At 71.7% G+C, this 115343-nt stretch carries 83 protein-coding genes, 1 tRNA gene and 2 pseudogenes (2 of these 86 cut by a window edge); 53 read left to right on the top strand and 33 right to left on the bottom strand.

Going from position 1 to position 115343, the window contains the following annotated elements; all coding sequences use genetic code 11:
- A protein-coding gene (locus Sco07f_RS20995) for a glycoside hydrolase family 48 protein (protein ID WP_108988765.1) crosses the window boundary here: on the bottom strand, nt 1–2663 show its 5' portion. 259 nt of this gene lie to the left of the window's left edge; the window shows 2663 of its 2922 coding nt (coding positions 1–2663); its start codon is at nt 2661–2663; the stop codon falls past the left edge of the window.
- Between the two features lie 522 nt (nt 2664–3185).
- On the opposite strand from Sco07f_RS20995, the gene Sco07f_RS20985 reads away from it, so the two are divergent.
- From Sco07f_RS20985 to Sco07f_RS20975, 3 genes and pseudogenes are all read left to right on the top strand, one after another.
- The gene (locus tag Sco07f_RS20985) at nt 3186–4925 is read left to right on the top strand and encodes a cellulose 1,4-beta-cellobiosidase (protein WP_087788839.1); all 1740 of its coding nucleotides are present in this window, start codon (nt 3186–3188) and stop codon (nt 4923–4925) included.
- A 161-nt stretch (nt 4926–5086) separates the two neighbouring features.
- On the top strand, nt 5087–5998 hold the full coding sequence (locus tag Sco07f_RS20980; RefSeq protein WP_108988764.1) for a class I SAM-dependent methyltransferase: 912 nt from the start codon (nt 5087–5089) through the stop codon (nt 5996–5998).
- Nucleotides 5999–6082: 84 nt separating this feature from the next.
- Nucleotides 6083–6858: pseudogene (locus tag Sco07f_RS20975) on the top strand (SDR family oxidoreductase).
- Nucleotides 6859–6917: 59 nt separating this feature from the next.
- Here the strand turns inward: Sco07f_RS20975 and Sco07f_RS20970 are convergent.
- The 3 genes from Sco07f_RS20970 to Sco07f_RS20960 form a co-directional block, all read right to left on the bottom strand.
- A complete protein-coding gene (locus Sco07f_RS20970) occupies nt 6918–7751 on the bottom strand; it encodes an aldo/keto reductase (RefSeq protein WP_108988763.1) in 834 nt (277 codons plus the stop codon).
- 83 nt (nt 7752–7834) lie between these two features.
- Nucleotides 7835–9661, bottom strand: coding sequence for an AMP-dependent synthetase/ligase (locus tag Sco07f_RS20965; RefSeq protein ID WP_108988762.1), 1827 nt, complete (start codon nt 9659–9661; stop codon nt 7835–7837).
- 228 nt (nt 9662–9889) lie between these two features.
- Nucleotides 9890–11404, bottom strand: a complete 1515-nt coding sequence (locus Sco07f_RS20960) for an MFS transporter (protein ID WP_108988761.1) — start codon at nt 11402–11404, stop codon at nt 9890–9892.
- Nucleotides 11405–11505: 101 nt separating this feature from the next.
- On the opposite strand from Sco07f_RS20960, the gene Sco07f_RS20955 reads away from it, so the two are divergent.
- Nucleotides 11506–12504, top strand: coding sequence for an Lrp/AsnC family transcriptional regulator (locus tag Sco07f_RS20955; RefSeq protein ID WP_007388972.1), 999 nt, complete (start codon nt 11506–11508; stop codon nt 12502–12504).
- On the opposite strand, the gene Sco07f_RS20950 is transcribed toward Sco07f_RS20955, so the two are convergent.
- On the bottom strand, nt 12483–13364 hold the full coding sequence (locus tag Sco07f_RS20950) for a LysR substrate-binding domain-containing protein (protein ID WP_007388971.1): 882 nt from the start codon (nt 13362–13364) through the stop codon (nt 12483–12485). The two genes, Sco07f_RS20955 and Sco07f_RS20950, sit on opposite strands and share 22 nt — an antisense overlap.
- Nucleotides 13365–13545: 181 nt before the next feature.
- Between Sco07f_RS20950 and Sco07f_RS20945 the strand changes: the two genes are divergently transcribed.
- Complete coding sequence (locus Sco07f_RS20945; protein ID WP_174855397.1) at nt 13546–14556, top strand: bile acid:sodium symporter family protein; 1011 nt, start codon at nt 13546–13548, stop codon at nt 14554–14556.
- 25 nt (nt 14557–14581) lie between these two features.
- Here Sco07f_RS20945 and Sco07f_RS20940 read toward each other — a convergent pair whose 3' ends face one another.
- The 6 genes from Sco07f_RS20940 to Sco07f_RS20915 form a co-directional block, all read right to left on the bottom strand.
- Entirely contained in the window at nt 14582–16498 is a 1917-nt protein-coding gene (locus tag Sco07f_RS20940; RefSeq protein WP_108988759.1) for an exo-alpha-sialidase, read from the bottom strand.
- 190 nt (nt 16499–16688) lie between these two features.
- Complete coding sequence (gene fdhD / locus Sco07f_RS20935) at nt 16689–17537, bottom strand: formate dehydrogenase accessory sulfurtransferase FdhD (RefSeq protein ID WP_108988758.1); 849 nt, start codon at nt 17535–17537, stop codon at nt 16689–16691.
- A gap of 31 nt (nt 17538–17568) precedes the next feature.
- Nucleotides 17569–18429: a 2Fe-2S iron-sulfur cluster-binding protein gene (locus Sco07f_RS20930; RefSeq protein ID WP_108988757.1), complete on the bottom strand. Its 861-nt coding sequence runs from the start codon at nt 18427–18429 to the stop codon at nt 17569–17571.
- Nucleotides 18426–20354 (bottom strand): NAD(P)H-dependent oxidoreductase subunit E, encoded by a 1929-nt coding sequence (locus tag Sco07f_RS20925; RefSeq protein WP_108988756.1) that lies wholly within the window; start codon nt 20352–20354, stop codon nt 18426–18428. Before Sco07f_RS20925 ends, Sco07f_RS20930 begins: the two co-directional genes overlap by 4 nt.
- Nucleotides 20335–22263, bottom strand: a complete 1929-nt coding sequence (locus Sco07f_RS20920) for a molybdopterin oxidoreductase family protein (protein WP_108988755.1) — start codon at nt 22261–22263, stop codon at nt 20335–20337. The genes Sco07f_RS20925 and Sco07f_RS20920 overlap by 20 nt, the downstream gene beginning before the upstream one ends.
- Nucleotides 22260–23231 (bottom strand): 2-dehydropantoate 2-reductase, encoded by a 972-nt coding sequence (locus Sco07f_RS20915; protein ID WP_007388990.1) that lies wholly within the window; start codon nt 23229–23231, stop codon nt 22260–22262. The genes Sco07f_RS20920 and Sco07f_RS20915 overlap by 4 nt, the downstream gene beginning before the upstream one ends.
- A 228-nt stretch (nt 23232–23459) precedes the next feature.
- Here Sco07f_RS20915 and Sco07f_RS20910 point away from each other — a divergent pair, with 228 nt between their 5' ends.
- From Sco07f_RS20910 to Sco07f_RS20825, 19 genes are all read left to right on the top strand, one after another.
- Complete coding sequence (locus Sco07f_RS20910; protein ID WP_108988754.1) at nt 23460–24815, top strand: OFA family MFS transporter; 1356 nt, start codon at nt 23460–23462, stop codon at nt 24813–24815.
- Nucleotides 24784–24936 (top strand): MFS transporter small subunit, encoded by a 153-nt coding sequence (locus tag Sco07f_RS40165; protein WP_007388992.1) that lies wholly within the window; start codon nt 24784–24786, stop codon nt 24934–24936. The genes Sco07f_RS20910 and Sco07f_RS40165 overlap by 32 nt, the downstream gene beginning before the upstream one ends.
- Before the next feature lie 157 nt (nt 24937–25093).
- Nucleotides 25094–26044: a beta-ketoacyl-ACP synthase III gene (locus Sco07f_RS20905; protein WP_108988753.1), complete on the top strand. Its 951-nt coding sequence runs from the start codon at nt 25094–25096 to the stop codon at nt 26042–26044.
- Between the two features lie 150 nt (nt 26045–26194).
- Complete coding sequence (locus Sco07f_RS20900) at nt 26195–26872, top strand: GntR family transcriptional regulator (protein WP_108988752.1); 678 nt, start codon at nt 26195–26197, stop codon at nt 26870–26872.
- A gap of 252 nt (nt 26873–27124) precedes the next feature.
- Entirely contained in the window at nt 27125–28306 is a 1182-nt protein-coding gene (locus Sco07f_RS20895; protein ID WP_108988751.1) for an ROK family transcriptional regulator, read from the top strand.
- A 185-nt stretch (nt 28307–28491) separates the two neighbouring features.
- The gene (locus Sco07f_RS20890) at nt 28492–30009 is read left to right on the top strand and encodes a sugar ABC transporter ATP-binding protein (protein WP_054099575.1); all 1518 of its coding nucleotides are present in this window, start codon (nt 28492–28494) and stop codon (nt 30007–30009) included.
- Nucleotides 30006–31025 carry an ABC transporter permease gene (locus Sco07f_RS20885; protein WP_007388997.1) on the top strand — a complete coding sequence of 340 codons (1020 nt, stop codon included), beginning with the start codon at nt 30006–30008 and terminating at the stop codon, nt 31023–31025. The genes Sco07f_RS20890 and Sco07f_RS20885 overlap by 4 nt, the downstream gene beginning before the upstream one ends.
- Nucleotides 31026–31042: 17 nt before the next feature.
- Nucleotides 31043–32089, top strand: coding sequence for a substrate-binding domain-containing protein (locus Sco07f_RS20880; protein WP_007388998.1), 1047 nt, complete (start codon nt 31043–31045; stop codon nt 32087–32089).
- Between the two features lie 86 nt (nt 32090–32175).
- Nucleotides 32176–33483 carry a Gfo/Idh/MocA family protein gene (locus Sco07f_RS20875; RefSeq protein ID WP_108988750.1) on the top strand — a complete coding sequence of 436 codons (1308 nt, stop codon included), beginning with the start codon at nt 32176–32178 and terminating at the stop codon, nt 33481–33483.
- Nucleotides 33484–33499: 16 nt separating this feature from the next.
- Nucleotides 33500–34498, top strand: a complete 999-nt coding sequence (locus Sco07f_RS20870) for a sugar phosphate isomerase/epimerase family protein (RefSeq protein ID WP_007389000.1) — start codon at nt 33500–33502, stop codon at nt 34496–34498.
- Between the two features lie 266 nt (nt 34499–34764).
- Complete coding sequence (locus Sco07f_RS20865; RefSeq protein WP_108988749.1) at nt 34765–38481, top strand: ThuA domain-containing protein; 3717 nt, start codon at nt 34765–34767, stop codon at nt 38479–38481.
- Nucleotides 38482–38708: 227 nt separating this feature from the next.
- Nucleotides 38709–39911 carry an inositol-3-phosphate synthase gene (locus Sco07f_RS20860; protein WP_108988748.1) on the top strand — a complete coding sequence of 401 codons (1203 nt, stop codon included), beginning with the start codon at nt 38709–38711 and terminating at the stop codon, nt 39909–39911.
- Nucleotides 39908–40999, top strand: coding sequence for an SCO3242 family prenyltransferase (locus tag Sco07f_RS20855; RefSeq protein ID WP_108988747.1), 1092 nt, complete (start codon nt 39908–39910; stop codon nt 40997–40999). The genes Sco07f_RS20860 and Sco07f_RS20855 overlap by 4 nt, the downstream gene beginning before the upstream one ends.
- Nucleotides 40996–42057 (top strand): sugar phosphate isomerase/epimerase family protein, encoded by a 1062-nt coding sequence (locus Sco07f_RS20850; protein WP_108988746.1) that lies wholly within the window; start codon nt 40996–40998, stop codon nt 42055–42057. Before Sco07f_RS20855 ends, Sco07f_RS20850 begins: the two co-directional genes overlap by 4 nt.
- Before the next feature lie 13 nt (nt 42058–42070).
- Entirely contained in the window at nt 42071–42814 is a 744-nt protein-coding gene (locus tag Sco07f_RS20845; RefSeq protein WP_108988745.1) for an EboA domain-containing protein, read from the top strand.
- Complete coding sequence (locus Sco07f_RS20840; protein ID WP_007389009.1) at nt 42814–43662, top strand: TatD family hydrolase; 849 nt, start codon at nt 42814–42816, stop codon at nt 43660–43662. Before Sco07f_RS20845 ends, Sco07f_RS20840 begins: the two co-directional genes overlap by 1 nt.
- A 3-nt stretch (nt 43663–43665) precedes the next feature.
- Nucleotides 43666–44841: a metabolite traffic protein EboE gene (gene eboE, locus Sco07f_RS20835; RefSeq protein WP_108988744.1), complete on the top strand. Its 1176-nt coding sequence runs from the start codon at nt 43666–43668 to the stop codon at nt 44839–44841.
- Nucleotides 44838–46253: an alkaline phosphatase family protein gene (locus tag Sco07f_RS20830; RefSeq protein WP_108988743.1), complete on the top strand. Its 1416-nt coding sequence runs from the start codon at nt 44838–44840 to the stop codon at nt 46251–46253. The genes eboE and Sco07f_RS20830 overlap by 4 nt, the downstream gene beginning before the upstream one ends.
- A 114-nt stretch (nt 46254–46367) precedes the next feature.
- Complete coding sequence (locus Sco07f_RS20825) at nt 46368–47582, top strand: sugar phosphate isomerase/epimerase family protein (RefSeq protein ID WP_108988742.1); 1215 nt, start codon at nt 46368–46370, stop codon at nt 47580–47582.
- A gap of 82 nt (nt 47583–47664) precedes the next feature.
- On the opposite strand, the gene Sco07f_RS20820 is transcribed toward Sco07f_RS20825, so the two are convergent.
- From Sco07f_RS20820 to Sco07f_RS20805, 4 genes are all read right to left on the bottom strand, one after another.
- Nucleotides 47665–49044 carry an OFA family MFS transporter gene (locus tag Sco07f_RS20820; protein ID WP_167468165.1) on the bottom strand — a complete coding sequence of 460 codons (1380 nt, stop codon included), beginning with the start codon at nt 49042–49044 and terminating at the stop codon, nt 47665–47667.
- Nucleotides 49045–49166: 122 nt separating this feature from the next.
- Nucleotides 49167–51311 carry an acetate--CoA ligase family protein gene (locus Sco07f_RS20815; RefSeq protein ID WP_108988860.1) on the bottom strand — a complete coding sequence of 715 codons (2145 nt, stop codon included), beginning with the start codon at nt 51309–51311 and terminating at the stop codon, nt 49167–49169.
- Nucleotides 51312–51315: 4 nt separating this feature from the next.
- Nucleotides 51316–52557 (bottom strand): formyl-CoA transferase, encoded by a 1242-nt coding sequence (frc, locus tag Sco07f_RS20810; RefSeq protein WP_108988740.1) that lies wholly within the window; start codon nt 52555–52557, stop codon nt 51316–51318.
- A gap of 11 nt (nt 52558–52568) precedes the next feature.
- Nucleotides 52569–54251, bottom strand: a complete 1683-nt coding sequence (locus Sco07f_RS20805) for a thiamine pyrophosphate-binding protein (RefSeq protein WP_108988739.1) — start codon at nt 54249–54251, stop codon at nt 52569–52571.
- Nucleotides 54252–54394: 143 nt separating this feature from the next.
- Here Sco07f_RS20805 and sucC point away from each other — a divergent pair, with 143 nt between their 5' ends.
- Genes sucC through Sco07f_RS20790 form a run of 3 tightly spaced genes read left to right on the top strand, consistent with a single transcriptional unit; the run spans nt 54395 to nt 58076 of the window.
- Entirely contained in the window at nt 54395–55546 is a 1152-nt protein-coding gene (gene sucC, locus Sco07f_RS20800) for an ADP-forming succinate--CoA ligase subunit beta (protein WP_108988738.1), read from the top strand.
- 14 nt (nt 55547–55560) lie between these two features.
- Nucleotides 55561–56487 (top strand): succinate--CoA ligase subunit alpha, encoded by a 927-nt coding sequence (gene sucD, locus Sco07f_RS20795; RefSeq protein WP_108988737.1) that lies wholly within the window; start codon nt 55561–55563, stop codon nt 56485–56487.
- Nucleotides 56484–58076 (top strand): aldehyde dehydrogenase family protein, encoded by a 1593-nt coding sequence (locus tag Sco07f_RS20790; RefSeq protein ID WP_108988736.1) that lies wholly within the window; start codon nt 56484–56486, stop codon nt 58074–58076. Before sucD ends, Sco07f_RS20790 begins: the two co-directional genes overlap by 4 nt.
- Before the next feature lie 31 nt (nt 58077–58107).
- Here the strand turns inward: Sco07f_RS20790 and Sco07f_RS20785 are convergent, their stop codons facing one another.
- Entirely contained in the window at nt 58108–59439 is a 1332-nt protein-coding gene (locus Sco07f_RS20785) for a DUF2254 domain-containing protein (protein ID WP_108988735.1), read from the bottom strand.
- Nucleotides 59440–59591: 152 nt separating this feature from the next.
- Here Sco07f_RS20785 and Sco07f_RS20780 point away from each other — a divergent pair.
- Nucleotides 59592–59676: transfer RNA gene (locus Sco07f_RS20780), tRNA-Leu, on the top strand.
- Between the two features lie 393 nt (nt 59677–60069).
- Nucleotides 60070–62142: an elongation factor G gene (gene fusA / locus Sco07f_RS20775; RefSeq protein WP_108988734.1), complete on the top strand. Its 2073-nt coding sequence runs from the start codon at nt 60070–60072 to the stop codon at nt 62140–62142.
- A gap of 109 nt (nt 62143–62251) precedes the next feature.
- Here fusA and Sco07f_RS20770 read toward each other — a convergent pair whose 3' ends face one another.
- Nucleotides 62252–63280, bottom strand: a complete 1029-nt coding sequence (locus Sco07f_RS20770) for a LacI family DNA-binding transcriptional regulator (protein ID WP_108988733.1) — start codon at nt 63278–63280, stop codon at nt 62252–62254.
- 344 nt (nt 63281–63624) lie between these two features.
- Between Sco07f_RS20770 and Sco07f_RS20765 the strand changes: the two genes are divergently transcribed.
- The 4 genes from Sco07f_RS20765 to Sco07f_RS20750 are packed head-to-tail and all read left to right on the top strand — an operon-like array spanning nt 63625 to nt 69145.
- Nucleotides 63625–64935 (top strand): extracellular solute-binding protein, encoded by a 1311-nt coding sequence (locus Sco07f_RS20765; RefSeq protein ID WP_087788811.1) that lies wholly within the window; start codon nt 63625–63627, stop codon nt 64933–64935.
- Nucleotides 64932–65834, top strand: a complete 903-nt coding sequence (locus tag Sco07f_RS20760; protein WP_087788810.1) for a carbohydrate ABC transporter permease — start codon at nt 64932–64934, stop codon at nt 65832–65834. Before Sco07f_RS20765 ends, Sco07f_RS20760 begins: the two co-directional genes overlap by 4 nt.
- Before the next feature lies 1 nt (nt 65835).
- Nucleotides 65836–66732, top strand: coding sequence for a carbohydrate ABC transporter permease (locus Sco07f_RS20755; protein WP_007387709.1), 897 nt, complete (start codon nt 65836–65838; stop codon nt 66730–66732).
- Between the two features lie 22 nt (nt 66733–66754).
- Nucleotides 66755–69145 carry a beta-xylosidase/alpha-l-arabinosidase gene (locus tag Sco07f_RS20750; RefSeq protein ID WP_108988732.1) on the top strand — a complete coding sequence of 797 codons (2391 nt, stop codon included), beginning with the start codon at nt 66755–66757 and terminating at the stop codon, nt 69143–69145.
- 12 nt (nt 69146–69157) lie between these two features.
- Here Sco07f_RS20750 and Sco07f_RS20745 read toward each other — a convergent pair whose 3' ends face one another.
- Together Sco07f_RS20745 and Sco07f_RS20740 are read right to left on the bottom strand one after the other, a co-directional pair.
- Nucleotides 69158–70345: a fumarylacetoacetate hydrolase family protein gene (locus Sco07f_RS20745; RefSeq protein WP_108988731.1), complete on the bottom strand. Its 1188-nt coding sequence runs from the start codon at nt 70343–70345 to the stop codon at nt 69158–69160.
- A 49-nt stretch (nt 70346–70394) separates the two neighbouring features.
- A complete protein-coding gene (locus Sco07f_RS20740) occupies nt 70395–72131 on the bottom strand; it encodes an IlvD/Edd family dehydratase (protein WP_108988730.1) in 1737 nt (578 codons plus the stop codon).
- A gap of 107 nt (nt 72132–72238) precedes the next feature.
- Here Sco07f_RS20740 and Sco07f_RS20735 point away from each other — a divergent pair, with 107 nt between their 5' ends.
- Complete coding sequence (locus Sco07f_RS20735; protein ID WP_054099593.1) at nt 72239–72994, top strand: FadR/GntR family transcriptional regulator; 756 nt, start codon at nt 72239–72241, stop codon at nt 72992–72994.
- Between the two features lie 93 nt (nt 72995–73087).
- On the opposite strand, the gene Sco07f_RS20730 is transcribed toward Sco07f_RS20735, so the two are convergent.
- Nucleotides 73088–74917 (bottom strand): pectate lyase-like domain-containing protein, encoded by a 1830-nt coding sequence (locus Sco07f_RS20730; RefSeq protein ID WP_007387706.1) that lies wholly within the window; start codon nt 74915–74917, stop codon nt 73088–73090.
- Between the two features lie 268 nt (nt 74918–75185).
- Between Sco07f_RS20730 and Sco07f_RS20725 the strand changes: the two genes are divergently transcribed.
- The 4 genes from Sco07f_RS20725 (at nt 75186) to Sco07f_RS20710 (ending at nt 81825) form a co-directional block, all read left to right on the top strand.
- Nucleotides 75186–76268 (top strand): DUF1996 domain-containing protein, encoded by a 1083-nt coding sequence (locus tag Sco07f_RS20725; RefSeq protein ID WP_007387712.1) that lies wholly within the window; start codon nt 75186–75188, stop codon nt 76266–76268.
- Nucleotides 76269–76423: 155 nt separating this feature from the next.
- A complete protein-coding gene (locus Sco07f_RS20720) occupies nt 76424–78169 on the top strand; it encodes a discoidin domain-containing protein (RefSeq protein ID WP_108988729.1) in 1746 nt (581 codons plus the stop codon).
- Between the two features lie 31 nt (nt 78170–78200).
- A complete protein-coding gene (locus tag Sco07f_RS20715) occupies nt 78201–80705 on the top strand; it encodes a glycoside hydrolase family 3 C-terminal domain-containing protein (protein ID WP_108988728.1) in 2505 nt (834 codons plus the stop codon).
- A 79-nt stretch (nt 80706–80784) separates the two neighbouring features.
- Nucleotides 80785–81825, top strand: coding sequence for a LacI family DNA-binding transcriptional regulator (locus tag Sco07f_RS20710; protein WP_108988727.1), 1041 nt, complete (start codon nt 80785–80787; stop codon nt 81823–81825).
- A gap of 274 nt (nt 81826–82099) precedes the next feature.
- Here the strand turns inward: Sco07f_RS20710 and Sco07f_RS20705 are convergent, their stop codons facing one another.
- Nucleotides 82100–83416, bottom strand: coding sequence for an ROK family protein (locus Sco07f_RS20705; protein WP_108988726.1), 1317 nt, complete (start codon nt 83414–83416; stop codon nt 82100–82102).
- Between the two features lie 178 nt (nt 83417–83594).
- On the opposite strand from Sco07f_RS20705, the gene Sco07f_RS20700 reads away from it, so the two are divergent.
- The 5 genes from Sco07f_RS20700 (at nt 83595) to Sco07f_RS20680 (ending at nt 90260) form a co-directional block, all read left to right on the top strand.
- Nucleotides 83595–84911: an ABC transporter substrate-binding protein gene (locus Sco07f_RS20700; RefSeq protein ID WP_054099598.1), complete on the top strand. Its 1317-nt coding sequence runs from the start codon at nt 83595–83597 to the stop codon at nt 84909–84911.
- 61 nt (nt 84912–84972) lie between these two features.
- Nucleotides 84973–86010, top strand: coding sequence for a carbohydrate ABC transporter permease (locus tag Sco07f_RS20695; protein ID WP_108988725.1), 1038 nt, complete (start codon nt 84973–84975; stop codon nt 86008–86010).
- 7 nt (nt 86011–86017) lie between these two features.
- Entirely contained in the window at nt 86018–86857 is an 840-nt protein-coding gene (locus Sco07f_RS20690) for a carbohydrate ABC transporter permease (protein WP_042822593.1), read from the top strand.
- A gap of 44 nt (nt 86858–86901) precedes the next feature.
- Entirely contained in the window at nt 86902–88260 is a 1359-nt protein-coding gene (locus Sco07f_RS20685) for a GH1 family beta-glucosidase (protein ID WP_244942086.1), read from the top strand.
- Nucleotides 88261–88370: 110 nt separating this feature from the next.
- Nucleotides 88371–90260 carry a discoidin domain-containing protein gene (locus tag Sco07f_RS20680; protein ID WP_108988723.1) on the top strand — a complete coding sequence of 630 codons (1890 nt, stop codon included), beginning with the start codon at nt 88371–88373 and terminating at the stop codon, nt 90258–90260.
- Nucleotides 90261–90297: 37 nt separating this feature from the next.
- Here the strand turns inward: Sco07f_RS20680 and Sco07f_RS20675 are convergent, their stop codons facing one another.
- The 6 genes from Sco07f_RS20675 to Sco07f_RS20650 form a co-directional block, all read right to left on the bottom strand.
- Nucleotides 90298–91116 carry an SAM-dependent methyltransferase gene (locus Sco07f_RS20675; protein WP_108988722.1) on the bottom strand — a complete coding sequence of 273 codons (819 nt, stop codon included), beginning with the start codon at nt 91114–91116 and terminating at the stop codon, nt 90298–90300.
- Between the two features lie 145 nt (nt 91117–91261).
- Nucleotides 91262–94192, bottom strand: coding sequence for a DUF5682 family protein (locus Sco07f_RS20670; protein WP_108988721.1), 2931 nt, complete (start codon nt 94190–94192; stop codon nt 91262–91264).
- Entirely contained in the window at nt 94189–95313 is a 1125-nt protein-coding gene (locus Sco07f_RS20665; RefSeq protein WP_108988720.1) for an ATP-binding protein, read from the bottom strand. The genes Sco07f_RS20670 and Sco07f_RS20665 overlap by 4 nt, the downstream gene beginning before the upstream one ends.
- Before the next feature lie 37 nt (nt 95314–95350).
- Nucleotides 95351–96790, bottom strand: coding sequence for a vWA domain-containing protein (locus Sco07f_RS20660; RefSeq protein ID WP_108988719.1), 1440 nt, complete (start codon nt 96788–96790; stop codon nt 95351–95353).
- Nucleotides 96787–98220 carry a hypothetical protein gene (locus Sco07f_RS20655; RefSeq protein WP_108988718.1) on the bottom strand — a complete coding sequence of 478 codons (1434 nt, stop codon included), beginning with the start codon at nt 98218–98220 and terminating at the stop codon, nt 96787–96789. Before Sco07f_RS20655 ends, Sco07f_RS20660 begins: the two co-directional genes overlap by 4 nt.
- Nucleotides 98220–98738, bottom strand: coding sequence for a hypothetical protein (locus Sco07f_RS20650; protein ID WP_174855396.1), 519 nt, complete (start codon nt 98736–98738; stop codon nt 98220–98222). The genes Sco07f_RS20655 and Sco07f_RS20650 overlap by 1 nt, the downstream gene beginning before the upstream one ends.
- Before the next feature lie 140 nt (nt 98739–98878).
- Here Sco07f_RS20650 and Sco07f_RS20645 point away from each other — a divergent pair, with 140 nt between their 5' ends.
- The 3 genes from Sco07f_RS20645 to Sco07f_RS20635 all read left to right on the top strand — a co-directional run bounded on the left by Sco07f_RS20645 (nt 98879) and on the right by Sco07f_RS20635 (nt 102593).
- Complete coding sequence (locus Sco07f_RS20645) at nt 98879–99664, top strand: SAM-dependent methyltransferase (RefSeq protein WP_108988717.1); 786 nt, start codon at nt 98879–98881, stop codon at nt 99662–99664.
- A 126-nt stretch (nt 99665–99790) separates the two neighbouring features.
- Nucleotides 99791–101431 (top strand): phosphodiester glycosidase family protein, encoded by a 1641-nt coding sequence (locus Sco07f_RS20640; protein WP_108988716.1) that lies wholly within the window; start codon nt 99791–99793, stop codon nt 101429–101431.
- Nucleotides 101432–101549: 118 nt separating this feature from the next.
- Nucleotides 101550–102593 carry an alpha/beta hydrolase gene (locus Sco07f_RS20635; RefSeq protein WP_108988715.1) on the top strand — a complete coding sequence of 348 codons (1044 nt, stop codon included), beginning with the start codon at nt 101550–101552 and terminating at the stop codon, nt 102591–102593.
- Nucleotides 102594–102622: 29 nt separating this feature from the next.
- Here the strand turns inward: Sco07f_RS20635 and Sco07f_RS20630 are convergent, their stop codons facing one another.
- Entirely contained in the window at nt 102623–103183 is a 561-nt protein-coding gene (locus Sco07f_RS20630) for a pyridoxamine 5'-phosphate oxidase family protein (protein ID WP_108988714.1), read from the bottom strand.
- A gap of 86 nt (nt 103184–103269) precedes the next feature.
- Complete coding sequence (locus Sco07f_RS20625) at nt 103270–103650, bottom strand: winged helix-turn-helix transcriptional regulator (protein WP_108988713.1); 381 nt, start codon at nt 103648–103650, stop codon at nt 103270–103272.
- Between the two features lie 83 nt (nt 103651–103733).
- Between Sco07f_RS20625 and Sco07f_RS20620 the strand changes: the two genes are divergently transcribed.
- Nucleotides 103734–104642 carry an NAD(P)-dependent oxidoreductase gene (locus tag Sco07f_RS20620; protein WP_108988712.1) on the top strand — a complete coding sequence of 303 codons (909 nt, stop codon included), beginning with the start codon at nt 103734–103736 and terminating at the stop codon, nt 104640–104642.
- Nucleotides 104643–104706: 64 nt separating this feature from the next.
- On the opposite strand, the gene Sco07f_RS20615 is transcribed toward Sco07f_RS20620, so the two are convergent.
- The gene (locus tag Sco07f_RS20615; protein ID WP_007387750.1) at nt 104707–105222 is read right to left on the bottom strand and encodes a hypothetical protein; all 516 of its coding nucleotides are present in this window, start codon (nt 105220–105222) and stop codon (nt 104707–104709) included.
- A gap of 712 nt (nt 105223–105934) precedes the next feature.
- On the opposite strand from Sco07f_RS20615, the gene Sco07f_RS20610 reads away from it, so the two are divergent.
- Nucleotides 105935–107338 carry an NsdA family TPR-like regulatory protein gene (locus Sco07f_RS20610; RefSeq protein ID WP_108988711.1) on the top strand — a complete coding sequence of 468 codons (1404 nt, stop codon included), beginning with the start codon at nt 105935–105937 and terminating at the stop codon, nt 107336–107338.
- A 135-nt stretch (nt 107339–107473) separates the two neighbouring features.
- On the top strand, nt 107474–108541 hold the full coding sequence (locus Sco07f_RS20605; RefSeq protein ID WP_108988710.1) for an NsdA family TPR-like regulatory protein: 1068 nt from the start codon (nt 107474–107476) through the stop codon (nt 108539–108541).
- Nucleotides 108542–108569: 28 nt separating this feature from the next.
- Here Sco07f_RS20605 and Sco07f_RS20600 read toward each other — a convergent pair whose 3' ends face one another.
- A complete protein-coding gene (locus Sco07f_RS20600) occupies nt 108570–109469 on the bottom strand; it encodes an alpha/beta fold hydrolase (protein ID WP_108988709.1) in 900 nt (299 codons plus the stop codon).
- Nucleotides 109470–109568: 99 nt separating this feature from the next.
- On the opposite strand from Sco07f_RS20600, the gene Sco07f_RS20595 reads away from it, so the two are divergent.
- A complete protein-coding gene (locus tag Sco07f_RS20595) occupies nt 109569–110024 on the top strand; it encodes a winged helix-turn-helix transcriptional regulator (RefSeq protein ID WP_218030741.1) in 456 nt (151 codons plus the stop codon).
- A gap of 138 nt (nt 110025–110162) precedes the next feature.
- On the opposite strand, the gene Sco07f_RS20590 is transcribed toward Sco07f_RS20595, so the two are convergent.
- Nucleotides 110163–110993, bottom strand: coding sequence for an SDR family NAD(P)-dependent oxidoreductase (locus Sco07f_RS20590; RefSeq protein ID WP_108988708.1), 831 nt, complete (start codon nt 110991–110993; stop codon nt 110163–110165).
- A gap of 146 nt (nt 110994–111139) precedes the next feature.
- On the opposite strand from Sco07f_RS20590, the gene Sco07f_RS20585 reads away from it, so the two are divergent.
- The 3 genes from Sco07f_RS20585 (at nt 111140) to Sco07f_RS20575 (ending at nt 114918) form a co-directional block, all read left to right on the top strand.
- Nucleotides 111140–111571 carry a MarR family winged helix-turn-helix transcriptional regulator gene (locus Sco07f_RS20585; RefSeq protein ID WP_007387778.1) on the top strand — a complete coding sequence of 144 codons (432 nt, stop codon included), beginning with the start codon at nt 111140–111142 and terminating at the stop codon, nt 111569–111571.
- 245 nt (nt 111572–111816) lie between these two features.
- Nucleotides 111817–113103: a PQQ-binding-like beta-propeller repeat protein gene (locus Sco07f_RS20580; RefSeq protein WP_108988707.1), complete on the top strand. Its 1287-nt coding sequence runs from the start codon at nt 111817–111819 to the stop codon at nt 113101–113103.
- Between the two features lie 189 nt (nt 113104–113292).
- Nucleotides 113293–114918: an HsdM family class I SAM-dependent methyltransferase gene (locus tag Sco07f_RS20575; protein WP_108988858.1), complete on the top strand. Its 1626-nt coding sequence runs from the start codon at nt 113293–113295 to the stop codon at nt 114916–114918.
- 7 nt (nt 114919–114925) lie between these two features.
- On the opposite strand, the pseudogene Sco07f_RS20570 reads toward Sco07f_RS20575, so the two are convergent.
- Nucleotides 114926–115343, bottom strand: a pseudogene (locus Sco07f_RS20570) (3'-5' exonuclease); it runs 481 nt beyond the window's last position.

Genomic DNA, 115343 nt, shown 5'->3' with positions numbered 1-115343 from the left:
TCCGGAACGGCGATGCCGAGCGCGTCCTGGTTGTTCTCCCACATGCCGTCGAGCAGCGCCTTGGCGGTCGAGGCCGCCTCGGTGTCGCCCGAGCGGTCGGCGTAGTAAGTCAGGGTCTTGGCGTACGCCGCCGCCACACCGACGTCGTTGGTGTAGTCCGCGACCGTGACGTGCAGGTCGCCGTTGTCACCCGGGGACGAGGCGTTCCAGGTGTCGGGCTGTCCCGACCACTGGAGCGTCGACGGCATCAGGAAGGTGCCGTCCGGGTTCACCGTGGTCTCCGACAGGGCCCAGTCGACCCACTTGTCCAGGACCGCCTTGGCGTCGGCGTCACCGCTCTGCTGGTAGTACTCGGCGACCCGCTCCATGGACCACGCCTGGAAGCCGAACCACTGGTTGGACGGCGGGTCGTGGTACACCGGCTTCTCGTCGTAGAACATGCCGTAGAAGGTCGGCGTACCGGCCGGCGGCGTCGCGTACCGGCCCGCCCAGCTGTTGGTCGCGCCGCCCGCGATGGCACCCTCGTCGGACTGGAGCCAGCGGTAGAACTCCACCTGCCGGTCCAGGGACTTGGCCCAGTCGGACTGGCCGGTCGCCGACTTCGGCTTGAGGTCGGGGTCGGTGCTCAGCGCGTACGCGGCCAGCGGGTTCTGGTAGCCGCCGTGGGTGTGGCTGGAGCCGATGCGCCAGGCCCAGCCCGCCGAGGTGTCCACCGCGCCGCCCCAGGCGTAGTACCAGGACAGCAGGTACATCGAGGAGTCCTTGCCGGTGCCCGCCGGGCAGGCCGACGGCCCGACGCAGTCGCCGACCTTCTTGAAGTACTTGTCGAACATGGCGTAGCGCAGGTAGTCGCCCATCTTCGCGGCCTTGTCCAGGGTCGCGGAGATCTCGTCGCTCTTGCCCTGCTCCCCGGCCCAGATGTCCGCCCAGTACGCGGCCTGCACGGCGCGCGCGTCGGCGTCCGGGGCGTTGGTGAACTTCCACTGCTTGGCGTAGGAGGCGTCACCGGTGAACAGGTCCAGGTAGCCGTTCTTTCCGCCGTACTTGAAGGCGTCGCAGGTCGGCTGCGGCACCGTCTCCCACACCGATTCCTGCGCGCCGCGCTGGAAGGTGTTGATGTAGGACGGGCCGGTGTCGGAGGGACCCGCCTCGCAGTTGCCGGGCGAGTTGCCGTAGCCGTAGGTGTTGTCGACGTCCTGGAGCCAGTGCATGCCGTAGACGTCGTCCGTGCCGTACGCCGACTTCAGCTCACCGGCGATCGGGTCCGACCCCACCGACACGGTGCCGTCCAGCGGCGCCGGGTACTCGTTCGGCGTGTCCAGCTCGGGCGCGTAGGTGGCCGGCTTGGAGGCGTTGTAGGAGGAGTTCGTCGGCTGGTCGGCGTGGGTGGGGATCATGTACGTCTCCATGATCTCCCAGGCGTTGTTGAACTTCGCCCAGTCGCCGGTCACCTTGCCGTACATGGCCTGGAGCCACAGCAGATAGCTGTACGCCTCCGACGTGGTCTCGTGGCCGTGGTCGGGCGCCTCGACGATCAGCGTCTCGACCGAGTGGTACGGGATGCCCTCCGGCGAGAAGTAGCCGTTCGCCGGGTCGGTGATCTTGCCGTACAGCTCGAGGAATCGGGCGTCGTAGTCCTTCGCCGCCGCCAGCTGGGTCACGGTGACCGCGGCCTTGCCGTGGCCGGGGGCCGTCGACTCGAAGACCGCCGAGCCGCTGCCGGAGGCGTCCGCCGAGACGGTCACCTCCTGGGCGGTGTCCCAGTTCGACGGCGTGAAGGTGAGGCTCGCGCCACCGGCCAGGGTCAGGCCCGTGTTGCCGCTCGCGCGGGCGGTCGTGACGGTCACGTCCGCCGTCGGCTGCTCCGAGAGCTTGACCTCGTAGGTGCCCGACTCGCCCTGCTGGACGCCCAGTTGACCCGGAGAAGCGACCACGGTCGGTCCCGCGGCCACCGTGACGCCGACCGGCGTCGAGTTCGCGGAGGCGCCCGTGCTGTCGTACGCCTTCGCGACCAGGGAATGACTGCCCACGGTCAAGCCAGAGGCGGAGTGCGTGTAGGGCGAACTGGTGTCGGTGCCCAGCAGGGTGGTGTCGTCGTAGAACTCCACCTTGCTGATGGTGGCGCCGTCGGCCGCGGCCGCCGTGGCCGCCAGCGGCACCGCCTCGCCCTGTGAGTACACCGCGCCCGCCTCCGGGCTGGTCAGCACGGTGATCGGCGGCTGGTGCGCACCCGTGCAGGTGGTGCCGTTGACCGCGAAGTCCGCCGGGGCGGCGTTGCTGCCGCTGTACGTGAACTGTCCGCCGGTGGAGACGGCGGCCCCGGCGGCGATCCGCGCGTTGTACGGCGCGTTCTTCACGGTGACGTTCTTGCCGGACTGCGACCAGGTGCCGTTCCAGCCGTTGGACAGCTTCTGGTCGCCGGCGTAGGAGTACGTCAGCGTCCAGCCGTCGATGGCGTCGGAGCCCCGGTTGGTCAGCGTCAGCTCGGCGGTGAAACCGGAGCCCCAGTCGTTGGTCTTGTAGTCCACGCTGCACTGAAGTGCGGCCGCCTGGGCGGGAGTCGAACCTGTGCCCAGCATCGTGAGGGGAAGTGCGAGGGCCGCCAGAGCGGCGGTCCACCATCGCCGCGCGGTGCGGCGTCTGGGTCTGTGTCCGGAGTGCATGGTGCTGGTTCCTCCTTGCGGCTCGGGGAGGGGGAGTGGGGGAGGAGCAACAAGCCTTGAACCAGTGGGAGCGCTCCCATAGTGGGGAGAGCGCCTTGTGCGGTCAAGATGTGTGGAGAGTCGAAAAGATTCGACGGGTCCGACCGGCAGAAAGTCGGTAACTCCTCTGTTCTTTGCCGTCACTTGGCGCTACCTTCGCTGCACCAGTGGGAGCGGTTCCACCAGTCGACGCGTCCGTCACGACGCGCCCGAACTGCAAGGAGTCGCTCATGCGCCACCCCCCGCTCCACCCTCCGCGTTCAGGACTTTTAGCCGTTGCCGCAGCCGTGGCCGCTACATGTCCGACGCCTTGCCGGCCCGTGTGCCGGATCGCTCACCCCGCGGCCGGTTCCGCCGTGCCCGCGGGCCGTTCCTGACCTCCCATCACGACGGCACCCCCATGCCGATCGGCAGCGGGCCGCGCCGAGGGACGCGCGGCCCCGGACGACAGCAGCACCCCCACGAAAGAAGGAACCCGCACTCATGACCCGTACCAGAACCGCGATGCTCGCCGCCCTGACCCTGGTCGCCGGCGCCTCCGGCACGGCACTGGCCGCACACTCCGCGAGCGCCGGAGCCGCGGCCGCCGCCTGCACCGTCGACTACCAGGTGCAGAACGACTGGGGGAGCGGATTCACCGCTGCCGTGACCGTCACCAACAACGGTGCCGCCACGTCCAGCTGGTCGCTGGGATGGACGTACGCCGGCAGCCAGAAGGTCACCAACAGCTGGAACGCGAAGGTCAGTCAGAGCGGCGCCGCCGTCACCGCGGCCAACGAGTCGTACAACGGAACGCTCTCCACCGGCGGCTCTGCGAGCTTCGGCTTCCAGGGCACCTACAGCGGCAGCAACGCGATCCCGGCCACCTTCACCCTCAACGGGGTGACCTGCAACGTCGACGGCGGGACCGACCCGACGGACCCGCCCACCGATCCGACCGACCCGCCGACCGACCCCACCGGCCCCGGCGACCGGGTGGACAACCCCTACGACGGCGCCCAGGTCTACGTGAACCCCGAGTGGTCGGCCAACGCCGCCGCCGAGCCCGGCGGCGACCGCATCGCCGACGAGCCGACCGGGGTGTGGCTCGACCGGATCGCCGCCATCGAGGGCGCCAACGGCGGCATGGGCCTGCGCGACCACCTGGACGCCGCGCTGGAGCAGAAGGGCTCCGGCGAGATGGTGGTCCAGCTGGTCATCTACAACCTGCCGGGACGCGACTGCTCCGCCCTCGCCTCCAACGGCGAACTGGGCCCGACCGAGATCGACCGGTACAAGACCGAGTACATCGACCCGATCGCCGAGATCCTCGCCGACTCGAAGTACGCGGACCTCCGGATCGTCACCACGGTCGAGATCGACTCGCTGCCCAACCTGATCACCAACGTCACCGGGCGGCCGACCGTCACGGAGAACTGCGACGTGATGAAGGCCAACGGCAACTACCAGAAGGGCGTCGGCTACGCCCTGAACAAGCTCGGCGACGCCGGCAACGTCTACAACTACGTCGACGCCGGCCACCACGGCTGGCTCGGCTGGGACAGCAACTTCGGCCCCTCCGCCGAGATGTTCAAGACCGCCGCCACCACCGAGGGGGCGACCCTCGACGACGTGCACGGCTTCATCGTCAACACCGCCAACTACAGCGCCCTGAAGGAGGAGAACTTCAAGATCACGGACTCGGTGAACGGGACCTCCGTGCGCCAGTCCGACTGGGTCGACTGGAACCAGTACACCGACGAGCTGTCCTACGCCCAGGCCATGCGCGACAAGCTGGTCTCGCTCGGCTTCGACAGCAACCTCGGCATGCTGATCGACACCTCCCGCAACGGCTGGGGCGGCGCCGACCGGCCCACCGGACCGGGCGCGACGACCGACGTGAACACCTACGTGGACGGCGGACGCTACGACCGCCGCATCCACCCCGGCAACTGGTGCAACCAGTCCGGAGCCGGCCTCGGTGAACGCCCGCAGGCCAGCCCCGCCGACGGGATCGACGCGTACGTGTGGATGAAGCCCCCGGGCGAGTCCGACGGCTCCAGCAAGCTGATCGAGAACCCGGACGGCAAGGGCTTCGACCGGATGTGCGACCCCACCTACACGGGCAACCCGCGCAACGGCAACAGCATGTCGGGTGCCCTGCCCGACGCCCCGATCTCCGGGGCCTGGTTCTCCGCGCAGTTCCAGGAGCTCATGAAGAACGCCTACCCGCCCCTGTCGTGAGCGGGTTCCCGCGCCTGACGCGCGGGTGAGCCGTCGGGGCCCGGTCCTTGCGCGCCGGGCCCCGGCGGGCTTCGCGGCTTTTTTGCGGGAGCGGCAACAACGGTTGCCCCCGGCGGCGAGTCGTCGCACCCTGACGGCACCGCGAACGGGAGGCTGCCAGCATGGCGCACGACCACCACGACCACCACAACGACCACGAGCACGGCGACCACCACGCCCCGCACGACCACGGCGACATCGACTGGGCCGAGATGGCCCCGCACCTCGAGGCGCAGGCCGAGCTGTACACGCCGCTGTACCGGCAGGCCATGGCCTGGCTGGCCCGGGAGGTGACCGATCCCGGCCTGGTCGTCGACGTCGGAAGCGGACCCGGCGTCGTCTCCTGCCTGTTCGCCGAGACCTTCCCGGGCGCCCGAGTCGTCGCCGCCGACGGGGCCGCCCCGCTCCTCGAACGGGCCCATGCCCGTGCCGAGCGGCTCGGGTTCGGCGACCGCTTCGGCACCCTCGCCGGGGACCTGCCCGCCGCACTGGCCGACCTGGACTACCCCGCCGACCTGATGTGGGCCAGTCAGAGCCTGCACCACCTCCCCGACCAGCGCGCCGCCCTCGCCGCCCTCGGCGGTCACCTCGCCCCCGGTGGCACCCTGGCGATCCTGGAGGGCGGACTGCCGGCCCGGTTCCTGCCCCGCGACATCGGCTTCGGACGCCCCGGCCTCCAGGCCAGGATCCGCGCCGTGGAGGAGGACGCGTTCGCCGAGATGCGCGCGGACCTGCCGGACTCCGTGGCCGAGACCGAGGACTGGCCCGCGATGCTGACCACCGCCGGCCTGAAGCACACCGGCACCCGCAGCTTCCTGCTCGACCTGCCCGCACCCGTCTCCGAGGCGGCCCGCGACTACGTCACCACGTCACTGTCCCGGCTGCGCGAGCGCATCGGCGAGCGGCTCGACGCCGACGACCTCGCCACCCTGGACCGGCTGCTCGACCCCGCGGACGAGGCGGGCGTGCACCGCCGCCAGGACCTGTTCGTGCTGGTGGCGCACACCGTGTACACGGCGGTGCGGCCGGTCTGAGTCCGGCCCTTGACTTCGAGAGCGCTCCAAGTGATGGACTCCCCGCTGTCCGTGAGAGACGCAGGAACGGAAGCAGGGGGAACCATGACCGACACACCGGTCACGCTGATCACCGGTGGCGATGGGGGTCCCCCCGGCTCGAGCGAAGCCGAGAGCTGGGGGAGGCATCGGAGCCGCTGTCGCCCGGCGGCTGCTGGACGCCGGGCAGCGGGTGGCCGTCACGGGACGCGGGGAGGCGAGACTGCGGGCGTTCGCCGAGGAACTCGGCGACCCGGCGAACCTGCTGACGATCCGGGGCAGCGCCGCCGAGCACGCCCAGGTGGCCGACGCCGTCGAGACCACGCTGAAGGAGTTCGGCCGCCTCGACACGGTCGTCGCCAACGCCGGCTTCGCCACCCACGACTCGGTCGCCGAGGGCGACCCGGCGGGCTGGTCCGAGATGGTGCTGACCAACGTGCTCGGTCCGGCCCTGCTGATCAGGGCCTCCATCGACGCGCTCAAGGAGACCCGCGGGCGGATCGTGCTGGTGGGCAGCGTCGCGGGCTTCGTGAACACGCCGGGCAACATCTACGGCGCCACCATGGGGGCACCGCCCGCTCGAGCGCAGCCGAGAGTGGGGGAGGGCGGTGACCGGGCTCGCCGAGAACACCCGGCGCGAGGTGACGCAGTGGGGCGTGGGCGTGACCCTGATCGCGCCCGGCCGCGTGGAGACCCCCTTCTGGGACGGCACCGGCGGCCTGCCGCCCGGCGAGCTGCTCACCGCCGGCCAGATCGCCGACTCGGTCGTCTGGGCCATGACCCAGCCCGCCGGGGTCGACGTCAACACCGTGGTCGTACGGCCGCTGGGACAGCCCAACTGAACAGAGGGAAGGGGCCCGGCGGCACGTGCCGCCGGGCCCCTTCCCTCTGCGCGTACCGCTCAGGAGTTGACGTTTGCCGGGTCCGGGCCCAGCCGGCGGTCCTCGTTCAGCGCGCTGATCGCCGCGAGGTCCTCGGTGTCCAGGGCGAAACCGAACACGTCGATGTTCTCCTTGATCCGGGACGGCGTCACCGACTTCGGGATCACCACGTTGCCCAGCTGGAGGTGCCAGCGCAGCACGACCTGCGCCGGGGTGCGCCCGTGCTTCTGGGCGATGGCGACGATCGCGGGGATGTCCAGGATGCCCTTGCCGGAGCCGAGCGGGGACCAGGCCTCGGTGGCGATGCCCTGCTCAGCGTGCAGCTCGCGGGCGGCGTGCTGCTGGAGGTGGGGGTGCAGCTCGATCTGGTTGACGGCCGGGATCACCGAGGTCTCGGCGGTCAGCCGCTCCAGGTGCTCCGGCAGGAAGTTGGACACGCCGACGGCGCGGACCCGCCCGTCGGCGAGCAGCTTCTCGAGCGCCTTGTAGGTGTCGACGTACATGTCCCTGGCCGGCGTGGGCCAGTGGATCAGGTAGAGGTCGAGGTACTCCAGGCCGAGCTTCGCCAGCGAGGTGTCGAAGGCGCGGAGCGTGGAGTCGTACCCCTGGTCGCTGTTCCAGAGCTTGGTGGTGACGAAGAGATCCTCGCGGGCCAGACCGGAGGCGGCGACCGCCCGGCCGGTGCCCTCTTCATTGCCGTAGATCGCCGCTGTGTCGATGCTGCGGTACCCGGCCTCCAGCGCCTGGGCGACGGCCGTCTCGGCCTCGTCGTCCGGCACCTGCCAGACGCCGAAGCCCAGCTGGGGCATCTCGACGCCGTTGTTCAGGATGATCGGGGGGACCTTGCTGCTCACGAGCTCTTGATCCTTCGGTTGTGGTCAGGTGGTACTCATATCGTCAACGATCACGAGCCCCCGCGCATTCCTGACCGTGGAACTCACGCTCGGTACAGTGCCTCGACCTCGGTGCCGTAGGCGTTCTCGATGGCCTTGCGTTTCAGCTTGAGGGAGGGCGTCAGCAGCCCGTGCTCCTCGGTGAAGGGCTGGGCGAGGATGCGGAAGGTGCGGATCGACTCGGCCTGCGACACCAGCGTGTTGGCGGCGACCACCGCGCGCCGCACCTCCGTCTCCAGGTCGGCGTCGTGCACCAGGTCGGCCGGGGCCATCTGCGGCTTGTTGCGCATCGTCAGCCAGTGCTCGACCGCCTCCTGGTCGAGGGTGATGAGGGCGGCGACGTAGGGGCGGTCGTTGCCGACGACGATGCACTGGTTGACCAGGGGGTGGTCGCGCACCCGTTCCTCCAGCAGACCGGGGGAGACGCTCTTGCCGCCGGAGGTCACCAGGATCTCCTTCTTGCGGCCGGTGATGGTGAGGTAGCCGTCCTCGTCCAGGGAGCCCAGGTCACCGGTGGCCAGCAAGCCGTCGTGCAGGGTCTCGTCGGTGGCCTTCGGGTTGTTCAGGTAGCCCTCGAAGACGTTGTGGCCGTTCAGCCAGATCTCGCCGTCGTCCGCGATGTGCACGGTGACGCCCGGTACCGGCTGCCCGACGGTGCCGTAGCGGGTGCGCTCGGGCGGGTTGGCGGTGGCGGCCGCCGTGGACTCGGTCAGCCCGTAGCCCTCGTAGATCTGGACGCCCGCGCCCGCGAAGAACAGCCCGAGCCGCCGGTCCATCGCCGAGCCGCCCGACATGGCATTGCGGATCCGCCCGCCCATCGCGGCCCGCACCTTGGAGTAGACGACCTTGTCGAAGAACTGGTGCTGCATCCGCAGCCCCGCCGAGGGGCCCGGCCCGGTGCCCCAGGCCTTCGCCTCCACCGCCTCCGCGTACTTCACGGCCACGTCGACGGCCTTCTCGAACGGACCGGCCTTCCCCTCCTTCTCGGCCTTGCGCCGCGCGGCGTTGAACACCTTCTCGAAGATGTAGGGCACCGCCAGGATGAAGGTCGGCCGGAAGGCCGCCAGGTCGGGCAGCAGGGCCGCGGCGTTGAGCTGCGGCTGGTGGCCGAAGCGGACCCGGCCGCGGATCGCCGCGATCTCCACCATCCGCCCGAAGACGTGCGCGAGCGGCAGGAACAGCAGGGTCGCCGCCTCGTCGCCCCGCTTGGAGTGGAACACCGGCTCCCAGCGCTCGATGACGGTGTCCGCCTCGTACATGAAGTTGCCGTGGGTCAGGACGCAGCCCTTGGGGCGGCCGGTGGTGCCCGAGGTGTAGATGACGGTGGCGACCGACTCCGGCGTGACCGCCTTGCGGTGCCGGTGCACCACCTCGTCGTCGAGGTGCGCGCCCGCGTCGTACAGCTCCTGCACGGCTCCGGAGTCCAGCTGCCACAGACCGCGCAGGTGCGGCAGCCGGTCGATGACCGTGGCGATCGTCATGGCGTGGTCCTCGTGCTCCACGACCGCCGCCGTCACCTCGGCGTCGTACAGCATCCACATGCACTGCTCGGCCGAGGAGGTCGGGTAGACGGGCACCACCTGGGCGCCGATCGTCCACAGGGCGAAGTCGAACAGGGTCCACTCGTAGCGGGTGCGGGACATGATGGCGACCCGGTCGCCGAAGCGGATGCCCTGGGCGAGGAGCCCCTTGGCGAGGGCCAGCACCTCGTCGCGGAAGGCGCCGGCGGTGACGTCCCGCCACTGCCCGGCGTCGTCCTTGCGGCCGAGCGCGATGTGCCGGGGATCCTCCTGGGCATACTCGAAGACGACGTCGGCCAGACCGCCCACGGGTGGGGCCAACGTCACCGGAGGACTGGTGAACTCGCGCAAACCCCGCTCCCCGCTTTTCGATCCCCGCTTTTCGATGACGCCCCCCGCACAGCGCGGTGAAAGCTACCCCACCCGGCGCGAGGACGGGAGGGGCGTCAAAATCGAACAGGGCTCAAGTTCGCGCTGGTTAGCGAGAGGAAATGCGCTCACATGGGGAGTGGTCGGACAGATTCCTGACGGTTGGGCAAGTTTCGGTGCCCTAATCTCCACCGAATCTGTACGACCCGCTTACCGCCGGTACGGAGCTGCCGGAGCGGCCTCTTCCTCCTTCAGCGCGGGCGGCGCGGAATCCGTCACACCGGAGTCCCGGGCGCCCCGGTCGGCCCGCACCAGCACGAGCACCAGCACCCCGGCGACCGCCGCGACCGCGCCGGCCGCCACCGCCGCCGCGTTCAGCCCGGAGGCGAACGCGGCTCGCAGCGCGTGCTCGCCGAACACCCCCCGCAGGGCCCCCGCCGCGCCGCCCGCGAGACCGTGCGCCGCGTCGTGCGGCAGCGTGTCCGCCATCCGCGAGGTCAGCACCGTGCCGAACACGGCGATGCCGAGCGCGTACCCGAGCTGCCGGAAGGTGTTGACCGCGCCCCCGGCCATACCGGCCCGCTCCGCCGGGACCGCCGCCAGCGCCGCGCCCGCGATGCCGGGCGAGACCAGACCGGTCCCGACGCCCACCAGGAGCAGCCCCGGCACCAGGGCCGACGCACTGGAACCCGCGTCCAGGAAGGCCATGCAGAACTGGCCCGCCGCGATCAGCAGCAGCCCGCCCCCGATGGTCAGCCGCGCCGGCACCCCGTGCAGCAGCCGCCCGCCGGCCGCGGCCACCACGAACGACGCCAGCGACAGCCACACGAAGACCAGGCCGCCCCGCACCGGGCTCATCCCCAGCAGCGTCTGAAGCCATATGGAGGTGTACGCCATCACGCCGAACGCCGCCGCGTTGAAGGCCAGGCCGCCCAGCATCACGCCCGAGAACGCGGGCCGCAGGAACAGCCGCGGGTCGAGCAGCGGATCGGCGACCCGGCGCTCCACGGCGACGAACGCACCCAGCGCCGCCACCGCGAGCACGAAGGAGGCGAGCGTGCCGCCCTCCGCCCAGCCGTGCGACCCGGCCCGCACCGCCCCGTACGTCAGCGCCCCGGCGAACGCCGCGAAGGTCGCCGTACCCGCCCAGTCCACGCGGCGCCCGGCCGCCCCGCGCGACTCCGGAACCACGCGCAGCGTCAGCCAGACCGCCGCCACGCTCACCGGCAGGTTCACCCAGAAGATCCACCGCCAGCCCGGACCGTCGGTGAGCAGCCCGCCCAGCACCGGGCCGACGGCCGCCGCCGCGCCGCTGACCGCACCCCACACCCCGAGCGCCATCGACCGCCGGCGCCCCTGGTAGACCGAGCCGAGCAGCGGCAGCGTGGTGGCGAACATCGCCGCCGCGCCCACGCCCTGGAGCCCACGCGCGGCGACCAGCATCCCCGGCCCGCTCGCCAGCCCGCACAGTAGCGACGCCACCGCGAACAGCCCCACGCCCGCCACGTGCACCCGGCGCCGGCCCAGGACGTCGGCCGCCGCGCCGAGACCCAGCAGCAGCGCGGCCAGCGCCAGCGCGTACCCGTCCATCACCCACTGCAGATCGCTCAGCGACGCGTGCAGCCCCCTGGCCATGTCCGGCAGCGCGACGACCGCGATCGTCACGTCGAGGAGCAGCATGAACGTCCCCAGGCACACCGCCGTGAGCGGCCCCCATGTACGCATGTTCCGTCTTCTTCCTGTGTGCTACGAGTGTCTGTGCCTCCGTACGATGACCCGGTGCCGACCGAACGACCCCGTTGCCGGCGCACAGGTGACGGAACCCGATGGGAGAGACCGCGTTGCGGATGGAATCCGACACCTTCGACGAACTCGACCTGCGCGTCCTGGACGCGCTGGAGGTGAACGGCCGCGCCTCCTTCAGCCGCATCGGTGCCGTACTCGGCGTCTCCGACCAGACCGTCGCCCGCCGCTACCGCAGGCTCTGCGCCGAGGGCGGACTGCGGGTGGTCGGCGTCCGGGACCCCGCGGCGCTCGCCCAGGACCACTGGACGCTGCGGCTGCGCTGCGTCCCCGACAGCGCGCTCGCCATCGCGGACGCCCTCGCCAAACGGCCCGACACCAACTGGATCGGACTGGCCGCGGGCGGCACCGAGGTCATCTTCGGCACCCGGCCGCGCAGCCCGGGCGACCGGGACGACCTGCTCCTCGGCAAGCTGCCGCGCACCCCGCGGGTCCTCGAGATCCACGCCCACCAGATCCTGCACCGCTTCTACGGCGGACCCAGCGGCTGGCTCCGCAAGTTCGGTGTGCTCGGCGACGACCAGGTCGCGGCGCTGCGGCCGGAGACCGGCCCGCGACCGGCCGGCCCGGCCCGCATCGACCCCGAGGACGAGCCGCTGCTCGACGTCCTGGAACGCGACGGGCGCGCCGGGTATCCCGAACTCCAACGCGCCACCGGCCGCTCCGAGTCCGCGGTCAAACGCCGCCTGGCCGCGCTGCTCGCCTCCGGCGCCGTGTACATCGACGTGGAGTACCACTCGGAGATCCTCGGATATCCGACCGCCGCCGTGCTGTGGCTCACCACCAGCCCGGCCGCGCTCCACCGCGTCGGCGAGGCGCTCGCCGCACACGACGAGATCGCCCACGCCGCCGCCACCGCGGGCCCGTCCAACATCGTCGCCACCGCGGTCGTGCGCAGCACCGCCGACCTCTACGCCTACCTCAGCGGTCCGCTCGGCCGTCTGGAGGGCGTCCGGCACGTGGAGGCGTCGCCTTTCCTGCGCCGGGTCAAGCAGCTCACCTATCCGAGGCCCGCCCGCTGAGGTCGGTGCAGCCGGTCGCCGCCCGCCAGGACCGCCGCCGCCAGCGCGTCCGCGGCACCCTGCGCGGAGGGGCGGCGCCGGCCGTGCACCAGCACGAAGTCGACGCCGCCCAGCTCGGGCAGTCCGGCCCGGTCCGGCACCCGCACGAGACCGGGCGGGACGAGGCCGCGCGAGTGCGCCATCACGCCCAGGCCCGCCCGGGCGGCCGCGATCAGCCCGTTCAGGCTGCCGCTGGTGCACGCGACGCGCCACTCGCGGCCCTCCCGCTGCAAGGCGTCCAGGGCGAGGGCGCGGGTGATGCCCGGCGGCGGGTAGACGATGAGCGGCACCGGGCGGTCCGGGTCCAGGCGCAGCCGCTGCGCGCCGATCCACACCAGCCGGTCGCTCCAGACGGGCTCGCCCCGAGGGTCCTCGGGGCGCCGCTTGGCGAGCACCAGGTCCAGCTTCCCGGCCGCCAGCTGCTCGTGCAGCGTCCCCGACAGCTCCACCGTCAGCTCCAGGTCCACCTCCGGGTGCTCGTGCCGGAAGCCCTCCAGGATCTCCGGCAGCCGGGTCAGCACGAAGTCCTCGGACGCCCCGAACCGCAGCCGCCCGCGCAGCCGGGTGCCCGTGAAGAACGCCGTCGCCTGCTCGTGCAGCTCCAGGATCCGGCGCGCGAACCCGAGCATCGCCTCCCCGTCCTCCGTCAGTTCCACGGAGTGCGTGTCCCGGCTGAACAGCTGCCGTCCGGTGGCGTCCTCGAGCCGACGTACGTGCTGGCTCACCGTCGACTGGCGCAGCCCGAGCCGCCGGGCGGCCTGCGTGAAGCTCAGCGTCTGGGCCACCGACAGGAACGTACGCAGGTGGGAGGGGTCGTACATGCCGTCAGTCTAGAGGCGGTCATCGGTGATCGTGATGACAGTCAGAGCGGTATGCCGGATTCCCGATCGCCGGATGGGGGAGCACGATGGAGCGGGGACCCGTGACCCCACCCGAACGAGCGAGAACGAGTAAGCAGCGAGCAAGTGGAGCACCGTGAAACGCCTGCGTTGGCCGAGTTGGATGCCGATCGACCCGTACATCCTGCTGCTGCTCGGCACGGTGGGCCTCGCGGCGCTACTGCCGGCCCGCGGCACGGGCGCGGACGTCGCCTCCGGTGCCTCCACCGGCGCCGTCGCGTTCCTCTTCTTCCTCTACGGCGCCCGGCTGTCCACCCGTGAGGCGATGGACGGCGTACGGCACTGGCGGCTCCACGTCACCGTGCTGGCCTGCACCTTCGTCGTCTTCCCGCTGCTGGGACTCGCCTCGCGCGGCCTGGTCCCGGTGTTCCTGACCGACCCCCTCTACCAGGGCCTGCTCTTCCTCACCCTGGTCCCGTCGACCATCCAGTCCTCGATCGCGTTCACCTCCATCGCCCGCGGCAACGTGCCCGCCGCCATCTGCGCCGGGTCCTTCTCCTCGCTGGTCGGCATCGTCGTCACACCGTTGCTGGCCGCGGCCCTCCTGGGCGGCGGCGGGGGCGGGTTCTCCGCCGACTCGGTGGTGAAGATCGTGCTGCAACTCCTTGTGCCGTTCCTGGCCGGGCAGCTGCTGCGCCGGTGGATCGGGGGCTTCGTCGCCCGGCACAAGAAGGTGCTCGGGCTCGTCGACCGGGGCTCGATCCTCCTGGTCGTCTACACGGCGTTCAGCGAGGGCATGGTCCAGGGCATCTGGCACCAGGTGAGCCCGGCGCGCCTCGCCGGGCTGCTGGCCGTCGAGGCGGTGCTGCTGGCCGTGATGCTGGGGCTGACCTGGTACGGGGCGAAGGGTCTCGGCTTCGGGCGCCAGGACCGCATCGCGATCCAGTTCGCCGGGTCCAAGAAGTCGCTCGCCGCCGGGCTGCCCATGGCGAGCGTCCTGTTCGGCGCCCAGGCCTCGCTGGCGGTACTGCCGCTGATGGTCTTCCACCAGATGCAGCTGATGGTCTGCGCGGTGATCGCCAAGCGGCGGTCGCACGACCCGGAAGCGGTCTCCCCCGAGGAGCCGGCCGCCCCGGCGCGCACCGCGGTCGGCACCGGCAGCCGTTCCGCCTGAAACGTCCGCACCCGCGCCGTGACGCTCAGCCGCCCGCGTCCGTCCGGTCCACCCGGTCCATGGGCAGGTGCAGGACCGTGTCCCCGGTGGCGGAGGGCGGGGCGCCGGCCGCGATCTCCTCGTCGGTCAGGGCCCGTCTCCACACCCGCACGTCGTCGACGGCGCCGGTGAACCGGGCCCGGCCGTCCATCCGCTCGCCGATGTGCACCCCGAAGGGCGAATCGCGGCTGACGGAGCCCGGCACGTCCGCCGTGCCGGCCACCGGCGCACCGTCCACGAAGAGCGTGAGCCGGCCCCCGCCGCGGCGCAGCGCCAGCCGGTGCCACCGCCCGTCGTCGTACGCCCGGTCGGTGTCCACCCAGGCCGAACGCGGGGCCGCCCCGCCCTCGCGCGCGGTGATCAGCCCCCGCACCCGGCCGTCGCCGGGCTCGGCGCGCAGCCACACCTGGGGCTGGGTGGTGCCGATGCCGCCCATCCACAGCAGCGGCTGCTCCCCGTCGGCCGCCGTGTACCGGAACCACAGCGACGCCGTGAAGTCGCCGTCCCCGAGCGGCAGCCGCCCGTCGTACGGCAGCCGTACGGCGTCGTCGGCGCCGTCGAACGCGAGCGCGCCACCCACCGCGCCGTCCGTCGTCCCGGCGCCGCCGAGCACGGTCGCGGGCGCGGCACCCGGCGCCAGGTCGGGGGTGGTCGGGCCGGCGGGCCGGGGCGGCGCCGGCCAGTCCTCGGCGAAGCGGGCGAAGCGGATCTCGTCGCGGGCGTCGGACGCCCCGCCCTCGTACAGCAGGCCCACCGTGTCGTCGTCGACGGCCACCAGGTCCGAGTAGCCCGACCAGTCCCGCGTGACGACCGTGCCGCGGTCCACACCGTCCCAGGTCGCGCCGCCGTCGTAGGAGGAGCGCAGCGTCATCGTCCGGCGGCGGTCGGGATCGGCCGGCGCGGACAGCAGGACGCGGTCGTCCATGCGCAGCAGCGCGCCCTGCACCCGCGGGGCGTAGAGGCCGGGCAGGGCGCGGAAGGGCGCGGTGAAGCTGTCGCCGCCGTCGAGGCTGAGGGCCTGGGTGCGGTGGCCGAGGTCGGTGCCGTGCTCCTCGCGGCCGCTGACCAGGAGCGCGCCGTCGGCACGCTCGGTGAGGGTCAGTTCGGAGGGCTTCTGTTGGAAGGTGCCGTCGGCGGCGACGGGCCAGGTGTCGGTGGCGCCGATCCTCCAGTGCCCGCCGCCGTCGTCGCTGACCACGAGAGCGGCGTGGTTGGCGGTGACCCTCCCCCGGCCTCCGGCCGGGGGGACCCCCGTCCCGCTTCGCTCGCCGTCCCAGGTCTCGGCGTTGACGCCGACGACGAGCCGGCCGGGGTGGGCGCCGCCGGTGAGCTGGACGCCGTGCCCGGGACCGGTGGCGTACCAGGAGTTCCAGGCGGGCGGCAGGATCTCGGGGCCCAGGTCGCGGGGCGCGGACCAGGTGCGGCCGTCGTCGTCGCTGTGCTGAAGGTGCGGTGTGCGGGCACAGGGCACCGCGCAGTTGCCGGCGTCCGTGCGGCCCGCGTTGTACGTCTCCAGCAGGAGGACCCGGCCGGTGCCGCGGTCGACGACCGGGGCCGGGTTGCCGTGGGTGTCGCCGCCGCCGTCGTTGACGACCTGGAGGGGGCCCCAGGTACGTCCGCCGTCGGTGGAGCGTTTGAGGACGATGTCGATGTCGCCCGCGTCCCCGCAGTCGAGGACGCGGCCCTCGGCGAACGCGAGCAGCGTGCCGGCCGTCGTGCGCACGACCGCCGGGATGCGGAAGCAGGCGTAGCCGCCCGGGTCCCGCGCCGCGTCGAAGAGCACCTGCTCCGCGAACTCCGGCGCCCGCTCGCCGGACTGGGCGAACACAGGGGGCGTGGGGACGGCCAGCGCGCACGACGCGGCGAGGGCGAGCCAGAGGGAGCGGGGAGGTCGGGGCGGCATGGCGCGGTCTGCCCTTCGGGCGGCTGGAGAGGGGGAAACCTTCGTGCGCACATCAGTACAAGAGGCGTCCCGCGCTCACGGGGACCGCGCCGCTTCCCGCGTGTCGGGACGGGGTCGAGGCGGGGCCCCGGCGGCGCAGGGGGCGCTACCCGCCGGCAGGGGCCCCGCCGCCGTGCAGCGGGGAGGCGGGTCAGCCCCGGGCGGCCGCGGCCCGCAGGGCGACGCGGTCCTCGCCCGCGTACACGTTCATGGAGCTGCCGCGCAAGAAGCCCACCAGTGTCAGTCCGGTCTCGGCGGCCAGGTCAACGGCCAGCGAGGACGGTGCCGACACCGCGGCCAGCACCGGGATGCCCGCCATCACGGCCTTCTGCGCCAGCTCGAAGGAGGCCCGGCCCGACACCAGCAGCACGGAGCGGGACAACGGCAGGTCCCCGTTCTGGAGGGCGCGCCCGACCAGCTTGTCGACCGCGTTGTGCCGGCCCACGTCCTCCCGTACGTCCACCAGCTCGCCGTCCTCGGTGAACAGCGCCGCCGCGTGCAGTCCGCCGGTCCGGTCGAAGACCCGCTGGGAGGCGCGCAGCCGGTCGGGCAGCTCGGCCAGCAGCTCCGGGGTGACGCGGACCGGGGGAGTGTCGGCGACGGGCCAGCGGGTCGTGGTGCGCACCGCGTCCAGGCTCGCCTTGCCGCACAGCCCGCAGGACGAGGTGGTGTAGACGTTCCGCTCCAGGGTGATGTCCGGGATGCGCACGCCGGGCGCGGTCCGCACGTCGACCACGTTGTAGGTGTTGGAGCCGTCGACTGTGGCGCCCGCGCAGTACACGATGTTCCGCAGGTCGCCCTGTTCGGCGAGCACTCCCTCGCTCACCAGGAAACCCGCCGCCAGAGCGAAGTCGTCGCCGGGAGTGCGCATGGTGATGGCGAGGGGCTTGCCGTTCAGCCGGATCTCCAGCGGTTCCTCGGCGACGAGCGTGTCCGGGCGGGTGGAGACCGCCCCGTCCCTGATGCGGATGACCTTGCGTCGTTCCGTGACTCGTCCCATGTCGTGCCCCTTGCGCCGGTCGGTGTGCCGGTCAGTCCCGGTTCTGTACGTGCTGGTAGCCGAAGCGGCCCTTGATGCAGAGATTGCCGTGGGTCACCGGGTTGTCGTGCGGTGAGGTGACCTTGACGATCTCATTGTCCTGCAGATGGAGCGTGAGGTTGCAGCCCACTCCGCAGTACGCGCACACCGTCGTCGTCTCGGTCTGCCGCTCCTCGTCCCAGGTGCCCGCCGCCCGCATGTCGTACTCCGACTTGAAGGACAGGGCGCCCGTGGGGCACACCTCGATGCAGTTGCCGCAGTACACGCACGCCGAGTCGGTCAGCGGGCCGTCGTGCTCGACCGAGATCCGGGCGTCGAAGCCGCGGCCGGAGACGGAGATCGCGAAGCTGTTCTGCCACTGGTCGCCGCAGGCGTCCACGCACTTGTAGCAGAGGATGCACTTGCCGTAGTCGCGCACGTAGAGGTCGTTGTCGACGCGCGGCGCCTCGTCGACGCGGGCCGCGTCCGGGCCGAAGCGGTCGGGCTTCGCCTCGTACTCCGTGAGCCACTGGGCGACCGAAGGGGTCGTGGAGAGGTCGACCGAGGAGGCGAGGAGTTCCAGGACCACCTTGCGGCTGTGCCGCGCGCGCTCGGTGTCCGTGCGCACCACCATGCCGGGCTCGGCCCGGCGCGAGCAGGCGGGTGCGAGGGTTCGGGCGCCCTCCACGTCCACCACGCAGACCCGGCAGGCGTTCTTCGGGGTGAGCGTGTCGCCCTCGCACAGGGTCGGCACGTCCTTCCCGGCGGCCCGGCAGGCGTCGAGGATCGTGGACCCTTCGGGGACCCGGGCCTCCTGCCCGTCGAGGGTGAACTCCACCAGGCGGCGCGGCACTCCGAGCGGTATCGCGGTCATTCGTACGCCCCCAGACGGTCGATGGCGGATTCCACGGCGTTCCACGCGGTCTGCCCCAGACCGCAGATCGAGGCGTCCCGCATCGCGCGTCCGACCTCGCGCAGGAGGGTGATGTCACCGGCGGCGCCGGCGCCCGTGCGGTCGACGATCCGGTGCAGGGCCTCCTCCTGGCGTACGGTGCCGACCCGGCACGGCACGCACTGACCGCACGACTCGTCGCGGAAGAACTCCGCGATGCGCAGCAGCAGGCGGGGGAGCGGGACCGTGTCGTCGAAGGCCATGACGACGCCGGAACCGAGGGTCGTGCCCGCCTCGCGGGTGCCTTCGAAGGTGAGCGGGATGTCCAGCTCGTCGGGGCGTACGAAGCCGCCCGCGGCGCCGCCGAGCAGGACCGCGCGGAGGTTGTCGCGGACCCCGGCGAGGGCGAGCAGCTCGCCGAGCGTAGCGCCGAAGGGGAGTTCGTAGACGCCGGGGCGGGCCACGGTGCCGGACACGCAGAACAGCTTGGGGCCGGTGGACGTCGGGGTGCCGATCGCGGCGTACGCCTCGGCGCCCATCGTCAGGATGGGGAGGACGTTGACCAGGGTCTCCACGTTGTTCTCGACGGTGGGCTTGCCGAACAGGCCCTTCTCGACCGGGAACGGCGGCTTGGAGCGTGGTTCGCCGCGGTGGCCCTCGATGGAGTTGAACAGGGCCGTCTCCTCGCCGCAGATGTACGCGCCGGCGCCGCGCCGGATCTCGATGTCGAAGGCGTAGCCCTGGCCGAGGATGTCGTCGCCGAGCAGGCCGCGGGTGCGGGCCTGCTCGACGGCGTGGGTGAGGCGGGCCAGCGCGCGGGGGTATTCGCCGCGGAGGTAGAGGTGGCCCTGGTGGGCGCCGGTCGCGTAGGCCGCGATGGTCATGGCCTCGACCAGGGCGTAGGGGTCGCCCTCCATGAGGACGCGGTCCTTGAAGGTGCCCGGTTCGGATTCGTCGGCGTTGCAGACGAGGTAGTGCGGGTGGTCGGGCTGGGCGGCCGTGGCCTGCCACTTGCGGCCGGTGGGGAAGGCGGCGCCGCCGCGGCCGACCAGGCCGGCGTCGGTGACCTCGCGGATGACGGCGGCGGGGCCGAGGCCGAAGGCACGGCGGAGGGCGGTGTAGCCGCCGTGGGCGCGGTAGTCGTCGAGGGAGGCGGGGTCCACGGTGCCGATGCGGTGGAGGAGGGTGAGGCCGGGGTCGCCGGTCTGCGGGACGGCGGCTTCGGGGGCGGGTTCGGTGGGGGCGGATTCGGGGGCGGTGGCCGCCGGGATCGCCCTGTCGGGGGTTGCGGGGGCGCATATCGCCGTCGCGTGGAGGGTGTTTCGCCCCCGCCGCCCCTTCCCATTCCCGCCCCCGGGGGCTGCGCCCCCGGACCCCCCTTCGGCCTGGACGGCCTCGTCCTCAAACGCCGGACGGGCTGATTCGCCCGCCCGGATTACCAAAGTCGCCGGGGCGCGCTCGCACAGGCCGAGGCACGGGCTGCGCTCGACCTTCACCCCGCTCTCCGGGCCCAGGCGTGACTCCACGGCCGCGCACAGCCGGCTCGCCCCCGCGGCCGTGCACGCCAGGTCCGTGCAGACGTGCAGGACCGTGGCCGGGCGGGGGCGGACCGAGAACATGGCGTAGAAGGTGGCCACGCCGTAGGCCTCCGCCGGGGGGACGGTCAGGCGGCGGCACACGTAGTCGAGGGCGCCCTCGCTGATCCAGCCGACGCGGTCGTTGAGCGCGTGCAGGGCCGGGAGGAGCTGGTCGCGGCGGTCCCGGGCCTCCCGGCCGCCGCGTGCCCATCTGAGGTCCGCGTCGGAGCGGTCCGCGCCCTCCCAGGAGGACTCGGGCGGGCCGAGCAGGGCGTCCACGGCCGCGCGTTCCTCGTCCGTGGGCTTGCCGTCACCGAAGCGCAGGTCCACCGGTGCTCACCTTCTCGATCCGGATCGCCGAGGCCTTGAACTCCGCCGTCCCGGCGATCGGGCAGTTGGCCTCGATGGTCAGCTGGTTGGTGTCCACCTCGTCGGGGAAGTGGAAGCTCATGAAGGCCAGACCGGGGCGCAGGGCCGGGTCGACCCAGACGGGGGCCAGCAGCGAGCCGCGCCGGGAGGTCACCCGGACCTGCTCGCCGACCACCACCCCGTAGCGTTCGGCGTCCTCCGGGCAGAGCTCGACGGACTCGCCGCGGCGCAGCGGGGAGGCGTAACCGCCGCTCTGTACACCCGTGTTGTAGGAGTCGAGACGGCGTCCCGTGGTCAGCCGGATCGGGTACCGCTCGTCGGTGAGGTCCACGGGCGGGTCGTGCCGGACGATGCCGAAGGGGGCTCGGCGGCCACGGAGCCCGGGGTCCCGGGACCACAACCTGCCGTGCAGGTAGGGAGGTTCCAGCTCCTCCGTGCTCGGGCACGGCCACTGGATGCCCTGGTGCTCCTCCAGACGGGCGTACGTCATGCCGTGGTGGTCGGGGGAGAGGGCGCGCAGTTCGTTCCAGACCGCCTCCGCGTCGGCGTACTTCCAGTCGTGGCCCAGGCGGGCGGCGAGGTCGCAGAGGATGTCGATGTCCTCGCGGGCCTCTCCGGGCGGGGTCACCGCCTTGCGCACGCGTTGGACGCGCCGCTCGCTGTTGGTGGTGGTGCCCTCCGTCTCCGCCCAGCCGGCGGTCGCGGGGAGGACCACGTCGGCCAGTTCGGCGGTCCTCGTGAGGAAGATGTCCTGGACGACCAGGAAGTCCAGGGCGCGCAGGCGGCGTACCGCCTGTTCCGCGTCCGCCTCCGACTGGGCCGGGTTCTCGCCGATGCAGTAGACGGCGCGGAGCGTGCCCTCGTCCATCGCCTCGAACATCTCCGTCAGGGTGAGGCCGTGGTGCGGTTCGACGACCGTGTCCCACGCCGTCTCGAACTTCCGGCGGACCTCCGGGTCGAGGACGTCCTGGAAGCCGGGGAGCCGGTTGGGGATGGCGCCCATGTCGCCGCCGCCCTGCACGTTGTTCTGGCCGCGCAGGGGCTGGAGGCCGGAGCCGTAGCGGCCGACGTGGCCGGTGAGCAGGGAGAGGTTGATCAGGGCGCGGACGTTGTCCGTGCCGTTGTGGTGCTCCGTGATGCCGAGGGTCCAGCACAGCTGGGCGCGCTCGGCGCGGGCGTAGGCGTGCGCGAGGTCGCGGATGGCGGCGGCCGGCACGCCGGTCACCTTCTCGGCGAGGGAGAGGGTCCAGGGCTCGACCAGGGCCCGGTAGTCGTCGTAGCCCGTCGTCGCGCGTTCGACGAACGCCTCGTTGACCAGGCCGGCGTGGATGATCTCGCGGCCCACCGCGTGCGCCAGCGGGATGTCCGTGCCGACGTTCGGGCCGAGCCAGCTCTCCGCCCACTCCGCGGTCGAGGTGCGGCGCGGGTCCACCGCGTACATGCGGGCGCCGCCCCGGATGCCCTTCAGCACGTGCTGGAAGAAGATCGGGTGGGCGAAGCGGGCGTTGGAGCCCCACATCACGATGACGTCGGTGTGCTCGATCTCCTCGTAGGAGGAGGTGCCGCCGCCCGAGCCGAAGGCGGCCGACAGGCCCGCCACGCTCGGCGCGTGACAGGTGCGGTTGCAGGAGTCGACGTTGTGGGTGCCCATGACCACCCGGGCGAACTTCTGCGCCACGTAGTTCATCTCGTTGGTCGCCCGTGCGCAGGAGAACATCCCGAACGCGCCGCGCGCCGCCGCCAGGCCCCGGGCCGTGCGGTCCAGGGCCTCCTCCCAGGTCGCCCGGCGCAAGGGCGCCTCGCGCGAGTCCCGGACCAGGGGGTGGGTGAGGCGGGTGTAGGTCTTGGGGGTTCGGTCGCGTTTCCTCATGCGGCGCTCCTCGACGCGAGCAGGTCCGACAGGGCGTGCACGGTGCGCAGGGTGGGCACCGGGACGCCGGTGATCTCCGCCAGCTCGACGACGGCCGCGAGCAGCACGTCGAGTTCGAGCGGCTTGCCGCGCTCCAGGTCCTGGAGCGTGGAGGTGCGGTGGTCGCCGACCCGTTCGGCACCCGCGAGCCGGCGTTCGATGGACACGCCGACCTCGCAGCCGAGGGCCCGGGCGACCGTCAGCGTCTCGGTCATCATGGTCTCGATGACCTCGCGGGTGCCGCCGTGCCGGCACATCTGGCCCATGGTGGCCCGGACCAGGGCGCTGATCGGGTTGAAGGAGATGTTGCCCAGCAGCTTCAGCCAGATGTCGCCGCGCAGGTCCGGCTCGACCGGGCACTTCAGGCCGCCCGCCCGCATCGCCTCGCTGAACGCCAGGCACCGCGCCGAGACCTCCCGGCCGGGCTCGCCGACGGAGAACCGGGTGCCTTCCACATGCCGTACGACGCCCGGCTGTTCCAGTTCGGTGGCCGCGTACACGACGCAGCCGACGGCCCGTTCGGGCGCGAGCACCGCACTGACCGCGCCGGCCGGGTCCACGCTCTCGAGACGGCGCCCGTCCCAGGGGCCGCCGTGGCGGTGGAAGTACCACCAGGGGATGCCGTTCTGGGCGGCCACGACCGCCGTCGAGTCGTGCAGGAGCGGCTCGATCAGCGGCCCGCACGCCGCGTACGAGTTGGCCTTCAGACCCAGGAACACGTAGTCGACCGGGCCGACTCCGGCCGGGTCGTCGGTGGCGCGCGGGTGCGCGGTGAAGTCGCCGCGCGGGCTGCGCACCCGTACTCCGTACTGCCTCATGGCCGCCAGATGCGGTCCACGGGCGATGAGATGCACGTCGGCGCCCGCACGGTGGAGCGCGGCGCCGACATAGGCGCCGATCGCCCCGGCGCCGAGGACTGCGACTTTCATGGCGGGGGAGCTCCGTTCGGTCGAGGGATACCGAGGAACCGGAAGGAGAGAGCCGGTCAGGACTCGAAGCGACTCGAAGCACTCGAAGCGACTCGAAGATGTCGACGAAATATTGTCTACAGTATGGAGGTTGGGGCGGCAAGGCTTTGTGCAGCAGTAGTGGTGGTCTGTAGTTGTCCGCTCAACAGTCTTCTCAAGCGCTTGCCGGATGCCTACGGTTGGGGACCCATGAGTCCCCCCGTCGCACCCCCGGGCTGGAGCCGCTGGCTCGTCCCCCCGGCCGCTCTCTCGGTCCACCTCTCCATCGGCCAGGCCTACGCCTGGTCCGTGTTCAAACCGCCCCTGGAGTCCGCGCTCGGCCTCAGCGGCACGCAGAGCGCGCTGCCCTTCCAGCTCGGCATCGTCATGCTCGGTCTGTCCGCCGCGTTCGGCGGCACGCTCGTGGAACGGCACGGCCCGCGCTGGGCGATGACCGTCGCCCTCGTCTGCTTCTCGTCCGGCTTCCTGCTCTCCGCGCTCGGCGCGGCGGTGGAGCAGTACTGGCTGATCGTCCTCGGCTACGGCTTCGTCGGCGGGATCGGCCTCGGCATCGGCTACATCTCGCCCGTCTCGACGCTGATCAAGTGGTTCCCGGACCGGCCGGGCATGGCCACCGGCATCGCCATCATGGGCTTCGGCGGCGGCGCCCTCATCGCCTCGCCCTGGTCGGCGCAGATGCTGAAGTCCTTCGGCACCGACAGCTCCGGGATCGCCCTCGCCTTCCTCGTCCACGGACTGACGTACGCCGTCTTCATGTTGCTCGGCGTGCTGCTGGTGCGGGTGCCGCGGCCCAGGGAACGGGCGGACGGGCGGCCCGCGCCGCTCGAGGGCGTCCAGGTCTCGGCGCGCGCGGCCATGCGCACCCCGCAGTTCTGGCTGCTGTGGATCGTGCTCTGCATGAACGTCACGGCCGGCATCGGCATCCTGGAGAAGGCCGCGCCGATGATCCGGGACTTCTTCGCCGACACCTCCACCCCGGTGTCCACGACCGCCGCCGCCGGCTTCGTCGCCCTGCTGTCGGCGGCCAACATGGCGGGCCGGATCGGCTGGTCCTCCACCTCCGACCTGATCGGACGCAAGAACATCTACCGCGTCTACCTGGGCGTCGGTGCGCTCATGTACGCCCTGATCGCGCTGTTCGGCGACTCCTCCAAACCGCTGTTCGTGCTGTGCGCCCTGGTCGTCCTGTCCTTCTACGGCGGCGGCTTCTCCACCGCCCCCGCCTATCTCAAGGACCTCTTCGGCACCTACCAGGTCGGCGCGATCCACGGCCGGCTGCTCACCGCCTGGTCGCTGGCCGGCGTCCTCGGGCCGCTGATCGTCAACTGGATCGCCGATCACCAGGAGGAGGCCGGACGGCACGGCTCGGCGCTGTACGGCACGTCCTTCCTCATCATGATCGGGCTGCTGGTGGTCGGCTTCGCCGCCAACGAACTGATCCGGCCGGTGCACGCCCGGCACCACGAACCCGCGACCACCGTCCCCGCGCAGCACGCGCAGAAGGAGGGCAACGATGTCAGCCGACAGCAGCCAGAGTCCGCCTGACACGGCCCAGGTGCCCGACCGCAGGCCGCTGATCGCCTTCACCTGGCTCTGGGTGGGCGCACCGCTCGCCTACGGTCTGTACGAACTCGTCCGGAAGGCGACCCAGCTCTTCACCGGATGAGGGCGGGCGGTGGCGGGGACGGCCGGCGGCGGCGGAAGATGCTGACCGAAGCCGACAAGCCGGGCGCCGGTTTCCTGTCGTATCACCTGCCGTCGTACCCGTCGGTCACTGATCACACTGGTGGATCCCGTACCCTGAGGCAGCGAGGACTCCACCCATGCACCACGGCTCCCGCATCACCGCCGTCGGCCACTACCAGCCCGCCAGGATTCTCACCAACGAGGATCTGGCGGGCATGGTCGACACCAGCGACGAGTGGATCAGGAGCCGGGTGGGCATCCGTACGCGCCGGATCGCCGGACCCGACGAGCCGGTGGACGAGCTGGCCGGCCACGCCGCCGCGAAGGCGCTCGCGGCGGCCGGGCTGACCCCCGCCGACGTGGACCTGATCGTGGTCGCCACCTCCACCGCGATCGACCGCTCCCCGAACACCGCCGCCCGCGTCGCGGCCCGCCTCGGTGTCCCCGGACCGGCGGCGCTGGACGTCAACGTCGTGTGCGCGGGCTTCACCCACGCCCTGGCCACCGCCGACCACGCCGTGCGCGCCGGTTCCGCGAGCCGGGCGCTGGTCATCGGCGCGGACAAGATGTCCGAGGTCGTCGACTGGGCCGACCGCACCACCTGTGTGCTGGTCGGCGACGGGGCGGGCGCCGCCGTCGTCGAGGCCTGCGCGCCGGGCGAGGAGGCGGGGATCGGGCCCGTGCTGTGGGGGTCGGTGCCCGAGATGGGCAACGCGGTCCGCATCGAGGGCACCCCGCCGCGGTTCGCGCAGGAGGGGCAGAGCGTGTACCGCTGGGCCACGACCCGGCTGCCCGCCATCGCGCGCCAGGCCTGCGAGCGGTCCGGCCTCGAGCCCGCCGACCTCGCCGCCGTCGTCCTGCACCAGGCCAACCTGCGCATCGTCGAACCCCTCGCCGCGAAGATCGGCGCGGTCAACGCCGTGGTCGCCCGCGATGTCGTCGAGTCCGGCAACACCTCCGCGGCGAGCATCCCGCTGGCGCTCTCCAAACTGGTGGAGCGGGGCGAGATCACCACCGGCGACCCGGCGCTGCTCTTCGGCTTCGGCGGCAACCTCTCGTACGCCGGACAGGTCGTCCGCTGCCCCTGAACGCCCCGCCCGGCCTTCCGGTGTGACGTGGCCTACACACCCGGTCCAAGGCCCTCCCGTGCGCCGTAGACTGTAGACGAAAGACAATCAGTACCGCGCGTACCGAGAGTCGCGCCCGCTGGTTGTGTTCCGGCCGTCGAGGGGGGACCGATGTTGTCCGCAGGACTGCCGCAGGGCGCGGTGCCCAAGCTGGAGCGGCCCGGCCCGTTGCGGGACCGTGTCTACGAGGCGCTGCTCGAACTCATCACCACGCGGGCGCTCCAGCCCGGCCAGCACCTCGTCGAGAGCGAACTCGCCGGCCATCTCGGGGTGTCGAGGCAGCCGGTGCGCGAGGCGTTGCAGCGGCTCAACACCGAGGGCTGGGTCGATCTGCGCCCCGCGCGGGGCGCGTTCGTGCACGAGCCCACGGAGGAGGAGGCCGACCAGCTCCTCACCGTGCGTACGCTCCTGGAGGCCGAGGCGGCGCGGCTCGCCGCGGCCAACGCCTCCAGCGCCGGTATCGCCGCGCTGGAGGAGCTGTGCGAGGAGGGGGAGCGGGCCGTCGCCGCCGAGGACGTGGACGCCGCCGTCGCCTTCAACGCCCGCTTCCACCGCAAGGTCATGGAGCTCGCGGGCAACACCGTCCTCGCCGAACTCGCGGCGCAGGTCGACCGCCGGGTCCGCTGGTACTACACCCCGGTCGCCCGGCAGCGCGGCCGGCAGTCCTGGATCGAGCACCGCAAGCTGATCGCCGCCATCACCGACCGGGACGAGCAGTCGGCGACCCGGCTGATGCGCGAGCACACGGAGCACACCCGGCGTTCGTACCACGCACGCGAGGAAACCTGAGGTCGGAGCGGGTTCCGAGCTCGTTCACAGGCCGCCCGGCACGCCGACCGGGCGGCCTCGTCGTGTCCGGGACGGTCCTGCGCCGGACCCTTCTTTGTCCACTCAGTGGAGAAAGTTGGCAGCAATTCGTGCGTGACTTCTTCCCACGCCCGGCGCCCACTGCTACGTTCCCTCCGAAAGCAAGCCACTGGACGAGGCCGGGAGACCGGCCCACTCACAGCCGATCGAGGCGGGGAGGGGCTCGTGAGACGCATGACCGCACGACCCGCGAACGCCCACCAAGCGCGACTGCTCCAGCTGTTGCGCGACGGTGGACCCAACTCCCGTGCCCAGCTCGGTGATCAGGTCGACCTCTCCCGGTCGAAACTGGCCGTCGAGGTGGACCGGCTCCTGGAGACCGGTCTCGTGGTGGCCGACGGACTCGCCGCCTCGCGCGGCGGGCGCCGCAGCCACAACGTCCGCCTCAACCCCGAACTGCGCTTCCTCGGCGTCGACATCGGCGCGACCTCGGTCGACGTCGCCGTCACCAACGCCGAGCTGGAGATCCTCGGACACATCAACCAGCCCCTGGACGTGCGCGACGGACCGGTCGCGGTCTTCGAGCAGGTGCTGGCGATGGCCGCCAAGCTGCGGGCCTCCGGGCTCGCGGAAGGCTTCGACGGCGCCGGCATCGGCGTCCCGGGGCCGGTCCGCTTCCCCGAGGGTGTGCCGGTGGCGCCGCCGATCATGCCGGGCTGGGACGGCTTCCCCGTACGGGAGGCGCTCAGCCAGGAACTCGGCTGCCCCGTCATGGTCGACAACGACGTGAACCTGATGGCGCTGGGGGAGCAGCACGCGGGTGTCGCCCGCACCCAGCACGACTTCCTCGTCGTCAAGATCGGCACCGGCATCGGCTGCGGCATCGTCGTCGGCGGTGACGTCTACCGTGGGACCACGGGCAGCGCGGGCGACATCGGGCACATTCAGGCCGTGCCCGACGGACGTCAGTGCGCCTGCGGCAACCGGGGCTGTCTGGAGGCCCACTTCAGCGGCGCGGCACTGGCCCGCGACGCCACCGAGGCCGCCGAACAGGGTGCTTCGGCCGAACTCGCGAACCGGCTGGAGGCGAACGGCGTCCTCAACGCCGCCGACGTCGCCGCCGCGGCCGCCGCGGGCGACGCCACCGCACTGGACCTGATCAGGGAGGGCGGCCGCAGTACCGGCCAGGTCATCGCCGGCCTGGTCAGCTTCTTCAACCCCGGCCTGGTGGTGATCGGCGGCGGGGTGACCGGCCTCGGCCACAACCTGCTCGCCGCGATCCGCACCCAGGTCTACCGCCAGTCGCTGCCACTCGCGACCGGCAACCTGCCCATCGTCCTGGGGGAGCTGGGCCCCACCGCCGGAGTCATCGGCGCGGCCCGGCTGATCAGCGACCACCTGTTCTCACCCGCGTAGCACTCTTTTTCACACTCGCGCAGCACTCGCCTGTTCATCCGCGTAGCACTCGTTCGGTTCCGCAGCTCCACCAGCACGGCGCTCTACCCCGTCATGCCCTGTTCCGCATCACTATGACCTGCTTCGCCACGCCCTGCTCTGCTCTGCCCTGACACCGGCCCGCAAGCCCGCCGAGGGGACCTCACATGGCACCAGAACCACCGCTGCTCAGCATGTCCGGCATCACCAAGTCGTTCCCCGGAGTCCGGGCCCTCGACGGCGTCGACCTCGACGTCCAGGCCGGTGAGGTGCACTGCCTCCTCGGCCAGAACGGCGCCGGGAAGTCCACCCTCATCAAGGTGCTGGCCGGCGCCCACCAGCCCGACACCGGCACCATCCGCTGGCGCGGCGAGGACGTCACCCTGCGCTCGCCGATGGCCGCCATGCGCCTGGGCATCGCCACCATCTACCAGGAACTCGACCTGGTCGAGCACCTGTCGGTCGCCGAGAACGTCCACCTCGGCCACGAACCGACCGCCGCCGGCTTCGTCGTGCGGGGAAGGGCGGCCAAGGCGTCGACGGCCGCGCTCCTCAAGCGACTCGGGCATCCCGAAGTGGACCCGGGGCGGCTGGTCGGGGACCTGTCGGCCGCGCAGCAGCAGATCGTGTCCATGGCACGGGCGCTGTCGCACGACGTACGGCTGATCGTGATGGACGAACCGTCCGCCGCGCTCGACCCGGACGAGGTCGACAACCTGTTCCGCATCGTCGCCGACCTCACCGCCGACGGGGTCGCCGTCGTCTACATCTCGCACCGGCTGGAGGAGATCCGCCGCATCGGCGACCGGGTCACCGTCCTCAAGGACGGCCGGGCCGTCGCCGGCGGGCTGCCCGCCGAGTCGACGCCGACCCGCGAGGTGGTGGCGCTGATGACGGGGCGCAACGTCGAGTACGTCTTCCCGGAGCGGCCGGCCGCACCGCCCGCGGCCGAACCCGTACTGAGGGTCGAAGGGCTGTCCCGGGACGGCGAGTTCGCGCCGCTGGACCTGGAGGTGCGCCCCGGGGAGATCGTCGGCCTCGCGGGGCTCGTCGGCTCCGGCCGCTCCGAGATCCTGGAGACGGTCTACGGGGCGCGCAAGGCGAAGACCGGCCGGGTCCTCGTCGGCGGGCGCCCGCTCAGGTCCGGCAGCGTGCGCGCCGCGGTACGCGCCGGACTCGGGCTCGCCCCCGAGGAACGCAAGGCCCAGGCCCTGCTGATGCTGGAGTCCGTCACCCGCAACGTGTCGGTCTCCGCCATGTCCCGCTTCTCGCGCGGCGGCTGGATCGACCGCGGCGCCGAACTCGGCGCGGCCCGCGAGGCCACCCGCGAACTGTCGCTGCGGCCCGACAACCCCGCCGTGCCCGTGCGCACCCTGTCCGGCGGCAACCAGCAGAAGGCGGTACTCGCCCGCTGGCTGCTGCGCGGCTGCCGGGTCCTGCTGCTCGACGAACCCACCCGCGGCGTCGACGTCGGCGCCCGCGCCGAGCTGTACGCCGTCATCCGGCGCCTCGCCGACGAGGGCCTCGCCGTGCTGCTGGTCTCCAGCGAGGTGCCCGAGGTGCTGGGCCTCGCCGACCGCGTACTGGTGCTGCGCGAGGGCCGCGTCGTGCACGAGGCCCCCGCCCGCGAACTCGACGAACACCGTGTACTCGACCTCGTGATGGAAGGAAGCCCGGCGTCATGACGCAGCACGTGTCCCCGCCACGGGGCGGCACCGACAAGGCGGCACCGGTGGAAGGGCCGCCCGCCTGGCGGGTCCGGCTGGGCCGCGCCGACGTCCGCACCCTCACCCTGCTCGGCGTGCTCGCCGTACTGGTCCTCATCGGCGGCATCACCCAGCCCGACTCGTTCCTCGACACCCGCAACCTCCAACTGGTGCTCACCCAGGCGTCGGTGATCGGCGTCGTCACCGTCGGCATGACCTTCGTCATCGTCTCCGGCGGCATCGACCTGTCCGTCGGCGCGATCGTCGCCCTCTCCTCGGTGTGGGCGACCACGGTCGCCACCCAGGAGTTCGGGTTCGCGGGCATCCTGTTCACCGCGATCGTGGTGGGAGTGGGCTGCGGACTGGTCAACGGGGTGCTCATCGCCTTCGGCCAGATGGTCCCGTTCATCGCCACCCTCGCCATGCTGGCCTCGGCGCGCGGCCTCGCCCTCCAGATCACCGACGGCCGCACCCAGGTCGTCACCGTCCCGGACGTTCTCAAGCTCGCCGAGCGCGACTGGTACGTGCTCGGCATACCGCCGCTGGTCATGGTCTTCGCGGCCGTCACCATCGTCGGCTGGCTGGTGCTCAACCGGACCACCTTCGGCCGCCGCACCGTCGCCGTCGGCGGCAACGCCGAGGCCGCCCGGCTGGCCGGCATCGACGTCCGCCGCCAGCGCCTCTACCTCTACCTGCTGTCCGGGCTGTGCTGCGGCATCGCCGCCTTCCTGCTGGTGGCCCTCGCCGGCTCCGGCCAGAACACCAACGGCAACCTCTACGAACTCGACGCCATCGCCGCCGCGATCATCGGCGGCACCCTGCTGACCGGCGGCCGGGGCCACATCCTCGGCTCCGTGCTCGGCGTCCTGATCTTCACCACCATCACCAACATCTTCGCCCTGAACAACCTTCAGACCGACGTGCAGCAGATCGCCAAGGGCGCGATCATCGTCGCCGCCGTGCTGGTCCAGCGCCGTACCGCAAGCACGCATTGAGGAAAGGGTTCACCGTCATGACGAAGCTCACGAGTCGCAGAGGGCTGCTCTTCGGAGCCGCCGCCGTGTCCGCCGGTGCCGTCCTCACGGGGTGCACCAGCAACGACCCCGACAGCGGCGACGACAAGGCCGCCGCGGACACCCAGCCGGCCGCCGACGACAAGCCCGGCAAGCCCGTGACCATCGGCTACGCCGGCCCGCAGGCCGACCACGGCTGGCTCAACGCCGTCAACGACCAGGCCAAGAAGCGCGCCGAGAAGTACTCCGAGATCACCATGGAGATCACCGAGGGCTCCAACGACACCGCGCAGCAGATCGGCCAGATCGAGACCCTCATCAACAAGAAGGTCGACGTCCTGGTCATCCTGCCGGCCGACGGCAAGGCCCTCACCCAGGTCGGCCTGAAGGCGATGCGGGCGGGCATCCCGGTCATCAACCTCGACCGGATCTTCAACAGCCCCCAGGCCTACCGCTGCTGGGTCGGCGGCGACAACTACGGCATGGGTCTCAACGCCGCCCACTACATCGGCGAGAAGCTGAAGGACAAGTCGGACGCCAAGGTCGTCGAGCTGGCCGGCATCGACAACCTGGAACTGACCCAGCAGCGCACCCAGGGCTTCGACGACGGCCTGAAGAACTACCCGAACATCAAGAAGGTGGCCCGCCAGGCCGCCGAGTTCACCGTCGAGTCCGGCCAGTCCAAGATGGCCCAGCTGCTCCAGGCCCAGTCGGACTTCGACGCCATGTGGAACCACGACGACGACCAGGGCGTGGGTGCCCTGCGCGCCATCGAGCAGGCCGGACGCGACGACTTCCTGATGGTCGGCGGCGCGGGCGCGCTCTCCGCCTTCCAGGCCATCAAGGCGGACAGCGGCGTCCTGAAGGCGACGGTGCTGTACCCGCCGACCATGGCCGCGTCCGCGATCGACCTGGCCCGCGCCCTCGGGCAGGGCAAGGGCGTCAGCGGCCTCGCCGAGTTCGAGATCCCGTCGACCGTCACCTGCTACTCGGCCGTCGTCGACAAGGACAACGTCGACCAGTACATGTCCACGGGCTTCAAGTGAGGGCTGCCGCCCCGGCAGCGGCCCGACCAGCCGCCGCCGGGGCGGGGCCCACCCCACCGCGCCACCACGACGAGGAGGACATCCGCATGGGACAGCCGCAGCAGCCCGAGGGGGCCGGCGCCGAGGAGGAAGCCGCCGGGACCGACCGCGGGACCGATACCGGGACCGCTGCCGGGACCGATGCCGGGGCGGCGACGGGGGCGTCCGCGACCAGACCGCCCCTGCGCGTCGGCATGGTCGGCTACGCCTTCATGGGTGCCGCCCACTCCCAGGGCTGGCGGACCGCGGGCCGGGTCTTCGACCTGCCGCTGAACCCGGTGCTGGCCGCGATCTGCGGGCGGGACGCCGACGCCGTTCGCTTGGCGGCCGACCGGCACGGCTGGGCGAGCACCGAGACCGACTGGCAGACCCTGGTCGAACGGGACGACATCGACCTCGTCGACATCTGCACCCCGGGCGACAGCCACGCCGAGATCGCCCTGGCCGCGCTCGCCGCCGGGAAACACGTCCTGTGCGAGAAGCCGCTCGCCAACACCGTCGAGGAGGCGCAGGCGATGACCAGCGCCGCCGAGCAGGCCGGGGCGCGCGGACAGCTGGCGATGGTCGGGTTCAACTACCGCAGGGTGCCGGCCACCGCGCTGGCCCGGCGGATGGTCGCCGAGGGCCGCGTCGGCCGGCTGCGGCACCTGCGGGTGACCTACCTCCAGGACTGGCTGGTCGACCCGAAGGCCCCGCTCACCTGGCGGCTGCGCAAGGAGCTGGCCGGATCGGGCGCACTCGGCGACCTGGGCGCCCACATCGTCGACCTGGCCCAGTACCTGTCGGGCGAGCGGATCGCGGGCGTCTCCGCCCTCACCGAGACCTTCGTACGGGAACGCCCGCTGCCCGCCGGCGCCCCCCGGGGCCTGTCCGCGGGCTCGGCGGACGGCGTGACGGGACAGGTGACCGTCGACGACGCCGCCGTGTTCACCGGCCGCCTCACCTCCGGTGCCCTGGTCTCCTTCGAGGCCACCCGGTACGCCACCGGCCGCAAGAACGCCCTGCGCATCGAACTCAACGGTGAGCGCGGCTCGCTCGCCTTCGACCTGGAACGGCTCAACGAGCTGGAGTACCACGACGGGACGGAACCGGGGGAGTACGCCGGTTTCCGCCGGATCCTCGTCACCGAGCCCGAACACCCCTACCTGGAGGCCTGGTGGCCGCCGGGCCACGGGCTCGGCTACGAGCACACCTTCGTGCACCAGGCGCGCGACCTCGTGCACGCCGTGGCCGAGGGCCGCGGGCCCGAACCCTCCTTCGCCGACGGGTTGCAGGTGCAGCGCGTGCTCGCGGCCGTGGAGGAGAGCGCCGAGAAGAACTCCGTCTACACCCCGATCGCCCCCATCGCACTCTGAGGAGGCCGGCAGCGACATGCCACGCAACTTCACGCTCTTCACCGGACAGTGGGCCGACCTGCCGCTGGAGGAGGTCTGCCGCCTCGCCCGCGACTTCGGCTACGACGGCCTGGAACTCGCCTGCTGGGGCGACCACTTCGAGGTCGACAAGGCCCTCGCCGACCCCTCCTACGTGGACTCGCGCCACCAGCTGCTCGACAAGTACGGCCTCAAGTGCTGGGCGATCTCCAACCACCTGGTCGGCCAGGCCGTCTGCGACGCCATCATCGACGAGCGCCACGAGGCCATCCTGCCCGCCCGCATCTGGGGCGACGGGGATGCGGAGGGCGTCCGGCAACGCGCCGCGGCCGAGATCAAGGACACCGCACGCGCAGCCGCCCGTCTCGGCGTCGACACCGTCATCGGCTTCACCGGCTCCGCCATCTGGCACCTGGTGGCCATGTTCCCGCCCGCCCCCGAGTCCATGATCGAGCGGGGCTACCAGGACTTCGCGGACCGCTGGAACCCGATCCTGGACGTCTTCGACGCGGAGGGCGTGCGGTTCGCCCACGAGGTGCACCCCAGCGAGATCGCCTACGACTACTGGACCACGCAGCGCGCCCTGGAGGCGGTCGGTCACCGGCCGGCCTTCGGCCTCAACTTCGACCCCTCGCACTTCGTGTGGCAGGACCTCGACCCCGTCGGCTTCCTGTGGGACTTCCGCGACCGCATCTACCACGTCGACTGCAAGGAGGCCCGCAAGCGCCTCGACGGCCGCAACGGGCGGCTCGGCTCCCACCTGCCGTGGGGCGACCCCCGGCGCGGCTGGGACTTCGTGTCCGCCGGGCACGGCGACGTCCCCTGGGAGGACGTGTTCCGCATGCTGCGCTCCATCGACTACCAGGGACCGGTATCCGTCGAGTGGGAGGACGCCGGCATGGACCGGCTGCAGGGCGCGCCGGAAGCCCTCACCCGGCTGAAGGCCTTCGACTTCGAGCCGCCCAGCGCCTCCTTCGACGCGGCCTTCAACAGCTGATCCTGAGGTTCGACCGCAGGTCAGGACCGGGGACCGGCCACGACGCCGGTGCCCGGTCCGGGCTGCCCGGATCCCGCTTTGTCCTGAGTTGGGAAAAAGTTGAACCAACTGCGGTCCAAAGGGTGTTCGCCCCGGAAGAACGCGGTTACCGTCCCTGAAGTGTTCAGGACACTCACGCCTCCGGGGTGACGGCGCACCCCGGCGCCCGCATCGCACGTCTTCGCACCCATCCCAGTACGGCCCACCCCCGTTCCCGGAGGGACTTCGTGCACAGAACCAGACTCAAAGGCACCGGCACCACCAGGCGCCCCAGACTCCGCACCACCCTCGCCCTGTTCACCGGCCTGCTGCTGGCCGTGGGCACCCCGGCGACCGTCGCCGGCGCCCACCCGGGCCACCCGGAGCACGACGAGACGGCGGCCGCCGCCGAGGGTCAGTTCCAGCAGGTACCGCTCGCCAAGGGCGAGCCCGAGATGGGCGAGCCGATGTCGCTCGCGGTGCTCCCGGACCGCAGCGTCCTGCACACCGCCCGCGACGGCACACTGCGCCTGACCGACCAGGGCGGCGTCACCAAGGTCGCCGGCAAGATCCCCGTCTACAACCACGACGAGGAGGGCCTCCAGGGCGTCGGCATCGACCCGGACTTCGAGAACAACCGGGCGATCTACCTCTACTACGCCCCGCCGCTCGACACCCCCGCGGGCGACGCCCCGGAGAACGGCACCGCCGAGGACTTCAAGCCGTTCGACGGCGTCAACCGCCTCTCCCGCTTCGTCCTCAACCCCAACGGCACGCTGGACATGTCCAGCGAGAAGAAGGTCCTGGACGTCGCGGCCTCCCGCGGCACCTGCTGCCACGTCGGCGGCGACATCGCCTTCGACGCCGAGGGCAACCTCTACCTCTCCACCGGCGACGACACCAACCCGTTCGCCTCCGACGGCTACACGCCGATCGACGAGCGCGCGGACCGCAACCCGGCCTTCGACGCCCGCCGCAGCGCCGGCAACACCAACGACCTGCGCGGCAAGCTGCTGCGCATCAAGGTCGCCGAGGACGGCTCGTACACCATCCCGGAGGGCAACCTCTTCGAGCCCGGCACCGAGAAGACCCGTCCCGAGATCTACGCGATGGGCTTCCGCAACCCCTTCCGGATCAGCGTCGACAAGAAGACCGGCACGGTCTACGTCGGCGACTACGGCCCCGACGCCGGTGCCGCCGACCCGAAGCGCGGCCCCGCCGGGCAGGTCGAGTTCGCGAAGGTCACCAAGGCCGCCAACTTCGGCTGGCCCTTCTGCACCGGCGACAACGACCCGTACGTCGACTACGACTTCGCCACCAAGACCTCCGGCGAGACCTTCGACTGCGCCGCCCCGAAGAACACCTCGCCGCACAACACCGGCCTCACCGACCTGCCGCCCGCGCAGGCCGCGTGGATCCCCTACGACGACGACTCCGTGCCCGAGTTCGGCAGTGGATCCGAGTCCCCGATGGGCGGCCCGGTCTACCGCTACGACCCGGAGCTCGACTCCAGCGTGAAGTTCCCCGAGGAGTACGACGGGGACTTCTTCGCCGGCGAGTTCGGCCGCCGCTGGATCAAGCGGATCGAGCAGACCGAGGACGGCGCGGTCTCCAAGATCAACGACTTCCCGTGGACCGGCACTCAGATCATGGACATGGAGTTCGGCCCCGACGGCGCGCTCTACGTCCTGGACTACGGCCTGTCCTGGTTCCAGGGCGACAAGGACTCCGCCCTGTACCGGATCGAGAACGCCGCGGACGGCTTCTCGCCGATCGCCGAGGTGAGCGCGAACAAGACGTCCGGCGCGGCCGGACTGAAGGTCGCCTTCACCGCCACCGCCAAGGACGCCGACTCCCCGGACCTCACCTACGGCTGGGACTTCGGCGACGGCACCAAGGGCGAGGGGCTGAACCCCACCCACAAGTACAAGAAGGTCGGCACCTACACCGCGACCTTCACCGCCAAGGACCCCGAGGGCAACACCGGCAACGCCAGCGTCCGGATCGTGGTCGGCAACACCGAGCCCAAGGTGGTCATCGAGACCCCCGGCAACGGCACCCTGCTTCCCATGGGGCAGCCCATCCCCTTCAAGGTGAAGGTCACCGACCCCGAGGAAACGATCGACTGCTCCAAGGTCAAGGTCGCCTACAGCCTGGGCCACGACTCCCACGCCCACGAGCTGACCAGCGAGATGGGCTGTGAGGGCACCCTCAACCCGCCGCCCGGTGACGGCGGCCACGACCCCAACGCCAACATCTACGGCGTCGTCGGCGCCAGCTACACCGACGGCGGGGCGAACGGCCAGGAGGCCCTGACCGGCACCGCCCGCACCGTGATCCAGCCCCCGCACCGCCAGGCCGAGCACTTCAGCACGCAGCAGGGCGTGTCGCCGATCGACAAGACCGGCGCCAACGGCGGCAAGACCGTCGGCGACATCAACGACGGCGACTGGATCTCCTTCACCCCCTACAAGTTCGACGGGCAGAAGAAGCTGACCGTCCGGGCCTCTTCCGGCGGCACCGGCGGCTACATCGAGGTCCGCACCGGCTCGCCCACCGGCAAGCTGCACGGCTCGGCGTACATCCCGCCGACCGGCAGCTGGGAGACCTTCCAGAACGTCGACGTACCGCTGCGGTCCCTGCCCAGGAAGACCACGGACCTCTACCTGGTCTTCAAGGGCGGCGAGGGCGCGCTGTACGACATCGACGACTTCGAGTTCTCCAAGGAGCCGTTCAAGGCCGGCAAGAAGGTCCTGGTCTTCTCCAAGACCGCGGGCTTCCGCCACGACTCCATCCCGACGGGCATCGCCGCCCTGAAGGAGCTGGGCACCCCGGCCGGCATCTCGGTCACCGCGACCGAGGAGGCCGGACAGTTCACCACGGCCAACCTCGCCAAGTACGACGCGGTCGCCTTCCTGTCCACCACCGGTGACGTCCTCAACGCCGACCAGCAGAAGGCGTTCGAGAACTACGTCAAGAACGGCGGCGGCTACATGGGCATCCACGCCGCCGCCGACACCGAGTACGACTGGGAGTTCTACGGCGGCCTCGTCGGCGCCTACTTCCACTCGCACCCGGCCGTCCAGAAGGCCACCGTCCGCGTCGAGGACCACGACCACCCGGCCACCGCGCACCTGGACGACGCCTGGGAGCACACCGACGAGCTGTACAACTACCGCACCAACCCGCGCGAGCAGGCCAAGGTCCTCGCCACCCTCGACGAGACCACCTACGAGGGCGGGAACATGAAGGGCGACCACCCGATCGCCTGGTGCCAGAACTACGGCGGCGGCCGCTCCTTCTACACCGGCCTCGGCCACACCAAGGAGTCCTACGCGGACGAGGCCTTCCGCGGCCACCTGCTCGGCGGCATGCAGTACGCCACCGGCCAGGTCAAGGCCAACTGCAAGCCGTCCAAGGGCTACCGGGACATCTTCAACGGCCAGACCCTGGAGGGCTGGAAGCAGGCCGGCCCCGGAAAGTTCAACGTCAAGGACGGCGTCCTGGAGTCCGAGGGCGGCATGGGCCTGCTCTGGTACCAGGCCAAGGAACTGAAGTCGTACTCGCTCAAGCTCGACTGGAAGATGCGGGGCGACGACAACTCCGGCGTCTTCGTGGGCTTCCCGGCCTCCGACGACCCCTGGTCCGCCGTGAACAAGGGCTACGAGATCCAGATCGACGCCACGGACGCCGTGGACCGCACCACCGGTGCGATCTACACCTTCAAGGCGGCGAACATCAAGGCCCGTGACCAGGTTCTGCGGCCGCCCGGCCAGTGGAACTCCTACGAGATCAAGGTCCGGGGCGAACGCCTCCAGGTGTTCCTCAACGGAGTCAAGATCAACGACTTCACCAACAAGGACCCCGAGCGGAGCCTGACCGACGGCTACATCGGCCTCCAGAACCACGGCGCCGACGACCAGGTCTCCTTCCGCAACATCCAGCTCAAGGAACTGCCCTCCTAGGGCGAACCGCCCCCGAGGGGTGACCTCTTCCAGGGGCGCCCGCTCCTCGGGGGCAACCGGAACGGCGACGGGCGGAGGACGCCGGACCTCCGCCCGCCGTCACCCGGCACGGCTCGGCTCTCCCGGCCGGGCCACCTCTCCGGCGGTGCCACCTCTCCGGCCGTACCGCCCCCTCCGGCCGTACCACCGCTCGTGTGTGCTCGACGCGCTCGACAAGGAGGCTGCCCATGTCCGCGTCCCCCTCTGCTTCCTCCCACGGCTCCCGTACCGGTGTCTGGCTGATCGGAGCCCGTGGTTCCGTCGCCACCACGGTGGTGGCGGGCTGTGCCGCCGTGACCGCGGGGCTGCACGCCCCGACCGGCATGGTCACCGAGACCCCCGACTTCGCCGGGACGGGACTGCCCGCGCTCGCGTCCCTCGTCTTCGGCGGCCACGACACCGTGGACTGCCCCCTGCCCAAGCGGGCGGAGGCCCTGGCCGCCGGGGGTGTGCTGCCGCACGGGCTGCCCTCGGCCGTGGGCGCCGAACTGGCCGCGGCCGACCGCGAGATACGCCCCGGAGGGCCGCTGCCCGGCGACACCCGCGACGAGGAGGAGCTGATCGCCGCGTTCGCCGCGGACATCACCGACTTCGCGCGGCGCTCGGGAGCGGAGCGGACGGTGGTCGTGAACGTGGCCTCCACCGAGCCCGCGCCCACCGGGGGAGCCCTGCCCGCCAGCTCCCTCTACGCCGCCGCAGCCCTGCGCGCCGGCTGCCCCTACGTCAACTTCACCCCGTCGACCGGCCTGCACCACCCGGCACTGGCCGCACCGGCCGGGGCGAGCGGGCTGCCGTACGCCGGCCGGGACGGCAAGACCGGCCAGACCCTGCTGCGCTCGGTGCTGGGCCCGATGTTCGCGCAGCGGGCGCTGGCGGTGCGCGCCTGGTCGGGCACGAACCTGCTGGGCGGCGGCGACGGCGCCGCGCTGGCCGACCCGGCGGCGGCCGCGGCGAAGAACGCCGGCAAGGAACGCGTGCTGGCCGACACCCTCGGCGCGCCCGTCGAGGGCGAGGTCCACATCGACGACGTGCCCGCGCTCGGCGACTGGAAGACCGCCTGGGACCACATCGCCTTCGACGGCTTCCTCGGCGCCCGCATGATCCTCCAGACCACCTGGCAGGGCTGCGACTCGTCCCTCGCCGCACCGCTCGTCCTCGACCTGGCCCGCCTGGCCGCACGCGCCCACCAGAAGGGACTGTCCGGCCCGCTCGGCGAACTGGGCTTCTTCTTCAAGGACCCGATGGGGGACGGGCCGTCCTCCCTGGCCGAGCAGTACCGCGAGCTGAAACGCTTCGCCGGACGCCTGTCGGACGACCCGGGGGACGGCTCGCCGGGCGACGGCGACGGCGGTGGCGGCGGCGACGCCGTCGGGCACGGGGCGGGGCGATGAACCGCGCCGTCCCCGCCGCGCGGGGCCGGTCCGCGCGGGAACCCGCAGCGGCACGGGCGCAGGCCCCCGGCCCCCGGGCCCCTGCCTCGGCCCCCGGCAGCCCCGAGCCGGCTACGCCCCGGGCCCCGGGATCCCGCACCCCCCGCACGGACGGCGGCATCGGCGCCTGGGCCGAACTGCTGCGGCTGCCCGCCCTGTTCACCGTGCCCGGCGACGCCCTGGCCGGTGCGGCGGCGGCCGGTGCCCGGCCGGGACCCCGCACCCTGCTCGCCATCGGCTCCTCCCTGTGCCTGTACGAGGCCGGCATGGCGCTCAACGACTGGGCCGACCGCGAGGAGGACGCCGTGGAGCGCCCGCACCGCCCCCTCCCGTCCGGCCGCGTCCGCCCCGCCGCCGCTCTCACCGCGGCCGGTGCCCTCACCGGCGCCGGGCTGGCGCTGGCGGCCGGTGCCGGCCGGCCCGCCCTCGCGGTCGCCGCACCGCTGGCGGCCACCGTCTGGGCCTACGACCTCGCCCTGAAGCACACGCCGGCCGGTCCAGCCGCCATGGCGGCTGCGCGCGGCCTCGACCTGCTCCTGGGCGCGGCCGCCACCGGGGGCGGCACCCGGGCCGCGCTGCCCTCGGCCGCGCTGCTCGGCAGCCACACCCTCGCGGTCACCGCCGTCTCCCGCCGGGAGACCACCGGCGGCTCGGCCCTGGCACCGCTGGCCGCCCTCGCCACGACGGGGGCGCTGGCCGGGCTGGCCGCCCGCCGCCGCAACCTACTCCCGGCAGGCCGGCGGGCAGCAGCCGCCCCCGGCCTGTCGGGCTCCACCCCGGCACCGGGTGTCACCGACGCCCTCGGGGCAGGGCTGAGCGCCGTCTACGCCGCGACGGCCGCCCGCCCCTACTTCCACGCCGCGCTCAACCCCTCACCCCCGCTCACCCAACGCGCCGTGGGCGGCGGCATCCGGGCCACGATCCCGCTCCAGGCCGCGCTCGCCGCCCGCTCCGGTGCCGGCGCCACGTCCCTACTGATCGCGGCCCTTGCCCCGGCCGGCCGGTGGTTCGCGAGAAGGACCGCTATGAGGAAGGTGAGCATCACATGAGCCGGAACCCGGAGCAGGAGCGGAACCGCGAGCCGAACCGCGAGCCGAACCGCGAGCCGAACCGGGGCCCGGACGAGGCCGGAGCCGCTCCCGGGGCCGGGGCCGCTCCCGGGGCCGTTCCCGGGAAGGCGGCGGAGGCCGGGGACCGGGCGGGGGGAGGGGCCGTCGCGTCCCCGCTCCGCTTCGGCTACGGCACCAACGGCCTCGCCGACCTGCGCCTCGACGACGCCCTCGCCCTCCTCGCCGACCTCGGCTACGACGGCGTGGGACTGACCCTCGACCACATGCACCTCGATCCGCTCGCCGACGACCTCGCCGCCCGCACCCGCCGGGTCGCCGCGCGGCTGGACGCGCTCGGTCTGGACGTCACCGTGGAGACGGGCGCCCGCTACGTGCTCGACCCGCGCCGCAAACACGGCCCCTCCCTGCTCGACCCGGACCCGGAGGACCGCGCCCGCCGCACCGACCTCCTCGTCCGTGCCGTCGGCGTCGCCGCCGACCTCGGTGCCCACGCCGTGCACTGCTTCAGCGGCGTCACCCCCGCGGGCACGGACGAGGACACGGCGTGGAAGCGGCTGGCCGAGTCCCTCGCCCCGGTGCTGGACGCCGCCGCCACCGCGGGCGTCCCCCTCGCGGTGGAGCCGGAACCGGGACACCTCCTCTCCAGCATCGCCGACTTCCACACCCTGCGCCGCACCCTCGGCGACCCCGAACTCCTCGGACTCACCCTGGACATCGGCCACTGCCAGTGCCTCGAACCGCTCCCTCCCGCCGACTGCGTGCGCGCCGCCGCCCCCTGGCTGCGCCACGTGCAGATCGAGGACATGCGCCGCGGCGTCCACGAACACCTCCCCTTCGGTGACGGCGAGATCGACTTCCCGCCCGTCCTCGAAGCCCTCGCCGCCACCGGCTACCAGGGCCTCACCGTCGTCGAACTGCCCCGCCACTCCCACGCGGGACCCCACCACGCCGAACGCTCCCTCCCGTTCCTGCGGCGCGCCGCCCCGGCGTCACCGCCCCGCACCAACCGCTCGGGCGAGCCCTCCGCCACCCACTGAAGGGAGCCACCCCATGACGCAGCCACACGCCGCCCACGCCACCCCCGACACCCAGGGCGCGGACGGCACCCCCGCCGGGCACGCCGGACCGGACCAGGGCACCACCCCCGCCCACGTCCCGCTGGCCGAACTGCGGGCAGCGCTGGCCACCCGGCTCGACGGAGCCGCCCGTGCCTGGCTGGACCAAGCCCTCGACGAGGCCGCCGCCCACCCCGGCACCCACGGCCCCATCTCGGTGTGGGAGCTGCGCCTCGCCGAGGCCGGCCGCCGCTGCGGGCCCGCCCACGCCGACGCCGCCCGCGTCCTCGTCCTGCACGCCGCCCGCGCCGACACGGACGCCCTCACCCGGGTCTACACCCAGGGCACCGCCGACGAACGCCGCGCCGTGCTGCACGCCCTGCCCCACCTCGTGCCGGGACCGGACGCCCTGCCGCTCGTCGAGGACGCCCTGCGCACCAACGACACCCGGCTCGTCGCCGCCGCCCTCGGCCCCTACGCAGCCCGGCACCTCGACGCCCACCAGTGGCGGCACGCCGTACTGAAGTGCCTGTTCACCGGTGTCCCCGTCGCCGACGTGGCGGACCTCGCCCGCCGGGCCCGGGGCGACGGCGAACTCGCCCGGATGCTCGCCGACTACGCCGCCGAACGCACCGCCGCGGACCGCACCGTCCCCGAAGACCTGCACCGCGTCCTGGCCCTGACCGAGTCCGGACGCCCCGCGCCCGGCACGGCCGACCCCCACGGCAAGGAGTCCTGATGCGCATCTTCGACCCCCACATCCACATGACCTCCCGGACCACCGACGACTACGAGGCCATGCACGCCGCCGGTGTCCGCGCCGTCGTCGAACCCTCCTTCTGGCTGGGCCAGCCCCGCACCTCTCCCGACTCCTTCCGCGACTACTTCGACGCCCTGCTCGGCTGGGAGCCCTTCCGCGCCGCCCAGTACGGCATCGCCCACCACTGCACGATCGCCCTCAACCCCAAGGAGGCCAACGACCCCCGGTGCCTGCCCGTCCTCGACGAACTGCCCCGCTATCTTGTCAAGGACCGGGTGGTGGCGGTCGGTGAGATCGGCTACGACTCGATGACCCCCGCCGAGGACACCGCGCTCGCCACCCAGCTCCAGCTCGCCGCCGACCACGGGCTGCCCGCCCTCGTGCACACCCCGCACCGCGACAAGCTCGCCGGGCTGCGCCGCACCCTCGACGCGGTCCGCGAGTCCGCCCTGCCCACGGAGCGGGTGCTGGTCGACCACCTCAACGAGACCACCGTCAAGGAGGCCAGGGACAGCGGCGCCTGGCTCGGCTTCTCCGTCTATCCGGACACCAAGATGGACGAGGTCCGGATGGTCGCCCTGCTGCGCGAGTACGGCCCGGAGCGGGTGCTGGTGAACTCCGCCGCCGACTGGGGCAGGAGCGACCCGCTCAAGACCCGCAAGGTGGGCGACCTGATGCTCGCCGAGGGATTCACCGAGGACGACGTGGACCGGGTGCTGTGGCGCAACCCCGTCGCCTTCTACGGGCTCAGCGGACGCCTCGAACTCGACGTGGCCTCCGGGGACGCCACGCACGAGGGCAACTCCATCCTGCGCGGCGGGGAGTGAGCCATGCGCTTCCGGCACCCCGACGGCTCCACCGTCCACCTCGCCTACTGCACCAACGTCCACCCCGCCGAAACCCTCGACGGCGTCCTCGCCCAGCTCCGCGACCACTGCGAGCCGGTCCGCAAACGCCTCGGCCGCGACCGCCTCGGCATCGGGCTGTGGCTCGCCCGCGACGCCGCCCACGCCCTGGGCACCGACCCCGCCGCGCTGCGCGGCCTGCGCACCGAACTCGACCGGCGCGGCCTGGAGGTCGTCACCCTCAACGGCTTCCCCTACCAGGGCTTCGGCGCCGAAGAGGTCAAGTACCGCGTCTACAAGCCGGACTGGGCCGACCCCGAACGCCTCGAGCACACCACCTCCCTGGCCCGGCTGCTCGCCGGACTGCTGCCCGACGACGTCACGGACGGCACCATCTCCACCCTGCCGCTCGCCTGGCGCACGGCCTACGACGAGCCTCGCGCCGACCGGGCCCGCGCAGCCCTGGTCACCCTCGCCGAACGCCTCGACGCCCTCGAGGAACTGACCGGCCGCTCCATCCGCGTCGGCCTGGAACCGGAACCCGGCTGCGTCGTCGAGACCACCCATGACGCCATCGCACCGCTCACCGCGATCGGCCACGACCGTATCGGCGTCTGCGTCGACACCTGCCACCTCGCCACCTCCTTCGAAGATCCGGACACCGCCCTGGACGCCCTCACGGCCGCCCGCGTACCCGTCGTCAAGTCCCAGCTGTCCGCCGCGCTGCACGCCGAACACCCCGCCGACCCCGCGGTCCGCGAAGCCCTCGCCGCATTCGCCGAGCCGCGCTTCCTGCACCAGACCCGCACCACCACCCCCTCCGGCGGCCGGCAGGGCACCGACGACCTCGACGAGGCCCTCGCGGACGGCGGCCCCCTGCCCCCCACCGCGCCCTGGCGCGCCCACTTCCACGTCCCCCTGCACGCGGCCCCCGCCGCACCCCTCACCTCCACCCTTCCGGTACTCAAGGCCGCGCTGACCCGGCTGGTCGGCGGCCCGCACCCCCTCACCCGGCACCTGGAGGTCGAGACCTACACCTGGCAGGCCCTCCCGCCCGAGCTGCGGCCCCGCGCCCGCGCCCAGCTCACCGACGGCATCGCCGCCGAGCTGACCCTCGCCCGCGACCTGTTGACGGACCTCGGCCTGAAGGAACTGCCATGACCGCACCCGCCCACCCCGACGGATCACCCCACCCCGACGGACCCACCCCCCTCCTCGTCCTGGACGTCGTGGGCCTCACCCCTCGTCTCCTCGACCACATGCCCCACCTCAAGCAGCTCGGCCAGTCCGGTTCCCGCGCCCCGCTCGGCACCGTCCTGCCCGCCGTCACCTGCGCCGCCCAGTCCACCTTCCTCACCGGCACCACGCCCTCCGAGCACGGCATCGTCGGCAACGGCTGGTACTTCCGCGAACTCGGCGACGTCCTGCTGTGGCGCCAGCACAACGGACTCGTCTCGGGAGACAAGCTCTGGGACGCCGCCCGCCGCGCCCACCCCGGCTACACCGTCGCCAACATCTGCTGGTGGTACGCCATGGGCGCCGACACCGACATCACCGTCACCCCCCGTCCCGTCTACTACGCCGACGGCCGCAAGGAACCCGACTGCTACACCAGGCCCCCGGCCCTGCACGACGAACTCACCGACAAGCTCGGCACCTTCCCCCTCTTCCACTTCTGGGGACCCGGCGCCGACCTGGTCTCCAGCCAGTGGATCATCGACGCCACCCGGCACATCATGGCCACCCGGCACCCCGACCTGACCCTCTGCTACCTCCCTCACCTCGACTACGACCTCCAGCGCTTCGGCCCCGACGACCCGCGCTCCCTCAAGGCCGCAGCCGACCTGGACGCGGCCCTGGCCCCGCTCCTCGACGACGCCCGCGCCGAGGGCCGCACCGTCGTCGCGCTCTCCGAGTACGGCATCACCTCCGTCAGCCGGCCCGTGGACATCAACCGCGCCCTGCGCCGGGCCGGGCTCCTCGAGGTGCACACGCAGGACGGCATGGAGTACCTCGACCCGATGGCCTCCCGCGCCTTCGCGGTCGCCGACCACCAGATCGCCCACGTGTACGTCCGCCGCCCGGAGGACCTCGACGCGACCCGAGCCGCCCTGGAGGGGCTGCCCGGAATCGCCGAACTCCTCGACGACGAGGGCAAGAAGGCCCAGCACCTCGACCATCCGCGCGCCGGTGAACTCGTCGCCGTGGCGGAGCCGGACGCCTGGTTCACGTACTACTACTGGCTCGACGACGACCGGGCGCCCGACTTCGCGCAGCTCGTCGAGATCCACCGCAAACCCGGCTACGACCCGGTCGAGCTCTTCATGGACCCCCTCGACCCCTACGTCAAGGTCAAGGCGGCCGGCGCCCTGGCCCGCAAGAAACTCGGCATGCGCTACCGCATGGCGGTCGTGCCTCTCGACGCGTCACCTATTCGAGGCAGCCACGGCCGCCTCCCCGCGAGCGACGACGACGGTCCGCTCCTCATCTGCTCCACCCCCCGCGCCGTCGGAGACCGCGTCGCGGCCACCGACGTGAAACAACTCCTGCTCCGGCTGGCCGGACTCGGCTGACGCACCACGTCGTACACCCGCCGAAATCCGACTACTGAGAGTGAAACACACGGCACTGACAATGGCCCGTCCGAGCCGCATCGGCGCAGGCCACGACCCAGAAGGCAGGCACCCGTGACCCCGTTCACCGACCCCTCCCGCACCGACGCCGGCACCGACCCGGCCGCCGACGGCCCCGGCGAGAGCCTGCGCCGCACCCTCGGCGTGAACCGGCGCCGTTTCCTCAGCACCTGCACCGCCGTGGCGGCCGGCGCCGTCGCGGCCCCCGTCTTCGGCGCCTCCCCGGCCCTCGCCCACGGCCGGGACAGAGACCACGACCACGACCATGGCCATGGGCACGGCCACGGCCAGATCCTCGTCCCGGCGGACAAGCGCGGCATCATCCTCTACACCGTCCGCGACGCCACCGCCCGCGACCCTCTGGCCTCCGACCTGCCCTCCGGCTTCCGCGAGGTCTTCAAGCAGCTGTCCCGCCACGGCTACCGCCAGGTCGAGTTCGCCGGCTACCGCCAGCACGCCAACGCGCCGGGCGGTGCCGACCTGGAGTCCGTCGAAGGCGCCCGGCTGCTGCGCTGCTGGCTCGACGACTACGGCCTGCGCGCCCAGGGCAACCACGGCTTCATCCCGTCCTCGTGGCCGCTGACCACGGCGGACAAGGACACTTTCAAGAAGCACCTGGAGATCGCCAACATCCTCGGCATGGACCACATGGGCACCGGCGGCGACCCCACCGGCAGCTCCTACCGCGCCGACTGGGACGTGGCCGCCGACAAGTGGAACGCACTCGGCGCGATCGCCCACCGGGAGGGCATCAAGCTCTACACCCACAACCACGACAGCGCCTACGGCTTCCTGCTCGACGGCGGCCCGCTGGACGACCAGGGCCGGCCGACCCGCAGCTCGGGCATCCGGAAGCTCGAGTACTTCCTGAAGATCACCGACCCGAGGGTCGTCTGGCTGGAGATGGACATCTTCTGGGCGCACGTCGCCCAGTACAAGTTCCACGAGTACACCGCCCACGACGGCTCCACCAGGAAGAACGTCTTCGACCCGGCCGGCCTGGTCGTCCGCCACAACCGGCGCTACCCGCTGTTCCACGCCAAGGACGGCGTCGTGAGCACCACCAACGGCATGGGCTACGACATGGTGCCCTTCGGGACGGGCGTCATCGACTACACGACGTTCTTCTCCCGGGTCGGGCTGCGGAACTACCACAACCCGATGGTCGAGGACGACAACTCCCCGAGCGCCACCGACCCCGCGCAGTCGCTGCGGGAGGCCAAGATCAGCTACGACAACATGGCGGCCCTGCGCAAGCGGCGCCGCTGACCCGGAACACGGACCGGGCGGCCCCTCCCGCAGTACGCGGAAGGGGCCGCCCGGTCCGTGCCTGGAAGACTTCGCCCTCCGGTCACCCCTCGCCGAGCGGTCGGGGATTGGGCGTGACGCGCTTGCTCTTCGGGCGCCCCGGCGGCCGCAGGGACAGCGCCACGATCCCGGCGAAGAACGAGATGCAGCCCGCCAGGGTGTAGGCGCCGTTGTAGCCCCAGGCCGCGACGACCACGGATCCCATGCCGGCACCCAGGCCGGAGACGAGCTTGGAACTGTAGACCATCCCGTAGTTGGTGGCGTTGTTGTTCTCACCGAAGTAGTCCGCGGTCAGCGCCGCGAACATCGGGAAGATGGCACCGCCGCCGAAGCCGGAGACGGCGGAGAAGAGCAGGAACAGTGGCAGGTTCTTGGTCTCGGCCGACAGGATGATGCCGAACTGGGAGAGACCCAGGATGGCGCACACGTAGAGAAGGCACCGCTTGCGGCCGTAAAGGTCGGACAGCCAGCCGATGACGCCGCGCCCGGTGCCGTTGACGATCGCCTTCAGCGACATCGCGGTGGCCACGATTCCGGCCGCGAAGCCCGCCTCCTCACCGATGTCGACCTGGAAGGCGATGCCGAAGATGTTCACGCCGGAGGTGCAGGCGAGACAGAACCACATCAGCGCCACCCGGCCGGTCCTCCACGCCTCCATCGGGGAGTACTGCTTGACGGCCGGAGGGTTCTTCTCCAGCGAACGTCGGGCCCGCGGGTCGGCCGGCGGGTTCAGCGGGTCGACGGCGGCCGGCCACCAGTTCTTCGGCGGGTCCCGGAAGTAGAAGCCGGCGAGCGCCACCATCGCGGCGAGGAAGACACCCGCCGAGACCAGCACCCAGCGGAAGTTGGAACCGTCCATGTACCCGTGGAAGATGAACACGAACGGCACCGAGCCGTAGGCGAAGCCGCCGTTGACGAAGCCGGTCTTGCCGCCCCTGCGCTCCGGGTACCACTTGCCGACCATGTTGACGCAGGTCGCATACACCATCCCCGCGCCCATGCCGCTGAACACGCCGAACCCGATGAAGGCCACCGCGACATGCGGCGCGAACGCCAGCGACAGGTAGCCGAGCAGCGTGCCGGCCGAACCCAGCATCATCGCCCAGCGCGCGGGCAGTTTGCCGCTCTCACGCAGCCGTCCCGCCGGAAAGGCGACCGCGGCCTGGCAGAACACCCAGGCGGTCATCATCCAGTAGATGCTGCCGCTGGACCAGTGGTGGGCCTCGTGCAGCGTGTCCTCGGCGGACGCGAACGCGTACTCGGCGGACGAGATGCCCATCATGCCGATCCAGGGCAGGATCACCATCCACTTGCGCTTGCGCCCCATGATGTCGATGTCGGACTCGCCCACGCGATAGACGCGCCCGTTCTTGTCGGTCACCTCCCGGTAGCCGGCGACCCGTGTGACATCGGTGGTTGTCATGTCGTTTGCACCCCTAGCGTCGAAAGCTCTGGCCAGCGCCCCCTGTCCAATGCCTTTCGTGCGCGCGCGGGTCCCGGGGGCCGGGCGACGCGCACCCGTCGCCGGCCCCTCGCCGTCTCACGTCATGAACCGCCCCCCAACAACCCCGCGGCCCGGGCCCACCGGTACTTGGCGCCCAGGACGGCCACCGGCTTCTCGGTCGTGTACGGGTACGCCACGACCCCGCGCTCGAAGAGGTACTGGCACGCCTCCTCCACCTCCACGTCGCCCGCGAGGGAGGCCACCACGGGCTTCTCGACGCCGCGCGCACGGAACTCCTCCACCACGCGCGCGGTGAGTTCGGCGAACACCATGGGAGGCGTGACGATGGTGTGCCAGTAGCCGAGGACGAGCGCGTGGACGCGCGGATCCTCCAGACCGAGCCGGATCGTCGCCTCGTACGTCGACGGGGGCTCGCCCCCGGTGATGTCCACCGGGTTGCCGGCCGCACCGAACGGCGGGATGAAGGCGCGGAACGCCGTGTCCAGGTCGGGCGGTATCTCCATCAGCGACAGCCCGTTGTCCGTCACCGCGTCGGAGAGCAGCACCCCGCTGCCGCCGGCCCCGGTGATGATCACCACGTTGTCGCCCCGGGGAGCGGGGAGCACCGGCAACGCGCGCGCGTACTCCAGCATCTCGTTCAGTCCCGGCGCCCGGACGACACCGGCCTGGCGCAGGATGTCGTCGTACACGGCGTCGTCCCCGGCGAGCGCCCCGGTGTGCGATCCGGCGGCCTTCGCGCCCGCCGCCGTACGGCCCGCCTTGAGCACCACGACCGGCTTCTTCGGTACGGTCGCGCGCGCGGCCTCGACGAAGGCGCGGCCGTCCTTGAGGTCTTCCAGGTGCATCGCGATGCACTCGGTGTGCGGGTCCTCGCCGAACCAGGTCAGCAGGTCGTCCTCGTCCAGGTCCGACTTGTTGCCCAGGCCCACGATCGCCGACACGCCGGTCCTCGTGGTCCGTGCGAAGCCCAGGATCGCCATGCCGATGCCGCCCGACTGCGAGGTCAGCGCGACGCCGCCCTTCACGTCGTACGGCGTGCAGAACGTGGCGCACAGGTCCTGCCAGGTCGAGTAGTAGCCGTAGATGTTCGGACCCAGCAGCCGGATGCCGTGCCGCTCGGCGACCGCGACGATCTCGTCCTGGAGCGCCTGTTCCCCGGTCTCGGCGAAACCGGAGGGGATGAGGACGGCGTTGGGGATCCGCTTGCGCCCCACCTCCTCCAGAGCCGCCGCCACGAACCGCGCGGGGATCGCGAAGACCGCCACATCCACCTCACCGGGAACGTCGGTGACACTCTTGTACGCCTTGCGGCCCAAGATGTCATCGGCCTTCGGGTTCACCGGGTGGATCTCGCCCGCGAAGCCGCCGTCGACGAGGTTGCGCATCACCGAGTTGCCGATCTTCCCCGGCTCGCCCGACGCGCCGATCACCGCCACCGAAGAGGGCTGCATCAGGCGGCGCATCGAGGTGAGGATCTCCTCGCGCGTGTACCGACGCCGCTCCTTCGGCGTGCCGGTCGCGAGGATCACCCTGATGTCGGCGGCGACCGCACCCTCGGGCGTGGCGATCACCGGGTTGAGGTCCACCTCGGCGATCTCGGGGAAGTCGGCCACCAGTTCGGAGACCCGGCGGATCTGCTCCGCCACCGCCCACCGGTCCACCCCGGCCTGCCCACGCACCCCGCGCAGCACTTCGGCCGCCCGGATCGAGTCCAGCATGGACAGCGCCTCGTCCGGGTCCACGGGCGCGAGCCGGAACGTGACGTCCTTCAGGACCTCGACCAGCACCCCGCCGAGCCCGAACGCGACGACCTTTCCGAATGTCGGATCGGTGACCGCACCGACGATGACCTCCTGCCCCTGCGGCAGCAGCTCCTGGACCTGCACGCCCTCGATCCGCGCGGAGGCGTCGTACGCGCGTGCGTTGTCGACGATCCGGCAGAACGCCGCCCGCACGTCCGCCGCGCCCTCCACCCCGACGACCACACCGCCGGCGTCGGTCTTGTGCAGGATGTCCGGCGAGACGATCTTCATCACCACCGGTCCGCCGAACCGGGCCGCGCACGCCACCGCCTCGTCCACGTCCCGCGCCAGCTCCTCGCCCGGTACGGCGATCCCGTAGGCGTCCGCGAGCACCTTGCCCTCGGGAGCGGTGAGCGCGGTGCGCCCCTCGGCCCGTACGGCGTCCATGAGGCCGCGCACCCGCGCCCGGCGGTCCTCGGCCATCACGTCAGATCACCCCGTTCGACTTGAGCAGCCGCAGTTCCTCGTCGCCGAGGCCCAGCTCGCCGACGTAGACCTCCGCGTTGTGCTCGCCGAGCAGCGGCGAACTGGTCACCTCCACCGGGGAGTCCGAGAGCTTGAGCGGGCTGCCCACGGTCACGAACTCGCCCCGCTCGGGATGGGGGACGGTGACGACCATCTCGTTGGCGACCAGGGAGTCGTCCTCGATGATCTCCTTCGTGGACAGGATCGGCCCGCACGGGACGTTGTGCGCGTTCAGCCGCTCCAGCACCTCCCACTTGGGGAGGGTGGACGACCACTCCTCGATCAGCTGGAACATCTTGTTCAGCTTCGGCAGCCTGGCCTGCGGGGTCGCCCACTCGGGGTCGTCCGCCAGCTCGGGCCGGCCGATCAGCTCGCTCAGGGGCCGCCAGCCGACCGGCTGGACGATGACGTACACGTAGTCGTTCGGACCGCCCGGCGCGCACTTGACCGCCCAGCCCGGCTGCCCGCCGCCGGACGCGTTGCCGGACCTGGGAACCTCGTCGCCGAAGTCCTCGTTGGGATATTCGGCGAGTGGACCATGGCTCAGGCGCTGCTGGTCGCGCAGCTTCACCCGGCAGAGGTTGAGCACCGCGTGCTGCATGGCCACGTTCACCCGCTGACCACGTCCGGTGTGCTCCCGCTGGTACAGGGCGGCGAGGATGCCCGCCACGACGTGGACGCCCGTGCCCGAGTCCCCGATCTGGGCCCCCGTCGCCAGCGGCGGTCCGTCCTCGAAACCGGTGGTGGACATCGATCCGCCCATGGCCTGCGCGACGACCTCGTACGCCTTGAACGCGGTGTACGGGCCCTCGCCGAACCCCTTGATGGAGGCGTAGACGATCCGTGGATTGATCTCCTTGACGCGGTCCCAGGTGAAGCCCATCCGGTCGATCGCGCCCGGTCCGAAGTTCTCGACCATGACGTCGGAGCGCCGGATCAGCTCGGTGAGGATCTCCTTGCCGCGCTCGGTCTTGGTGTTCAGGGTGATGCTCCGCTTGTTGCAGTTGAGCATCGTGAAGTAGAGGGAGTCGACGTCCGGCAGATCGCGGAGCTGCCCCCGCGTGATGTCGCCGTGCGGCGCCTCCAGCTTCACGACGTCGGCGCCGAGCCAGGCGAGCAGCTGTGTCGCCGAGGGTCCGGACTGCACGTGCGTCATGTCCAGGACGCGGATGCCCTCAAGAGCCTTCGCAGGCGTGCCTGTCATGGGGGGTCACCTCACTTGTACATCGTCTGGTTCATGGTTCCGGGGGCGTACGCGTCCGGGTCCACCCAGATGTTGATCAGGGACGGCTTGCCGGACTCGCGGGCCCGGCGCAGCGCCGGGCCGATGTCGGCGGGGTCGCGGACCTCCTCGCCGTGGCCGCCCAGCATCCGGGCGAACTCGTCGTAGGGCACGTCGCCGAGCGTGTTGCCGACCCGCTCGCGCTCCTTGCCGTACTTCACGGCCTGGCCGTAGCGGATCTGGTTCATCGAGGAGTTGTTGCCGACGATGCCGACGAAGGGGAGGTCGTAGCGGACCAGAGTTTCGAAGTCCCAGCCGGTGAGCGAGAAGGCGCCGTCGCCGAACAGGGCGACGACCTCCTTGTCGGGCCGCGCCTGCTTGGCGGCCAGCACGAAGGGGACGCCGACGCCGAGCGTGCCCAGCGGGCCCGGGTCCATCCAGTGGCCCGGCGACTTGGGCTGCACGACCTGCCCGGAGAAGGTGACGATGTCGCCGCCGTCGCCGATGTAGATCGAGTCCTCGGTGAGGAAGTCGTTGATCTCACTGACCAGTCGGTACGGATGGATGGGCGAGGCGTCCGACCTGAGCTGCGGCAGCCGCTTGTCCAGCGCCGTCCGCTCGGCCGCGCGCAGCTCGTCCAGCCACTCCTTGCGCTTCGCCGCGCCCCCGTTGATCCGCCCGGACGCCGCCTCGGTCACCGACTTCAGCACCAGCCCCGCGTCGCCGACGATGCCGAGGTCGATGTCGCGGTTCTTGCCGACGGTGCGGTAGTCGAGGTCGATCTGCACGACGGTCGCGTCCGGGGAGAGCCGCTTGCCGTAGCCCATGCGGAAGTCGAAGGGCGTGCCGACGATCACGATCACGTCGGCGTTGGAGAAGGCGTAGCGGCGCGAGAGCTGGAAGTGGTGCGGGTCGCCCGGCGGCAGGGTGCCGCGGCCGGCGCCGTTCATGTACGCCGGGACGTTGAGCGTGCGGACCAGTTCGGCGGCGGCCTCGGTGGCGCGCGTCGTCCACACCTGGCTGCCCAGCAGAACGGCCGGCTTCTCGGCCTGCACCAGCAGGTCGGCGAGCTTCTCGACGGCCTCGGGGTCCCCGGCCGACCGGGTGGAGGCGCGGTAGGCCCCGGCCTGCGGCACCCGCGCCTTCTCCACCGGCACCTTGGCGTCCAGCACGTCGCGCGGGATCTCCAGGAAGGAGGGTCCCGGTGCCCCGTGGTAGCACTCGCGGAACGCCATCGACACCATGTCGGCGGCGCGGGCCGTGTCCGGCACGGTCGCCGCGAACTTGGTGATCGGCGTCATCATGTCGACGTGCGGCAGGTCCTGGAGGGACCCCATCTTGTGCTGGGTGTGGGCGCCCTGGCCGCCGATCAGCAGCATCGGCGACTCGGCGCGGAAGGCGTTGGCGACCCCGGTGACGGCGTCGGTGGTGCCCGGTCCCGCGGTGACCACCGCGCAGCCCGGTTTGCCGGTGATACGGGCGTATCCGTCGGCGGCGTGCGCGGCGACCTGCTCGTGGCGTACGTCGACGACCTCGATGCCCTCGTCGACGCAGCCGTCGTAGATGTCGATGATGTGGCCGCCGCACAGCGTGTATATGCGGTCGACCCCCTCTGCCTTGAGTGCCTTGGCAACGAGGTGGCCGCCGGAGATGACGTCCTGGGTGTCGTCGGGCATGGCGAAGTCCTGTCCCTTCACGAGGGGTTGGGGCGCTCTCGCGGTACATTGCATACAGTCGACGAATACTGTATGAAGCTTGTTATCCCGCATCCGGTGGGTGGTGTCCAGGGGGCGTGCGGCACTTTCAGTCAGGAGCCGAGATGGACCTGTACGAACACCAGGCAAGGGAACTCTTCAAGGAACACGGGATCGTGGTGCCGAGGGCCGAGGTCACCGACTCGCCCGAGCGGGCGCGGGAGATCGCCCGCGCACTCGGCGGACGCGCCGTCGTCAAGGCGCAGGTGAAGACCGGTGGACGCGGGAAGGCGGGCGGTGTGCGGCTCGCCGCCGACCCTGCCGAGGCGGAGGAGGCGGCACGGGGCATCCTCGGCATGGACATCAAGGGCCACACGGTCGGCACCGTCATGCTGGCCGAACCCTGCGCCATCGAGCGGGAGTTCTACGTCTCCTACGTCCTCGACCGCGCTTCCGGCGGCTTCCTCGCCATCGCCTCCGCGGAGGGCGGCATGGAGATCGAGGAGGTCGCCGCCCGGCGGCCCGAGGCCGTGGCACGCATCCCCGTCGACCCCGCCACGGGCGTGCACACGGCCACCGCGGTACGCATCGCCGACGCGGCCGGCCTGCCCCCGCAGACCGTCGACACACTGGTGCGGCTGTGGAAGGTGCTGGTCCGCGAGGACGCCCTCCTCGTCGAGGTCAATCCGCTGGTCAGGACGGTCGAGGGCCGGATCGTGGCCCTCGACGGCAAGGTCACCCTCGACGACAACGCCCGCTACCGCCAGTCCCGCTGGGGTGACGAGAAGTCGGCGTCCGCCGACTCCCTGGAGGCGCGGGCCGACGCCAAGGGCCTCAACTACGTCAAGCTCGACGGGGAGGTCGGCGTCATCGGCAACGGCGCCGGGCTGGTCATGTCGACGCTCGACGTGGTCGCCGGCTGCGGCGCCCGCCCCGCCAACTTCCTCGACATCGGAGGCGGCGCCTCCGCCCGGGTCATGGCCGACGGACTGTCGGTCGTCCTCTCCGACCCCGGCGTGAAGTCCGTCCTCGTCAACGTCTTCGGCGGCATCACCGCCTGCGACGCGGTCGCCGACGGCATCGTCCGGGCTCTGGACGAGGTCCGGCCCACCAAGCCGCTCGTCGTACGCCTCGACGGCAACAACGCCGCCCGGGGCCGGGCCCTGCTCGACGCACGCGCGCATCCCCTGGTCGAACAGGCCACCACCATGGACGGCGCCGCCCGCCGTGCCGCCCGGCTCGCCACCGCGGCAGCCACCCCCGGACAAGCCGGATAAGGAGACAGGACGACATGGCGATCTACCTCACCAAGGAGAGCAAGGTCCTCGTCCAGGGCATGACCGGTGCCGAGGGCATGAAGCACACCCGCCGCATGCTGGCCGCCGGCACCGACGTCGTCGGTGGCGTCAATCCGCGCAAGGCCGGCCGCAGCGTCGACTTCGACGGTCGTGCCGTCCCGGTCTTCGGCTCGGTCGGCGAGGGCATCGAGCACACGGGCGCCGACGTCACCGTCGTCTTCGTGCCGCCCGCCTTCGCCAGGGCCGCGGTCGTGGAAGCCGCCGACGCCGGCATCGGCCTCGCGGTCGTCATCACCGAGGGCATCCCCGTCCATGACGCCGTCGCCCTCACCTCCCACGCCAGGGCCAGGGGGACCCGCGTCATCGGCCCCAACTGCCCCGGGCTGATCACCCCCGGCCAGTCCAACGCGGGCATCGTCCCGCCCGACATCGCCAAGCCCGGCCGCATCGGCCTGGTCTCCAAGTCGGGCACACTCACCTACCAACTCATGCACGAGCTGCGGGACGTCGGCTTCTCCACCTGCGTCGGCATCGGCGGCGACCCGGTCGTCGGCACCAGTCACATCGACTGCCTCACCGCCTTCCAGGACGACCCCGACACCGAACTGATCGTCCTCATCGGCGAGATCGGCGGCGACGCGGAAGAGCGTGCGGCGGCACACATCCGCGAGCACGTCACCAAGCCCGTCGTCGGCTACATCGCCGGGTTCACCGCGCCCGAGGGCAAGACCATGGGCCACGCCGGCGCCATCGTCTCCGGCTCCTCGGGTACGGCGCGGGCCAAGAAGGAGGCGCTGGAGGCGGCCGGCGTACGGGTCGGGAGCACACCGACCGAGACGGCACGGCACGTACTCGAGGCACTCGACGTACTCGGAGGTGCCGCACCGGACGACGCGGCCCGTGACGGAGCCCGCGCATGACGGCGGCCGGCGCCCGGGACCTCGCGGCCCGGGACACCACGGCCCAGGGCACCGCGGACCTCACCCTCAAGTCCGGCACATCCTGGGCCGAAGCCTGGCTCCGCTGCCGCGCCGTCGCGCCCGAGGCGTTCCGCGACGACCGGGTCCTCAACCTCTGGGACGCCGGCTGGCGGGCGGACGGCCGGGTCCTGCCGGCCACCAGCCCGGTCGACGGCTCCCCGATCACCGGTCCGCCCCGGCTCGACGCCGCCACGGCCCAGCACGCTGTACGCGCCTCGCTGGACCAGCACCGGGCCTGGCGCCACGTCCCGCTGCCCGAACGCCGCGCGCGCGTCGCGGCCACCCTCGACGCCCTCGCCCAGCACCGCGAACTGCTCGCGCTGCTGCTGGTCTGGGAGATCGGCAAACCCTGGCGTTCGGCGCGGGCCGACGTCGACCGGGCCGTCGACGGCGTGCGCTGGTACGTGGACGGCATCGACGGCATGCTCGACGGGCGCGCCCCGCTGGACGGCCCGGTGTCCAACATCGCGAGCTGGAACTACCCGATGAGCGTGCTCGTTCACGCAATGCTGGTACAAGCACTGGCGGGCAACGCGGTCATCGCCAAGACCCCGACCGACGGCGGCGTCGCCTGCCTGACGCTGGCCTGCGCGCTCGCCGCCCGCGAGGGACTTCCCGTCACCCTCGTCAGCGGCAGCGGCGGCGAGCTCTCCCAGGCGCTGGTGCGGGCGCCCGAGACCGGCTGCGTCTCCTTCGTCGGCGGCCGGGACACGGGTGCCGCCGTCGCCACCGCCCTCGCCGACCTGGGCAAGCGGCACATCCTCGAACAGGAAGGACTCAACACCTGGGGCATCTGGAACTTCACGGACTGGGACGCGCTCACGCGGCAGATCCCGAAGCTCTTCGACTACGGCAAGCAGCGCTGCACCGCCTACCCGCGCTTCGTCGTCCAGCGGCAGTTGTTCGACGCGTTCCTCGCGGCCTACCTCCCGGCGGTCCGCAGCCTGCGCGTCGGCCACCCGCTCGCCGTCGCGGCACCGGACGACCCGTTCCCGGCGCTCGACTTCGGGCCGGTGATCAACGCCGCCAAGGCCAAGGAGCTCCAGGACCAGGTCGCCGAAGCCGTCGACCGCGGCGCCGTCCCGCTGCACCGCGGCAGCGCGGCCGACGGCCTGTTCCTGCCCGGCCAGGACACGTCGGCCTACGTCCAGCCGGTCACGCTGCTGAATCCGCCCCGGTCCTCACCGCTGCACCACGCGGAGCCCTTCGGCCCCGTCGACACCATCGTCCTGGTCGACACCGAGGCCGAACTGCTCGCCGCGATGAACGCCTCCAACGGCGCGCTGGTGGCCACCCTGTCCACCGACGACCCGGCGACGTACCACAGGCTGGCGCCGCAGATCCGGGCGTTCAAGGTGGGCCACGGGGTACCGCGCTCCCGCGGGGACCGCGACGAGCTGTTCGGCGGGCACGGCGCGTCCTGGCGCGGTGCCTTCGTGGGCGGTGAGCTGCTGGTGCGCGCCGTGACGCGCGGCCCGGCCGGGGAGCGGCTGCCGGGCAACTTCCCGGACCACCACCTCATGCCGTAAGGGGACCGAGGGGTGGGTGGTCCCGGGGCGGTCAGCCGATGCCCTGCCGGTCCGGCCGCAGGGCGAAGGCCCGGTCCGCCGGGGTCGGAGCGGTCCGCTCGACGGCCTGCCGCAACAGCTCGCGGTGGCGCAGCAGCGGTTCACACCGCTCCGGCGGCACGAGCCGCAGCAGGTCGTCGAAGCCGGCCAGCAGACGCCGCGTGACCTGCGGCGACCCGACGGCGCAGGCCCGGACCTCGGTGAACCCGAGGTCCACCAGCTCCGCCCAGCCGGGTACGGGCTGCACCAGCCGGACCACGCCGCGCCGGTCCCGGTGCGTCACCGTGTCGAGCGGCCGCCGGGACAGTGCGGCCAGGATCTGCACGACCCGGTCCAGCGCCTGCACGGCGGTCGTCGGGTCGTTCACCGCGGGGGACAGGGCGCGCAGACCGATGTCGGACAGCTGGCGCAGGCCGAACGCCAGATCCTGGTGGAACGTGCGCTCCACTCCCACGGACAGGGCGAACCGCAGCGCACGGCGGGACGGGGCCGCCCCGCCGTGCACCGCCAGGACCGGAGTGCCCGGCACGAGGAAGTCACCGATCCGCGGGACCAGCCGCAGCACCACCCCGTGCCCCCGGGCCACCCGCACGAGCCGGGCGACATGCACGTCCCTCAGCACACCGGCCTGCCCGTCGTGGGCGACCCACGCCGTCGCCGGCCCGAGGCCCGGTGCCTCGGCCCCGCCCGCCGGTACCGGCATCAGCGCCGCCACGCGGAAGGACTCGGCGGCGATACGGGCGATCACATGGCTGACCCGCATCAGCCGCAGCGTGGCGTTCACGTACATCACGAAGAGCAGCAGACTCAGCGCGACCATGAGCAGGGTCAGCACCGACTGCACCAGGGGCACCGAGGTGGCCGCGCGGGGGTCGACATTGCTGTCGTAGCTGGTGAGGACGAGCAGCGTCAGGACGAAAGTGGCGAGGAAGACGGCGAAGGTCGCCTTGGTGATCCTGCTGCGGACGAAGAGCCGCACCACCCGCGGGGTGAACTGTCCGCTCGCCATCTGCACCGCGACCAGCGAGATGCTGAACACCACGCCGATGAACGTCATCATCGCCGAGCCGACCGCCGACACCACCGTCTTCGCGTCGTCCGCGAAGCGCAGCAGATCGGCGAGCGTGTCGAAGTCGCCGTCGTCCTGGAGCGAACGCACGAGGGCGGCATCGAGCTCCTGGGCCACCAGCCAGACCACGAAGACACCCACCATGGCCGCGGTGGGCGCGAACCAGAACGTGTCCCGCAGATGCTCCCTGAGAGGCGACAGCGCCCGCGGCCGACGACGCGGAAGCGGGCCCTGCGTAACCGTCCAGTCACTCATGGTGCGACCCTAGATGCAGCGGAGCCCCCGGTCCCGGACCGCCGCTCAGAGAGAGAACGGGGGAAGGAAACGCAGGTGAAAGGCACCGCGAAACCTTGGTATGGTTGTCCATGTCGCCGCGGGGGAGCACCCCGCACCGCGACAGACACCTGGTCCGGGTGGCGGAATGGCAGACGCGCTAGCTTGAGGTGCTAGTGCCCTTTATCGGGCGTGGGGGTTCAAGTCCCCCCTCGGACACAAGATCAGGCGAAGTGTGATGCCGGTCGGGAGGAATCCCGGCCGGCATTTCGCGTATCGCGGGTCGTCGGGGGTCTCGCGCGTCGCCGAGAGCTTCGCGGGTCGCTGGAAAACACGGTGCGGCGCGCGCCCCGGTCTCCCTACACTCACCACCACACCGAGATCGAGACCGAGGGGGGAGCCGGGCCGTGCGCATCCACACCGCACCTGTCGTCCCCCCGTCCCGGTACGAGGTGATCCTGGTGTCCTCGGCCGTCCGGTGTCCGCTGCGCGGCCGGCACCGGATGCCCACGACGCACATCTGATCGCCGACGCCCCCTGCCAGGAGTGTCCGACCCGTGCGTCGCGGGAAATCGCGCTGCCCCTTTCCGGTTCCTCCGAAAGGCCACGGCCATGCGCACCAACCCGCTCGCCACCGTCCGCAACCTGGGCATCCTCGCCCACGTCGACGCCGGCAAGACCACCGTCACCGAGCGGATCCTCTACACCACCGGCACCACCCACAAGCGCGGCGAGGTCCACGACGGCACCACCGTCACCGACTTCGACCCGCAGGAACGCGACCGCGGCATCACCATCTTCGCCGCGGCCGTCAGCTGCTCGTGGGACGGTCACCGGATCAACCTCATCGACACCCCGGGGCACGTCGACTTCGCCGACGAGGTCGAGCGTTCGCTGCGCGTGCTGGACGGCGCGGTCGCCGTGTTCGACGCGGTCGCGGGAGTGGAGCCGCAGAGCGAGTCGGTGTGGCGGCAGGCCGACCGGCACGGCGTGCCGAGGATCGCGTTCGTCAACAAGATGGACCGCACGGGCGCCGACCTCGACACCGCCGTCGCCTCCATCCGCGAACGGCTGCACCCCGCACCGCTGGTGGTGCAGTTGCCCATCGGCGCGGAGCACCGCTTCACCGGCGTCGTCGACCTGGTGCGCATGCGCGCCCTGGTCTGGGCCGACGGCGCGGAGACGGCCGGGGAGGGGCCGGTCCCCGACGCCCTGCGCGAGGAGGCGGCGCGCAGGCGACGCCTGCTGGAGGAGGCGGTCGCCGAACGCCATCCGGCCGCGCTGGAGGAGTTCTGCGACCGGGAGACGCTCACCGCGGCCACCCTCGCCGCCGCCCTGCGCGACCTGACCCGCACCGGCGACGGCGTGGTCGTCCTGTGCGGCTCGGCCTACCGCAACCGAGGCGTCGAACCGCTGCTGGACGCCGTGGTGGCGTACCTGCCCTCGCCGCTGGACGTACCCCCGGTGCACGGCACCCACGACGGCACGGAGGAGGAACGGACCGCCGACCCGGCGGCGCCGATGGCGGCACTGGCGTTCAAGGTGAACGCCACCCCGACGGGACGGCTGACGTACCTGCGGGTGTACTCGGGCACGATCGAGAAGGGAGACACCGTGTGGGACGCGGGTACGCGCCGCACCGAGCGCGTCGGCCGCATCCTGCGGGTACGGGCCGACCGGCACGATCCGCTGGACCGTGCGGTCGCCGGGGACATCGTCGCCGTGGTCGGGCTGAAGTCGGCCCGCGCCGGCTCGACCCTGTGCGCACCGGGCGCCCCCCTGCTTCTGGAACCCCCGGGCGTCGCCGAACCGGTCGTGCACGTGGCCGTGGAGGCCCGGCGCTCCACCGACACCGACCGGCTGGCCTCGGCACTCGCCCGGCTGACCGAGGAGGACCCCTCGCTCGCCGTGCGGACCGACCCGGAGACCGGGCAGACCGTGCTGTCGGGCATGGGCGAACTGCACTTGGAGGTCGCCATGGAACGCGTCCGGCGCGAGTTCGGCCTCGAGGTCTCGGTGGGCCGCCCCGGAGTGGCGTACCGCGAGACGGTCGGCGAAGGCGTCACCGGTTTCGTCCACCGGCACGTCAAACAGGACGGCGGCGCGGGGCAGTTCGCGCACGTCGTGCTCGACGTGGAGCCGTGGGAGGCGGACGGCGACGAGGCCACTGAACGCGGGGCCGGTTTCGTGTTCCGTTCCACGGTCGCCGGCGGACGCGTGCCGCAGGAGTACGTCCGGGCCGTCGAGGCGGGCTGCCGGGACGCGCTCGCCGAGGGTCCGCTCGGCGGTCACCCGGTGACCGGCCTGAGGGTCACGCTCACCGACGGTCAGACCCATGTGAAGGACTCCTCGGACACGGCCTTCCGCACCGCCGGCCGGTTCGGTCTCCGCGACGCCCTGCGCGCCTCGGCCATGGTCCTGCTGGAACCGGTCGTGGACGTCACGGTCACCGTGCCCGAGGACGCGGTCGGCGGTGTGCTCGGTGACCTCGCCGCGCGCCGCGGCCGGGTCACCGGCTCCGGCACGCGGGGCGGCGCGGCGGTGGTCACCGCCACCGTGCCGCTGGCCGAGCTGTTCGGTTACGCGACCCGGCTGCGCAGCCGCACCCAGGGCCGCGGCACCTTCACGGCCCGGCCCACCGGCTACGCGCCGGCGCCGGCGACGGCCGTGACGACCGCGCGGTAGGCGCGGCGCGGCACCCTCACGCCCCGGGCGTGGGGGTGCCTGACCGGGGTGCCGAACCGCGGGCTTCCGTGTGGCGTCGGTCCTCGAGACCCGGCCCCTTCCTCCGCGGCTACCCGCGCTCGGGAGTCGCCGCGCGGGGCGGCGCCGTGGAGGCGCGTACCACGAGTTCGGTGGCGAGCTCGATGTGGTGGGAATCGACCCGCTCGCCGTTGGCGAGCCGGAGAGCGGTGCGCAGGGCGGCACCGCCCATCTCCCGCAGGGGCTGGCGGACGGTGGTGAGGGGTGGCGACGCCGTCCGGGCGAGGCTCGTGTCGTCGAAGCCGACCACACTCAGGTCCTCCGGGACGCGCAGACCTCGGGCACGGGCGGCCTCGACGACACCGACGGCGATCTCGTCGTTGCCCGCGAAGACCGCGGTGGGTGGTTCGTCCAGGTCCAGCAGCGCCGCGCCTCCGAGCAGTCCGGTCTCGTAGGTGAAGTCTCCCGGCCGGGTGCAGGCATCGGGAACGGGGACGCCGCCCGCCTCCATGGCGGCGCGATAGCCGTGCAGGCGTGCCTGGTTGCACACGGCCATGGAGGGTCCGCCGAGATAGGAGATCCGGCGGTGGCCGAGGGAGAGCAGGTGCCGGGTGGCGGCCAGGCCGCCCGCGAAGTTGGTGGCCCCGACACTGTGGATCCGGCTGTCCGGAAGGTGCAACGGGTCCAGCACCACCAGGGGCAGCCCGGACCGGGCCAGTTCGTTCAGGTGCGCCGTGGTGTACACGCTGGTGACCGCGATGACGGCACGACGCCCGGCCGAGACCAGATCCCGGGCCCAGTGCGGGGCGCCGGATGCCTTGCTGATCACCACCGAGGCCCCGGACTCGGAGGCCGAATCGATGATCCCTTCCAGGGTCTCGGCCACGTACGACTTCAGTCCACCCCTGAACTGCACCTCGATGGTGGGGTTTTCCACCGCCTCCGTGTGCCGGAACACGGGAGCGAGGTAGTCGTGCAGGTGCAGCAGTTCCTGCACCCGGGTGCGGGTCTGCGGTGCCACGTCACCGCGGCCGTTGACCACCTTGGACACCGTAGCCACGGACACCCCGGCCGCTCGTGCGATGTCCGCCAAGGTGGTGCGCCTCGCGTCCGGTCGCATCGGTTCCCTCCCACGGGTACGTCCACCGTGTGGTGAGTCGCCGGTCGGCCGGCAACGCGGGTGGAACCGGTCAACAGTATGGCAACGCGACTCGTGTCACCCCACCTTCTCTGCCCGTCAGTCATGCGTTTCGAAACTGTTTCGGGGCTGTCGGAGCTCCTTGGGGATCGTCAAGCACCAGTCATGGCAACGATTCTTGAGGCAGGAGAACGCCTCCGCACGTACCTTGACACCCTGTCAGTCTGCTCCCTAACTTTCATGAGCAGAGCTCGGAGAAGGCACTTTCGAAAACCTTTCACCACGAGTCACGAGAAGCCGACGGCTCTCGGGTGCGGAGAAAAGACATGGCGCTCTCCCGACGTACTCTCCTAGGCATGGCCGCCGGCCTGCCGGTCTCCGCGGCGCTGGCGGCCTGTGGCTCGTCGGGCCCCGGCAAGAGCGGCGGCGGAGCCACGTACTGGTACCTGAACGGCCAACCGCAGGAAGGCGTCCGAGCCGGTGCGGTGGACGCCTTCAACAAGGCCCACCCGGACAGCGAGATCAAGGACACGACCTTCCAGAACGACGCCTACAAGACCAAGATCAAGACGGCCATCGGCGCCGGGCAGGCGCCCACCGTCATCTGGGGCTGGGGCGGCGGGACGCTGCGCACCTATGCGGAAGCCGGCCAGGTCGACGACCTCACCTCGTGGTTCGACCAGCATCCCGAGGTCAAGCAGTCACGCTTCCCGTCGTCCTTCGGCGCGGCGACCGTGGACGGCAAGATCTACGCGGTGCCGTGCGACGCCGTGCAGCCGATCGTCCTCTACTACAACAAGAGGGTCTTCGAGAAGGCCGGCGCGGAGCCACCGGAGTCCTGGGACGACATCATGGCGCTGGTGCCCCGGTTCAACGCGAAGGGCATAGCGCCGTTCGCCCTCGGTGGGCAGTCCCGGTGGACGAACATGATGTGGCTGGAGTTCCTGTTCGACCGGATCGGCGGTCCCGAGGTGTTCCAGGCCGTCATCGACGGCCAGAAGGACGCCTGGTCGCACCCGGACGCCATCACCGCGCTGACCAGGGTGCAGGAGCTGGTCGAGGCCGACGGGTTCATCAAGGGCTTCTCGTCCATCACCGCGGACTCCAACGCGGACCAGGCGCTGCTCTACACCGACAAGGCCGCGATGATGCTGCACGGCGCCTGGTCGTACGGCATCCAGCAGGCCGACGGCGGTGACTTCGTCCCCAGTGGCAGCCTCGGCTACATGAACTTCCCGCCCGTCGACGGCGGCAAGGGCGATCCGAGCAACGCGGTCGGCAATCCCGCCCAGTACCTCTCCCTCTCCGCCAAGGCCACCGAGGAGGAGAAGAAGATCGCCAAGGAGTTCTTCGCGACCGGTGTCCTCCAGGACGCCGAGGTGAAGGCGTGGATCGACAACGGGTCCGTTCCGGTCCGGGTCGGCACGGAGAAGCTCCTGGCCGCCTCCAAGAGCGCCGACTTCCTCCAGGTCAACTACGGCATCGCCAGCAAGGCCAAGACCTTCGTTCAGTCCTGGGACCAGGCACTCAGCCCGACGGCCGCCGAGACCCTGCTGGACAACGTCGCCAAGTTGTTTCAGTTGTCCGTCTCGCCGCAGCAGTTCGCCCGCAACCTCAACGCGGTCATCGGCACATGAGCTCACACACGGGCCAGTCGCCCGGTCGCCCACCGCGCAGCATCCTGCCGTGGCTGGCGACGCCCGCGCTGGTGGTCTTCGTCGGCTTCGCGGTGGTTCCGCTCGTCGGTGTCTTCGCGCTGAGCTTCACCACCTGGGACGGGATCGGCACCATCCACGGCTCGGGGCTGGACAGTTGGCGCGCGGTGCTCACCGACCCCGGGCTGCCGCACGCCCTGTGGGTGACGTTCCTGGTGATGGCCGTTTCCTGGGCCGTTCAGACGCCGCTGAGCATTCTTCTCGGGACGTTCCTGGCGGGCCGCCAGCGGTACCGCGCCGTGCTGGGAGTGGTCTACTTCATCCCCCTGATGCTCAGCTCCGCCGCCATCGCGATCGCGTACAAGGCGCTGCTGGACCCCAACTTCGGGCTCGGGGCGGGGCTGAAGCTACCGCTGCTGATCCAGGACTGGCTGGGGCGGCCGGGGCTCGCGTTCGGTGTCGTCGTCTTCGTCGTCTCCTGGCAGTTCGTCCCGTTCCATTCCCTGATCTACCAAGGCGGCGTTCAACAGATACCCAAGTCCCTCTACGAGGCGGCACAGCTGGACGGGGCCGGACGCGTCCGGCAGTTCTTCAGCATCACCCTGCCCCAGCTGAGGTACACCGTCATCACCTCGTCCACGCTGATGGTGGTGGGGTCGCTGACATTCTTCGACCTCATCTTCGTGCTGACCGAGGGCGGTCCCGGGGACGCCACCCGGGTGCTCGCACTGGACATGTACAAGCGGGGATTCCAGGCCGGCCTGATGGGACCGGCCAGCGTCATCGCCGTCATTCTGGTCCTGGTGGGTCTGGCCCTCGCGCTGCTGCTGCGCAGGCTCGGGGGCCGGGACGCCGGCGCGAGCCAACTCGAGGGAGCCTGAGGTGACCACCACACTGCCCGAGGCGCGACGGCCGCCCGAGGCCGCCGAGCGCGGCCGGCCACACCGCTCGCCCCGGACGACCGGCCGGCGCAACTGGGCCGGCGGCCTGGCGGGCTGGCTCTGGCTGGTCGTCGTCGCCGTACCCCTGTACTGGACCCTCATCACCAGTCTCAAGGCCCAGAGCCGCTACTACGCCGAGAACCCGCTGGTGCCTCCGGCCGACCCGACGCTGGACAACTACCGGCTGGTCATCGAGTCCGACTTCGTCCGCTACTTCGCGAACAGCGTCGTGGTCACGGTGGGTGCCGTGGTGCCGGCGGTCGTGTTCTCCTTCATGGCGGCCTACGCGATCGTCCGAGGCCCGCGCATGCGGGTACTGCGCGCGATGAACGGACTGTTCCTCATGGGCCTGGCCATCCCGCTGCAGGCGACCGTGATCCCCGTCTACCTGATCATCATCAAACTCCAGCTGTACGACAGCCTGCTGGCGCTGATCCTGCCGTCCGTCGCCTTCGCCATCCCGCTGTCGGTGCTGGTGCTGGCCAATTTCGTCCGGGACGTGCCCAAAGAGCTGTTCGACTCGATGCGGGTCGACGGCGCCGGCGAATGGACGACGATGTGGCGGCTGGCGGCACCGCTCACCCGACCGGCCATTCTCACCGTGACCATCTTCAACGCACTGACCATCTGGAACGGATTCCTGCTGCCACTGGTGCTCACCCAGAGCCCGCAGCGCCGGACCCTGCCCCTCGCGCTGTGGACCTTCCAGGGCCAGTACGGGGTCAACGTCCCCGCCGTCCTGGCCGCCGTCGTCCTCACCACCCTGCCCGTCCTGATCCTGTACGCCTTCGGCCGCCGCCAGTTGCTGAGCGGTCTGACCGCCGGATTCAGTCGTTGACCGACGCCGACGTGGGAGGAAAGTGAACGCCAACGTGGCCGAAGAGAACACCACCGCCGCCCCGCTCTGGAACGACACCACCGTTTCCGTCACCGCACGCGTCGACGCCCTCGTCGCCGCGATGACGCTCGCCGAGAAGACCGCCCAGCTGTACGGAGTCTGGGTGGGCGCCTCCGACGACGGCGACGAAGTGGCCCCGCACCAGCACGACATGGAGGAGGCCGTCGATCTCGACGCGCTCCTGCCCACCGGGCTGGGCCAGCTGACCCGGCCCTTCGGGACGGTCCCGGTCGACCCGGCACTGGGGGCGCTCTCCCTGGCCCGCACCCAGGCCCGGATCGCCGCCGGGAACCGCTTCGGCATTCCCGCGCTCGCCCACGACGAGTGCCTGGCCGGCTTCGCCGCCTGGGGCGCGACCGCCTATCCGGTCCCGCTGTCCTGGGGTGCCACCTTCGACCCGGACCTGGTCGGGCGCATGGCCGCCGCCATCGGCCGCGACATGCGCGCCGTCGGCGTCCACCAGGGACTCGCCCCCGTCCTGGACGTGGTGCGGGACGCCCGCTGGGGCCGGGTCGAGGAGACCATCGGCGAGGACCCGTACCTCGTCGGCACCGTCGGTACGGCCTACGTGCGCGGGCTGGAGTCGGCCGGGATCGTCGCCACCCTCAAGCACTTCGCCGGTTACTCGGCCTCACGCGCCGGCCGCAACCTCGCGCCCTCCTCCATGGGCCCCCGCGAGCGGGCGGACGTCCTGCTGCCCCCGTTCGAGATGGCGATACGAGAAGGCGGCGCCCGGTCCGTGATGAACGCGTACACGGACACCGACGGCGTCCCCTCCGCGGCCGACGAGGACCTGCTCACCGGGCTGCTGCGCGACACCTGGGGCTTCGACGGCACCGTCGTCGCCGACTACTTCGCCATCGCCTTCCTCAAGACGCTGCACGGCGTGGCGGCCGACTGGGCCGGCGCCGCCGCGCTGGCGCTGGGGGCGGGCGTCGACGTCGAGCTGCCCAACGTCAAGACGTACGGCGCTCCCCTGGCCGAGGCCGTCGCAGCAGGGCGCGTCCCGGAGGCGCTGGTGGACCGGGCCCTGCGCCGGACACTCACGCAGAAGGCGCGGCTCGGCATGCTCGATCCGGACTGGAATCCGGTGCCGGCCGCACTGGAAGGGGCGGATCTCGACCATCCGGAAGCCCTGAGGGGCCGGATCGACCTGGACCCGCCGGAGAACCGGCAACTGGCCCGCACGATCGCTCAGGAGGCGGTGGTGCTGCTGAGCAACGACGGCACCCTGCCGCTGGACCGGCCTCGCCGCATCGCCCTGCTCGGTCCCAACGCCGACGAGCCCACCGCCGTACTCGGCTGCTACTCCTTCCCCCAGCACATCGGCGTCCGCCACCCCGGGACCCCGCACGGCATCGAGTTGCCGACGCTGCGCGACACCCTCGCCGCAGAGTTCCCCGAGGCCGAGATCACGCTCTCCCGGGGCACCGGGATCGACGACGGGGAGCTCACCGGCATCCCGGAGGCCTCACGTGTGGCACGCGAGGCCGACATCGCCGTCGTGGTGCTCGGGGACCGCGCCGGGCTCTTCGGGAGGGGCACCAGCGGTGAGGGGTGCGACGCCGAGACGCTGGCGCTGCCGGGGGCGCAGCAACAGCTGCTCGACGCCCTGCTCGACCAGGAGACCCCCGTGGTCGCCGTGCTGCTCGCGGGGCGGCCGTACGCACTGGGCCGTGCCGTGGGGGAGTGCGCCGCGATCGTGCAGTCCTTCTTTCCGGGGGAGGAGGGGACGCGCGCGATCGCCGGTGTGCTCAGTGGCCGCGTCAATCCCTCCGGGCGGCTTCCGGTCAGCGTGCCCGGCGGGCCCGGTTCGCAGCCGGCCACCTACCTCGGCGCGCGGCTCGCCCACGCCGGCACGGTGTCGAACGTCGACCCGACGCCCGCGTTCGCCTTCGGCCACGGCCTGTCCTATACGCGCTTCGACTGGACGGACCTGACGGTCGACGTGCGGGAGGCACCGACGGACGGCGAGTTCCGTCTCGCCTTCACCGTCCGCAACACGGGCGAACGGTCCGGAACGGAGGTCGTCCAGCTGTACCTGCACGATCCCGTCGCCTCCGTCGTCCAGCCGGTGCAGCGTCTCGTCGGCCATGCCCGGGTCGACCTGGAGCCGGGCGAGGCCGTACGTCTGCGTGCCACGGTCCCGGCCGACCTCGCCTCCTTCACCGGACGGGACGGCCGGCGCGTGGTCGAACCGGGCGAGCTGGAACTGCGGTTGGCCGCCTCCAGCGCGGATCACCGCCTCGTCGCCGGGGTCACGCTGACCGGGAGCGCACGGTACCCGGACCACACGCGACGCCTGCGGTCGATGTTCGGCCGGGAGCCGGGCCGCCCGCCGGGAGCCGCCTGACGCCCCGGTGGCTCACAGCACGCCGCGCCGGGCGAGGCTGCGCGTCAGCGCGCGTACGCCGAACGTCCACGGCGCGGCCTGCTCGCTGGTAACGACGGTGTTGACCAGGGTGCCGAGTCGCGGGCTGGAGATGCGTACGACGTCGCCGTGCTCGTGGGTGAAGCCGGAGCCCGGTGCCCGTCGGTCCTCGGTGGGGGCGAACAGGGTGCCGGTGAACAGCACGAAGCCGTCGGGGTACTGGTGGTGCGGACCGTGCGTGGCGGCCACCAGGTCCAGGACGTCGCGGCTGATCTCGCGCATGGAGCTGCTGCCGTGCAGTGCGTAGCCCTCCGGGCCGTCGATCCGCAGGCCGACGTCGATCCCGCGCACGGTGTCGAGGTCGAAGCCGTCGTCGAACAGGCGGATGAACGGGCCGATCGCGCAGGAGGCGTTGTTGTCCTTGGCACGGCCCAGCAGCAGGGCACTGCGTCCCTCGATGTCGCGGAGGTTGACGTCGTTGCCGAGCGTCGCGCCGCGTACACGGCCGCGCGAGTCCACGACGAGGACGACTTCGGGCTCGGGGTTGTTCCACACCGACGCGCCGAGCACTCCGATGTCGGCGCCGACGCCGACCGCGGACAGGACCGGCCCCTTGGTGAAGACCTCCGGGTCCGGCCCGATGCCGACCTCCAGGTACGGCGACCACAGACCCTCGGCGACGAGCAGTTCCTTCGCCCTGTCCGCCTCGGGCGATCCGGGACGGACACCGTCGAGCGCGCCGCCCACCGCCCGCTCGACACGGACTCGTACCCGGGCGGCCCGCGCCGGGTCGCCGCCCGTGTGCTCCTCGATGACGCGTTCCATGAGGCTCCTGGCGAAGGTCACACCGGCGGCCTTGATCACCTGGAGGTCGACGGGCGCGAGCAGGTGGGGAACGTCACGACGGCCGGGGGGTGCTTCGAGCAGTTCGTCCAGGTGCCAGACGCGTCCTCCGTCGGCCTCGCGGACGACGGCCGCCGCGTCGTCGCGTTCCATGAGGTCGGAGACGGTGGGAACGACGGCCGTCAGGTCGACGACATGCTCCCCGCGCACCGCGGCCACACACGGCCCGTCCCATTCCGGGGCGTGGACCCGTGCGACGAGGGCCGCGCGGTCGGCGTCCTGGGGCAGGACACAGGCGCTGGTGAGGACCGGACGAGGGTGCGCTGCTGCCGATTCCACGATCGATGCTCTCCTGGGTTCGGGGGAGTGCGGTGGCCCGGGACCGCGCTCAGTGGGAGTCGCGGGGGACCTCGTGGCCGCGGCTTCCGCGCAGGAAGCCGAAGTCGGCGCCCCGGTCGGCCTGTTCCACGTGCTGCGTGTAGAGCCAGGTGTAACCACCGGCGTACTGCTCGGCGGGGGCCCTCCACAGCTGCCGGCGCCGAGCGAGCTCGACGTCGTCCACGTCCAGGTGCAGGGTGCGGTTCGGGACGTCGAGGACGACGGGGTCGCCGTCGCGCACCAGGGCGAGGGGTCCGCCGACGGCGGCCTCGGGCGCCACGTGCAGGACCACCGTCCCGTACCCCGTGCCGCTCATCCGGCCGTCGCAGACCCGCACCATGTCCTTGACGCCGGCTTTCAGCAGTTTGGCGGGGAGCGGGACGTTGGAGACCTCGGGCATACCGGGGTACCCCTTGGGACCGGCGTTGCGGATGACGACGACGGTGTTCTCGTCGACGTCGAGTTCCGGATCGTCGACCACCTCGTGGTAGGCCTCCGGGGAGTCGAAGACGCGCGCGGGGCCGCGGTGGGTGAGCAGGTGCGGTGAGGCGGCGGACTGCTTGATCACGGCCCCGTCGGGGCACAGGTTGCCGCGGAGCACGGCGATGCCGGTGCCGGCCGGCTGGAAGGGGGCGTCGAGAGGGGTGATGACGTCGGAGCCGACGCGTTCGGCGTGCTCGGTGTTGTCGGCGACGGTGCGCCCCGTGACCGTGATCTGGTCGCCGTGCAGCAGCTCGCCCTTGAGCAGCTCGGCCAGGACGGCCGGCAGGCCGCCCGCGTAGCAGAAGTCCTCCATGAGGTACTTGCCGCTGGGCATCAGATTGACCAGGGTCGGCACCTCGCGGACCAGGTCGTCGAAGTCCGACAGGCTCAACTCGACGCCGACGCGCCCCGCGAGGGCGGTGAGGTGGATGACGGCGTTCGTGGAGCCGCCGACGGCCGCGTTGACCCGGACGGCGTTCTCGAACGCCTCCCGGGTCAGGATCCGCGAGGGACGCAGCTCCTCCTCCACCATCCCCACGATGCGCCGCCCGGCCGCCTGCGCGGTCTCCATCCGGCGGGAGTCGACCGCGGGCCAGGCCGCGGAGCCGGGCAGCTGCATGCCGAGCGCCTCCGCCACGCAGGCCATCGTCGAGGCGGTCCCCATCGTCATGCAGTGCCCGTTCGAGCGGGCCATGCAGCCCTCCGCGAAGAAGCACTCCTCCTGGGTCATCCGGCCGGCCTTGAGGTCCTCCTCGAACTTCCACACGTGGGTGCCGGACCCCACGTCCTGCCCCCGGTACTTGCCGTTGAGCATCGGCCCGCCGGTCACCATCACGGCGGGCAGGTCGACGCTGGCGGCGCCCATGAGCATGGCGGGGGTCGTCTTGTCACAGCCGGACAGCAGCACGACCCCGTCGAGCGGATTGGCCCGGATCAGCTCCTCGACCTCCATCGCCATCAGGTTGCGGTACAGCATGGCGGTGGGGCGCATCAGGGTCTCGCCGGTGGCCATGGTGGGGAACTGCAGCGGCAGCCCGCCCGCCTGCCACACGCCGCGTTTGACGGCTTCGGCGACGTGGGTCAGATGGGCGTTGCACGGGGCGAGTTCGGAGGCACTGGTCGCGATGCCGATGACGGGGCGCCCGTCGAACACCTCGTGCCCGAGCCCCTGGTTGCGCATCCAGGAGCGGTAGATCATTCCGCCGCGGCCCTGTGCGCCGAACCATGCCTGGCTGCGTCGGCTCGTCCTCTGCCCGTCGGTCATGCGGTCACTCCCGTCGGCTGTGGCGTCGTCCGTCTCACGAAGGGGCGTTCTCGGGTGAGGGTCCGCGGGGCCATACCCTGTGCCACAATCATTAAATGATTCGATGAATGGCGTCCAGGGGGCGGGCAGAGATCGTGGAACACTTCCCCACCACGCACCAGCGTGTGGTCGACGAGCTGGGGCGGCGCGTCGTGGGCGGCGTCTGGAACCCGGGGGACCCGCTGCCTGTCGAGGACGCGCTCGCGGCCGAACTCGGCGTCAGCCGAGGCGTGGTGCGAGAAGCGGTCAAGGCGCTGATGGCCAAGGGGATGCTGCGGGTACGACCGCGCACCGGCACCCGGGTGCTGCCGCCGGAGCACTGGAACCATCTCGACCGGGACGTCCTGCGCTGGAAGCAGGACGGGGACGCCGCGTCCCTGCTGCGCGACACGGGCGAACTGCGCCTGATCGTCGAGCCGAAGGCGGCCCGGCTCGCCGCCCACCGGGCCGGACCCGACGACCTGCGCGTCCTGCACGAGTCGCTGGCCGCCATGGAGGCCGCGGCGGCGGCACCGGGGCGCAGCGGCTACGTCGAGGCCGACCTCGCCTTCCACCGGGCCCTGCTCGCCGCCAGCGGCAACCGTCTCCTCGGCTCACTCGGCCGGGCCGTCGAGATCGCCCTGGAGCACAGCTTCCTCATCAGCACGCAGACCCCGGGAGCGGTGGAAGCCTCGTTGCCGGGGCACCGCGCCATCGTGCGGGCCGTGGAAGCCCGTGACCCCGAGGCCGCGGCCGAGGCCGCACTGGCCCTGATCGAAGCCGCCGAACGGGAGATCGCCCAGTCACCGGGCATGCCGAACGCGACCCCGGGCGATGCCGGATGACCTGCCGCCACTGAGACCTGCGAACTCCACGGGAGACGGCCGCCCCCTTCTGCCCCGGGCACCCCCGCTCAGGGGCGCCCGGAGCATCACGGCTCAGGGGTACTGGACGACCTTCGACGGCACGGTGTCCGTCCCCGACGTGGGCGCGCCCGTGTCGTTGATGACGCACTCGTACTGCCCCTGGCCGCCCAGCGACACCACGAGCAGCCCGTGGAAGCGCACCCCGGACCGGTTGGGCGCGGCGAAGCCGTGGTGCTGCACGATGGACGGGTTCACGTTGTAGTAGCAGTAGCTGCCCATGCCCCAGCCCTCGTGCTCGGTGACGTCGTCCCCGACCTTGTAGGCGGCGTATCCCTTGATCGAGCCGTTCTGGATCGCGGCCTGGTCGGGGGCGTCGTACGCCTTCTCGTTCTGGAAGAAGACCGTGCGGCCGCGCTCGCCGTTCCACTGCACGTCGTACTTGTTGAAGTGCTCAACGAACAGGCCGGTGATCAGTACGTCGTCGCCGTTCACGACCACGCCGTAGTCGGCGCGGTTGGTCTCCCAGCCGACGCCTTCGCCGTGGTCGGCGCGCCACACCCAGGTGTGGTCGACGACGGTGTGCCGGCTGTTGACCACCATGCTGGTGGTCGCCCTGCCGGGGCCCGCGCCGCCGATCCGGACGAACACGTCCTGCACGGTGGTCGGGTTGGCCGAGTGGTCCGCGGACGCGCCCTCGGGCCCGACCTCCAGCAGCGTCGCGGAGTTGACGGGCCCCGCGTCGACGAGGAATCCGGCGAGTCGTACGCCGTCCACGTCGGCGACCCTCAGCGCGGTGACACCGTTGTCGGGAATGAGCGTGGCGTAGCCCAGACCGAGGACGACCGTGCCCGCGCGCTTGACGTCGACGGTCCGGTCGACGTGGTAGATCCCCGGCGTCAGCAGCAGGTGCAGGCCCTGCTCCAGCGCCTGGTTGAGGGTGTCCGCCGAATCCTCCGGCTTGGCCACGTAGAACTGGGACAGCGGCAGCGAGGTCCCGCGCGGGGTGCCGTTGCCCCAGGAGACGCCGCGGGCTTCGGTGCGCTTCTCCGGGAGGAAGACGCGGTACTCGTCGCCCTCGAGGTATAGGAACGGCTTCTCACGGGAGACGGGCGTGGTCTCCAGCGTGGTGTACGGCGGCTCGGGGAAGCTCTGCGCGGGCGCGCCCTCCACGCCGGAGAACACCATGTTCCAGACGGCGTTGAGCCAGCCGCCGACCGAGCTGTCCCGGGTGTACCACTGCTGCTGGGAGTACGGGCCGACCTCGCCGTCGATCCGGCTGTCGGCGATGTAGCCGCCGCTGGCCCAGCCGTAGCCGGCGGGAGCGAGGTTGAGGCCGCCGCGCACGTGCATGCGCCGGAAGGGCGCCGCCTGCGAGACCGCCCAGCGGTTGGTGCCGCTGACCGGGACCAGGGCGAGATTCTCCGCCGAACGCCAGAAGTTCTGCGTGGCGTTGCCGTCGAACCAGCCGGCGTCGACCGTGACGTCGCCGTTGATGGTGGTGTCGTCGGGGGAGAGACCGAGGCCCGCGATGGAGGTGTAGAAGCCGAGCTGGGCGTTGAGGCCGTTGTAGGTGCCGGGCTTGAACATCAGCGCGTAGCGGCCGGTGCCGAACTGGGCCGACTCCTGCTGCTTGAAGATCTCGTCCAGCCGGCCCTGGATGTTCGCCGTGGACGGGTCGAAGACGATGACGTTCGGCCCCAGATCGCCGCCGCCGGGCAGTGCGCGGGGCCCGGCAGCGGCGGAGCCGGCGGACGTCGCGGCGGAAGGGAGCGGTGCCGCGGAGGCGGATCCCGCGCCGGCCAGTGAGGCCAGCACGGGTGCCGCCGCGGCCGCTCCGAGGAGGCTGCGGCGGCGCGGCCCGGAGTGCTCGGGCGTAGGGGAGTGCGTGGGGGAAGAGGGCATGGGGGGTCGGCTCTCCTTGTTCGGGAAGTGAACGCAGTGGGGGTGGGGGAGCGCTCTCTGGGAGTGCACTCTTCATCCGTCGACACGGACACGTCAAGAGTTGCGACCGCTTCTCGTGTCCTGTGTTCAACAAGTGGGGGAGCGAGGTGTGTTGGTGTGCCGGTGGTCGAGTCCGTCGAATCCCTTGACACCCTCCCCTCGTGCCCTCAACACTCCGAATCGGGAGAGCGCTCTCCGAGAATTTCCCCGACCTTCTCAGGAGGTCTCCATGCCACGGAGATCGAAAGTTCTGTCCGGCGCCCTCGTCACGAGCGCGTTACTGCTGACCTCGATCGGCATCGGCACGGTCGCTGCCAATGCGGACACCCCTGCCGCGTCCGCCCCGGCCCAAGCCGCGCACTCCGGACACACCATGGCGGTCTCGACCGCCGCCTCGCCCGAGGACCCGGACGGTGACGGCTACATCCCCGCGAACCCGCCGGTCACCGGCGTCACCCCGTCCACGAAGGAGCCGCCGCACCGCTACTTCCACGAGTTCCAGGCCAACTGCTCGGTCACCCACACCGCACCCGACGACCCGATCGTCTTCCCGCAGCAGCCCGGCAAGTCCCACGACCACACGTTCATGGGCAACACGACGACCAACGCGTACAGCACCACGGCCTCGCTCGACGCCGGGTCCACCACCTGTCTCGCGCCCGGCGACCGCTCGGGCTACTGGATGCCGACCATGTACGACGGCGACCACCCGGTGCTCCCGGTCGGCCCGCAGACGATCTACTACAAGGCCGGCGTCACCGACTACACCAGCGTGCGGCCCTTCCCGAAGGGCCTGCGCTACGTCGTCGCCAGCCCGATGCAGAGCGCCCAGGAGTTCCGCGACCACCCCGGGTTCGTCGAGGGCTGGGAGTGCGGCGACAGCTTCTTCAACGTCGACTTCCCGGCCGACTGTCCCGAACGCCGGGACGTCCAGGTCAACATCCGTTTCCAGGCGCCCAGTTGCTGGGACGGCAAGAACCTGGACACGCCGGACCACAAGAGCCACATGGCGTACCCCGTGGTCAACCCCGGGACCAACAACAACATCTGCCCGGCCGACCACCCCGTTGCCCTGCCGATGATCGAGTTCAAGATGGCCTTCCCGGTCAACGGCGACCTCTCCCGAGTACGACTGGCCAGTGGCGCGAGCTACTCGTGGCACTACGACTTCTTCAACGCCTGGGACGAGCCGACCCTCGCCGCCATGGTCGGCCACTGCATCGTCGGCGGGCTGCAGTGCGACGCGCGCGGCTACGACCAGACCCACCCGGAGGCCGGCGCCGCACTGAACGAGGACTACGAACTGCCCTGACCCGGCCCTCCCCGCCCCTCGGACCGGCCCGGCCGTCCACGCCCCGCCACGGCCGGGCCGCCCTGCCCGCGAAACCGCAGACCGGAGACCCCCCCATGAGTCACACCTTCATGAGGCACACGCCCATGAGACACGCCCCCACGAGGCACACCCCCATGAGACGACGCCCCACCCGTAGACTCACCGCCTCCCTGACCGCCGGACTGCTCACGGTCGGCGCCCTCACCGCCCTCCCCGCGACACAGGCGCACGCCGCCGGCAGCGTCGTGAAGGTCACCGGAAGCCAGGGCAACTGGCAACTGACCGTGGACGGCGACCCGTACACGGTCAAGGGCCTCACCTGGGGCCCGTCCCCCGCCGACGCCGACCGATACATGCCCGACCTGGCATCCATGGGCGTCAACACCATCCGCACCTGGGGCACCGACGCGAGCAGCCGCCCCCTCCTCGACTCGGCCGCCGCCCACGGCGTCAAGGTCATCGCGGGCTTCTGGCTCCAGCCCGGCGGCGGTCCGGGCAGCGGCGGCTGCGTCAACTACCTGACCGACACCGCGTACAAGGACCAGATGCTCGCCGAGTTTCCGCGCTGGGTGCAGGAGTACAAGGACCACCCCGGCGTCCTGATGTGGAACGTCGGCAACGAGTCGGTGCTGGGCCTGCAGAACTGCTTCGGCGGCGACGAGTTGGAGCGGCAGCGCGACGCCTACACCACCTTCGTCAACGACGTCGCCAAGAAGATCCACGCCGTCGACCCGAACCACCCCGTGACCTCCACCGACGCCTGGGTCGGTGCCTGGCCCTACTACAAGGAGAACGCCCCCGACCTCGACCTGTACGCCGTCAACTCCTACGACGCCGTGTGCGACGTGCGCTCCGCGTGGGAACAGGGCGGCTACACCAAGCCGTACATCGTCACCGAGTCCGGACCGGCCGGCGAGTGGGAGGTGCCGGACGACGCCAACGGCGTCCCGAGGGAACCCACCGACCAGGCCAAGGCGCAGGGTTACACCGACGCCTGGAACTGCGTCACCGGCCACCGGGGCGTCGCCCTCGGCGCGACCCTGTTCCACTACGGCACCGAGTACGACTTCGGCGGCATCTGGTTCAACCTGCTTCCCGCCGGGCAGAAACGGTTGTCGTACTACGCCGTGAAGCGTGCCTACGGCGGCGACACCTCGCGCGACAACACCCCGCCCGTGGTCTCCGGCTTCGGCGTCGAGGGCGACGCGGGCCAGGTGCAGGCGGGCGGGGACCTGGTCCTGACCGTGCGCGCCGCCGACCCGGACGGTGACCCGATCGCGTACGAGGTGCTGGCCAACAGCAACTACATCGACCAGAGCAAGCAGTTGACACCGCTGCCCTTCACCGACCTCGGCGGCGGACGCCTCGAGGTGACCGCCCCCGACCGGCCCGGCGTCTGGAAGCTGTACGTCAAGGCCACCGACGGCAAGGGCAACGTCGGCGTCGAGACCCTCTCGGCGCGGGTCGTGCCGCCCGCCGTCGACGGCACGAACGTCGCCCTCGGCAGGCCGGCCACCGCCTCCTCCTTCCAGCCGAGCTACGGCGACTGCCCCTGCACCGCCGCCAACGCCGTCGACGGCAACCCGGACACCCGGTGGGCCAGCGACTGGAGCGACCCGCAGTGGCTCCAGGTGGACCTGGGCACACGGACCACGTTCCGGCACGTCCAGCTGTACTGGGAGGCCTCCTACGCCAAGGCCTACACCGTCCAGACCTCCGACGACGGGCAGAACTGGCGGACCGTGTCCACGGTGACCGACGGCAACGGCGGCGTCGACACCCTCGACGTGACCGGTGCGGGCCGCTACGTACGCGTCAACGGGACCGCCCGCGGCACGGGATACGGCTACTCGCTGTACGAGTTCGGCGTCTACAGCTGACGTCGCGGGACGAGACGAGAGGGACGCCCAGGTGGGGACGAGTGACGAAGAGGTCGACCGGCTGCTCGGCAAACTGACGCCGCGCGCCCGCGCGCTGCTGCTGACCGGCGCCACGACCTGGCGCACGAAGGCGGAACCCGCGCTGGCGCTGCGAGAGTTGGTGATGTCGGACGGCCCGGCGGGCGTACGGGGCGAGGCCTGGGACGAGCGGATCACCTCCGTCCTGCTGCCCTCGGCCTCGGCGCTCGCCGCCACCTGGGACGAGTCCCTCGTCGAACGCCTCGGCGGTCTGCTCGCCGCCGAGGCCCGGCGCAAGGAGGTGGACGTCCTCCTCGCGCCGACCCTGAACCTGCACCGCAGTCCGCTGGGCGGCCGGCACTTCGAGTGCCTCTCCGAGGACCCCGAGCTGACCGGCCGGATCGGCGCCGCGCTGATCCGAGGCGTCCAGGCCCACGGCGTGGCGGCCACCGCCAAGCACTACGTGGCCAACGACTCCGAGACCGACCGCCTCACCGTCGACGTGCGGGTGGGTGAACGCGCGCTGCGGGAGGTCTACCTCGCGCCCTTCGAGGCGGCGGTGGCGGCCGGGGTGCGGCTCGTCATGGCGGGGTACAACGCGGTCAACGGCACTACTATGACCGCGCACGCCCTGCTCACTGATCCGTTGAAGAGCGAGTGGGGCTTCGACGGCGTCGTCGTCTCCGACTGGGGAGCCGTGCGCGGCACCGTGGACACGGCCCGCGGCGGCCTCGACCTCGCCATGCCGGGACCCGACGGGCCCTGGGGCGAGGCGCTGGCCCGGTCGGTGGCCGACGGCGACGTGCCCGAGGAGGCCGTCGACGACAAGGCACGGCGACTGCTGCGGCTCGCGGCCTGGTTGGGCGCGATGGGCGGCCGGGACTCGCCCCTGCCACCGCCGGCGGGCGAGCCGCGCGGTGGCCAGCGCTTTTCGGCCCGCGCGGCGTCAGCCACTCGTGACGTCCGGGGCCTGGTCCGCCGTGCCGTCGCCGCCGGCACCGTCCTGCTCGCCAACAAGGACGTCCTGCCGCTGGACACCGAGCGCCTCGGGACGGTCGCCGTGATCGGCGCGCACGCCGCGCGGACCCGCGCCCAGGGCGGCGGCAGCGCGGGCGTCTTCCCGCAGGACGAGGTGTCCGTCCTCGACGGCATCCGGGCCGCCCTGCGCGGCCGGGCCCGCGTCGTCCACGTCCCGGGGCCCCGACCCGACGGTCCCGCACCCCCGCTGGACCAGGAGACCTGCACCGACCCGCGCTCGGGCCTGCCCGGCGTCCTGCTGCGGATGCTCGACGCGGAAGGCCGCGAGCTGTACGCCGAACGGCGTCTGGACGGGCGGCTGCTCGAGCCCCGCCTGGTGCCGGGCGCGCACACCGTCGAGATCGGTGCCCGGCTGCGCCCCCGCACCGCGGGCCGCTGGACGCTGGGCGTGGCCGGCTTCGGCCGGATGAGCCTGACCCTGGACGGACGCGTCCTCCTGGAGGGCGACTTCCCGCCCGTCACCGACGACCCGGCGGTGGTGCACGTCAACCCGCCCGCCCAGTACGCCGGCGCCGACCTCCCGACCGGCCGGGACGCACTCCTGGTGGCCCGCCGAGACCTGGCGCCCGGCACCGGCCGGGCGACCGTCGTCGTCGCGGCGCCGCCGGCCCCGGACGCCACCGCGTCACTCGCCGAGGCCGCCCGCGCGGCCACCGAGGCGGACGCGGCCGTCGTGGTCGTCGGCACCACCGAGCACGGGGAGTCGGAGGGGTACGACCGTACGGACCTGGCGCTCGGCGCGACCCAGGACGCGCTGGTCCGCGCCGTGGCGGCCGCCAACCCGCGCACCGTCGCCGTCGTCAACAGCGGCGGCCCGGTGGAACTGCCCTGGCGGGAGCGGGTGGGCGCGCTCCTGCTGGCCTGGTTCCCCGGACAGGAGGGCGGTGCCGGACTCGCCGACGTGATCTTCGGGCGCGCCGAGCCGGGCGGACGGCTGCCCACCACCTGGCCGGCCGCCCTCGCCGACGCCCCGGTCACCCGCACCCGCCCGGACGGCGGCCGCCTCGCCTACGACGAGGGACTGCACCTCGGCTACCGGGGCTGGCTGCGCCACCGGCACACGCCCGCCTACTGGTTCGGCCACGGACTCGGCTACACCACCTGGTCCTACGACGAGTTGACCGTCCCGGTGAGGACGACGGCGACGGCGGGGACGGGGGACGACCTCACCGTGGGCGTACGGGTGCGCAACACCGGTGCGCGGGCGGGCAGGGAAGTCGTGCAGGTGTACCTCGCCCGGCCCGCCTCGGTGCTCGACCGTCCCGTACGGTGGCTCGCCGGGTACGCGGCGGTGCGGGCACGCCCGGGGGAGACGGTGACGGCGACGGTGCGGGTCCCCGCGCGGGCGCTGTGCCACTGGTCGGTGGCGGAGCACGCCTGGCGCACGGAGGCGGGGCACTGGCGGGTGCTGGCCGGGAGGTCGGCGGGGGACGTGCCGCTGGCCGCTGACCTGGAGGTGGTGCGCGCGCCCGACGAGTGAGGCAGGGGAGCGCCCACTGCGCGGAGCGCGCCGGAGAGCGCTCTACCACCCGCCCGACCTCGACGGTTAGGGTGCGGGCATGAGCAGACAGGCCCCGACCCTCGAGGACGTGGCCCGGGAGGCCGGCGTCTCCCGGGCCACCGTCTCGCGGGTGGTCAACGGCGTCCGCAACGTCGACCCGGCCATCCAGGACCTGGTCCGCCGGGCCATCGAACGCACCGGGTACGCGCCCAACCAGGCCGCCAGGCAACTGGTCACCCGGCGCACCACGACCGTCGCCCTGGTCGTCTCGGGCGCGGGCGACGCCTCGGACACGGAACAGAACGCGTTCGCCACGCGGGTGTTCGCCGACCCGTTCTTCGGCCGCGTCGTCGGCGGCGTGGTCGGTCACCTCCGGCCGCGCCGGATGCATCCCGTGCTGATGTTCGCCGAGACCCCCGAGGCCAGACAGGAGGTCGTGGCCTACCTCAGACAGGGCGGCGCGGACGGTGCGCTGGTGGTGTCCACGCACCCCGACGACCCGCTGCCCGCACTGCTCGCCGGCGCCGGACTGCCCGCGGTGCTCTTCGCCCGGCCGGGCCGCCCCGTGCCGCTCAGCTACGTCGACCTCGCCCACCGCGACGGCGGCCGGCTCGCCGCCGAGCACCTGCTGGAGCGGGGCTGCCGCCGGACAGCCACCGTCGCGGGCCCGCTGGCGGTGGCGGCCAGCCAGGAACGCCTGGCCGGCTTCCGTGACACCCTGGCGCGGCACGGACACCCCTACGTGCCGGTGGCCGAGGGTGGCTTCACCGTGGACAGCGGCATGGCCGCGATGACGGCACTGCTCGCCGAACACCCCGACACCGACGGAGTGTTCACCGGCAACGACCTGATGGCCCAGGGCGCCGTCCAGGTGCTGCGCGACCACGGACGCCGGGTGCCGCAGGACGTCGCGGTCGTCGGCTTCGACGACTCCAGCGTGGCCGTCACCTGCCGGCCCCGGCTGACCACGGTCCGTCAGCCGGTGGAGGAGATGGCGGCCACGATGGCGCGCCTCCTCGACGACCACATCAAGGGCACACGCACCGAACCCACGTCGGTGATCTTCGACCCGGAGCTGGTGGTACGGGACTCGGCGTAGCGGTCCGGGGCCCGGTGCCAGGGCCCGGTGCCAGGTCCCGGTGCCAGGGCCCGCTCAGGGGATCGCGGCCTCGATGCGGGCGAGGTGGGCCGGGGTCGGTGGGGCAGGTGGGAAGCGGTCGAGATCGGTGCCTTCGGCCCACCGTCTCGTCGTTCTCCCTCTCGCTTGACTCGCCGTGTCACGCCCGGCCCGCCCCGCCTTGGCACGCCTGCCCCGCCCCGCCCCGCTCGGCCCCCGGTCCTCGCCTCTGTCACCGCTGGTGCCGCGCACGCAGTCACGCTCCGCCCCGTTGCCCCGCCAGCCTCCCCCCGAGCGCCGCCCGCCACGCGGGCGCCTGCGCGGGCGAGTCGACCGGCACCCGACGGCCGCCGCGGGCGAAGAACGCCGCCAGCGGCAGGGTCGCGGCGCCCACCGTCACCGCGTCGGGGCCCAGGCGGCCCAGCGCGATGCCCACCCGTCCGGCCGGGTGCCGCAGGGCGTGGGCCAGGGTGTGGGCCCGCACGGACTCCAGGAAGGCCGGGCCGAGCTGGAGCCCCGCCCAGCCGCCCACCAGGATCCGCTCGGGCTGGAAGAGGTTGACGAGGTCGGCCAGTCCCGCGCCCAGGTACTCGGCGGTCTCCGCGAGGACGTCCGCCGCCACCGGGTCGGGCGCGTCCCCGCCCCCGGGCCGGGCGGCGGACAGCAGGGCGGTGAGCGCGGCCTCCTCGTCGGCGCCGGGCGGCGGCTGGCCGCCCGCCTCCCGCCACCGTGCGAGCAGCGCCTCCGCACCGGCGTACGCCTCCAGGCACCCCCGCGCCCCGCACCGGCACCGGCGCCCCCGCACCTGTACGGTCAGGTGACCCCACTCCACCGCACGCCCCTGCTCCACCTCGTCGGTGACGACGCACGCGCCGACCCCGGAGCCGAAGAGCACCACCACGGCGTTGCGGGCACCGCGTCCGCCGCCGAACCACATCTCGGCCTGGCCCAGCGTCCTGGCGCCGTTCTCGATGAACAGCGGCACGTGCGCGGGCAGTCGGCCCGAGCCGCGCAGCAGCGCCTCCAGCGGGACCGCGTCCCAGCCGACGGTCTGGCCGTGCACCAGAGTGCCCGCGGCGGTGCGCTCGACGATGCCGGGGACACCGATGCCGACGCCCAGCAGCTCACCGGCCCCCCGGGCGGCGCCGTCGGCGCCGAGCACCTCCGCGACGCCGTCGAGGATGTGCCCGGCGACGACGCCGACGTCGTAGGAGCGCGAGCCGTGTCCGGGCAGCACGCGCTCCGTGCGCGCCAGTTCGGACATCGAGAGGTCGAACAGCTCGACGCGGACGCGGGTCTCGCCGACGTCGACGCCGACGAGGCGTCCCCGGTCCGCCGCGACGCGGACCAGGGTGCGCGGGCGGCCGCCGTCCGCGCCGAGGCTGCCCGCCTCCTCCACCAGCCCGTCGGCCATCAGCTCCGCGACGACGTTGCTGACGGACCCCGAACTCAGGCCCGCCGCCGAGCCCAGCGCGAGCCGGCTCATGGGCCCGTCGAAATACAACCGTTGCAGAACGGCGCTGCGGCTCTCCCGCCGCAGGTCACGGACCGTGCGCCCGCCGTGCCTGGCCATCGGGCCCCTTCCTTTCCCGCCCCCGCACGCCCCTCGAACGTGCGCGAGACCTTGACGAGTCTTTCTCTCGGGGTTTAACTCACGTCCTAAATTAAGCCATGAGGGGCCTCGGGAAGGAAACAACCGAGGCCGCCGTCGGGACGCTTCCCGACCGACTCCCGGAAGGAACCCAGGAGCCATGCGCAGCATCCGAGCCGCGGCCGTAGGCGCCGTCACCCTGTCTCTCGCACTCGCCGCCACGGCCTGCGGAGGAGGCTCCTCCTCGGGCGGCGGATCCAACGACTCGCCGAAGGAACTCACCTACTGGGCCTCCAACCAGGGCGCCAGCGTCGAGGTCGACAAGAAGGTCCTCCAGCCCGAACTCGACAAGTTCGAGAAGGAGACCGGCATCAAGGTGAAGCTGGAGGTCGTGCCCTGGTCCGACCTGCTGAACCGCATCCTCACCGCCACCACCTCGGGACAGGGCCCCGACGTCCTGAACATCGGCAACACCTGGAGCGCCTCCCTCCAGGCCACCGGCGCCCTGCTGCCCTGGGACGCGAAGAACTTCGAGAAGATCGGCGGCAAGGACCGCTTCGTCGACTCCGCGCTCGGCTCCACCGGTGTCGAGGGCCAGGACCCGGCCGCGGTCCCGCTGTACTCGATGGCCTATGCGCTCTACTACAACAAGCAGATGTTCGCCGACGCCGGCATCACCAAGCCCCCGGCCACCTGGGACGAACTGGTGGCGGCCGGCAAGAAGATCTCCAAGGACGGCAAGTGGGGCCTGGGCGCCGAGGGCTCCAACCTGTCCAACAACATCCACCAGGTCTTCGTCCTCGCCAAGCAGCACGGTGCCGACTTCTTCACCGCCGACGGCAAGCCCGACTTCACCTCCGACGGCGCCGTCGCGGCCGTCAAGCAGTACGTCGACCTGATGGCCCAGGACAAGGTCATCGCACCCGGCAACGCCGAGTACGCGCAGAACCAGTCCCTCAGCGACTTCGCCAAGGGCAAGACCGCGATGGTCCTGTGGCAGACCGCCTCCGCCACCTTCAAGACCATGGGCATGAAGGACGACGAGTGGGGCGTCGCCCCCGCCCCCGTCCCGTCCGGCACGCCGGGCGCCGGCAAGGCCACCAACTCCATGGTCGCCGGCATCAACATGGCCGTCTTCAAGAACAGCGACAACCTCGACGGCGCCACGAAGTTCGTGAAGTTCATGACCAGCGACGCCGAGCAGAAGCTCCTCAACAAGGCGTACGGCTCCATCCCGCCGGTCAAGGCCGCCCAGTCCGACCCGGCGTTCAACACCCAGGGCACCGCCGTCCTGCGCGAGACCCTCGCCACCAGCGCCGCGGCCCTGCCCCAGGTGCCCGACGAGTCGCAGTTCGAGACCGCGGTCGGCACCGCCGTCAAGGAACTCTTCGCCGACGCCGCGAACGGACGCGAGGTGACCACCGAGTCCGTCAAGGAGAAGCTCGCCAAGGCCCAGCAGCAGATGCCCAACAAGTGAGCGCCCGGACCTTCGACTTCGAACCGGCCCCACCGACTCCGACACGGACACGGACCTCGCCATGACCACCACGACCGCCTCGGCGCAGCCCGGCGAGCGGACGGTCGGCCAGAGCTCCCCCGGGACGGCGCGCGGACCCCGCCGCCGTCCCGGGCGGATCCGCCGCATCGGCCTGCCCTACCTGCTGCTCCTGCCGGCCCTGCTCCTCGAACTCCTCGTCCACCTGGTGCCGATGGTCATCGGCATCGTGATGAGCTTCAAGGAACTCACCCAGTTCTACATCCGCGACTGGACCACCGCCCCGTGGACCGGCCTCGACAACTTCACCATGTCGGTGGACTTCGACGCCCCCGTCGGCGAGGCGCTGCTCCACTCCGTCCTCGTCACCTGCGCCTTCACGGTGCTCTCCGTCGGCCTGTGCTGGCTGATCGGCACCGCCGCCGCGATCTGCATGCAGGACGCCTTCCGCGGCCGCGGCCTGCTCCGCGCGATCTTCCTGGTGCCGTACGCCCTGCCGGTCTACGCGGCCGTCATCACCTGGGCGTTCATGTTCCAGCACGACAACGGCCTGGTGAACCACGTCCTGCACGACCAGCTGGGCCTCACCGACAAGCCCTCCTTCTGGCTGATCGGCGACAACAGTTTCGTCGCCCTGCTCGTGGTGTCGGTGTGGAAGGGCTGGCCGTTCGCCTTCCTCATCGTCATGGCCGGCCTCCAGAACATCCCCAAGGAGCTGTACGAGGCCGCAGCCCTGGACGGCGCCGGCGTCTGGCAGCAGATCCGCCGGATCACCCTGCCGTCGCTGCGTCCCGTCAACCAGGTCCTCGTCCTGGTGCTGTTCCTGTGGACGTTCAACGACTTCAACACGCCGTTCGTCCTGTTCGGCAAGGCGGCGCCGGAGGCCGCCGACCTGATCTCCATCCACATCTACCAGTCGTCGTTCGTCACCTGGAACTTCGGCGCCGGATCCGCGATGTCGGTCCTGCTGCTGCTCTTCCTGCTGCTGGTGACGGGCGTGTACCTGTTCGTGACCTCCCGGGCCACCAGGACGCCACGGACGCCGCGGAAGCATGAGGAAAGGCGGACGGCCGATGTCTAGGTCCCCGATGGCGGCGCCGCGCTCCTTCACCTGGACCCGCCGCGTCTTCCTCACCCTGCTGACCGGCTTCGTCCTGCTGCCGGTGTACGTCATGGTCTCCAGCTCGCTGAAGCCGCTCGAGGACGTCTCCAGTCAGTTCCACTGGCTGCCGAGCAACCTGACCGTCCGTCCGTACATCGACATCTGGTCGACGGTCCCGCTGGCGAAGTACTTCCTCAACTCACTCATCGTGGCGGGCGCCGCGACCGTCTGCTCCGTCGTGATCGCGGTCTTCGCCGCCTACGCCGTCAGCCGCTACGAGTTCCGCGGCAAGCGCGTCTTCTCGGTGACCGTCCTGTCGACGCAGATGTTCCCGGGCATCCTCTTCCTGCTGCCCCTGTTCCTGATCTATGTGAACATCGGCAACGCCACCGGCATCGCCCTGTTCGGCTCCCGCGGCGGCCTCATCCTCACCTACCTGACCTTCTCCCTGCCCTTCTCCATCTGGATGCTGATCGGGTACTTCGACTCGGTGCCCCGCGACCTGGACGAGGCGGCCCTCGTCGACGGCTGCGGACCGCTGCGCGCCCTGTTCAAGGTCGTCGTGCCCGCCGCGATCCCCGGCATCGTCGCGGTCGCCGTCTACGCCTTCATGACCGCCTGGGGCGAGGTCCTCTTCGCCTCCGTCATGACCAACGACGCCACCCGCACCCTCGCGGTCGGACTCCAGGGCTACTCCACGCAGAACGACGTGTACTGGAACCAGATCATGGCCGCCTCGCTGGTCGTGAGCGTGCCCGTGGTCGCGGGCTTCCTGCTCCTCCAGCGCTACCTGGTGGCGGGCCTGACGGCCGGAGCCGTCAAGTGACCGGCACGCCCCAGCACTCTCACCCCCAACCCGAAAGGACCTTCGTGACCATCGACTTCGCCGCACTCCCGGACGACTTCCTGTGGGGCACGGCCACATCGGCGTACCAGATCGAGGGGGCCGTGGCGGAGGACGGACGTTCGCCGTCGATCTGGGACACCTTCTCGCACACCCCCGGGAAGATCGACAACAACGACCACGGCGACGTCGCCTGCGACCACTACCACCGCACGCACGAGGACATCGAGCTGATGCGGCGGCTCGGCACCAACGCCTACCGTCTCTCCGTCGCCTGGCCACGGGTCGTGCCGGGCGGCGACGGCCCGGTCAACGCCAAGGGCCTGGCCTTCTACGACCGGCTCGTCGACGACCTGCTGGCCGCCGGCATCACCCCGTCCGTCACCCTCTACCACTGGGACCTGCCGCAGGTGCTCCAGGACCGGGGCGGCTGGCCGGAGCGGGCGACCGCCGAGCACTTCGCCGCGTACGCCGCCGTCGTCGCCGAACGCCTCGGGGACCGCGTCGGGCACTGGGCCACCCTCAACGAGCCGCTGTGTTCGGCCTGGATCGGGCACCTGGAGGGCAAGATGGCCCCCGGCCGGACCGACCTGACCGCGGCGGTCCGTGCCTCCTACCACCTGCTCCTGGGCCACGGCCTGGCGATGGAGGCCATCCGCGCGGCGGCCCCGGACGCCCGGGTGGGCATCGTCAACAACCTCTCCACCATCCACGCCGCCACCGACCGCGACGAGGACCTGGCCGCCGCCCGCCGCATGGACGGCCACACCAACCGCTGGTGGCTGGACCCGGTCCACGGCCGCGGCTTCCCCGAGGACATGCGCGAGCTCTACGGCGTCGAACTCCCCGAACAACCCGGCGACATGAAGCTCATCGGCGCCGAACTGGACTGGCTGGGCCTCAACTACTACTTCCCCCAGACCGTCGCCGACGACCCCACCGGACCCGCCCCGCACGTACGCACCGTCCGCCGCGTCGGCGTCCCGCGCACCGGCATGGACTGGGAGATCGACGCCGGCGGCATCGAGGACCTGCTGCTGCGCCTGACCGAGGAGTACGGGGCGCGCAAGCTGTACGTCACCGAGAACGGCTCCGCCTTCCCGGACGTCATCCGCCCCGACGGCACGATCGACGACCCCGAGCGCCAGGAGTACCTGACCGCCCACCTCGCGGCCTGCGCCTCCGCCGCCCGCAGGGGAGCCCCGCTGGCCGGGTTCTTCGCCTGGTCGCTGCTGGACAACTTCGAGTGGGCGTACGGCTACGACAAGCGCTTCGGGCTGGTCCACGTCGACTACGCGACCCAGGTCCGCACCATCAAGGGCAGCGGACACCACTACGCGGACATCATCGGCCGGGCGCGCGGGAGGGAGCGCAAGGCAGCCTGAGACGCCGTGGTGGGTGCGGATGCGGGAGTCCGCGCCCACCACGGTCCGCGCGCACGAACGGTTCTGTCAGGTTCATGACATTGTCGAGTCGTCCCAAGGAGAAGAACCGCATGTCGTCCCGTACCCCCCGCACACTCCTGACCGCCCTGACCGCACTCGCCCTGCTGGCCGCGGTCCCGACCCTCACCACCGCCACCCCCGCCGCCGCCGAGCCCTCCGCCGCCGCGGCGGCGGCCTGGGACACCGACCGCGCGGCCACCGCGTACGCCGCCGACCCGGCCGCGGTCACCGCCTCGGCCAGCGAGAACGCCGGCACCGCGCCCGGCTTCGCCTTCGACGGCGACGGCGGCACCCGCTGGTCCAGCGACTTCACCGACGGCGCCTGGATCCGCGTCGACCTCGGCACGACGCTCCGCGTCGACCGGGTGACCCTGGACTGGGAGGCGGCCTACGGCAAGAGATACGTACTGGAAGCGTCCACGAACGGCACCGACTGGACGCCCTTCTACACCGAGACCGCAGGCACCGGAGGCTCGGTCACCGCGCACACCTACCCGCAGGAGGTGCGGGCCCGCTACGTCCGCATGCGCGGCATCGAACGCGCCACCCCCTACGGCTACTCCCTCTACTCCTTCAAGGTCCACGGCGGCGAACCGGCTCCCGCCTCCACCACCCGCACCAACCTCGCCCTCAACCACCCGGCGTACTCGAACGTCTACCAGCACGCGGGCAACTCACCGGCGTTCGTCACCGACGGCGGCCGGCCCGCCGACCTCAAGGGCGACGCCACCCGCTGGTCCAGCGACTGGAACGCCGACCGCTGGGTCTCCGTCGACCTCGGCGCCACCTCGAGCATCGACACGGTCGAGCTGTACTGGGAGGCGGCCTACGCCGTCGACTACGAACTCCAGGTCTCCGACGACAACCGCACCTGGCGCACCGTGTACCGCCCCTCCGCCGACGAGGTCGCCGCCCGTCGCGCCGACGTCGAGTCCCCGGGCGAGGCCACCGGCCGCCACGACACCGTGCGCCTGCCCCAGCCGGTCACCGGCCGCTACGTCCGCATGCTCGGCAAGGAGCGCCGCTCCTTCTACAACCCGGCGCCCGCGACCGCCCAGTTCGGCTACTCCCTCTACGAGTTCGAGGTCTGGGGCACCGGAGGCAGCGCGGCCGCCGCCTACCCGGCGCTGCCCGGCGAACAGTCCGGCACCTACCGGACCACGTTCTTCGACGACTTCACCTCGGCGGCGCTGGACCGCGGCAAGTGGCGCGTCGTGCGCACCGGCACGGAGATGGGCTCCGTCAACGGCGAGTCGCAGGCCTACGTCGACTCGGCCGACAAGATCCGCCTGGAGAACGGCGCCCTGGTCCTGCGTGCCGAGCACTGCAAGGGCTGCACGAAGGCAGGCGGCGGCACCTACGACTTCACCTCCGGCCGCATCGACACCAACACGAAGTTCGACTTCACCTACGGCCGGGTGAGCGCCCGCATGAAACTCCCCGTCGGCGACGGTTTCTGGCCCGCCTTCTGGCTGCTCGGAAGCAACGTCGACGACCCCTCCGTGTCCTGGCCGGCCTCCGGCGAGACCGACATCATGGAGAACATCGGCTACGGCGACTGGACCAGCAGCGCCCTGCACGGCCCCGGCTACTCGGCCGACGGCAACATCGGGGCACGCCAGGTGTACCCGGGCGGCGGCCGGGCCGACCAGTGGCACACCTACGCGGTGGAGTGGACGCCGACCGGCATGACGTTCTCCGTCGACGACCGGGTGGTCCAGGAGACGTCCCGCAACAAGCTGGAGTCGACGCGCGGCGCCTGGGTCTTCGACCACGACCAGTACGTCATCCTGAACCTCGCGCTCGGCGGCGCCTACCCGGCGGGCTGGAACCAGGTCACCAGCCCGTACTGGGGGCTGCCGCAGTCCAGCGTGGACCGGATCGCGGCCGGGGGAGTACAGGCCGAGGTGGACTGGGTGCGGGTGGAGCAGAAGGGATAGCCGGCCCCACCGGACGGGGCCGGGCCGCCGCCGGTCGTCAGGCGTCCTTCCGCGCCACTCCGCCGTAGATGCCGATCGGCGGGGCGTCGGGGCGCCGTGACTCCTCGGGGCGCCAGTCGGTGACCCGGACCAGCCCCGGCTCGACCATCGCGAAGTCCCCGAAGAAGTCGAGGACCTGTGCGTGCGCACGCAGGTTGAGGGACGCGGTGGCCTTGTTGTAGACGGCCGCCGCGTCCTCGCGCCGGTCCGTGTGGACGTCGCCCGTCGCGTGCGACAGGACGAGGTAGGAACCGGCGGGCAGCGCGTCGCGCAGTGTGGCGACGATGCCCGCCGGGTCCTGCGCGTCGGCCACGAAGTGCACGACGGCGACCAGCAGCAGCGCCACCGGCCGGCCGAAGTCGATGACCGCGCGCACCTCGGGATGGTCGAGGATCGCACGGGGGTCGCGCAGGTCGGCCAGGACGACGGCGGTGTCCGGGTCGTCCGCCAGAGCCCTCGAGTGGGTGGCGACGATGGGGTCGTTGTCGACGTACGCGACCCGGGTACCGGGCGCGACGGACCGCGCGATCTGGTGCACGTTGGGTTCGGTGGGCAGGCCGGTGCCCACGTCGAGTATCTGGCGGACGCCGCCCTCGGCCACCACGTGCCGCACCGCCCGGTGCATGAAGTGCCGGTTGGCGAGAACTCCCTCACGCACCTCGGGCGCCGCCTTCATGAACTGCTCGGCGGCCCTCTGGTCGACCTCGTAGTTGTCCTTCCCGCCGAGGAAGTAGTCGTACATCCGTGCGGGATGGGGCCTGCTCGTGTCGATCCGGTCGGGGTGGGCGGCGCTCTCGCCACTGCTCAGGGAGGTCATGCGGCCTCACTCCGTCCTCAACTCGTGGGCCACCCAAGGATGCCGGAGGGGACGAGCACCTGGGTGAGCGCCGGTCGGAACATCATCTTGGCACGAGGGCGGGCGTCGGCGGGCCCCTGCCCGTTGCCGGAACCCGCCCCCGCACTCACGCGCGCGCGAGCACGGCCTCCCACGCCGCCGCCGCTGCCGGGTGACGGCCCGCCAGCACGGCTCCTCGGGCCGGTGAACCGCAGCCGCCGCCCGAGTCCCACCCCTCGTCACACCCGAGCAGACCGGCCAGCGCGTCACAGGCCGCCGGATGCGCGGTCAGCAACGCCACGCCGGACCCTCCGCCCGAGCCGCCCGGGTCACCGGGTCGGTCCGCGTCCGTCCACTCCCGCGTGCAGCCCAGCAGCTCCGCCACCGCGTCGCACGTCGCCGGATGCGCCGGCAGCAGCGCCGCGCCGCGCGGTGCGCGCCCGCCGGGGCCCGCCCGGCGGGCGTCCGGTGCGACCGGGGGCGTCCGCCACGGCGGCACCCAGGCGTCCAGCGCGGCCAGCCGCCCCGGGAAGATCCGGCCCGCCTCGCGGATCAGCAGCGGGGCCAGCTCCGCGGCGCTCGACCGCAGCGTCGTGACGAGTAGCGGCAGCCACGGCAGCAGCACCGCGTCCGGCAACCGCCCGAAGGCGTTCGACACCGCCTCCACCACCACGTCCGCAAGGCCGGGCACGGGCTCCAACGCGTGCACGAAACCGCTGAGGTAGCGCGGATAGGCGGGCACCACCAGGGGGTTGGCCAGCAACGCGTCGCACCGGGAACGCAGTTCGCCACGCGACAGGGTGCCGAGCTGCACCTGCGCCGCCCACAACAGGGCCGTCTTCGACGGATCCTCGGGATGCGACTGTCCGACCGCCAGCTCCAGCTGAGTACGGTCGCAGCCCAGCGACAGCGCGAGGCCCTCCATGCCGAACAGGAAGCCGAGCATCGCCGCGACCTGCCCGACCGTCGCGTCCTCGTCCCCGAACGCCGTCGGCAGCAGCGTGCAGTAGTGCGCGTACCCGGACTTGACGAACGACTCGATCCACGACGGCAGCACCGGCTCGCTCGTCCGGTAGTGCGCGAGCAGCGCCCGCACCCGGCGCAGCACCTCCGGAGCGCCGTCGACACCCCGCTCGGCGGCCAGCACCTTCAGCGCGTGCGTGCCGAGTTCGTCGGCGAGGCGGCGGCTGCCCAGGTACAGGGTGGCGTCCTCCACCGCGGCCAGCACCGTCGCCGCCGTCGCCCCGGGCCCGTAGGCGGCACGCCGCAGCCGCTGTTCCAGGACCTGCTCGATGCTGACACCCTCGTAGCCCAGCTCGATCAGCGCCCGCTGGTGGGTGCCGAGCGCGAGGTCCCAGGACTCCTGGACGGAACGCTCACCGAGCCGCTGCTCACCCATGATGGGCCGGGCGGCACCGTGCGGCATCAGCCGCCGCAGCATCCACAGCACGTCGGAGCAGGCCCGCAGCTCCGGCCGGGACACCATGTCCAGCAGCGCCCGCCGCACCCCGCGCTGCTGGAGCCGCAGCCCGAGCGGCTCCAGCCGGTCGTGCACGTCCCGGGCGAGCGGCGGCAGCGACTCGTAGCCGACCTGCCCGATCCGGTCGCCGCCCATCATGATCTCGACCAGGCGCCGCACGTCCCGCCGCCCCGGCACCACGTCCTTCTCGATGCAGGTGACCGCCGCGTCCTGGAAGTCGTACGGCGTCGGCTTCGCCCGGTCCCGCATCCCGGCCAGCAGGATCGACGTCTCGAAGACCGCGACGGCGTCGGCGGTGGAGGCGAGGTAGCCGCTGCGCCGGGCCGCGCGCACGATGTCCACCGACCAGCCGAGCAGCTCCGCCTCGTCGAGCGAGTCCAGCACGGGCGGCCGGCGCAGGAAACCCGACAGCCTGTCCGCGGCGGCCCCGGCCGGGGGAGCGGGCACGGCGGCCGCCTTCCTGGCCGCGGACTTCCGCTTCCCGGCCTGGCCCTCCAGCACGTACGGCCGCACACGGGTCCGCTTCAGGCTCTTCGCCCACTCCGTCGCCGCGATCGACACCGAGCCCGCGGCGAGGCCGAACTGGGCCTCGATCGCCGCGTGGCTGGACGGGATCAGACCGTACTGCCACGCGGTCGCCGTACGCGGGGAGATCGTGAACGCGCCCGAGTCGCCCCGTACACCGAACTCCGCCACCCGGCTGGCCGCGTGGAACGCCCCGCACACGTACAGACAGTCGGCCGGGTCCGCGCCGCTCGCCGCCAGGTGCTCGCGGATCCGGGTCCACATGAACCGCTCGCGGTCCTCGTCCACCCGTAGCCTGGAGCCCTCTCCGGGGGCGAGCCGCCGGAACAGGCTGCCGATGAGGAACATCACCTGGCGGTAGGTGTCGTGGTCGCTGTCCCCGAGCGGGACCTCGACGTACTGGTGCCACCACTCCGACCAGTGCCGCACCCTGCCGTGGCGCAGCAGGTGCTCCTCCAGCTCGGCGAAGCGCGGCCGCAGGTCGCCGATCTCGACGCCGACGGCCTCCCCGTGCAGCGCGGCCTCGGCCTCCCGAGGAGGTCCGGCCTCCTCCTGCGGCTGCTCGTCCCTCCCGTCCCACTGGAAGACGTGGTCCGACGACCGGTCCACGAGGACCAGCTCCACCCCCGGTGTGTCCAGCGCGTACGCGATGGCCTGGTACTCGGCGGACGCCTCGGTGACCGGCGCGACGACCGACAGCGGGGCCCACTCCTTGGGGAAGCCGTCGACGTCACCGGCGAAGGCCTGCACCGCGACCGGCAGCCTGCAATTGCGCAGCTCGGTCAGGAGCGGCGCCATGTCCTCGCACAGCTCCAGATAGACGACCTTGGGCTGCTTGGCGCGCAGCCGGCGGGCCATGGCGACGGCCGAGGCGGGGGAGTGGTGGCAGACGGGGAAGATCTCCAGCGGTTCGCGCACCGCACGGTCGACGTCGTCGACCAGGCCGAGGAGGATGCCCTCCAGGGCGTCGGGCCCGCCCGCGAACGCGGCGGCCGCCTCCTGGAGCTGCCCCCTCAGCGCACCGAACGACGTGCTCTCCCGGTCCCCGCTCACGACAGCGTGGCGATCGCGTCGCGGCCGCCCTCCAGGAACTCGGGCCAGGAGCCGCCCTGCTCCTTGCTGCGCGGCTCGACGACTCCGTGCAGGTACTTGTTGAGGATGGCGAGGTCCTCGGGCTCGCGGCGGGTGAGGGAGCCGACGAGCGAGGAGGCGAGGGTGCGGGCGGTCAGGGCGCTCTCGCCGAAGAAGTTGCTGTGCAGGACGGCGTCCTCCAGCACGCCGATCTGCTCGGCCGTCGACAGCGCGGACTCCAGCTTCTCGTCGTCGCTGCCGGCCGCGGCGGCCGACTGGCGCAGGTCGGCGAAGCTCTGGAGCAGCACGTCGAGCAGGGTCGGCGGCACCTCGAGGTCGATCGAGTGCCGGCGCAGCAGTTCCTCGGTGCGGAAGCGGACGATCTCCGTCTCGCTCCTCTTGTTCGTCACCACCGGGATCCGGACGAAGTTGAAGCGCCGTTTGAGCGCCGAGGACAGGTCGTTGACACCCCGGTCGCGGCTGTTGGCCGTCGCGATGACGGAGAACCCGGGCTTGGCGAAGACGATGTTGTCGTCGTCCCCGCCGCCGGCCAGCTCGGGAACGGAGATGTACTTCTCGGAGAGGATCGAGATCAACGCGTCCTGCACGTCACTCGTGGACCGGGTCAGTTCCTCGAAGCGGCCGATCGACCCCGACTCCATCGCCGTCATGATCGGCGAGGGGATCATCGACTCCCGGGACTGCCCCTTGGCGATGACCATGGAGACGTTCCACGAGTACTTGATGTGGTCCTCGGTCGTGCCGGCCGTACCCTGCACCACCAGCGTGGAGTTGCGGCTGATCGCGGCCGACAGCAGCTCGGCCAGCCAGCTCTTGCCCGTCCCCGGGTCACCGATGAGCAGCAGTCCGCGGTCGGAGGCGAGGGTGACGATGGAGCGCTCGACGAAGCTCCGGTCACCGAACCACTTCTGCGCCACCTCCCGGTCCAGGCCGTCGGACCGCTCGGAACCCAGGACGAACAGACGGACCATCTTCGGCGACAGCCGCCACGAGAACGGCTTGGGCCCGTCGTCGATCGACTCCAGCCAGTCGAGCTCCTCGGCGTACTTGATCTCGGCGGGTGCGCGCAGCAGTTCGGACATGAGGGTGGCCTTTCAATGATCAGGGGAGGTTCGGTGATCAGGCGAGAAACGTCTTGAGTTCGTGCACGAGCTTCTTGATGTGGCCGGAGATCACCGGCGTGCCGAGGTCCTTGAACCGCTCCCGGAACCACGGGTTGACGCTGCCGCGGCCGGAGCTGGTCACCGACCCGACGGGGATGAACTTCACGCCCGAGCGGTGGACGGCGGCCATGGAGTCGAACAGCTCCTGCTGCCGCCACTCGTAGAAGTCGGAGATCCACACCACCACGGTGTTGCGCGGTTCGGCGATCTTCGGCTGGGCGAGGGCCATGGCGACCGTGCCGTCGGTGCCGCCGCCCAGCTTGGTGCGCAGCAGCGTCTCGAACGGGTCGTGCGCCCAGGGGGTCAGGTCCAGCGCCTGGGTGTCGTACGCGACGAGGTGGACGTCGACCTTCGGCAGCCCGGCGAAGATGGACGCCAGGATGGTGCAGTTGACCATCGAGTCGACCATGGATCCCGACTGGTCCACGACGACGACGAGACGCTGGGGCGTCGTCCTGCGGCTGGTGTGCCGGTAGTAGAGCCGGTCGACGTAGAGCCGCTCCTCCTCCGGGCTCCAGTTGGTGAGGTTCTTCCAGATCGTGCGGTCGACGTCGAGGTTGCGGAAGACACGCTTGGGCGGGACGGACCGGTCGAGTTCGCCGACCGTGGACTTCTCCACCTGGGTGCGCAGGACCTGGGTGACCTCGTCCACGTAACGGCGGATGAGGGCCTTGGCGTTGGCGAGCGCGACACCGGAGAGGTTGTCCTTGTCGCGCAGCAACTGCTCCATCAGGGACATGCTCGGCGTCAGCCGGGCGGCCAGCGCGGGGTCCGCCAGCACCTCGCGCAGGTGCATGCGCCTGACCAGGTCGGCCTCGAGGGAACCGAGTTCCGGGCCGATGGCGGGCACGAGACGGCTGAGGTCCGGCGCGGGCCCGCCGACACCCGTGCCGGCCGGACCGACACCGCCGCCGGACCGGCTCGGCCCGCCCGCGGGCGCCCGTCCGCCCCGCAGTTCGCCCGGCCGGCAGCCGAGGGCGCGCTCCAGCCAGTCCGCGTCGGACTGCCAGCGGGCCAGCTGCTCGGCGCTCACGTTGCCGGAGCCGGTGGCGAAGACGTTCAACAGCACCTTGGAGACGAGCGCCGCACGCCGCACCTCCGCGGCCCGGTCCCGCGCCTCCTCGTCCTCCGGCTCGGGCACCATCAGCCCCTCGAACTCGGCCGCCAGGTCCGGATGGCGCTGGACCACCGAGTCGACCGAGGCGCCGGGGTCGAGCAGTGCGGTCGGCAGACCGATGTCCTCGACCACGGCGAGGCTCGCGGACTCCAGCGCGGCCTGTTCCTCCGGGTCGAAGAGCCGGGCCAGCAGACGCCAGTAGAGAACCTGCCGGCGGTTGTCCTGGGCATCACCGAGGGGCGGGGCGCCGTGATCGTCGGCGTGGGGGTGGTGGGTCATTTCCGCAGCAGCTTTCCGGCGCGCTCCCGCAGCACGACGACGGCGTCCGTGGCGGCCTTCTCGGCCCGCGCCCCGGCCTTGTCGCTCGTGCCACCGGCCCAGGCACCCGCGTGCACGGCGACGGGCTTCTTTCGCACCGTCCGCTCGACGGCGAGCGGCTGGAGCAGGAACTCCCCGGCGTCCCAGCGCAGCAGCCCCAGGCAGGCACCGGACGACGCCACGGCCTGAGGGGTGAGCGGCCCGGCGGCCGGCACCCGGTCCGTGTCCACCCGCAGCCGGCACCCGGCGACGTCGAGAACGACCCCGCCCGCCACGTCCCGCGCATCCTCCATGCCGTCCCTCTCCACGCCGTATCCCTCCACGCCGTATCCCTCCACCAGGACGGGCACGGCGATCCGGACCGGATGCCGGTCCAGCGGCGACACGGCGCACGCCGCGGCGACAGGGAGTGCCACCCGGGCGGTGGCGAACACGTCGGCGGGCTCACCCGCGCGGGCGCGGGAGTCGTCCCACAGCAGATCACCCTCGGCGGTGAGCGGCATCGCGTCGAGGTCGACGGCACGGCCCTCTCCCACCGCCGCCAGCAGCGACATGTGCGGCCGCAGCCCCTGCCACAGCCCGGCCCCGACGACCGTGTCCGGCTTCGGCGCGGACACCGAGGCCCGCACCAGCCGGGACACGCCCCCGTCCGCGGGCTCGAACACCGCGTGCACCTGCGCCTGCACGGCGGTGGCATGCTCCTGGACGTCCACGCCGAGCGGCAGCAGCCGCCCACTGACCTCACCCACGGCGGGCCCGGACGCCGCCCCCGGCAGGGTCAGCAGCAGGGCACGCGCCCACAGGTCGGCCCAGCGGCGCACCGGCACCCGCTCCAGGGACGCACCGGGACAGCAGGCGGCCAGCTCGGCGGCGAACCCGTCGAGCAGCGTCGCGAGCCGGCGCAACGCCGGGTCGGGCAGCATCGCGGAGACGACGGGCGCGGCTCCGCCCACGAGTTCGTGGTCGATGCCCTGCCAGCCGGTCCGGGCCAGGTCGCACAGCCATCCGCGGGCGGCGACGAGCAGATTCCCCGCCCGCTCCTCGCCGGAGTCCGGTCCGGCGGCCCACGGATCGGCGACCGGCCGGCCGGTGACCTCGTCCACCCGTGCCACGAGCGCGTCGTGAACGGATCCGAGCAACGCGGTACGCGCGGCGGCCAGCGCGACGAAGTGCCCCTCGTCACCGCCCCCGGCGGATGCCTTCTCGGCGGCCTCGGCGACCCGTGACGCCAGCGGCGTCCCGGCGACGGCGTCGGCGAGCCCCGACAGCCCACCCGCCTGCGCGGGCCGCGGACGGAGCAGACCCCCGACGAGCACCGCGTCGAACCCGTCCACGGCCGCGAGGGCCTCGTCCAGCCCCGCGATGTCGTCGAAGAGCAGATCGGCGCGCATCAGGCGGCCACCGCCCCGGTCGTCGGGAACCAGTGCATCTCGGGCAACGGAGCAGTGGTCGCCGCGAGTTCGAGATAGGCGAGCTGCCGCAGGAACCGGCTGAACACCTGGGCGGCGGCCGAAGCGTCCCCGGCTCCGGGCCGCGCCGCCGTCATGGCGGAGGTGAGGGACGGGGCGTCGACGGACTCGCCGGCCTCGACCTTCAGGTAGCGGGCCACGCGCTCGGCGCCGTACTGCAGCACGGCCTCACCGACGAGGGCGCGGATGTGGTTGCAGAACGAGCCGCGCGCCCCGCCGCAGGGACGGTTGTTGTTGGTACTGCACGAGAAGGCGTAGGTCGACGCCGCGACCGAGGACACGTACACCCGCCCGATGTCCGACCCACTGGAGACCACACCCTGCAACCGCCCGTCGGCCAGCTCCACGAACGGCACCTTGGCGAGCTTGCGCGGCCGCGCGGACGGCACCACACGCACCGTGCTCGACTTCTCCCAGACGGACAACGCACCATCTCCCATGCACGTGAAAGGGGGGTTCACGCCACCTCGGCGGAACGGGACCGAAACTATCGGCGACCACTGACAACGCCCTTCGACCAGGGGCGGTCCCGCTACGCTGACGACCCGACGATGCCGTTCCGCGTACGGAGGAGTGTCCTGTGACCGCCGGTACACCCAGAACCCACATCGACACGAGCAAGCCGCACCCGGCCCGCGTCTACGACTGGCTGCTGGGCGGCAAGGACAACTACCCCGTAGACCAGCGGGTCGGCGAGACCCTCCCCGAGGAGGCACGCGGCAACGCCGCCCGGAACCGGGCGTTCATGCACCGCGCGGCGGCCTGGCTGGCGAAGAACGGCGTCGACCAGTTCCTGGACATCGGCACCGGCATCCCCACCGAACCCAACCTGCACCAGATCGTGCAGGCGGTCAGGCCGGACGCCCGGGTCGTCTACGCGGACAACGACCCGATCGTCCTCCGGCACGCGGAGGCGCTGCTGACCAGCACCCCGGAGGGAGTCACGGACTTCCTCCACGCGGACGTACGACAGCCCGAGACGATTCTCGAACGCGCCCGTGAAGTACTGGACTTCGACCGACCCATCGCCCTCTCCCTGATCGCGCTCCTGCACTTCCTGCCGGACGACGAGGACCCGTACGGCGTCCTGCGCGCCCTCGTCGAAGCACTTCCCCCCGGCAGCCACCTGGTCCTCTCGCACGGCACCGCCGACCAGCACCCGGAGCTGAAGCAGGAGACCGAGACCGCGTACAAGAAGGGCGCGATCCCGTTGCGGATGCGCACCCGCAGCGAGGTCGAGCCCTTCTTCGCGGGACTGGAACTCCTCGCGCCCGGCATCGTGTTCGCGACAGAGTGGTATCAGGAGGAACCCGCGCCCACGCGGGAACGCAGCGGCTTCTACGTGGGCGTGGCGCGGATCCCCTGAGCAGGCCGAGCAGCACGGAGGGTGCGGCCCGCGCCCACCGGGCCGCCTTGACGTGAGCCTGAACCGGCCGATACTTGTGCGCAGCATGGGTCGGTCGGTGTCCGTGGTCGGCGCGAGGCGGGACAGATGAAGAAGAGACTGAGTGCCACGGGTGCCGTTCTGGGCGTCCTCACCACGCTGGCCGCCCTTCCAGCGGGCGCCGAGGCGTCCCCGCACGCGGTCGGGTATCAACCCTCGGCCCGGCAGACGCTTCCCCTGGGTCCCGACGGACTCCCCGAGACGCGCACCACGACCACCCTCCAGCCGGGCGTCACCCTCACCCGCATCGTGCGCGGCAACACCGACGACCCCGCACTCCACTGGACGGTCGAGGTCTCCATCCCCGGCGGCGACACCTCCCCGGACCCCGACGCACCGCCGACGGCCCTGAAGGACCGGGCGAGCGCCGACGAACTGGCCGCCGAACTGCGGCGGGACGGCTTCGAAGCGAGGGTGGAGGAGGTGACGACAGGCGCGACGGCCGACTACCGGGGCGGCACCCTCGGCTGGCGGGTCCGCATCGGCGCCTTCGACGCGCAGACCGCAGCGACCGCGGAACGCACCCGCCTGAGAGCGGCCGGGTATTCGGGCTCGGCGGTGTACACGGGTTGGGACGGAGAGGCCACGGACCGCGGCCCGTGGCGCGTCGACGTACTCACCATCGACCCGCGCAGGTTCCGCGGCACCCTCGACGCGTCGTACGGCCCCGACCTGGAGAACCGCGAGACGACCAGCGCGCTCTCGGCGTCGGCCACCGCGACGGCCGCCGTCAACGCCGGCTTCTTCGTCCTCGACCCCAAGGCGGGCGCACCGGGCGACCCCGCCGGAGTGGGCGTGTACGACGGCCGCCTGCTGAGCGAACCGGTGGCCGGACGCCCGGCGCTGGTCGTCCACGACAACGGGCGCCGCACCGAGATCGCCCGCCTCACCTGGCAGGGCCGGATCGCCACCCGCGCGGCCTCCCTCCCCCTGAACGGAGTGAACCGCGTACCCGGCCTGATCAGGAACTGCGGCGGCAGCGCGGGCGACACCCCGACATCACTCCCGCTGCACGACGTCACCTGCACCAACCCCGACGAACTGGTCGCCTTCACCCCGGACTACGGCGGCCGCACGCCCGAGGGCGAAGGCCTGGAGGCCGTGCTGGACGCCCACGAGCGGGTCGTGGAACTGCGCTCACCACGCGGTGGGGCGGTCCCCCGGGGCGGCAGCTCGGTCCAGGCGACGGGCGAACGCGTCGCGGACCTGGCCGCCCTGGCCCACGTGGGCGACCGCCTGCGCGTGAGCACGACCCTGCTGGACGACCGAGGCCGCCGGATGCCCACCTCGCCCCGTACCGACATCGTGAACGCGGGTCCCGAGCTGGTGCGCGACGGCCGTATCCACGTCACCCCCGCCACCGACGGCATGGTGCACCCCGGCGACCCGAGCTGGTACTACGGCTGGGTCCACAAGCGCAACCCGCGCACCCTGGCCGGGGTGGACGCCGCGGGCCGCACCGTCCTCGTCACCGCCGACGGACGCAGCACGGACTCCCTCGGACTCAGCATCGGCGAGAGCGCGGAGGTCGCGAGGTCACTCGGCCTGCGCGACGCGGTCAACCTGGACGGCGGCGGCTCGACGACGATGGTGGCCGAGGGCGCCGTACTCAACTCCCCCTCGGACGCGGCGGGCGAACGCCCGGTCGGCGACGCGCTGTTGATCCTGCCGCACCGGCACGGCACCTGACCCGGTCCGCCACGACCACCCGCCGGACGCGCCACGCACCAAGCACTACCCATCACACACCACGCACCACGTACCACGCACCACGCACCACGCACAGCAACCCATCCAGGGAGCCGCCGTGTTCGCGAACGTGCCCACTGTCCCCACTCCGCTGCGAGCGAGACTCCTCCTGGTCCTTGCCGTCCTACTGGCCGTCCTTCTGGCCGTCCTGATGCCGACCGCTCCAGGGGCCTTTGCCGCCGAGAAACCGGAGACCGGCGCCACCCGCCCCGGCGCGGAGGTCGTCGCCGTCACCCGGGTCGCGGACCGGCAGGTCGACCTGTCCGTACGGTCGGCGGCCCTGGGCGGCCGGACGGTCAAGGTCCGGCTTCTCACTCCCGACGGCTGGAACCCGCACGACCGACGCCATCGGCAGCACTGGCCCACCCTCTGGCTCCTGCACGGCTGCTGCGGCGACTACACGTCCTGGACGAGCATGACGGACGTGGCGGAGACCGACAGCCTGCGCGACGTCCTGGTCGTGATGCCCGAGGCCGGCTGGAACGGCTGGTACAGCGACTGGTGGAACCACGGCCAGGGCGGCGACCCGGCATGGGAGACGTTCCACACGAAGGAACTGCGCCACCTCCTGGAACGCGAGTGGGGCGCGGGCAGCAACCGCGTGGTCGCCGGCCTGTCCATGGGAGGCCAGGGCGCACTGCTCTACGCGGCCCGGCATCCCGGGATGTTCAAGGCGACGGCGGCGTACTCCGGTTCCGCCCACCCGCTCCTGAACGAGGAGTCGGTCGACCGCATCATGGGCTTCTTCGCCGGCCAGGGCAACGACCCGCTCCGCGTCTGGGGCGACCCGGTCGCCCAACGCGGCATCTGGCAGGCCCACGACCCCTTCCACCTCGCCAAGCGCCTGAGGTCGATCCCGGTCTACCTCTCCTGCGGCGACGGCACCACAGGCCCCCTGGACGCACCCGGCGCCACGAGCGCCCTGGAGGCCGACTTCAACCGGCAGAACCACGCGCTCGCGGCCGAGCTGAAGCGCGTGGGCGCGAGGCACGTGACAACCAACTTCTACGGCCCGGGAACCCACGGCTGGGCCTACTGGGAGCGGGAACTGCACGCGTCGCTGCCGATGCTGCTGGGAGCGCTGGGCACCGACGGCGACTGATCCCGTACACGCCCGAGCCCCGCGGAGCCTCAGAACGACCAGCGCGTATGGCTGTACACCCCTTCGTCCCGGCCGAACCCGTACGCGGTGACGGGAGCTACGGCGAACAGCACCACGTCCCCGCTCCGCAGGGCGTCCCCGATCCCGTGGAAGGTGCCCTCGGCCGACGTGATGTGCTCCCGGTACTTCGCCTCGTACGCGGCGATCACCTTCTCCAGCACCGCCGGGTCACCGACCGGTGCCGCTTCGCCCTCGACCACCAGGTCGAACCCGTCGGTGAGCGAGTTCGTACCCGTGAGCAGTGCGCAGCGCGCGTCACGGGCCAGGTTCCGGGCCTTCTGCTCACCCGGTCCGGTGGAGAAATACAGCACTCCGTCGTGCCAGGCCGCGATCACCGGCGTGACGTGCGGCCCGCCGCCCGGTCGGGCCGTGACCACCCAGAAGATCTCGGCGGCCGCCACGCGCCGTCGGGCTTCGGCCCACTCGGTGGCCGTGACGTCCGTGGCGCCCGGACGGGGATTGAGTGCGGAGCTGTAACGGGCGTCGAGTTCGGTCGTGGGTTGCCGTACGGCGGGTTGTTCCGTGGACATGGCAGATCTCCTCGCTCTCGTCCCCGTAACGACTGCCGGCCGGCCCGGACATCATCGGTACGCCTGGCGGGGGTACACCGATCCGGTCAGCGCATGGAGGAACGGGTGTCCGGCTGCGGCTGCCGCTGCTCGCACCCCTCGCGACGTATCCGCTCGGTGCCCCACGCGCCGAGCGGTCCGAGGGCCTGATTGAGTGTGCGGCCGTGGTCGGTCAGGGAGTACTCCACACGTGGCGGCACCTCGGCGTACACCTCCCGGTGGACGAGCCCGTCCGCCTCCATCTCCCGCAGGTGCTGGGTGAGCATCTTCTCGCTCACGCCCGGCAGCCCCCGACGGAGCTCGGCGAAACGGCGTACCCCGTGGGCGTCGAGCTCCCAGAGGATCAGGCCCTTCCACTTGCCGCTCACCACGTCGAGCGCAGCGTCGATGCCGCAGACGTACGGCCCGGACCTCGACCCCTTGGCCATCGCTCAGCCCCTTACGAATCGGTAAGTACCGCAGAAAAAAGTGGGTACTTCCGAGGCTACCCGTGCCCTCAGAGGATGAAGGGGTGAACGAACACAAGGACCGCACCACCAGCCCCGCCACCCCCGTTTCCGTGATCGGACTGGGCCCGATGGGCCAGGCCATCGCCCACACCCTCCTCACCGCGGGCCACCCGGTCACCGTCTGGAACCGCACGGCGAGTCGGGCCGACGGCGTCGTCGGCGCCGGCGCGACGCACGCGCCGGCACCCCGCGAGGCGCTCGAGGCGAGCGAACTGGTGCTGCTCAGCCTCACCGACTACCAGGCGATGTACGACATCCTCGACGACACAACCGAAGCGCTGGCCGGGCGCACACTGGTCAACCTCAGCTCCGACACCCCCGACCGCACGCGCGAGGCGGCAGCGTGGGCCGCCCGCCACGGCGCCGCCTTCCTCACCGGAGGCGTCATGGTCCCCGCGCCCATGGTCGGCACGAACGCGGCCCACATCTACTACAGCGGCCGCGAGGAACTGCTGGAGAACCACCGGGACGTGCTGACCCTGCTGGGCACCCCGAAGCACCTGGGCGAGGACCCGGGCCTCGCCCAGCTGATGTACCAGGCCCAGCTCGCCGTCTTCCTCACCACCCTGTCCGGCCTGATGCACGCGACCGCGATGCTGGGCACCGCCGGTCTGAAGGCCCAGGAGGCGCTGCCGGAACTGCTCTCCTCCGCCGACTCCATCGGCGACATCCTGAGGGCGGGCGAGGAACACCCCGGCGCCGCCCTCGACGCCGGTGAACACCCCGGCCACCTCAGCACGGTGACCATGATGGGCGCGACGTCCGACCACATCGTCGACACCAGCACGGCACTCGGCCTGGACCTCGCCCTCCCGACGGCCGTCCAGGACCACTACCGCCGAGCGATCGAGAACGGCCACGGCAGCGACAACTGGACGCGCATCATCGACAGCATCCGGAAACCGCACTGACGAGACGCCCACGAGCCGGCACTGGCGCCCGCTCGGCACCGGTGCCCGCCCGGGACCGGTGCCGTCAGGGGATGACGGCACCCGTCGAGGTGATGAGATCGTCCTTGCCGGCGTCGTCGTAGACGGAGACGTGCACCGCCCCGCCCTCGTCCAGGTTGTAGTCGTACGTTGTGTACTCGACGGCGGCCGACGTCCCGGGCGCCGAGACCACCGGCCCCACCGGGTACACGTTGGTGACCGACGCGTATTGGAGCTGGACGTAGAACGTGTCGCCGTCATTCTTGGTGTCGTAGACCCAGAGCTTCTCGCCGTACGGATGGAACTCGACCTTCCCCAGCCAGGCCCCCGAGTCGGGGTGATACAAGTTGATCTTGACGGCTTTCCCGCCGGGGTCGTGCCGGAAGTAGGTGCCGTCGTACGGGTCGCCGACGGAACACGGGCAGTTGTCCGTGTCGACGTACTTGAACGTGACGCGCGGATCCGGGTTGTAGGCCTGCGCCGGCGCGACGGTACCGAGGGCTGCCCCCGCGGTGAGCACCGCTCCCGTGAGCAGCGCCCCCAACTGTCGTCTGATCCTCATGTGTACCGGTCCTCTCCTGTGAGTCCCCGCTCGTTGACCAGGCACATGGTTGCGCAGAAGGGCGCCGGAGCGGCCCTGGAAAGTTGCAGGGTGGGCCGGCACGAACCGCGCCATGTCGTTCGCTCGCCCCCACACCACGCCGCGACCAGCTCAGCGAGGCGGAAGCGGGCGACGGATGCGCGGCCGGCGAGCGCCAGTCCTCTCGAGTGGCGACGAAGTCCTCGGTGATCGCAGGGCTCGCACCGGGTGGCGGGTGGCGGCGGTGCGCACACACCGCACGGAGCGGAAACGGCCGACCGGTGCTGCGGGTTCCCCGGTGGAAACCGCACGCGGAACGCCGTCGTCGAACGGCAGGATCGCGTGCACCCCGGCCAGCAGGGCCAGGACGTTGACCAGCGGGGCCGGCACCAGGGGCGGCAGCTGTTCCACCAGGGGCACATAGGCGGAGAGCAACGCGGCGGACCATCGCGCCACAAGAGCGATCCAACGCCTGGCACGGCCCTGCCCGTCCTGCACGGAATTCGTCTTTCCGTTCTTTCGCACGATCCTCTCCCTCCTGGGAACCGGGTTGTCTTTCATCAGGAGATCAGCCCCCGTGAAGCCTCTGCAGGGCTCATGAGGGGGCTCATGAATCGCGGTCGACGCTCATGCCAACTCAGCGCCCCTATAGTGGCGTTAACGCGTAGTCGGCCCTCGGAGGAGGTGGGCGCACGTGACTGACGTGGCCGCGGAGAAACAATCCCGACCGCAGCGAAACGTCCGGCTGGAAAGTCTGATCGAGGAATCCGGTATCAGTCACAAAAGACTTGCCCACCGCCTCAATCAGATCTGCCTGTCGCACGGAATCACCAGCGAATACACGCACACGTCCGTGGCCAACTGGTGCCGGCGCGGCGTGCGCCCGCGCTGGCCCGTACCGCAGCACATCTGCGCCGTACTGGCCGAGGGACTGGGCAGGCCGGTCGGCCTCGGGGAGATCGGCATGGAGCGGCCGGGGCATCTGGACCGCGACGCCGGTCTCGAGTTCCCCAGGGGCCAACGCGACGCGATCAGCGAAGCATCGTCGTATTGGAGCACAGTGAACCGGCGGACCTTCCTCGCCAGCTCTCCCTTCGTGGTCTCGGTCTTCTCGGAACCGGTGACCCGGTGGCTCGTCAACCCGACCGAACCCCTGTCACCCCCCTCCGGCCGCATCACCGTCGACCGAACACACATCCAGGAGCTGCGGGAGGCGGCCGACTCCGCCCGGCTGTGGGACTCCCGGTTCGGCGGCGCGACCTGGAAGTCACGCTCACTCAGCGCCTATCTGTACGATCGGGTCACTCCGCTCCTGGACGGCCGGTACACCGAACACGACGGACGCGACCTGTTCTCCGTGACCGCCGAAATGGCCAGGCTCGCCGGCTGGACCGCCTTCGACGCCGGCCAGCACCAGGTCGCCCAGCGCCACTTCGTCCAGGCGCTGCGGCTGGCCAAGGCCGGCAGCGACGTGCATCTGGGCTCGTACGTGCTCAGCACCATGGCGATGCAGGCGCTGATGCGCGGCTTCACCTCCCAGGCCATCGACATGGCCCAGGGCGCCTACGAGCGGGTCCCCACCGCCGACCCGCGCGTGCTGGGATTCGCCAAGCTCATCGAGGCCCGCGCCCACGCCCGGCAGCGTGACGCCCGGACAGCCGCGTCCTGCCTGGCGACCGCCGAGCGGCTCCAGGAACGGGGAGCGGCGGAGGGCGTCGGCGAGCGGCCCTGGATCGAGTTCTTCTCCCGGCAGCGGATCGTCACCGACGCCACGGAGATCTTCCGCGACCTCGGGCACCCCCGGGCCACCTTCTCCTGGCACGCCCTGGGTTCGATGCCCGGAGACGCCTACGCGCGCTCCCGCGGCATCCGGCTGTCCGTCCTGGCCACCGCCCACGCCCAGTCCGGTGAACTGGAGCACTCGTTGCGGCTGGGAGGCGAGTCCCTGCGGCTGTTCGCCCGGGTCCAGAGCATCCGCGGACTCGACTACCTGAAGATCTACACCGAGTCGCTGACCCCCTGGCGCCGCGAGCCCGCAGTGGTCGCCTACCTGAAAGACGTACGGGACCTGGCCGGGCAGCTCGCGACGGCCGCCTGAGTCGACAGCCGACATTCGAAGCCGACCGAAAGCCGAAGACCGACCGAAAACCGGAAACCGAAAGCCGAAAGCCGACAGAAAGCTGACAGAAGGCCGAAAGCCGCAAGCCGCAAGCCGACCGACGGGAAGCGTCCCATGAACCGACCGAACCGTCCCAACGGCCTCAACCGTTTCCCCCACCTCAACCGTCGAATACTGCTCTCGGCGGCGTCCGGCGGCACCCTTGCCGCCGCCCTGCCCCACCACGGCCCACTCCCGGAACGGCCGCCGGGACCGTCGGACCGCCACCGCGTCCGACGGGAGGAGATCGCGGCACTGCACCGCGCCGCCGCGGCCGTCCGGCACGGTGACTCCCGGTACGGCGGCGGCAGCGCCCAGGCCCAGGCCGCGGGCCATCTGCTCGACCAGTGGGCCCTGCCGCTCTTCGGCCGGCCCCTGCCGCCCACCCGCGAGCACGAACTGTGCGCGATCTGCGCCGAACTGGCCCGCCTGGCCGGCTGGGCAGCGCTCGACACCGGACGCCACACCACCGCCCGCCGTCACTTCGACCGTGCCCTGTACTGGGCACGCGCGGCTGAGGACCCCGACGCGACCACCTACATCCTGGCCACCATGGCGCTGCACGCCGCCCTCTACAGCCGTCCCGCCACGGCCCTCGACATGATCCAGGGCGCGCTCGGCCCGGCCACGCACCACGCGAGCACCCGGGCCCTGGCGTTCACCCGGCTCGTCGAAGCCCGCGCGCACGCCCGCGCGAGCGACGGCAGGTCGGCCGGTATTGCCCTCGCGTCCGCCGAGCGCCTCCTCGACGCCGCACGCCCCGGCGACGGACCGGAGTGGCTCGACTTCTTCACCCACCCCCGTCTCGCCGCCGACGCCGCCGAGATCCACCGCGACCTCGGCAACTCCCGGGCGTGTCTGGCCTGGCACGCGCAGGCGGAGGCGATGGCACCGAACGCCTTCACCCGATCGGTGGGCATGCGCCTCGCGGTCGTCGCCACCGCCCACCTCAAGGCAGGAGACCTGGAACAGAGCCTGGCCGTCGGACACCGCTCGGTGGACATCCTGCGCCAGGTCGACTCCCGCCGCGCCCGCGACTACGTTCTGCGGCTCGTCCACGGCATGACCCCGCACCGGGGCCTGCGCGCGGTCGACACCTTCCTCTCGCGGGTCCGGCACGAACTGAACGCCTCTGGGGCGTAGCCAAGGCGGGCCCTCAGGGGTTGCCTCCTCAGCCCGTGGGAGGCGACCCCTGAGGGCCCGGGGCGAGGAACGGTCCGAGAAGGCGGAGCAGCGCCTCGGGACGATGCAACGGGATGATGTGCCCGCAGTCCTCGATCACGTGGCCGACCAGGTGATCGGCGACCGACCCCAACTGCCGTTCCAGGGCCCGGCCCACCGGACGAGCGCCGACGGCCATGGTGGGGACGGTCAACCGCCCACCGGCGACGCACTCCGCGATCTGCTCGCTGCTCGTGGGCAGCGCCCGGTAGTACGAGAAGGCGCAACGCAAGGCGTCGGCCCCGGTGTACGCCCGCACGAAGGCGTCCCGGACGGCGGGGTCGACACCTTCTCCGAGGGTCCCGGCGTCCAGGAACCAGTCGACGTACCGGGCCTCGTGCCCGGTCAGCACCGTCTCCGCGAGACCCGGCACCGCGTGGAAGCCGAACCACCAGGGCGCCCCCTGGGCGAGGAACTCCTCGGCCCCCGGCAGCCCGCCCAGCAGTGACTCCATGACCACGAGCCGCCGGACGAGGTCCGGCCGGCGCATCGCGAGCAGGAACGCGGGCGGGGTTCCGGCATCGATCCCCACGACGTCCGCCGAACGCACGCCGAGCGCCTCCAGCAGCGCTTCGGCATCGCACGCGAGCGTGCCGGCGTCGTATCCGTCCGCCGCGTGCGTACTCGCCCCCGCTCCCCGCATGTCCGGTGCGATCACTCGATGGCGTTCGGCGAGGGACCCCATGACACGGGTCCACAGCTGCCATGTGTGCGGGAAGCCGTGCAGCAGCAGCACGGCGGGCCCCTCGCCGTGGAGGGCCACGTTGAGTTCTACGCCGTTGACCGCGACGCGCCGAAGTTCGACGCCTCGCGGCTGAAGGTCGGAGGAGAGGGGTGACGCGATGGGCACAGGTGCTCCCGAAGCAGTTACCAATGGTGACGTCAAAACGATAGGTAACTAGGCTGAGAGATCCCAGACCGCACTTCTCCCACAGGTGGTGAGCCACAGGTGACCCCTTCCTCGGCATCACAGGCGTCGCACTCCCCGAACGACGACATCGACAGCGTCCGGGGAGACCTGTTCGACCCGCAGTGCCCCACCCGCCGCCTGCTCGACCGGATCGGCACCAAGTGGACGTCCATGGCCGTCAAGGTGCTCGCGGAAGCATCTCCGGAGGAGGTGCGCTTCGCGGAACTGCAGCGCAGGATGGCGGGCATCTCGCAGAAGATGCTCTCGGTCACCCTCCAGGGCCTCGCCCGCGACGGCCTGGTCGGCCGCCGGGTGGAGGCCACCGTCCCGCCGCGCGTGTACTACCGGCTCACCCCGCTCGGTCTGACCCTGGAGGAGCCGCTGGCCGCACTCCGTGAGTGGGCCGAGACGCACATGGCCGAGGTGGACCGGGCCAACCGGCGCAGTCCGGAAGCCACGGCCGACCACCGGAAACCTGCAGGGACGGCAGGCTGATGGACCACGGCCCGTCCGAGCGGGCGTAGACGAGGCACGGTCCGGTCAACGGGGCCGTACCCCCCGATCCCGTTGGAACAACTTCATGGCCACCCCCAGTTCCCACCTCTTCTTTGCGCAGTATGCCAACCAGGATCATCACTGCCTCGGCGCTGCGGCGGGGTCGAGATCGCTGACGTCGCGGAATCCCAGCCGGCGGTTGAGTGCGCCCGTGAGACGAGTGACCGTGGTGCGGGGAAGCACCCGCGACGCCCAGACCCCGGCGCGCTGGGACGCGCGCCCGGGGAAGGAGACGGCCCGGCCCCGGGCGAAGTCGTCGAGCGTTCTGGCAGCCACGTCGGAGGGGGAATCCGTGAACTTGGGGTTCATGGAGGCGGTCGTCCGGTCGAAGAACCCCGTGGCGGTCGCCCCCGGGTGGGCCGCCATCACGCGTACGCCGGTGCCGCGGACCTCCTCGGCGACCGCCTCGGTGAACGAGAGTACGAACGCTTTGGTCGCGGCGTAGCTCGCCTGGTACGGCATGGGCTGGAAGGCGGCGGTGGAGGCGATGTTGACGATGCCGCCGCGGCCGCGTTCGACCATGCGGGCACCCAGGAGGTGGACCAGTCCGACCAGCGCGGTGACGTTCACGTCGACGGACTGGAGATTAGGTCCGAGAGGTCGGCCGAGGAAGGGCCCCACGGCCCCCATCCCGGCGTTGTTGACCAGGAGATCCACGTCCAGGCCGAGTCCGTCGACGGTATCGAGGACCCGCTGCGGCGACCGCCGGTCGGACAGGTCCGCGGCGATGACGTCGACGCGGACGGAATGCGTGGCGCGAATCTCGTCGGCGAGGGCACGCAGCGCGTCGGCCGAGCGGGCGACGAGAACCAAGTGCGCGCCTCGAGAGGCGAGTTCGCGTGCGTAGGCCTCGCCCAGCCCCTTGGAGGCGCCGGTGACCAGGGCGGTGGTGTTCGTGAAGTCGTGCATGGGTGAGTGCTTTCTGTGCGGCTGGAGGAAATGCGGCTGGAAGAAGGCATGGCGCGGCCCGCAGCCAGATACTTCGAGCCTCGAACCAATCCCTGTGCCCCAACATACACTTCGAGTCTCGAAGTAAATAGGCGTACGATGGGCCCATGACGCGAAGCACCCTCGAGGCGGCGGTGGCGGCGAACCACGAGCTCTTCATGCAGACCGGCGACCGGATCGAGGCCGTCCTGGCGGAGCACGGCCTGACCCCCGCGACCGCTCAGGCCCTCTGGGCCATCGACCCGGACCAGGCACCCCCCTCGATGAAGACACTGGCCGGCCGCCTGTACTGCAACGCGCCCAACCTCAGCTTCGTCATGAACCAACTCACCGACCGCGGCCTGGTCGAACGCTCCGCCGACCCCGCCGACCGCCGCTCGCGCGTGGTGGCCCTGACGGACGACGGGCGCCGCGTGCGGGCGGCGGTCATCGAGGCGACACTGGCCCTGACTCCGTTCGCACGGCTGGGGGACGACGAGTTGCGCCAGCTGGTGGACCTCCTGGGAAAGGCCCTCGATCCGGCTCCGGAGGGGGCCTGAGGCCAGGCGGGCCGGCCGCCCGCGGCACCGTCGTGCGGTGCGCGAGGTGGGCGAGGTGCGTGAGGTGGTCGGCGACGAGTTGTCTCGATAGCTTCACGGTGCTGTCGCGGTTGGGATCTGGCGGTGGGAGTGGCACGGGAGCCCGGCTAACGTTCCTGGTCGCAGAGGGACGCGTCCGTATGTTCGGTACGGCGTGGGCCTTCCTGTTCGGGTTCCTGCACTGACGCATCACGGGGGTACGGCACATGACCAGGCGACACGACACATCGGACGACAGAACACCGGGGGCGTTCGGTGCCCCTTCCCGGCGGCGTGTACTGCGGTTGGCCGGCGGCGGTCTCGCGCTGGCGGCGCTGACGGCCGGTACGGTCGGCTGCGACGAGGACGCCGTGGACGTCGAGGGGCCGGGCAGCGCCGGCGGTGACGAGCCGAAGGGCGGCGGCGAGGGCTCCGGCGACGGTGGCGGCGCGGGCGCCGGTGCCGGCGAGAAGGGCGGGGCCCCCGAACCGCTGTGGACGAAGCCGACCTCGGCCGAGACCTACGGTGACAACGACGAGTTGGTTGCCGCGGGCGGCGTCGTGATCGCCAGCGGCAGCCCTCTGGCCGCCCTCGACGCCGCGACCGGCGGGCAGAAGTGGTCCCTGCCGGGCGGCGCGGTCCCCGGCGCACCCCTGCTGCTCAGCCAAGACACCCTGTACCTGGCCAGCAGCGACTACGACGGCTCCGTCATCGGATACGCCCCGGCCTCCGGCAAGGAGACCTGGCGCAGCCGGCTGGGCAAGGAGTACCGGCAGCCGCGACCGATCGCGGTGGACGAGGAGCAGGTGTACGTCATCGCCGAGATCCTCGAGGAGGACGGCTCGTCCAGGACCAACGTCATCGCCGCCCTCAACAGCACCACGGGCAGGGTCGCCTGGAAGGAACAGCGCGACGTCGGCACCGAGCAGAACGGCATCCACGCCGCCGTCCGGGGCCGCCACCTCGTCTACACTGACTTCAAGAAGAACCTCACCGTGCGCGACACCGCGAGCGGCGGGCAGGTGTGGACGCACAAGACGACCAAGACGAACTACGGCTTCTTCACCGTCCACCAGGACCTGGTCGTCGTCCCCCAAGGCAACGTGCTCCAGGCCTTCAACCTGGCCGACGGCAAGGAGAAGTGGTCCCTGGAAGCGTCGGACGGCGCGCTCTTCAGGGAACCGGCGGTACTGGAGGATGTGCTCTACGTCGCCGACAGCGCCAGGACCATGCGGGCCGTGGACCCGCGCACCGGCAAACAGCTCTGGAAGTCCGAGGCCCTCGCGGACGCCGGGCTCCAGGTGCCGCGGCAGTACGTCAAGGCGGGCGACACCCTGTACGGCGCCACGGACCTGGACAAGAAGGGCGGCATCATCGCCATGGACGCGAGGACCGGCGCCGTGCGCTGGACGTTCAACGACAAGACGGGCGACTACCACGCCTGGCTGGTGGCAACGGACGGCAAACGCGTCTTCGCCCTGCACGGCAAGAAGCTCCACGCGCTGCCGGTGTGACGCAAGTCGGGCGGGAACGGGTGACGGGGTGACGGACACTGAGCCCCGCCCGCAACGGGCACGTGTTTTACGAGTGATCGCCCCAATGGTGCCGTTAGCGTAGTCAACGAAAGGGTTCATTGAACCGGCGATAGGCGGTGTGTACGGTAACGGACTATGGTAGACACTCCCGCGGCCCCGGACGCCCCCATGGTCACCGGCTCCGAGATCGCTCGGCTCGCAGGCGTCACGCGTGCCGCGGTCTCCAATTGGAGACGCCGGTATGACGACTTCCCCGCGCCCGCCGGTGGGAGTGCGAACAGCCCGCTCTTCGCTTTGGCCGATGTGCAGACATGGCTGAGCAAGCAGCGGAAGGGCCAGGACGTGTCCGAGGAGGTACAGCTCTGGCAGGCGTTGCGGGCGACTTACGGTGAGGACATGATCCGGGGGCTCGCGGCGGTTGCGCAGCTTCTCTCCGAAGGGAAGACGCCAGAATCCTCCGAGCTGCCGGCAGACGCCGTTCGTCTGGTAGATGCCCTTGCCGAGCCGGGGCCGGCAAGCGAAGTGGTGGAGGCTCTGGCGGAGCGCTTCACGGACTCCGTACGCAGGGCCGGGTCCGACCAGGTCACCTCGCCGCGCATCGTTCGGGCACTGCGTCACTTCGCGGGCGAGGTGGCGTCTGACGCCACCGTTTTCGATCCCGCATGCGGAATCGGTTCCCTGCTGCTCGCCGTCGGTCCGGACCGCGGACCGCGACGGCGAGGCCAGGAGAGCGAGCCGCACAGTGCTCGTTTCGCCCAATTGCGCGCGGATCTCGCGGCCCGTACCGACGTGGAGGTCGTCGCCGGAGACTCCTTGCGTGATGACAAATGGCCGACCCTCAAAGCGGACCTCGTCGTCTGCGACCCTCCAGTGGGCGATGCCGACTGGGGGCGCGAGGACCTGCTCCTCGACTCCCGGTGGGAGCTTGGAACACCCTCGCGAGCCGAAGGCGAGCTCGCCTGGCTCCAGCACGCGTACGCGCACACCGCCGCGGGTGGTCAAGTCATCATGGTCATGCCTGCTTCGGTCGCCTACCGCAAGGCGGGTCGGCGCATCCGTGCCGAGCTGGTGCGCCGCGGCATCCTCACCCAGGTCGTCTCCCTGCCGGCGGGCAGCGCGGCCTCGCACGCCCTCCCCGTGCACCTGTGGCACCTGCGCCGCCCCGAGACCGTGAGCGACGCCGCGACGAGCGTGCGCATGATCGACCTGACCGCCAACGATCCTGACGGAGAGCTGGAGCCGGCACCTGAGCAGATCGCCGAAGTTCCGCTCATCGACCTCCTCGACGATACGGTCGACCTCACGCCCGGCCGTCACGTGGAGGGATCGCACCGGGACTACGCGGCCGAGTACGCGGCGGTCCGGCAGGAGTTGGGCGAACAGGTGCGGATGCTGGCCCAGTCACTACCGGAGCTGGTCTCCGGCGAGGGCTCCGGCGCCCTGGACGGTTCCTCGGTGAGTGTGGCCGACCTCGCACGCGCGGGGCTGGTCGAGTACGGAGACCTGGAACCCGTGTCGACCAGCGATCAGCTCGACACGGACTTCCTACAGGGTTTCCTGCGCAGCGCGTCCAACACCCGGCGTTCCACGAGCGCCAGCGGTACCTTCCGACTGGACGGCAAGGGGGCCCGCATCCCACAGATGGACATCGCCGAGCAGCGCCGCTACGGAGACGCCTTCCGCAGGCTGCAGGCGTTTCAGGAACTGGCCCGCCGAGTCGCCGAACTGAGCAGACAGGCATCCGAGCTGGCCCGCGACGGCATCGGGAACGGTGCATTGCGACCGCCTGAGTGACCGCCCGTCAGAGGTCATCCGGGATGAAGGGGCTGCCCGCCCCGCTCCACGTGACGGCCAGAGCCTCGCGTGCCCGGGTGCAGGCAACGAACAGAAGGCAGCGTTCCCGCATCAGGTCGGAGTCGTGCTGCAAGGAGTCGACCGAGACCGGTGTCACTTCGCGCGCGAACGGCACCGCACCCGCCGTCACACCCAGGACTGCGACAGAACGGAACTCCAGCCCCTTCATGGCGTGCATCGTCGCGAGACGTACCCCGTTGACACTGGATCCTTGACCGTTCTTGACCGGGTGCACACGCGGATTTCGGACGGAGCGATGCCCTGAGCGATCCAGCCCCGGACCCGGTTCACCAGCGCTGCGACCTCCTCCTGCTCCGAGCCGTGGCCCACCACCTGCGGCCGTCTGCCGTGCAGCAGCGAACGGT

Origin of the sequence: Streptomyces coelicoflavus, from assembly GCF_003112555.1 — a bacterium.
Classification (GTDB): domain Bacteria; phylum Actinomycetota; class Actinomycetes; order Streptomycetales; family Streptomycetaceae; genus Streptomyces; species Streptomyces coelicoflavus.
This window is presented reverse-complemented; position numbering and strand designations above follow the sequence as displayed.

Bases quoted from the DNA above. Each gene is read 5' to 3' on its own strand.
- Sco07f_RS20985 (WP_087788839.1), top strand. From the start codon at position 3,186: ATGACCCGTACCAGAACCGCGATGCTCGCCGCCCTGACCCTGGTCGCC.
- Sco07f_RS20980 (WP_108988764.1), top strand. From the start codon at position 5,087: ATGGCGCACGACCACCACGACCACCACAACGACCACGAGCACGGCGAC.
- Sco07f_RS20960 (WP_108988761.1), bottom strand. From the start codon at position 11,404: ATGCGTACATGGGGGCCGCTCACGGCGGTGTGCCTGGGGACGTTCATG.
- Sco07f_RS20955 (WP_007388972.1), top strand. From the start codon at position 11,506: ATGGGAGAGACCGCGTTGCGGATGGAATCCGACACCTTCGACGAACTC.
- Sco07f_RS20950 (WP_007388971.1), bottom strand. From the start codon at position 13,364: ATGTACGACCCCTCCCACCTGCGTACGTTCCTGTCGGTGGCCCAGACG.
- Sco07f_RS20945 (WP_174855397.1), top strand. From the start codon at position 13,546: ATGCCGATCGACCCGTACATCCTGCTGCTGCTCGGCACGGTGGGCCTC.
- Sco07f_RS20940 (WP_108988759.1), bottom strand. From the start codon at position 16,498: ATGCCGCCCCGACCTCCCCGCTCCCTCTGGCTCGCCCTCGCCGCGTCG.
- fdhD (WP_108988758.1), bottom strand. From the start codon at position 17,537: ATGGGACGAGTCACGGAACGACGCAAGGTCATCCGCATCAGGGACGGG.
- Sco07f_RS20930 (WP_108988757.1), bottom strand. From the start codon at position 18,429: ATGACCGCGATACCGCTCGGAGTGCCGCGCCGCCTGGTGGAGTTCACC.
- Sco07f_RS20920 (WP_108988755.1), bottom strand. From the start codon at position 22,263: ATGAGGAAACGCGACCGAACCCCCAAGACCTACACCCGCCTCACCCAC.
- Sco07f_RS20915 (WP_007388990.1), bottom strand. From the start codon at position 23,231: ATGAAAGTCGCAGTCCTCGGCGCCGGGGCGATCGGCGCCTATGTCGGC.
- Sco07f_RS20910 (WP_108988754.1), top strand. From the start codon at position 23,460: ATGAGTCCCCCCGTCGCACCCCCGGGCTGGAGCCGCTGGCTCGTCCCC.
- Sco07f_RS40165 (WP_007388992.1), top strand. From the start codon at position 24,784: ATGTCAGCCGACAGCAGCCAGAGTCCGCCTGACACGGCCCAGGTGCCC.
- Sco07f_RS20905 (WP_108988753.1), top strand. From the start codon at position 25,094: ATGCACCACGGCTCCCGCATCACCGCCGTCGGCCACTACCAGCCCGCC.
- Sco07f_RS20900 (WP_108988752.1), top strand. From the start codon at position 26,195: ATGTTGTCCGCAGGACTGCCGCAGGGCGCGGTGCCCAAGCTGGAGCGG.
- Sco07f_RS20895 (WP_108988751.1), top strand. From the start codon at position 27,125: ATGACCGCACGACCCGCGAACGCCCACCAAGCGCGACTGCTCCAGCTG.
- Sco07f_RS20890 (WP_054099575.1), top strand. From the start codon at position 28,492: ATGGCACCAGAACCACCGCTGCTCAGCATGTCCGGCATCACCAAGTCG.
- Sco07f_RS20885 (WP_007388997.1), top strand. From the start codon at position 30,006: ATGACGCAGCACGTGTCCCCGCCACGGGGCGGCACCGACAAGGCGGCA.
- Sco07f_RS20880 (WP_007388998.1), top strand. From the start codon at position 31,043: ATGACGAAGCTCACGAGTCGCAGAGGGCTGCTCTTCGGAGCCGCCGCC.
- Sco07f_RS20875 (WP_108988750.1), top strand. From the start codon at position 32,176: ATGGGACAGCCGCAGCAGCCCGAGGGGGCCGGCGCCGAGGAGGAAGCC.
- Sco07f_RS20870 (WP_007389000.1), top strand. From the start codon at position 33,500: ATGCCACGCAACTTCACGCTCTTCACCGGACAGTGGGCCGACCTGCCG.
- Sco07f_RS20860 (WP_108988748.1), top strand. From the start codon at position 38,709: ATGTCCGCGTCCCCCTCTGCTTCCTCCCACGGCTCCCGTACCGGTGTC.
- Sco07f_RS20855 (WP_108988747.1), top strand. From the start codon at position 39,908: ATGAACCGCGCCGTCCCCGCCGCGCGGGGCCGGTCCGCGCGGGAACCC.
- Sco07f_RS20850 (WP_108988746.1), top strand. From the start codon at position 40,996: ATGAGCCGGAACCCGGAGCAGGAGCGGAACCGCGAGCCGAACCGCGAG.
- Sco07f_RS20845 (WP_108988745.1), top strand. From the start codon at position 42,071: ATGACGCAGCCACACGCCGCCCACGCCACCCCCGACACCCAGGGCGCG.
- Sco07f_RS20840 (WP_007389009.1), top strand. From the start codon at position 42,814: ATGCGCATCTTCGACCCCCACATCCACATGACCTCCCGGACCACCGAC.
- eboE (WP_108988744.1), top strand. From the start codon at position 43,666: ATGCGCTTCCGGCACCCCGACGGCTCCACCGTCCACCTCGCCTACTGC.
- Sco07f_RS20830 (WP_108988743.1), top strand. From the start codon at position 44,838: ATGACCGCACCCGCCCACCCCGACGGATCACCCCACCCCGACGGACCC.
- Sco07f_RS20820 (WP_167468165.1), bottom strand. From the start codon at position 49,044: ATGACAACCACCGATGTCACACGGGTCGCCGGCTACCGGGAGGTGACC.
- Sco07f_RS20815 (WP_108988860.1), bottom strand. From the start codon at position 51,311: ATGGCCGAGGACCGCCGGGCGCGGGTGCGCGGCCTCATGGACGCCGTA.
- frc (WP_108988740.1), bottom strand. From the start codon at position 52,557: ATGACAGGCACGCCTGCGAAGGCTCTTGAGGGCATCCGCGTCCTGGAC.
- Sco07f_RS20805 (WP_108988739.1), bottom strand. From the start codon at position 54,251: ATGCCCGACGACACCCAGGACGTCATCTCCGGCGGCCACCTCGTTGCC.
- sucC (WP_108988738.1), top strand. From the start codon at position 54,395: ATGGACCTGTACGAACACCAGGCAAGGGAACTCTTCAAGGAACACGGG.
- sucD (WP_108988737.1), top strand. From the start codon at position 55,561: ATGGCGATCTACCTCACCAAGGAGAGCAAGGTCCTCGTCCAGGGCATG.
- Sco07f_RS20790 (WP_108988736.1), top strand. From the start codon at position 56,484: ATGACGGCGGCCGGCGCCCGGGACCTCGCGGCCCGGGACACCACGGCC.
- Sco07f_RS20785 (WP_108988735.1), bottom strand. From the start codon at position 59,439: ATGAGTGACTGGACGGTTACGCAGGGCCCGCTTCCGCGTCGTCGGCCG.
- fusA (WP_108988734.1), top strand. From the start codon at position 60,070: ATGCGCACCAACCCGCTCGCCACCGTCCGCAACCTGGGCATCCTCGCC.
- Sco07f_RS20770 (WP_108988733.1), bottom strand. From the start codon at position 63,280: ATGCGACCGGACGCGAGGCGCACCACCTTGGCGGACATCGCACGAGCG.
- Sco07f_RS20765 (WP_087788811.1), top strand. From the start codon at position 63,625: ATGGCGCTCTCCCGACGTACTCTCCTAGGCATGGCCGCCGGCCTGCCG.
- Sco07f_RS20760 (WP_087788810.1), top strand. From the start codon at position 64,932: ATGAGCTCACACACGGGCCAGTCGCCCGGTCGCCCACCGCGCAGCATC.
- Sco07f_RS20740 (WP_108988730.1), bottom strand. From the start codon at position 72,131: ATGACCGACGGGCAGAGGACGAGCCGACGCAGCCAGGCATGGTTCGGC.
- Sco07f_RS20735 (WP_054099593.1), top strand. From the start codon at position 72,239: ATGGCGTCCAGGGGGCGGGCAGAGATCGTGGAACACTTCCCCACCACG.
- Sco07f_RS20730 (WP_007387706.1), bottom strand. From the start codon at position 74,917: ATGCCCTCTTCCCCCACGCACTCCCCTACGCCCGAGCACTCCGGGCCG.
- Sco07f_RS20725 (WP_007387712.1), top strand. From the start codon at position 75,186: ATGCCACGGAGATCGAAAGTTCTGTCCGGCGCCCTCGTCACGAGCGCG.
- Sco07f_RS20720 (WP_108988729.1), top strand. From the start codon at position 76,424: ATGAGACGACGCCCCACCCGTAGACTCACCGCCTCCCTGACCGCCGGA.
- Sco07f_RS20710 (WP_108988727.1), top strand. From the start codon at position 80,785: ATGAGCAGACAGGCCCCGACCCTCGAGGACGTGGCCCGGGAGGCCGGC.
- Sco07f_RS20705 (WP_108988726.1), bottom strand. From the start codon at position 83,416: ATGGCCAGGCACGGCGGGCGCACGGTCCGTGACCTGCGGCGGGAGAGC.
- Sco07f_RS20700 (WP_054099598.1), top strand. From the start codon at position 83,595: ATGCGCAGCATCCGAGCCGCGGCCGTAGGCGCCGTCACCCTGTCTCTC.
- Sco07f_RS20695 (WP_108988725.1), top strand. From the start codon at position 84,973: ATGACCACCACGACCGCCTCGGCGCAGCCCGGCGAGCGGACGGTCGGC.
- Sco07f_RS20690 (WP_042822593.1), top strand. From the start codon at position 86,018: ATGGCGGCGCCGCGCTCCTTCACCTGGACCCGCCGCGTCTTCCTCACC.
- Sco07f_RS20680 (WP_108988723.1), top strand. From the start codon at position 88,371: ATGTCGTCCCGTACCCCCCGCACACTCCTGACCGCCCTGACCGCACTC.
- Sco07f_RS20675 (WP_108988722.1), bottom strand. From the start codon at position 91,116: ATGACCTCCCTGAGCAGTGGCGAGAGCGCCGCCCACCCCGACCGGATC.
- Sco07f_RS20665 (WP_108988720.1), bottom strand. From the start codon at position 95,313: ATGTCCGAACTGCTGCGCGCACCCGCCGAGATCAAGTACGCCGAGGAG.
- Sco07f_RS20660 (WP_108988719.1), bottom strand. From the start codon at position 96,790: ATGACCCACCACCCCCACGCCGACGATCACGGCGCCCCGCCCCTCGGT.
- Sco07f_RS20655 (WP_108988718.1), bottom strand. From the start codon at position 98,220: ATGCGCGCCGATCTGCTCTTCGACGACATCGCGGGGCTGGACGAGGCC.
- Sco07f_RS20650 (WP_174855396.1), bottom strand. From the start codon at position 98,738: ATGGGAGATGGTGCGTTGTCCGTCTGGGAGAAGTCGAGCACGGTGCGT.
- Sco07f_RS20640 (WP_108988716.1), top strand. From the start codon at position 99,791: ATGAAGAAGAGACTGAGTGCCACGGGTGCCGTTCTGGGCGTCCTCACC.
- Sco07f_RS20630 (WP_108988714.1), bottom strand. From the start codon at position 103,183: ATGTCCACGGAACAACCCGCCGTACGGCAACCCACGACCGAACTCGAC.
- Sco07f_RS20625 (WP_108988713.1), bottom strand. From the start codon at position 103,650: ATGGCCAAGGGGTCGAGGTCCGGGCCGTACGTCTGCGGCATCGACGCT.
- Sco07f_RS20615 (WP_007387750.1), bottom strand. From the start codon at position 105,222: ATGAGGATCAGACGACAGTTGGGGGCGCTGCTCACGGGAGCGGTGCTC.
- Sco07f_RS20605 (WP_108988710.1), top strand. From the start codon at position 107,474: ATGAACCGACCGAACCGTCCCAACGGCCTCAACCGTTTCCCCCACCTC.
- Sco07f_RS20590 (WP_108988708.1), bottom strand. From the start codon at position 110,993: ATGCACGACTTCACGAACACCACCGCCCTGGTCACCGGCGCCTCCAAG.
- Sco07f_RS20585 (WP_007387778.1), top strand. From the start codon at position 111,140: ATGACGCGAAGCACCCTCGAGGCGGCGGTGGCGGCGAACCACGAGCTC.
- Sco07f_RS20580 (WP_108988707.1), top strand. From the start codon at position 111,817: ATGACCAGGCGACACGACACATCGGACGACAGAACACCGGGGGCGTTC.
- Sco07f_RS20575 (WP_108988858.1), top strand. From the start codon at position 113,293: ATGGTCACCGGCTCCGAGATCGCTCGGCTCGCAGGCGTCACGCGTGCC.